The sequence below is a fragment of the Ideonella sp. genome (assembly GCF_044358605.1).
In the GTDB taxonomy this organism is placed as follows: Bacteria; Pseudomonadota; Gammaproteobacteria; order Burkholderiales; family Burkholderiaceae_C; genus Ideonella.
In genome coordinates, this window is the sequence record NZ_JBIKNQ010000011.1 from 1 (window position 1) to 88,370 (window position 88,370).

An 88,370-nucleotide genomic window follows, 5' to 3' on the forward strand; every position below is an offset into this window, starting at 1 on the left:
GGCCTGTAGGACTCACCCGTAGGGCAGGGCGTCCAAGGGCGCTGGCGGGTGTTGCTCTCCTTGCCCGGGCACCAGCCCGGGCTGCGGATTGCGCCTACTCCAGCGCCCTTGGACACTCCTGCGCGGGCAGGATTTATATGTCAACAGACCCTAGTGGCCGCTCAGGGCTTTGACCGGCCCTTGACGGCACGGTGCAGACGGGCCACCTCAGCCGCCTCTTGGGCCACGGCAGCCCGCAAAGAGGCTGGTGCCAGCACCTCGACCTCGGTGCCCAAGCGCAAGAGTTGCCGCGCTGCATAGGCTTCACTTTCCGTGGGTAGCTCTGCGGTGATCCACCCAGGCGTTTTCTGCCCGCCTTGCAAGGGTACGGCGGTACGCAAGGCCCAGGCCGCCGCTGCCGGCTGGGTGGCCCGCAAGATCTCCAAGCCCTCGGGTGAGAGGCGCACGGTGGCGCGGCCCGACATGAGGCGAGCTTCGAACTCAGCCACCGAAGCGGGCCAATGCGCCGCCAGCGAAAAGGCTGCGGGGCGCTGAGCTGCGGCGGCCAGCACGCGCAGACTCACAATGCTGCTGACTCGATAGGTGCGCACCGCCCCGGCTTTGGCGCGGCCGTCGGCACAGGCCACCAAGTACCACAGCCCCCCTTTGAGCACCAAGCCCAGGGGCGAGAGCGTGCGCTCTTGGCGCTCGACCCAGCTCTCGTAGACCACGCGGACGCGGCGCGCCTCCCAGACGGCCTGCGCCAGTTCAGGCAACAGCGGCAGCGCTTCGGGCTGGTGGTACCACGGCAGAGGATCGACATGAAAGCGCTCGGCAACGCGACCCGCATTGGCGGCTGCATGCGGCGGCAAACTGGCCAAGAGCTTGAGCTGCACATCAGCGGCTTCGACACCCCAACCCACGTCGCGCATGGCGCTGGCCAAACCCGCCATAGGGAGGCTTCTGGCTTCTTGGTCGGTCAGGCCTGTCAAGGTGGTGCGCCAGCCCGCTGCCAACACGATGCCACCTCCACGGCCGCGCTCGGCATGCACAGGCACGCCCGCCGCACTGAGTGCGTCCAGGTCGCGATAGATGGTTCTGACGGCGACCTCAAACTCTGCCGCCAAGTCGGCCGCAGTGCAGCGCCCCCGCCACTGGAGCCTCAGCAAGATGGACAGCAATCGACTGGAACGCATGAGCTCGATTAGATGACATTCGATGTCAACTTTAAAGGCCCATCATTCAACTTTGATTGGCCTTCTACCCACCACCCTAGACGCTGCTGCCATGACGCTGACCCGACGTGACTGCCTGATCGCAGCCTCTGCCACCTTGGCGGCTTCGCACCTGGCCCGCGCCGCCTCCGATTTGAAGGAGCCCCTACCGACCATGCTTGACGATGACATGATCAACGCCGACACACCGCGCTTCAGCCCGGTGCCCGCACGGCCCACCACGCCCACGCCTGGCCAGCCCGGCGACTTCGCCTTTCTGGACGGCCACTGGCGCATCCGCAACCTGAAGCGACGCAGCACCGGGTGGGACCGCTTCGACGGCGAGGCCCGCTGCATCAGCATCCTGGGCGGCATTGGCAGCGTCGAAGAGTTGCTGATCCCTGCTCGCGATTTCAGTGGCATGGGCTTGCGCATGCTGGATGTCGAGAAGCGCCAGTGGTCAGACCACTGGGTCAATGCAAAGAGCGGCGTGCTGACCACCCCCGGTCAATTCGGCAGCTTTGAGCAGGGCGTGGGTCTGTTCACCAGCACCTATGAAGACAACGGCAAGCTGATGCACTCCATGGGCATCTGGGACCACATTGGCCCCGACCAGTGCCGCTGGCGCCAGGTCTACTCCGCCGATGGCGGCCAGACCTGGGAGCATGATTGGGTCATGCATTGGCGACGCCTGGGGTAGATGAGCCCCAAGGCCCATCGGCGCTTGCGCCAGCGCACAGACGCCGCCGCCACATCGCTCGCACAATGGGCAGATGAGCACCTCCACGACCCTGGGCTTGCTGCAGCGGCCACCGCGCTTTTTGTTCTTCACCGGCAAGGGCGGCGTGGGCAAGACCTCGCTGGCTTGTGCCAGTGCGATTGCGCTGGCGGATGCTGGGCGACGGGTGTTGATTGTCAGCACTGACCCGGCCTCCAACCTGGATGAAATGCTGAGGCTGCCGCTGCAGGCCAAGCCCCAGGCCGTGCCCGGTGTGGCCACCTTGTGGGCTCTGAATATCGACCCCGAACGGGCAGCCGAAGCCTATCGCGACCGAGTGCTGGGGCAGATGTCCGAGCGCAGCACACTGGAAGAGCGCCACACCGTGCGCGAGCAACTCTCGGGCGCCTGCACCACCGAGATTGCGGCGTTTGATGAGTTCGTGGCCTTGCTGGCTGACCCGCTGCCTGCCTACGACCACATCGTCTTTGACACCGCGCCCACCGGCCATACCCTGCGCCTGCTGAGCCTGCCCAAGGCCTGGAGCGGTTTTCTGGAGGGCAATGACCGTGGCGCCTCCTGCCTAGGGCCGCACTCCGGCCTGAAGATGCAAGAGGCGCGCTTTAGGGCGGCCATGCAAGCGCTGGCCAACCCCGAGCGCACCCGCCTTGTGTTGGTGACACGCGCCGATGTCTCCGCGCTCAAAGAAGCCGCGCGCACCCAGCATGAATTGCAGGCCTTGGGCTTGGGCCATTTGTGGCTGGCCGTGAACGGCCGCTTCATGGCCGACACGCAAGGGGACGCCGTGGCCGCAGCCCTGCAAACGCAGCAAGCCCAAGCCCTGGCTCACATGCCCGACGCCCTGAAGACCTTGCCGCGCGACGACCTGGCGCTCAAGCCCTTTGACATGGTGGGCCTGCCCGCCCTGCGGGCCTTGCTGCAAGCCGATGCACCGCTGCCGCCGCAGGCCAGCGTGGCGCTTGAGCCCGTGCATGGCACCGAAAGCTTGCGCGACTTGGTCGACCGCTTGGCCCAACAAGAGCATGCCTTGGTGATGGTGATGGGCAAGGGCGGCGTGGGCAAAACCACGGTGGCGGCCGCACTGGCGGTGGCCTTGGCCGACCGGGGCAAGAGCGTGCACCTGAGCACCACCGATCCAGCCGCTCATTTGACGGCCACACTCGGTGCGGATGTACCCGGGCTGGAGGTCGACCGCATCGACCCGGTGCTTGAAACCCAACGTTATATCGACAAGATGATGGCCACCCGCGCCATTGGCCTGAGCCCCGAGCAACAAGCGCTGATGCTGGAAGACCTGCGCTCGCCCTGCACGGAAGAGGTGGCGGTGTTTCACGCCTTCTCTCGCACGGTAGCTGAAGCCCGTAGCGCCTTTGTGGTGCTGGATACCGCACCCACCGGCCACACCCTGCTGTTGATGGACGCCACGGGCGCCTACCACCGCCAGGTGGTGGCAGGATTGCCGGACAGCCAGCGCCAGCATTTCAAGACGCCGCTGACGCGTCTGCAAGACCCGACCTACACACACATGGTGCTGGTGACCTTGCCCGAGACCACACCGGTCTCGGAGGCGGCCGCGCTGCAAGAAGACCTGCGCCGCGCGCAGATCGAGCCGTCGGCCTGGGTGGTCAACCGCAGCCTCTTGGCCTCGGGCAGCCGCCACCCCATGCTGCTGCAGCGGCTGGCCGGGGAGCGCGCCCAACTGCTGCGCGTGAGCACACGCTTGGCAGCGCATACCCATGTCATCGCTTGGCAGGCCACGCCGCCCATCGGGGTGGCGGCGCTTCGCAGCCTGACCAAGATCGAGCGCTGACACCAGCGCTCTTGCAGCGCAGGCCGAGGGGCAGAAGCCCCCCCCACAGCCTGCCTGCATGCGGGCCGAATTACTTCGGCAGCACCACGGTGTCGATCACGTGGATCACGCCGTTGTCGGCCACCACATCGGCGGTCACCACCTTGGCGCCGTTGACGGTGACACCACCGGTGGTCGCCAGGGTCAACTCACCGCCTTGCACGGTCTTGACCTTGCCAGCCTTGACGTCCTTGGCCATCACCTTGCCGCTGACCACGTGGTAGGTCAGCACGGCGGTCAGCTTGGCCTTGTCCTTGAGCAGGGCGTCCAGGTCAGCCTTGGGGATTTTGGCGAAGGCTTCATCGGTGGGCGCAAACACCGTGAACGGGCCCTTGCCCTTGAGCGTGTCCACCAGGCCGGCGGCTTGCAGCGCGGTGGCCAGTGTCTTGAAGGAGCCGGCAGCGACGGCGGTGTCAACGATGTCCTTGGCTTGGGCGGCCACGGCAGAGGCGCACAGGGCGGCAGCAATGATCAGTTTCTTCATGGTGTCTCTCAGTTGGTAGGGGAATGTCAGAGCAGCAGAAGCGCCACGAATCGTGGCTTCACCGCCGGAGACTTCACCCGAATGGCGAAGTCACGGAACGCAGTATGAACTACAAAGTTCTCCTTGTGAACTGTGTGGTTTAAATAAAATACCAATCAGTCACGCTTAGAAAACCCCAGCCCCCCAGCCCGCTGGCAGGCCCCCTCCAGGCCCGCACCATGGCAGCGTGAAACACCTCATCCCTCTCACTCGCGCGGCCCGTGTACCTGCAGCGCCGCGCCCGTCGGGCCGCCGTCTGCCCACAGCTCGCGCAAGATGCCGCAAGCCTGAGCCGGCCCGGTTTGGTGGCAGCGAGCCTGCAAGGCTTGCAGTTGCAGCTGCAGCGCCTGCAGTTCACGCAAGCGTTCAGCCACATGGCCCAGGTGCGCGTCGACCAACTGGCTGACGCTGTCGCAAGAGGCACCCGGCTCATCCATCACCTGCAGCAGCGCCCGCACCTCGTCCAGGCTCAGCCCCAGCGCGCGGCTGCGGCGGATGACCTGCAAGCGCTGCAAATGCACCGTGCTGTAGCGCCGGTAGTTGTTGTCGCCCCGCGCAGGCGCCGGCAACAGGCCTTCGCGCTCGTAGTAACGAATGGTCTCGGTGGGCGTGTCGGTGGCACGGGCCAGGTCGCTGATCTTCATCGCCCCATGCTACGGGCAAACTCACGCTTGACCTTGCAGCGGCTTCAAGGTTTCCAATGCAGGCATCAACCCTTTGGAGAGCTTCATGAGCGGCCATTGCTGTGACCACGACCATGCCCCTGCGGCCACCAGCTCACCCCGCTATCGGCGGGTGCTGTGGGCGGCGCTGCTGATTAACGCAGGCATGGCGCTGGTAGAGATCGTCAGCAGCCGCTTGACCGGCTCGGTGTCCTTGCTGGCGGATGCGGCGGACTTTTTGGGCGATGCGGCCAACTATGGCGTCTCGCTGTGGGCCTTGGGGGTGGCCGCTGTGTGGCGTGCGCGCACGGCCTGGCTCAAGGGCCTGAGCATGAGCCTTTATGGCCTGGGCGTGCTGGCGGTGGCGGGCTGGCAGTGGCGGCAGGGCGGCACGCCCCAGGCCATCAGCATGGGTCTGGTGGGGGCTCTGGCGCTGGCGGCCAACCTCAGTGTGGCCGTCATGCTCTATGCCTTCCGCGAGGGGGACGCCAATATGCGGGCCGTGTGGCTGTGCACGCGCAATGATGCGATTGGCAATGTGGCGGTCTTGGTGGCCGCCGCGCTGGTGGTACTGACGGGCCAAGCTTGGCCCGACTTGGTGGTGGCCGTTGGCATGGCCGCCCTCGCCCTGACGGGCGGGGTGTCGGTGATGCGTCAAGCGCAGGCCGAGTTGCGTTGGGAACAAGGTCAGCCCCAAAGGGCTAAGGGATGCCCCTAGCTGGCGGAGGGCTGCCCACAGCGCCCAAGATGCGGAGCCCTAGCAGCCCGCCTCATGCCCATCGACCACCCCACCTTGCGTGCCCAACAGCGCAGCCACATGGCCACCGTGATGCAGGTGGCCGAGCAGGGCCTGGCCGCCACCACGGCACAAGGGCATGACGCCATCATCCGCGCCTCTTGGCAGCGCTGTGTCCACCAGCACCGGCTGGACCCGACCCGCATGCAGGAGGCGGTGATCCTGCCGCAGGCCCGCCTGCGAGAGCACCAAGACCAGATGGAGGCCTTTCTGCACATCGCGCGCCATGGTCTGGAGACGCTTTACCAACAAGTCGCGGGCATGGGCTACGCCGTGCTGCTGACGGATGACCGGGGCGTGACAGTGGACTTCATTGGCGACCAGGTGCTGGAGCCCGATCTGCGCCGGGCTGGCCTATATATGGGTGCCGACTGGAGCGAGCATCTGGCGGGCACCTGTGGGGTGGGCACCTGCCTGTCCACGGGCCAAGCCCTGACGGTGCACCTAGACGACCATTTCGACGCCACCCACATTCCGCTGACCTGTACGGCCGCCCCGGTCTGGAGCCCGACGGGCGAGTTGCGCGGCGTGCTGGACATCTCTCAACTCAGCTCCACCTTGCCCAAGGCCAGCCAAAGCCTCGCCTTGCAGCTGGTGCAGGTGTACGCCCACCACATCGAGAACGCCGCCTTTGTGCTGCGTCACCGGCGGGATTGGGTGCTGCGCCTGTCGGGCGCGCCGCAGTTTTTGGACGTCAACCCCGAGTATCTGCTGGCCCTGGACGAACGGGGCTGCGTGGTCGGCCACAACCACCGCGCGCAACGCTTGCTGGAGCCCTTGCTCGGTGGCGGTGCCAGCAGCGGCCCGACCGCCAGAAGCCGCCTGCTGGGCCAGCCGTTTGAGCGCCTGTTTGAAGCGCCCTTGGCCGAGCTGCACCGCTTCATGGCCACCCGCGCTGTGGACCAACGCGCCATCCGCCTGGTGGCCGGCAAAGCCTTGCTGTTCATGCTCGCCTCTCCGCCCCCGGGGGCGGCTGCGGCGCCCCAGGCCCAGGGCGCTCCGGGCATCCCCGAGCCACTGGCCGCGCTGTCAGGCGGCGACCCGCTGCTGGAGCGCCAGTTGCAGCGCGCCGCCAAGCTGGTCAACTCCCCGATCAGCCTGCTGGTGACGGGCGAAACCGGCTCAGGCAAGGAGTACTTTGCCAAGGCCTTGCACCAGAGCAGCGAGCGCCGCAGCGGCCCCTTTGTGGCGGTGAACTGCGCGGCTATTCCCGACACCCTGATCGAGAGCGAATTGTTCGGCCACCTGCCCGGCAGCTTCTCCGGCGCAGGCAGCAAGGGCAAGCGCGGCCTGATCCAAGAGGCCGATGGCGGCACGCTGTTTTTGGACGAGATTGGCGACATGCCCCATGCGCTACAAGCCCGCTTGCTGCGGGTACTGGCCGAACACGAGGTGCTGCCCATCGGTGCTACACGGCCCATCCCCGTCAAGCTGCGGGTGATTGCCGCCACGCATTGCCCCCTGGAAGCCCTGGTGCGCGAAGGCCGCTTTCGCGACGACCTCTACTACCGGCTCAATGGCGCGCACTTTGTGCTGCCCCCGCTGCGCGAGCGACAAGACCTGCCCTGGCTGGTGCAGCGCTTGTTGCGACCAGGCGGCACGTCCGCCCCCTCCGTGACGCCCGAAGCCCTGGCCTGCCTGCAAGCCCATGCCTGGCCCGGCAATCTGCGCGAGCTGGCCAATGCCTTGGCCTATGCCCGCTCGGTGGGCGACGGCGACACCCTGCAAGCCAGCGACCTGCCGGACAGTCTGCAACTGCCACGCACAGCCTTGCACCGCGCGCCGCTGCGAAGCCCGGCGCCCACCGCTGCGCTGGCCGCGCTGCCCGCCGACGCGCAGGACCTGCTGGACCGCCTGCACAGAGCGCAGTGGAACGTCTCAGCCGTGGCCCGCGACCTGGGCTGTGCCCGCATGACCCTGTACCGCCGCATGGCCCGCTGGGGCTTAGGGTCAGGCCACCGCACACGGTGACAGCTGTCACCCTTGCCGCGACACAGTGACAGGTGTCACCCCGGTTGAGCGCGCCAGCGGCACGGCCCGCCGCCTCTCAAATCAACCACTTAGCCATCTGGAAGGCTCACCCGCAGAGCGGGCACGGCGCTTGCCATGACAGGACTGGACCCTGAAGCCGCGATGGTGGCAGAGGGCCATTCATCCCAAGGAGACAAGCCCCATGAGTGATTCAGCATCCGTTCTGGCCCGAGATTGGCTGCAACGCTTTGAAGCCGCGTTGGCCACCGGAGACGCCCGCGCCGCCCTGCCCTTGTTCAACGCCGAGTGCTACTGGCGTGACCTGGTCAGCTTTACCTGGAACCTTCGCACCGAAGAAGGCCATGACGCCATTGCCGCCATGCTGGCAGCGCGCTTGGCCGATGTTCGGCCCAGCCACTTTCAGCTGGAGGGCGAGGCAAGCACGGCTGAGGGCGTGACCGAAGCCTGGTTCACCTTTGAGACCGCACAGGCCCGAGGTCGCGGCCTGGTGCGGCTCAAGGACGGTGGCGCCTGGACGCTGCTGACCAGCATGACCGAGTTGAAAGGCTTTGAAGAAAAGAAAGGCCCACGCCGCATCATGGGCGCCGAGCATGGCGTGCACAAAGGCCGCGAGACCTGGGCCGAGAAACGTCAACATGAGCAGGCCACGCTGGGTTACACCGAGCAGCCCGAAGTGGTGATCATCGGTGGCGGCCAAGGCGGCATCGGCCTGGGCGCACGGCTGCGCCGTTTGGGGGTGCCGACGATCATCATTGAGAAGAACCCGCGCGCAGGCGACAGCTGGCGCAACCGCTACAAGAGCCTGTGCCTGCACGACCCGGTCTGGTACGACCACCTGCCTTACATGCCCTTCCCAGACGACTGGCCCGTGTTCTGCCCTAAGGACAAGATCGGCGATTGGCTGGAGATGTACACCAAGGTCATGGAGCTGAACTATTGGAGCTCGACCGTGGCAGAAAAAGCCCACTGGGATGAGCAGGCCCAGCGCTGGGACGTGCGCGTGATGCGCGACGGCCAAGCCGTCACCCTGCGCCCGCGCCAACTGGTGTTTGCGCTGGGGGTGTCGGGCTATGCGCAGGTGCCCAAGATCACCGGCGCCGAGACCTTTGAAGGGCAGCAACACCACTCCAGCAAGCATCCGGGCGGCGACGCTTGGCGGGGCAAGAAGGTGGTGGTGCTGGGGGCCAACAACTCGGCCCACGACATCTGCGCCGACCTCTGGGAAAACGGTGCCGACGTGACCATGGTGCAGCGCTCGTCCACCCACATTGCGCCATCCGCCTCGCTGATGGAGTTGGCCTTGGGCGGGCTGTACTCTGAGCAGGCACTGGCCAATGGCGTGAGCACCGACAAGGCGGACCTGATCTTCGCCTCGGTGCCCTACAAGATCATGCACACCTTCCACATCCCCGTGTACGAGGAGATGAAAAAGCGCGATGCCGACCTGTACGCCCGCCTGGAAAAAGCAGGCTTCATGCTCGACTTTGGCGAAGACGGCTCGGGCCTGTTCATGAAGTACCTGCGGCGCGGCTCGGGCTACTACATCGACGTGGGCGCGTCCGAGCTGGTGGCCAATGGCAGCATCAAGCTCAAGAGCCGGGTGGGCATTGAGCGCATCAACCCGCGCTCCGTCACCCTGACCGATGGCAGCGAGTTGCCGGCCGACCTACTGGTCTATGCCACAGGCTACGGCTCCATGAACAACTGGTTGGCCGATCTGGTCTCACCCGAGGTGGCAGACCGCGTGGGCAAGTGCTGGGGCCTGGGCTCCAACACCACCAAAGACCCCGGCCCCTGGGAGGGCGAGCTGCGCAATATGTGGAAGCCCACGCCCGTGCAGAACCTGTGGATCCACGGCGGCAACCTGCACCAGTCGCGCCACTACTCACAATTCCTAGCGCTGCAGCTCAAGGCCCGCATGGAAGGCTTGCCAACGCCGGTCTACAAGCCGGCGCCTTCTCACCACCTGCGTTAGAGCCGCGACTCAGTGGCCGCTTTGGCCGCTGAGTTGGCGGATGGCCCCCGCCCAGTCTTCCAAATGGTGGGTGTAGGCGATCTTGCCGTCGCGCAGGGTGTGGATGTCGATGGACATGACCTTGAAGCTGCGGCCGGTGTGAGGGACGCCGAAGAAGGGGCCGGCCGGGGTGCCTGAGCCCTGGCCGCGCACGATGAGGCGGTCACCGGCAGCGATCACTTCCAACACCTCCCACTTCATGTCGGGCAAGCCTTGCTTGATACCCCCCAACTGGCCCGCCAAGGGCTCGCGGCCTTGGCAGTCGCTGCCGTTGGCTCCGCAGGATTGGAAGTCCGGTGTGGTGGTTTGCGCAAAGATCTTGGCGGCGTCACCTGCCACGCCATAGGCGCTGTAATGCAGGTCGATCAAGGCGCGTTGTGCAGCGGTGGGGGCTGGGCTTTGCGCAAAGGCAGTAGCACTCATGCCAAGAACCAGAGCAGTCAACGAACGACGAAGAAACATGGGGACAACCTCTGAGAGCAGAAAGCTCCAGTGTGCGGGGAGCCGCGACACCGTGAAGAGACCACAGCGCCCGTGCCTCGCTTGACAAACTGCTGAGTTGCGGCTCGGTTCTGCCCAAGGCGTGCCAAGCCCGCCACAGGCCAAAAGCAGCGGTTCAATCCAGCGACAGGCGCTGAGCCAGGAAGTCCAGCCAGGCACGCACCGCCGCAGACACCAAGCGAGTGGTGGTGACCGCTTGCACGGGCAAGCTGGGTGCCTTCCAGGCCGGCAGCACCGGCTCCAAACGCCCGGACTGAAGGCTGTCGCGCACCTGCAGTGGCGGCAGCATGGCCACCCCCAAGCCTTGCTCGGCCAGGCGTTGCACCATGCCAATGTTGTTCAGCCCCAGCGCGCCGCGCACCTGAACGTCCACCACCTCCTTGGCCTGGCTCAAGCGCCAGCGCGTGGCCCCTTGGGCACTGCCCAAGACCAAGGCTGAATGTCGAGCCAAATCACTCGGGTGCTTCAGCTTGCTGGCCCGTGCCAAATAGGCCGGGGCTGCGAACAGCGCCATGCCCAAGCTGCCCAAGCGCCGGGCCACCAGTTGCTCGCCACGCACGGTGCCTAAGCGCAGCGCCACGTCAAAGCCCTCGGCACGCAAATCAACCACCTGGGCCGACAAGTCCAAGTCCAGGCTGATGCCGGGAAAGCGGCTGAGAAACTCCGGTACCAAGGGCGCGATCCAGAACTGCCCAAAGTCCACCGGCATGGTCACCCGCACATGGCCCAAGGGCAGCTCGGCCGTTTCGCGCAGCGCTTCTTCGGCCAACAGGGCTTGGGCCACCACAGGCTCACAGCGCTCTAAAAACCGCTGCGCCGGTGGCGTGAGGTTGAGGCTGCGCGCAGTGCGTTCAAACAGGCGCACGCCCAGGCGCTGCTCCATCTGCGCCAAGCGGCGAGACAGTGTGGCCAGCGGCACACCTGTTTGGGTACTCGCCCGGTTCAAGCTGCCGGCCTTGGCCACGGCCACAAAGAGCGCCATGTCATCAAGCGCTGTGAATTTGTTCATGCGCCCAGTGTCCCATTTCCGGAAGGCCTGTTTCCGCTGGTGGAATACCTGTTCAGCAGAGCTCAAGGGCAAGGCTCACCCAGAAGAAAACAAGCCCTCACAGTGGAGGGCTTGTTGTCATCAGAGATGATCAGGCTAGCATCACGCCGCCAAACGCTGGCCCCGCAGGCGGTTGAACACCCACACCAAGCAGCGCCACACAAAGCGCACCAGCAGCAGGGTCAAGATCGCCTCGATGAAGGTTTGGATGAAGGCCACAAAAGCCCCGCCTCGGCGCGCGCTGCGGCGGCGGTACTTGGCCGCCATGCGGTCGCGCGAGATCTCGATGCTGTCGTAGAAGCTGGGCACCATCAGCAGCGTCAGGAAGGTCGAGGTGATGGTGCCGCCGATCACAGCCGCCGCCATGGGGCGATAGAACTCGCCGCCCTCGCCCACCCCAATCGCCACCGGCAGCATGCCGGCCACCAGGGCAAAAGTGGTCATCAAAATGGGGCGGAGCGCTTGCGCCCGGCGTGCATCAGCGCCTCCTCGCGGGGCACGCCTTTGGCCTCTTCTTGGCGCGCGGCATCCAGCAGCAAAATCGCGTTCTTGGCCACCAGGCCCGCCAAGAAGATGATGCCGATGAAGCTCATCAAGTTCAGCGTACCTTTGGTCATCAGCAGCGCCAGCACCACCCCGATGAGGGACAGCGGCTGCGAGAGCATCACACCCAGCGGAGCGGTGAAGCTGCCGAACTGCATCACCAAAATGAAGTACATCAGCGCAATACCCGAGACCAGGGCGATGCCCATTTCGCTGAACACCTCTTGCTGGTCTTTGGACGCACCGCCCAGTTCAATACCATAGCCCTCGGGGAAGGTCATGCTCTTGGCCAGCTTCAAGGCGGCCTCGGTGACCTCGCCCGGCGAGCGGCCTTGGGCGTTGGCTGACACGGTGATCACCCGCTTGCCGTCTTGGTGCTGAATGCGCGCCGGCCCCTTGCCGGTGCTGATGTTGGCGATCTGCTCCAGCGGCACTTGCTGGCCGGTGCCACTGACGCTGATGGGCAAGCGCTCGATGTTCGAGGCGTCCACCCGCTCAGACGGGTGCAGGCGCACGGCCACATCGCGGGTTTCGCCTTGGGGGTCGACCCAGTCACCCACTTCCACCCCGGCAAAGGCCACCCGCAGCGCACTGGCGGCGTCGCCGACCGAGATGCCCATGGCATTGGCCAAGCTGCGGTTCAACTCAATCTGCAACTCCGACTGCGGGTCTTGCTGGGACAAGCCCACATCCACCGCGCCGGGCACCTTGCGCAGCTTGTCCATGAAGTCGCTGGTGATCTCGACCAGCTTGCGCGAGTCCGGGCCAGTAAAGCGCACCTGCACAGGCTTTTGGGCCCCGTTGTTCAGGTCCTCCAGCACCACATACTCGGCCCCGACCAATTGCTTCACGCGCTCTCGCAGCTCTTGGGCAATGTCCTCGCCAGAACGCTTGCGCTCGGTGCTCTTGCCAATCTCGACATAGATACGGCCACCGGTGGGGTTGATCCAGCTGTTGGTGGCTTTGGTCTCGGGGATCTGGCGCGCCACGGCTGCGGCGGCTTCCATCTTCAAGCGGGCGTACTCCAGGCTGGAGCTGGCGGGCGTGCGCACCTCAATGGCGATCGTCCCCCAGTCGCCGCTGGGCAAGAAGCTGGTGCCCCCAAACTTGGCTTGCAGGCCAATGGCGGCCACAAAGCTCAAGATGGCAAAGAAGCCCATCCAGCGGCGATGGTGCAGGGCCCAAGCAATCACATTCCCATAAGCATCAGCCTGCCTGTCAAACCAATCGTTGAAGCGCTTCAACACCAAGGAGATGCCACGCTTAGGCGCGTGGTGATGGCCGGGAGGGTCACCCCAATAGGCCGAGAGCATGGGGTCCAGGGTAAAGCTGATCAGCAAGCTCACCAAGACAGACGCCACCACGGTCAAGCCGAAGGGGCGGAACCACTCGCCCGCACCGCCACCCATGAAGGCCACCGGCACAAACACCGCCACGATGGACAGTGTGGTAGCCGTCACCGCCATGCCAATCTCGGCCGTGCCTTTGAGTGCCGCGTTGAGCCGGTCGGTGCCCATCTCCATGTGCCGAACAATGTTCTCGCGCACCACGATGGCGTCGTCAATCAACACGCCAATGGCGAGCGACAAGCCCAGCAGGCTCATGAAGTTGAGGGTGAAGCCACACAACCACACCGCAATAAAGGCGGCCAACACCGAAGTCGGCAGCGAGAGTGCAGTGATGAGGGTGGAACGCCAAGAGTTGAGGAAGGCATAGACCACAAAGATGGTCAGGCCCGCCCCGAACACCAGAGCGTGAATCACGTTGTAGAGGCTGTTCTCGGCCTCTTTGCCGCCGTCTCGGGTGATCTCCAAGGTGGTGCCCGTGGGCAGCGTCTTGCGGATCTCCTCCACCTCTTTGCGCACCTCGCTGGCCACTGTCACGGTCGAGGCATCTCGGGCGCGCTTGATGAAGATGGCCACGTTGGGGCCGCCATTGCGATAAGACAGGCTGGAGCGCTCGGCAAAGCCGTCTTGCACGGTGGCCACTTGGCCCAGGCGGATGAGCTGGTCACCACTGCGGCGCACCACGATCTGCTCAAACTCGGCCGGGCTCTCGACGCGGCCCACCAAGCGAATGCTTTGGTCTTCCAGCGGGCCTTTCACCTTGCCCACCGGTGCGGTGGTGTTTTGCGTGCGCAGTGCGTTGACCACCTCGGTCACCGAAACTCCAAACTCCCGCAGCTTGCCCGCATGCAGCAGCACCGACAGCTCGCGCTTGAGCGCGCCGCCCACTTCCACCGACGACACGCCCTTGATGGCGCGGAAGCGGTCTGCCAACTGGTCTTCCGCAAAGCGCGAGAGCTGGGCATGGTTCTGTGAAGAGGAAGAAACCGCCACCTGCACGATGGGCTCGTCCGACATCTGGTAGCGGAACATATTGGGCTCGCGCATCTCGGTGGGCAGCTTGTGCCGCACCGAGGCGATGGCATTGCGCACTTCGTCGCCTGCCTCAATCATGTTCTTGCCAAACTGGAACTGCAGCACCAGCTCGGCGTTGCCTTCTCTGGCCGTGGAATTGACCTCATCCACGCCGGGGATGGTCTGGAAAGACTTCTCCAGACGATTGACGATCTCGCGCTCCACCGACTCAGGCGAAGCACCGGGGTAAGCCACCAGCACCACCAGCACAGGCGGCGCAACGTCTGGGTTTTGGTTGACCTTGAGCTTGGAGAGGGCCAGCAGGCCCAGCGCCATCAAGGAAATGATGAGCACGATCGTGGCGATCGGCTTCTTGACACTGAAGTTGGATAAGAACATGGCGAGCCGTCCTTACTTCGCCGAGGCGGCAGACGCCGACGGTGCAACGGCTGTTGCACCTGAGGCAATAGCGCTCACCACCGCAGCGCCAGCACCGCCCAAACGGAAGGACTGGCCAGGGCTCAAAGACGCCGTCGGATTGCGCAGCAGGCGGTCACCCGCTTGCACGCCCGACTTCACCGGCCACCAGCCATGGCGTGCATCCAACTCGCCCAAGGTGACTTCTACCCGCTGCAGCTTGTTGTCTGCCCCCAAGCGCCACACCACCGACTTGGCGCCCATCGGCTGCACAGCCCCTTGGGGTAGCACCAGCTTGCCCTGGGCCGCTTCGGTTTGGGTCAGCACCTCGCCTTCAGCAAACAGGCCCGCCACCGTGGGTGCCTCGCCCACCAGGGCCACCACCACCTCCACTTGGCGGGTGCTGGCATTGGCCACAGCATCCACGCGCTGCACCCGGCCCTCAAAGCGCTGTGCACCATAGCCGTTCAGGCTGAAGCGCACGGTCTGGCCGATGCGGACCTCTCGCAACTGGTCCGCCGACACGCGGCCCTCCAGGCGCAAGGTGCGCGGGTCCATCACCTTGAGCAGTTCACGCCCCACCTGCACGGTGTCGCCCACCGAGACCTTGCGCTCCACCACCACACCATCAAAGGGTGCGCGCACCTCGGTACGCTGCAATTGCTGGCGGGCATTCACCACCCGAGCTTTGGCGGCGAGCACATCGCTGTTGGCATTGTTGCGGCGCACTTCGGCGTCTTCAGCCGCCTGCTGCGAGACCATGCCTTGCGACTGGAGTGACTTGACCCGCTGCAGTTGACGCTCGCTTTGCTCAAACGACAGGGTGGCTGCGCGCAGAGACTCTTCAGCCGCATTCAGGCTGTCACGCACGGTCGATTCATCCAGCTTAACCAGCACGTCACCGCGCCGCACGGTGTCGCCGTTTTCTTTGAGCACCTGCTGCACCACGGCGCCCATCTCCGCCCGCACATCCGCCCGCTTTTCGGGGACGATGGCGCCAGTGATCAAGGCGCCTCGGCCGGCCGCACCGGCTTGGCCCACCGTCAAGATGTCTTCAGGGGACACCAGCAACTGCACCGGGGCCTTAGCTGCTGCCGAAGCCGCCGATGCCGCCGCCGGGCCTTCCTTGCCGCCGCCCCCGCAAGCGACAAGGCCGCCGAGCAGCATCAAGGTCGCCAAGGCCAAGACGGTGCGCTGTGCAGACAGAACGGGGGTGAATAGGGACGCAGGCATAGGGTTATCTCCTCTGAACTCTTTTGGACGGCCACAACACGCAGACCGCCACGCCTGAAGCTAGGCTTAAGGCTCCGGACTGTAGGTGAAGCGCGACGCATTTGGCAGCCAAGCGTGACGATTGGGGGCTTTTGAGGGGCCAGATGCCTTGGAGGCCGACGAACTGCAAGCCACCTTGCGCGAAGTACCGCCTGGCGCGACGAACGGGCTTGCCCCTCGGCCATCCCCAACTCCGCAGCCAGGGCACCGCAGGCTGCGGGCTACCATGCCTGACACGTCAAAAGGAGTTGGGGATGGACTTGAAATTGGCCTTGTATGAGCTGAGTGCGCGCCACGGCCTGAGTGCCGAGGGCGCCGCGCGCCTGGCCGAAGCGGCGGGTTTGCAGCAGACCCCCGCAGGCTTGCACCCGCGCCTAGCCCAGGGCGTCGCCGTGCTGGCGGCCGCGCTGGGCGGCTTTGGGCTGATCCTCTGGCTGGCCGCCAACTGGGACACCCTGGGGCGTTTTGGCCGGTTTGCGCTGCTGGAGGGCGTGATCCTGGTGATGAGCCTGGGCGCCTGGCTGCGCCCCGCTTGGCGGGCACCGCTGAGCCTGCTGGCCTTGCTGGCCACGGGCGGCCTGTTTGCCTACTTCGGGCAGACCTACCAAACCGGCGCCGACCCCTGGCAGCTCTTTGCCGTGTGGGCGGCCTTGACGCTGCCGCTGTGCCTGGGCACCCGCAGCGACGTGGCCTGGACGCCCTGGGCGCTGGTGGTGATGACCGCCATCTCGCTGTGGGTGCATGCGCACACCGACCACAGCTGGCGTGTGGAGCGTACCGACATGGGTGTGCACTTGGCCGCCTGGGCCATGGCCTTGGGCCTGAGTGCCGCTTTGAGCCCTAGCTTTCAGCGCTGGACGGGGGCGGGAACCTGGGGCTGGCGCCTGGGGCTGACCTTGGCCACCCTGACGCTCACCGTGACGGGCTTGGGCAGCTTGTTCAGCCGCGAGTCTACGGGCCTCTACGCCATGGGCTTGCTGATGTTGGGTGGCGCCGCAGTGCTGCTGACCCAAGCGCGCTTCTTTGACGTGTTTGCCCTCAGTGTGGCCGCCCTGGGCCTGAATGTGTTGTTGGTCTTTGGCCTGGGCGAGGCCCTCTTCAGCGGCTCCAGCAACGATTGGCTGGGCTCCATGTTCCTGCTGGGCATCTGCGCGGCAGGCCTGCTGGCCGGGACGGTTTCCATCATCCTGCGCTGCAACCGCCGCCATGCCGCCACTTCCGGAGCCACCGCATGAGCACCGATCGACTGCAAAGCGCCATCGCAGCAGCCCAGGCCCAAGGCCTGCTGCCCGACACCATCGAGCCCATCAACACCGACAGCCGCCCCTGGCCCGTGGTGCTGCTCACCGCTTTGGGCGCCTGGCTGGCGGCCGTGCCGTTGCTCATCGTGGTGGGATTTTTGTTGGAGGATGCCTTCCGGCACAGCAGCTCGGCCGGGCTCATGGGCGCCTTGCTGACCGCAGGGTCTGTTGTTGTGCTGCGCTCCAAGGCTGTCCCCCTCTTTGTAGAGCAACTGGCCATCCCTGGTTTGATGACCGGCATGGGCCTGATCGCCTGGATGTTGGGCGATGGGCTGCGTGCCCAGGGCGCCGCCACGGCGCTGTGCCCTCTGCTCTTGGCGCTCTCTGCCATGCTGCCCCAAACTTGGCTGCGCGCCTTGCTGGGTGCCGCAGCGGCGGCGGCGGGCGGCTTTGCGCTGGTGGGCCAGTTCGGTTGGGAGCACGGCCGGGCCAGTGTGTCCCCCTGGCTGACCCTGCACCTGCTGCTGGCCGCCGTGCTGGCCCTCGCCGCAGCCTTGCTGCACCGCCCACCCGCCGGGTCACAGGCCCGCGCCGCCGCCTGGGCCGAGTCCGTGGCCAGCGGTTGGCTCTTGGCCACCTTGCTCGGCTTGGCCTGGTGGGCCGGCATGACCTTTTTGGTTGGTGCCAGCCTCGGGTCGGGCGCCGCACAAGACCTGGCCGGTGAAGCCCAAGGCCTGCATGAACCTTGGCTGCGCATGGGGGTTTCCAATGCCGTCTCTGCGGCGCTGGCTTTGCTGGGCGGGGCTTGGCTCAGCACCCGCTGGCCCGCCTTGCGCCAAGCTTGGTGCGGTGGTGTGGTGCTGGTGCTCACGGCGCTGGCCGGGCTGATGCCTACCCTGGGCGCCTGCCTGCTGGTGCTGGCCCTGTGCGTGGGCAGCCAGCGTTGGCGCATGGCAGCAGCAGCAGCCGTCGCGGCGGTGTGGATCATCGGCGCCTTCTATTACGCCCTGAGCTGGCCCTTGGCCACCAAAGCCGCAGCCCTGGTGGTGGCGGCCGCCGTGCTGGCTGGCTTGGCCGTCTGGGGCTTGCGCAGCCAGCGCGCCAATGTGGCGCCGGCACCGGAGGCTGCAGCGGCAAGCCCCGCTCAGCGCACACCCCGCGCCCATTGGGGCATTGCGCTGAGCCTGCTGCTGACGCTGGTGGCCGCCAACGGCAGCATCTGGCAAAAAGAGCAGCTCATCCGCCACGGCCAAGCCGTGTTTGTGCCGCTCGCCCCCGTCGACCCGCGCTCGCTGATGCAGGGCGACTACATGACGCTGAACTTCATGCCCCGCTTCACTGCCAATGCGCCCGAACTGGACATGGACAGCGAAGCCTTCAACTTCGAACACCCGCGCATGCGCTTCAAGCGCGACGCCCAAGGCATCCTCAGCGCCATCGGCCCAGACCTTGGCCAGCCCCTGGCCGCCGATGAGGTCGCCATCCAACTGGTGCCCAAGAATGGACGCTGGATCGTGGTGACCGATGCCTTCTATTTCAAAGAAGGTGAAGCCCAGCGCTGGGAAGCCGCGCGCTTTGGCGAGTTCCGAGTTGACGCCAGTGGCAAAGCCTTGTTGGTGGGGTTGCGTGGAGAAGGGTTGAAACCGCTATGAAACACCTTTTGATATTGATGGTTGCCCTGCTTGTGGCCTATGCCCTCTGGAATTGGCTCAGCCCCATTGAGCGCCGAGAGGGCGTGCGGGTGTTGGCGCGGCATGCCGTGCGTCTGGGCTTGTTGCTGCTCATCGCTGTGGCGATGCTGGTCGCGGCCTATTACAGTCCGGCCATTGCTTTGTTGTGAGACAACTGATGAGAACTCCCCGCTCCCTGTTGCTGCTGCCTATGGTGGCACTGTTGGCTGCCTGTACCCAAATTGACACCGGCAACGTAGGTGTTGAGCGCACCTTGGGCAAGGTAGGCACCGACGCCATGCCGCCCGGTGTCTATTTCACCTTGTTCAAATCTGTGGATGAGTTCACCAGCAAAGAGGTGCTCTTTCAATTGGAGAACATGACGCCCAAGTCACGCGACAACCTCACCATGCAAGATGTGGATGTGGACGTGATCTACAAGGTCGACGGCTCGCGCGTGCCCGCGCTGTATGCCAAATACCAAGGCGATGTGGTCAAGCACAGCCAAGTGGTGAAGGACGGTGCCGGTGACTTGATCATTGGTCACAACCGCGTTTCGCGGGAAGCTCGCGAGGCGGTTTACAAGGCCGTAGCGTCTTTTGAAGCCACCACCATGCACACCAAGCGTGCCGAGATCACCGAAGCCGTACGCAAGACCTTGCAGGCGGAGCTGGACACAGCCGACCAAGGCGCTTTCACCGTGACCAGCGTCAACGTGCGCAATATGGTGGTCGACAAGGGCATTGAAGAAGCCATTCGTCAGAAGGCCGCCACTGACCAACGCATTGAACAAGCACAGCGCGAACTGGCGCTGACCAAGGCTGAGGCCGAGAAAGCCATTGCCAAGGCGGAAGGCGAGGCCAAGGCCAACCGCATCCTGGCCGAGTCCATCACACCGCAATTGATCCGCATGCGCGAGATTGAGGCCCAGCGCGATGCCGCCATTGCCATCGCAGGCAAGGCCGGCAACACCGTGCTCTTGGGCAGCGGCTCCGCCACACCGCTGGTGCAGGTGCGCTAAGGGCGCGCCGCCGACTCCAAGCCAGCCGAGCCGTAGAGCACCCACAGGCTCTCTTGCAAGGCGGGCATCAAGGCCGCCACGGCGTCATTGCAGCCTTGCGGCAAAAACGCTGAGGCCACGAAGGTGTGGGTGTGTTGCACCGGCACCGGGGCTTGCTCAAAGGGCCACAGGGTGAGCTTGAGTCGCCATTGCTGCGTGCCCACTTGCGCCCCAGGCTCCAGCGCCACCTCGTCGAGCGTGGCACGCAGCGGCGGCACTTGGCTGTTGAGCAAGCCCGCCATGGTGGACTCGGTGTTGAGCCCCCGCTCCAACATGCCTGAAAACGTGTCGCGCCCAGTACCGAACACCGGGTATCCGTCGCGGCACAAGAGCACCCGCGCGGCGCCGGTTTGGTCGAACAGCACCCGTGGCAAGGCCAAGCCTTTTTCACGCAAGCCCATCAAGAACTCGACATTGCGGATCGAGGGCTGATAGGCCGGTGCGACATAAACCCGTGCCGAGGACACCACCATCACCCGCCCACCGGGCAGGGTGACGGACTCCACCTCGGTGGCGTGTGCCGCGTGGGCCAGCGAGCCACTCAAGATGGCCGTCAGCAGGGCTCGCTCCAGCCCTCGTGATTTCAGCAATGACATGAACGTCCGACTCCGCGCTCCAGGAGGGTCAGATGTTAGGGCATGGCTAGGGCGGCGTTCAGTCTGCGGATGTCCCTCAAGCGGTCAGGCAGAGAAACCGGTGCAAAGCCCCATCTTGCCTACGCTCTGTAGGCGCCACGCATCGCCAGCAGTCAAGGGTGTCCCATGCGGTCGAGCACTGTTTGGGCTTGGTGGCAGGCCTCAAAGCGGCTGCGCAGGTACTGCGCCACGGCCGGGGTTTGGCACACCGCCACGTTGAAGCGCAGGTGTTGGTCGGCATGGCTGCTGGCCGAAAACGTGGCGCCCCGGGCCAGCAGGATGTGGTTCTGAAAGGCGTCATTCACCAGCAAGTCCACATCCACGCCTTCAGGCACTTGGCCCCACAAGAACAGGCCGCCCTCGCCGGGGTGGTTCAGGCGCACGCCAGCGCCGCTCAGGTGGCGGCGGGCGGCCTGGTGCGCCTGCTGCAGCTTGCGCTGGAGTCGGTCCAGGTGCTTGCGCCAGCGCCCGGCTTGCAGCACCTCCAGCAGCACCAGCTCATTCAGTGCCGCACCGGTCAGCACGGCGCAGATCTTTTCGCGCATCAGCGGGCGCAGCAGCGCTGGGTCGGCCGCGATATAGCCCATGCGTAAAGCGGGGCTCAGGGCTTTGCAAAAGCTGGAGTAGTAGATGACGCGGTCCAGGCCGGAGAGCGCCGCCAAGCGCGTGGGATGGCCGTGGTGGAAGTGGCCCTGCACATCGTCCTCGGCCACCAAAAAACTATGGCGCTGGGCCAGCGCCAAGACCTTGACGAGGTTAGCCGCAGTGCTGCCCCAGCCCGTGGGGTTGTGCAGCACCGTTTGCATGAAGAGCAGGCGCGGCCGATGGGCCTCGCAAGCGGCTTCGAGTTGCGCCAGGTCCAGCCCCTCGGGCGTGCGGGCCACGGGCACGATGCGCAGGCCGTCGCGGCGCAAGCGGTCGTACATCAAAAAGTAGCCCGGGTCTTCAACCAGCACCGCGTCACCCGGCTGCAAAAAACTGCGGCAGATCAGATCAATGGCCTGGGTGCCGCCGCTGGTGGTCAGCACCCGGCCCGCGTCCACCGCCACACCTTGGCCGCGCAGGATCTGGGCTAACTGCTCGCGCAGCTCGGGCAAGCCTTGGGGCGGGCAGCGCGAGGCCATCCCAGCCACCGACCGGCTCATGGCGCGCTGTAAGGCGGCCACCGGCACCGCGTCTTCCAGCCAGGCGGGCGGCAGTGCACCACTGCTGGCCAGCAGCATGCCGGGCGGCTGGTCATTGGCTTGCTGCACCAGCCAGACGCCCTCTTGGGCCTCGCCCGCCGCCAAAGCGGCAGGGCCATCGGCCGCATCGGCCGGGCGGCACACAAAGTAGCCAGCCGTGCCCCGGGCGTCGATCAAGCCTGCCGCCGTCAGCCGGTCATAGGCCGCGACCACGGTGTTGGCGCTGACACCCAACTGCCGCGCCAATTGGCGAATCGACATCAGCCGCGCCCCTGGGGGCAAGCGACCGCTGTCCATCAAGGCGCGCAGGCCCTGCTCGACCTGTTCGGTCAGGGGCGTGGCAGCGGCGCGGTCAAGGCGGAACATCGCCTCAGCTTAGCGCAGAAAACTCACTGCTAGGGCGAGCAAGGCAGCCGCCATGCCGAGGTTGAACACCCGCTGCGCCGTGGGGTGCGACAGCCAGCGCCGAATGGCCACGCCAAACAGCGTCCACACCGACAAGCTGGGCAGGGCGATGACCGCGCCCACCAGGGCCAGCAGCAGCGCGCCAGCCCAGGGGCTCAAGCCCGGCGGCATGAACAGAGACGCCATGGTGATGGCCTTGACCCAAGACTTTGGGTTGACCACCTGGAACAGCGCCCCTTGCGCAAAGCTGGGCGTGGGCGCGGCACGGGCCTCGCCCAAGCTGGCTTTGCTGAGCTTGACGGCCAGAAACACCAGGTACAAGGCCCCGGCCACCCGCAAGGTCTGCTGCACCAAAGGGTAGGCCGTGAACACCGCGCCCAGCCCCAGGCAGACCAGCGCCGTCTGCACCGCCACCCCCACCACAATGCCCAGGATCTGCGGCAAGGTGCTGCGATAGCCAAAGTGCGCGCCCGAGCTGGTCAGCATCAGGTTGTTGGGGCCGGGCGTGCCCGACATCAGCAGGCAATAGGTGCTCACGGGCAGCAGGTCCAGGGCGGTCATGGAGGGCAAGGGCAGCGAGTTGAGGTGCGGCCAGTGTGGCGTGGCAAGGCTATGACCACCAGACACAAAGGCCCGCCCGGCCGGCTGCCCTGTATCAGCGCCGACGTGGTGACAGCCGCCGCTCGGCGCTCCAAGACACTGCGCCTGAACCATCCAGCAGCGCTGGGCTGATGGTCAACGACATCGGCGTCTCGTCGATGACGGTCGCCGTGCTCATCCGAAGGGGCCTTTGTTGCTCCACCTGCGGGTCCAGCACGCCCGGGTGCATGACCATCAACCAAGCGTCCCATGGCTTGCTGATGTCGTAGCACCGGCACAGCGGAACTATTTCGTCCCCACAGCGCTCAATCCACCCACGCATTCACCGCCTTCTGGCAGATTTGGCCGAGGGCTCCACCAGGAAACTCCGTCATGCCCCCCAACGACCCCTCTCCCCTGCGCCGCCGCATCTTGAACGGCGGCGCCGGCCTCTTGGCCGCCACCACGACCCCCGCCTGGCTCAGCCCAGCCTTTGCGCAAGGCCAGTCTCTGCGCCCAACACCCAGCCAGACCGAAGGCCCCTTCTATCCCGTCGCCCCGCCGGCGGACACCGACTTTGACCTGCTGCGCACAGGCAGCCAAGCCTACGGCAAGGGCCAGGCCGCCTGGGTGACGGGCACGGTCACCGACACGCGGGGGACGCCACTGGCCGGCGGCGTGATCGAGATCTGGCAGTGCGACCAAGACGGCCACTACCATCACCCAGGTGATGGTGGCAAAGCCGACCGGGCCTTTCAGGGCTTTGGCCAGGTCACGCTGGGCAAAGACGGCCGATACCGCTTTCGCACCCTTAAGCCCGCGCCCTACAGCGGCCGCACGCCGCACATCCATGTGAAGGTCAAGCTCAATAACCAGACGCTGTTGACGACCCAGTTCTATGTGCAAGGCGACCCGGGCAATGAACGCGACGGGCTCTGGCGGCGCCTGAACCCCGACAACCAAGCGGCTCTAACCCGACCTTTCGTGAACAGCGCAGACGGCCTGAAGGCGGAGTACCCGGTGGTGGTCCAGGTCTGAGTCAGGCCAGCACCGCTCGCTCGCGCAACACCTTCTCCAGTGGCTCTGGCTTGTGCAGCAAGAAGCCTTGCGCAAAGTCGATGCCGATGTCGCCCACGCGCTTCAGCACTTCGGGCTTGTCCACATACTCAGCCACGGTCTTCACGCCCACCACGCGCGCCACATCGACAAAGCAGCGTACGGCGGCATCGTCCAGCGGGTCGTCGATCAGGTCGCGGATGAACTGGCCGTCGATCTTGATCAGGTCCACCGACAAAGACTTCAGGTAACTGAACGACGACGCCCCGGCGCCAAAGTCATCCAGCGCGATGCGCACACCCAGGGCATGCAATTGGGCGATGAAGGAAGCTGCTTCGACCAGGTTGGTGATGGCAGCGGTTTCGGTGATCTCTAGGCACAGGCAGCGGCACACTTCGGGGCCGGCGGCGGTGAGCATGTCGATGGCGCGCAGGTGGAAGTCTCTATCCCCCACCGACTGGCCAGACAGGTTGATGCACACCATGTCAATGTCGCTCAGCTGGCCTTGTTGGCGGAGTTGGGCAATCGCATGGCGCAAGACCCAGCGGTCCACCCGACCACTTAAGTGAAAGCGCTCGGCCGCTGGCAAAAAGGCGCCGGGCAAGACCACGCCCGCGTCTTTGTCCATCAGGCGCAGCAGTATCTCCACGTGCAAGCCCTGAGTCATGCCCTCTCGAATCGGGGTGATGGACTGCGCATAGAGCACAAAGCGGTCTTCGTCCAGGGCCTGCTCCAAACGGGTGGCCCATTGCATCTCGCCTTGGCGCAGGCGCAGGGCTTCGTCGGTGTCAAACCAAGCATGCACGCGGTGGCGCCCGGCCTCTTTGGCGGCATAGCAGGCAGTGTCTGCCGCCTGCATCACGGCGGTGGTGCTACGCCAGCGCTGGTCTATGGGCACCAAGCCGATGCTGGTGCCGATGCGAAAGCGCCGCTCGTCATGCGTGAAGCGGAAGTCCTCCATGCGCTCGCAGATCTGGTGCGCCACGCGCTGGGCTTGGTCTACCGTGCAGTGCTCCAAGATCACCGCAAACTCATCGCCGCCCAAGCGGGCCAGGGTGTCGCGGGTGCGCACGGTGTCGGTCAACAGCTTGGCCACCTGCTGCAAGAGCTGGTCACCCACCATGTGGCCGCAGGCGTCGTTCACCAGCTTGAACTGATCCAGGTCGATATAGAGCAAGGCATGCTCGCTGGAGTGTTCTTGCACCCGCTGCAAGAGCCGCCCCAGCCGCGCTTCAAACTCGGCGCGGTTGAGCAAGCCCGTCAGAGCGTCGTGCATGGCGCGATAGCGCATCTCGCCGCTGAGCCTGCGCTGCTCGGTCACATCATGGAACACCAGCACCGCCCCCAGCACATGACCATGCTCGTTGCGAATCGGTGCGGCCGAGTCTTCAATGCCGTACACCATGCCGCCGCGTGAGATGAGCACCGTCTGGCTGGCCAGCGACACCACCTCACCACGCCGCAGACAATCCGCCACCGGGTTGGGGGCGGGCTGGCGGGTTTGCTCGTGCACGATGTAGAACACCCGCTCCAGCGGCAAGCCCTGAGCATCATCGGAGACCCAGCCTGTCATGCGCTCGGCCACCGGGTTGAGCCAAGCAATGCGGCCTTTGGCATCGGTGGTGATGACGGCGTCGCCGATCGAGCGCAGCGTCACCCGCAACAGCTCATGTTCTTGCGCCATGCGGGCCGACATCTCGCGCAAGTCGGTCACATCTTGAATGGCGCCATGCAAGCGCACCATGCGGCCATCGGCCACCTCCACCGCGCCCACCATGCGCAGCCACAAAGGGCGGCCATCGGGGTGGTTGAAGGGCAGCTCCAAGTCCCAGCCCTCGGCGGTGGCGAGCGCTTTGTCCATGGCCAAGCGAACTCGTGCCCGGGAGGCCGTGGGGTACAACGCCAAGGCCTCTTCCAGCGTGGGCGCTACATCCGAGGGCATGCCATGAATAACATAGGTCTGGGGCGACCACGTCAGCCGCCGGCTGGCCACATCTAGCTCCCAGCCGCCCACGGCCGCCAGGGCACCCGTGCGGTGGAGCAACTGCTCGCTCTTGCGCAGCGCTTCCTCTTGCTGCTTGCGTTGGGTGATGTCGCTGCGGATCGAGAGATAGTTCGTGATTTGGCCATCGGTGCCCATGAAGGGCGTGATGACGCTGTCCACCCAATACAGCGAGCCGTCTTTAGCTCGGTTGCAAATGTCGCCCCGCCAAGACTCACCCTGGGAGATGCGCCGCCACATGTCCACAAAGAACTCGCGCGGGTGCTGGTGTGAATTGATGACCCGATGGGTTGCGCCGAGCAACTCCTCGCGGCTGAACTGGCTGATGGCACAAAACGCATCATTGACCTCCACGATCACCCCTTGGGCATCGGTGATCGACACAATGAAATGCGTGCGCAGGACATCCAACAAGGCCGTCGGCACCTCAGGGCTGAGGACAAACGCGAGCGGCAAAGGCTTGTTCGGCATGGCTCTTCCGTCATCGGCAACAGGTGGCGGATTATGGTGCCCAAGCCTAAACCCCACCGGGCACTCGGGCCTAGACAAATGTCATAGCCGCGCACCAAGCCCGCCCGCGCCCACCGTAAGATCAGCCCCATGAACCTGAACATCGACGGCAAATGGGCGCTGGTCTGTGGCGCCAGCAAGGGCTTGGGCAAAGGCTGCGCGCAAGCCTTGGTGCAAGAGGGCGTGAACGTGGTGATCACCGCGCGCGGGGCAGAAGCCCTGGAAGCCACCGCGGCCGAGCTGCGCGGCCTGAACCCCGGCGTGCAGGTGCGCGCGGTGGCGGGTGACATCACCACCGCGAAAGGCCGCGCCCTGGCCCTGGCCGCTTGCCCGCAGGTGGACATCTTGGTCACCAATGCCGGTGGCCCGCCGCCCGGCGACTTCAGGCAATGGGACCGCGACGCGTGGATCGCCGCGCTGGACGCCAATATGCTGACCCCCATTGAGCTGATCAAGGCCGTGGTGGACAACATGGCCGAGCGCGGCTTTGGCCGCATCGTCAACATCACCTCGGCCGCCGTCAAAGCCCCCATCGACATCCTGGGCCTCTCCAACGGCGCACGCTCAGGGCTGACCGGCTTTGTGGCGGGCTTGGCGCGCCAGCCCCGTCTGGCCAGCCGCAATGTCACGCTCAACAACCTGCTGCCCGGCCCCTTTGACACCGACCGCCTGCACAGCGTGATGAACGGCGAGGCCCAGCGTAGCGGCCGCCCGCTGTCAGAGGTGATGAGCGCCCGAGCAGCCCAAAACCCCAGCCGCCGCTTTGGCCAAGCCGCCGAGTTTGGCGCCACCTGCGCCTTTCTGTGCAGCGCCCATGCGGGCTACATCACCGGGCAAAACATCTTGATGGACGGCGGGGCGTATCCGGGGACGTTTTGATCGCGCGGCCCGACATGGCCGACAAAGCTACAATGGCAACCGCTTGACAGCAGCAGCGCCCCGTTTGACACGCGGCGCATGCGCCAAGCGAGCCGCCCCCAACGGCTCTTCATTCTCTTGGCCTGCAGCAAGCACTGCAGCCCCCAGAGCCATCACGCTCCCGCGCGGCTTTCTTTATTCGCAAGCCCGCCTTCTCGACTGAACAAGATTCCGAATCTCGCCATCTCCATGGGCCAGTACGTCGTTTCGCCCGCGACACACCCGACCGACTGCGGCCGCTTCCGCGCCTCTTTCTCGGTCCAGCGCCAACGCGGTAACGGCAGTTACTGCAGCGTGTTCCGCTTTGACAAGACCTTTGCTTCACCCAACGCTGCGCGCGTTTTTGCGGTGACCCAAGGCTGGCTGCAAGCCAGCATGCCGCACCCGCCTGTGTGCTGACAGCGGCCTTGCCGCGACTTGCCCCATTCCACGCCACAGCGGCTTCCCGCGTGGCACCCCTGCGCCCTGAGGGCGCAAGCAAACCCCAGAAAGGCTCCACCATGAGCAGCAAAATCTATGTGGGCAACCTGCCCTATTCCGTGACCGACGACAGCCTGCGCAGCAACTTCTCGGAGTTCGGCAAGGTCTCGTCCGCCAAGGTCATGATGGACCGCGACACCGGCCAATCCAAAGGCTTCGGCTTTGTGGAAATGGACTCCGCAGAAAACGCCCAAGCCGCCATCACCGCCCTGAACGGCATGTCTGTGAGCGGCCGCGCCATCGTGGTCAACCTTGCCCGCCCGCGCGAAGCCAGCAAGAGCCCCGGCGGCTACAGCGCCGAAGGCTACACCCGCAGCAACCGTGCCGATGTGGGCTACGGCACGGGTGGCTTTGGTGGCGGGCGCTACTGACCCCGTCTTAACGCTCCAAATGACCGGCTCCTTTGAGCCGGTTTTTTTCGTCTGCGCTTTTCGAGATGACACCGTAACGTTACTTACGAGCAGCTCGAACACCTCCTATCGTGAGCCCCACACCTTCTCTTGTGGGAGTTCATGATGAATGCAAGCAGTGGCTTGTTTGCGGCGAGTGCCTGGTCATGGCTGTGGGCGGCCTTGGTGATTGAACGCGCCAGCGCCGTGGCCGGGTCGCCGATCAGGGCCTGGGCAGCCACGCGTGGCCGCGCCATCAACCCCTTGTGGGGCGCGGCCACGCAGCGCTCGGCCGACATTGGCTTGGCGGCGCTGTGCATGCTGCACCTGGAGACCGCCCCCCCACTGGAGGGCCTGATCGGGCTGCAGCCGGCTGGCTTGACCACGGGCCTGTCGGCCCTGGCGATGGCCGGCTTCATCGACCTGTGGCGTCGCGTGCTGAGCTGGCCTGGCCGGTACGTGGCGCGACCACCGACCCCAGGGCTGAGCCTGTCGTCGAGCCCGGCAGAGGTCACACAAAACCCCCTTCTTCTTCCCCACACCACCCCAGAGCGACGGGGCTTCCGGCTCGGCTCGCTCAGTCTCCATCGGAGTGAACCATGAGCGCCAAGTTAGGTGAACTGATCAGCGGGATCAAGCACGCCATCGTCGACGCCCACCGCAGCGTCGGTGCCCAACACATGGAGGAATTGGCGCAGTTCTTCGAGTACTACGGCGACCAGACGCCGCCACCCGCCTTCCCGAACGGTAAATGGCGGCCCCGCATGGTGCACCTCAGCGTGCCCAGGGAGACCTCCGTCAACGGCAAAGTGTCTCTGGTCGACCACGCCGTCAAGGTGCCTCTGATCACCTTGGTACCTCTGCGTACCTATGTCATTGACCGCGCCGAGATCTTGACCCGTGTGAACCTGGGTTTGGTAGAGACCGATGCCGCCAAAGACAGCGACTCGGACAAGGCAAATACCAACGACTGGAGCCCCGATGGACTGCCAGACGTGACCGTCCAGATGAGCCCCTCTGACGACCAGACGGCCGAACTCAAGATCATCGTGCATGGTCTTGACGTTCCTGCCGGACTGAATCGCCTGGTCGGGGCTTACGACAAGCTTCTCAACGCCCAACTACCAACCTGATGGCGCGCTGGAAGGGGAGCGGCGATTTCCCGCCCTCTCAAATTTCAAACGGAGATACACATGGCTGATTCGATTGACACCGGTCTGCTGAGCATGGCCCAGCAGTTCTCTGGCTTGCCCATGAAGTCCCTGATCGGGGGGCCTCTGCAAGCGGCGGCAGAGGCCCAGCAAAGTTTGGCGATGACCCAGACCAACTACATCCTTAACACCGGCTTCAGCCGGGTGGAGAAGAACGGCGCACTGGTGGGCTACAAGCCCATCACAGCGGCCATCGAGATGAACGGGACGCGCCCCGTGGTGGACAAAGACGGCAAGGTCACGGCGGCCAACTCGGCGCTGACCATGGACTTCCCCATCCTCACCATGATGCCCATCCCGTCCTTGGCGGTGACCGCGGTGGACATCACCTTCGACATGGAGGTCAAGTCCAGCTACACCCACGAAACAGAAGACCAAAGCAAGACCAAGGACCATGCCGAAGGCTCGTTCGACGCCAAGGCCGGCTGGGGCTGCTTCAGCGTGGAGGTCAAGGGGGCTATCTCGCACGACAGCGAGACCTCGCACACCGACAAGCAGAGCTACCAGAAGAGCAACAGCGCCCGCTACCACGTCGAGGTCAAGGCCGAGCAGCAGCCCATCCCCGACGGCATCAAGATGCTTCTGACCATGTTCGGCAAGAACATGGAACTGGCCATGCAGCCGGTGCAGACGGCCTGATCGGCCCCTCATCGCTTCCGCAGCCACCATGGCTGCGGGGCTTTGCGGCGACGCTGTCGCCGCCATCCAATGAACCCAAGCAACACTGGAGATTCACATGCTCAAGGCAGACATGACCAAGTACTGCACCGCCGCCGCACTGGCGGTGCGCACCTTCATCACCGGCAGCAGCAACTTGCTGAGCTATGGCGCAGGCATTCGACAGATCGGCCTGGACCTGGGGCTGCGCCTGGACGACCTCGACAACCTCAAGAAGACGCGCGGCTCATGGCTGGGCGCCATGGTGGACTTTCTAGGCTTAGCCCGTGTGACGGCGATCTACCAGCTCATTGCCAATGGCGACAAAACGCCCACCGCCTGGGGCGCTGTGCTGACCCCGGCACAACAGTCGGCCCTGAACATCCAGAAGCAGGCCGATGTCTATGCCACGTTCAAGGCCTACGCCACCTTGTGGAACGATGGCGCCAACCCCCACCCGACCTGGCAACAGGCCGCCGGGGCGACGGGCTCGACCACCAAGCAAGCCTATGAAGCCCTAGCCGTGCGTGCCGCCAGCAATGCCACCGGCAACTGCGGAGAGACTTCTCTGCTCGGCTACCTCTTGCTCACCACGCTGCCCAAGGACGGCAAATTCCAGGCGGCCTACGCGGCGGCCAGCAATCTCACGGTGGGTTGGTACCGGGGCACCAACTTTGACCACGCCTATGTGATCACGTCCAACATGGGCTATGCCGTCGACAAGGCCAACGTCGACGCCTTCTGCGTCTGCGACCCTTGGTTGGGCCGCTCATTCGCCAATCTGGTGGGCAACCTGCATTACGACGCACCTAACGTCAACAACGTCGCTCAGTGGAGCACGCAGATGCCGGAGATCAAAGTGGGAACGTATCAGTTTGCCTCGACCTCCAGCGACCTGACCAAGGTCCAGGGTGTCATGCAGATCCTGCATTCGGCCTTCCTGGACGAGTTGGCCAAGCTGTAAGCGCGGCGCCCCATCACCTTGCCTCGCGGTTGTTTGAAAGCATCGCCCCATGGCCAAGACCGACCTGCCCATGCCGCCACACTGCGCCGCTTTGGCCGCAGCCGAGCACCTGCGCCCGGTCAACCGCCGACAGGTGGGCTGGCATAGCCTGCGCTTGCTGGCCATGGGGTGCCTGTGGCGGCCCGAGGCCAGCCCGGCTGCCTTGGGTGGCCCCGCAGCCACCCAAGCCTGGCTGCCCGGGCCAGCCCTGCAAGTGCTGACCCCCAAGGAGGCCGAGCTGGTACAGCATGAGGCCAGCACCTTGGCGCTGCACTTGCGCGGGTGCTCTTACAGCCGCGTGGCCTTGATGGCGGAAGTGCCGGTGGCCCTGGCGGCTGGCACGATCACCCACTGCTTGGCCGTAGGTTGGCGGTGCCAGATGGGCGCGGGTGTGGCGCTGGATGCCCTGCACCTGCAGGACGGTGCGCGCTGCCTGCAGCGCCTGGGCCCAACCGAGCTGACGGCACACACCGCCGTGTTCAAGCCGGTGGCAGAGGTCAGGCACAGGCTGTGGCTGCGCTGGGACCTGCAGTTTGCCGACACCGAGCGCGACCTGCAGTGGCATGACCTGCAATTCACCCTCTGCTGAGCCCGTAAACCATGGCCCAATTTCAACTCTTCTTCCCCACGCTGCTGCGCTTTGAAGGGGGCTTTGTCAACGACCCGCACGACCCGGGCGGGGCCACCAACATGGGCATCACGCTGGCCACTTTCAAGCGTTATGCCAAGCCGCTGCTGGGGGTGTTGCCCAGCCTGGACAACCTGCGCGAGCTGACCGAGCGCCAGGCCGCCAAGATCTACAAAGTGGAGTACTGGGACCGCACCTATGGCGACGACATCAGCCTGCAGCCCTTGGCCGACATCGTGTTCGACTTTCATGTCAATGCAGGCTCGCACGCCATCGTCTGCCTGTACCAGGTGCTGAACGCCGCCGGCGCCAACCATGCCGTGGCACCGACCATGACCCCGGACGTGGTGGCCACCCTGGAGCACCACGACATGGTGCAGATCTACACCCACTACAAAGACGCGCGGCGGGCCTATTACCTGGGTCTGGTACAGCAGCACCCAGCCCTGCGGCGCTACCTCAGGGGGTGGCTGGCCCGCGTCGACGCCTTTCCGGTGCTCACCCCTGCGGCGACGGGCCTCAAGCCGCCAGGCTCGGCCTGCCCAAGGTGACCTGAATGGCGGAGGCGCACAACTGGCACATCTGGCGAGCGTGGTCCGAGCGCAGTGCAGGTTCGTGCTCCAGCACCGTGCTCCACAGTTGGCGCCCGGTGTCGGCCTGCCACAGGCGCAGCATCGTCACCAAACCGTCTTGCCCCTGACGCACATTGCCGTCAATGACATAGGCCCCCCGGGGTGGCTGTTGCCAGGCCCATTGCAGTTGGCCAAAGGTGGACTGCAAGTGGTGGCGCAGCATGTCGTTGAGCGCGGTGGCAAAGTCGTTGGCCGACTCATGTGGGCCCAGGCCGCACAGGGGCCGCATGGCCAGCCCAGCGCCGGGCAAGGTGCTGAGCCAGCGGCACACCACCTGGTAGCCGCCTTGGGGCAGGCACAGTTGCCAGGTGGGCGACGGTTGGGCCTGCGCGTAATAGGCGGTCAGGCGGCGGCGCAAGCGCCCCACCTCCACCCGCACGATTGGGTCCTCACCCGGGCTGTAGGTGGCCGGGTCGCGACGGAACACGGCCAAGCCAATGCCCATCTCGCTGACGGGCTCGCCACCGCCCAACAAACCATGGCGCACCAGGTAGGTCAGCAGGGCACGGGCACGCGCCGAGCGGGCGAACTCGGGGCTGGCGCAGACCTGGTGCAAGGCCTGCTCGATCAGTTGCGGGCTGGGGGGGTCTTGGGGCATCAGGGCAGACATCGCCACTCTCCAAGGGCGGCCGCCGACAAACTCGTCGACGGCACATGGCCAAGCACGGTCCGGCCACCCCTCCCTTCAGATCAAGGGGTGACCAGTGTGGTCAAGGGAAGGCACCCTGGGGCGCATGGACGGGCCACGGCGCCCCGGGTGCAGGCTCAGGTCAGACCTGCACCGGCGGATACGACGGCACGCCGCCCAGCACATAGGCCACTTGTTGCTGCAGCGGAATGGTGCCGCTGACCACGGGGGGGCCGAAGGTGACGGTGACGGTGCCGGCTTGGTTGTCTTGCTTCACGTCTTGCACCTGGTAGGAGCCCGAGGCGGAGCCCAGGGTGAACAGGCCGAACAGGTCCAGCTTGATGGAGGCGTTGACCTGCAGGTCGCTGGTGATCAGGCTGTTGTTGGCCTGGGTGAAGACCATGGTGATGGTGGGCGCCTGGCAGATCACAAAGGTCTTGAGCCGGGAGAGCGCCTTGCCCACGCCAAACACGTCGGCCACCGAGAAAGCGCTGCCCTGCAAGGCATAGCCCGTGGCGTCTTTGCCGGAGTTGGCCACCACCTCGGTGAGGATATCCATGTCGAACCAGCCCGTGCTGTTGTCCAGGCTCAGGGCCGAGGGCGTGGCGGGCGCCAGGGTGATGCCGGGGTAGTTGAAGCTCATGTTCACCGACGAGCCGCTGCTGGTGTAGCGCGACAGGTTGTAAGACGCTGAGCCGCCGAGCGAGATGTCCAGCACATCCAGAATCGGAATGGTCAGCCCCGCCTTGCCCGATACGCTCATCTGCGAGGAGTTGGACGTGAAGTTGCTCAGGCTCACCGCCACGTTGACCGCGTTCGTGGTGGTGTTCAGCCCGCCGATCAACTGGTTGTCTGAGGGCAGTTGGCTGGGCGTGTAGCCTGGCACCCACTGGGTCGGGCTGACAGGCATGCCGCCGTTGGCCGCGCTGGGCGCGGTGACATTGGCCTGCGCCGCCTGCAGCCGGGCTGTGGCCAGGTAATAGCGGTTGTGCAAGGCATAACTGGCACCGGCCGCCGCCTGATACGACGCAATGGCGTTGCGCAGAGAATTGAGCGTGCTGGGCAGCTTGCTGACGTCGCCATACTGTTTGATGAGCTGGTTGAACACGTCTTGCAGCTTGCCGCCCAAAGGCAGCGGGTTGGAAAAGCTGCCCCCGGCGTTGGTGAACTCCGTCAAGATGGACGCGACTTGCGCACTGGCGGCCGTGTCCTGCTTGTTCATCTGCGCCTGGTCGGCCTGCGAGAACTGGAACGCCACGGCCTGCAAGATCTGGGCATACAGCGTTGAGAAGCTTTGGCCCGTGAGCGCCAAATTGCCGTTGCTGGACACCGTTAACAGCGAATCCAGCGTGGTGTAAGTGGCCGGGTTGAAGTAAGCATTGGGCCCATAGGTGATGCCGTAGTTAAAGCCCTGTGGCGCATTGACCAGCTCGAACTGGCCGTTCAACTGGCTGCTGAGCGCTGCTGCCACCTGGCTCTGCAACTGCTGCATAAAGGCCTGCTGGGCCGGCGGCATGGCGGCAGCCAGCGCGTGGGCTTCCATGGTGATGGGGTTGACCTGCGTCTGGCAGGCCGACAGCGCCGGCGCCGCTGGGTTGGGGTTGCTTTCAACCCAGCTTTGGTAAGCGCTGTTCAGCGCATCACCGGCCGTCTTGGCCGAGACCGTTTGCATCCAGTCCCACACCGGGGGCTTGGTGGTGACACGGCGGATGTAGACACGAAACATAGACATGATGAGAGCCTCCTGAATTGGCGGTTGAACCAGCCACCACCCACCATGGGCAGCGGCTTGGAACGAACTGTGGTTTCAGGGGCTCTTTTTGACCTTCCGGGAAGATGACGGGGGCTGATACGGACGAAAAATCGGGGGCAAATCAAGCGGAAGGTTTCAGGAAGGTTCCGCAGACGCAGCACCGCACTGAGGATTGGCAGCGCCTAATCAGTGAGCGAGTGCAAACTTAAGCAGAGATTGAGCATCACGGCTTATGGGCCTCAGCCAGCCGACAAGCCGCGATGCCCCGCGAGCAACAGGCCCAAAACGTCAGATGCCCGCCGCACCTGCTGGTTTGCCTTGACGGCCCATCGCCCGTACACTCGCGCCCTTCCTTTCTGACTGCTGCTGCAGAAAAGGCATCCCGCTCCGGCCATTTGCTCGGAGCCGATCCTTTTCGCCTGGAACTTCCTCCAGGCCTCGGGGCCCACGGTGCCCCGGAAAGCACAGCACCATGTCCAAACTCACCCGACTTCAAAGAGCTTTCGCGCGCTCACACATAGACCTGCGCTACGAAGGCGGCGTCTACACCGTCCGCAACGAAGCTACCGAGGCGACCATCCTCCTGCCCGCGTCGCTGCCGCTGGAGGAAAAGGCGGTCAAGCAATTGCTGGCATTTGCTTCCGTCAAGACGCCCCATGGTGACGCTGCGGTTTGCGCCGCCTGCGCAACGCCAGACTTTCACCCAGGCACCATCGCCCCTGTGGGCGCCGTTGTTGCCACGCCAATGGATGTGGTCATTCCAGCGGCCATAGGCACCGACATCAATTGCGGCATGCGCCTGCTGACGACCGGCATGTCTTTGGCCCAGCTTGCGCCACGAAAGTCCGAACTCATCGCGCGCTTGCAATCCGTGCTGCTTGAAAACGAGCGCAACATTCCCACGCATACCAGCGCGTTCAAGGCCCTGTTCGATGCAGGCCCCATGGCCTTCATCGACAAGATTCAGCCGGAAGGGCTGTGGGGCAGCGTGGACCGCGACCGCCTAGCCGAAGAAGTGACGCGTTGCATTGGTCTGGACAGCCTGCCTGCAAACTCACGCTATGCACCGGAGGCCTTTGTCAGCGGACGCGAGGTCTTTCGAGACCCGTGCTTGGGCACGCCTGGTGGCGGTAACCACTTTGTCGAGCTTCAAGTCGTGGACAAGGTGCTGGACCGACACGCGGCCTATGCCCATGGTCTGAAGGCTGGCGACGTGGTGGCGATGATCCACAGCGGCTCACGCGACGTTGGCTTTTTTGTGGGCGGCCGGTGGATGGACCGCGCACGCGAGGCCTGGCCTGCGGGCGTGCGCCACCCGGAGAGCAAGTTGTATGCACTGGCAGGGCCCCTGGCCCACGAATACCTTCAGGCCATGGGCGTGGCTGCCCGATACGCCTGGCTGAACCGTGTGGTGCTGGCCGAGATGGTGAGGCGGGAGATGGCCGACCTCTTCGGCGCGGAGAAGTCTCGCCTGGTGGTTGATGTGCCGCATAACGTCGTGTTGACCGAGCAAGGCCTGAACATCCACCGCAAGGGCGCAACGCCCGCACGGCACGGCGACCTGGCACTCATTCCAGGCTCCATGGGCGACGCCTCCTACATCGCCCGAGGGCTGGGCCATGCTGATTGGCTCTGGTCTTGCAGCCACGGGGCTGGCAGGCGCATACGCCGCCAAGAGACACGCGGAATCAAACCAACGCCAACATCAGGGGCCGATTGGCAATGCGTAACGCTGAGGGAAGAGCGCTTGATCGAAGAAGCACCGCAGGCCTACAAGCCCATTGGGGCCGTGATTGATGCGCAGGTAGATGCGGGGCTGATTGAGGGGGTGGCGCGGTTGCGGCCTTGGATGACGTTTAAGGCGTGAAAGGGGGGGCAGGTCAGGGGTAACGACACGTCCCGAAGCATGACAGCTACAAAGCAACGCAGTTTTGAAGATAGTATTCCAACCCCGACTTCGCCACCTTTGCTATGTCTGACACCTCCAACGCCATTGTCATTGACCTTAACAGCAGCAACCACAGCCAACCCGTCGCCGAAGGCTCGCAGCTAATTCAACGAGTGGCGTACGAGAATTTGCTCAGCAAGCTGAGTGAAGACATCAAGCAGGCGCAAGATTTTGCTAAGGCCCCGCCCAAGCACAGAAACGTTGACGATGATGGCTACCCCCTCGGCAGTGGGTTGACTTATTTCATCGATGGCACACGGGGGGCGGGCAAGTCGACATTTCTACGTTATGCCTATCAACATCTTGGCCATCAAGGTAAGGGTGAAAGGCAAGACCTGTACAACGACCCGAAGATTAACCGCAGTGTCAACGTCCTGCCGCTCATGTACCTAGATCCGAGCCGCATCGAGTCCAGCGAACACGTACTGCTGCACATCCTGAAGCGGTTGAAGCATCTGGAAAAGTGCTGCCCGGATAGAAGTGCGGCTGGCGAGCGCGAGCAGGAAGTTTTCAGGAAGTCTTTCAAGGATCTTGCTGGTGGCCTGCATGTATTGAGCGGCAGCAAGTCAGGCCTTGACGATCTGGATGCTGAACTGTTCCTGGACCACGGCTTGGAGCGGGCCGCAGACAGTCAGCGGTTACGCAGCAAGCTCCACACCGTCATTAGCTCGGTTTGCACGATGTATGGTGCAGACGCGCTGGTATTGGCCATCGACGACGCGGACACCAAGGCCGAACTGGCCATGGAAGTGCTGGAGTGTCTTCGCAAGTATCTCGATTCGCCGCAGGTCGTTGCCCTGGTCACGGGTGATCTTGAGATGTATTCGCTGCTGGTGCAAAACCATTTCCAGAAAGACTTCGCCAGCGAAGACAGAGGCCTGAATGCAGACCGCCGCAAACAGCAGGATCGCATGGTGGAACATCTTGAGGATCAGTACCTCCTCAAGCTCTTTCCCATTCAACGACGGGTTCAGTTGAAGACCCTTCATACCTTGTCCGAGAGGCAAACGTATTCGGTGATCACGCCGGGTGGAGCTAGTAATCCCACTTTGCACAGTGCTGTCGACCAAATCTCCACTCAGGGCCTGAGGCTCAGGTCCAAGGCTGACAAAACGCTTTTCCGTGAGCACGTGCTGAAGCTTCCGGTGCGGTCGGTGCTGCAACTGCTTTCGAGCTATTTCAAGTTGTCAGAGAGCGAATCCGCCAAGACAACCGATGCAGCGAGCGAGGCACTGCGAGCCACCGCCCTAAGCAGTCTTTACCGCCACGATGTCGATGTGGAGAGCATTGCCGAGGGTGATCTGCACGCCACCATAGAAGCGGCCTTCAACCTTAGCGTACGCGATGGCGAGCCCGACACGGCCGTCTACCTCCGCCCACAGTCACGGGATGCGTCACTGCGTAGTGCCTATGTCTCGCTGGCTGCGGACGTTGCCCGTCTATGTGAAAACGATCCGGCGCGCGCCATTATCTATATGCTCGTCACCGCAGGCAGCAGCAACATTTTCCATTTGGTCGCCAAGAAGAATGGCACTGCATCAGTCGGGGCAGAGAATGCATCGGAACTTCAGAAAAAGATCAAGCAGTACCTTTCCGTGGGGCGCACAGACAACGCGCTCAATTGGTCCTGGCACGCCACGGCAGCTCTGATCGGCGCCACCAAGTCGAAAGACCTGGAGTTGCGCCAGGGAATCGTCGGTGTACGAACCGGCAAACGAGGCGATGCAAGAGCATTCGACGATCAGCTCAAAGAGGCCTTGAATGGTAAGGATTCTCGCGCCTTTCCGGCGATTGCTTTCAGCCAGTCCGGCGTCAAGAGGTCGAATAACACACAGCGCTACTTGTCCATTTTCAATACGTTGGGGTTGATTGCCAATTTGCTCGAGTTGGACGTTTCGTCCACCCCGGATCTCAAGAAGTCTATTTCCGATCAGCTGAACAAGGTTAGAAATACACCGACAGTCTCATTGCCGAATTGGTCGGATCTGATCTCCAGCGAAGGAGAAGACGAAAGTGAAAGCGAAAGTGAACGTGGCGGCGCCCCTGGAGATGTTGAAAAGGCAGAATTGTCTAAAGAGTCTGCTGAGCGTACTGCACTTGAATCGCTGGTGAGTCGTGTTGAGCAATGGTTGAAGCTCTGCGAACCGTTGAAAAAGTATTTCCATCCGTCGGCCGTCCTGCTCGGGAAGATCTGGAATCGCCTGTACTTCAGTCTGGACAATATTTCATCCAATATGCGCGCAACTAATGAAACGCTCGAAAGTGAGCGCTGCGTCAAGGCCATGGAGTTGTTCTCCTGGGCGTTGATCAACGCCTGCCTGGTGGAGGAAGTGGACTATCACCATCGCGATGTTGGCTCGGCCGAAGGGACTATCAATCGCTCAAACCCACGCTCCTCAGGCGAGCTCGTGATCAGAAAATTCATCAGGGCTGCTGATTCGAAAGACATCGACGTCACACCCACCATTGCGCCACTGACGTTCATGATTGCGTCATGCCCGCTTTTGCTGGGGCTGATCAAAGATGGACAGAAGGGGCTCGCTAAGGATTTGACGATGCAGAGATTTGTCCAAGCCTTGGGGGAAAAGCTCAATATCGAGACTTCGGCTGCATTGAACCAGGACGTGATGTGCGACCAACAAACATGGTCAATCATCGGAGAAACCACCGTCACGAGGTCCGGTGGTAGTCCGGCTGACACGAAAGCCGAAGCAAAGCCACGCACCCGGCCGGCAAGCAAAAAGGCTGAGCAGGCGAAAGAGAATTGAGTGGCCCCATGGCCGACGCGTTCGCTCCCCAGTTAGCCCTGCTTTGCTGCCGGACTCTGAGCAGCCCTCTGGTTCGCCAGCATCTACTCAGCAGTGATTGGTCCGTTCCGCAAGACCGCCGCGACTTGCGGCAGCACCTTTATCTCAGCAACCACCGCTGGCAGGCCCGACTGCCTGATCATGTCTTCGATCTCGGGTTTAAGGCGGCGCAGCAGCGAGGATTGACCGACGAAAATCTTGCTGATGCTGCTTTGCGCTTGCTCGCCGAACAGTTCTTGGAGGTGCAGCAAGGGCAGGTTCAGGTGAAGCTGAACCGCTTCGGCGAATGGCAGCAGAGCGTATTGAGCCGCATCAGCAGCGTTCCCATCATTGCGAAGATGCAGGCCTTGCATACGAAGCGTGGCGGCCACCTGGCCGGGCATGATTCGGTCGAGGCGCTGATCGGCCGTCCGGTGGGTCAAGCCTTGCCTTGCCCGACGCCCAGGGACGGGGCGGTGGAGGACTACATCGGTCGGGAAGGCCTTCATGAAAGCCATTTGCACCTGAATGGCAGTACCTTTGCAGAGCAGTGCTGGCTGCGGGCGCTGGCCCACCCCAACCGTGAGGCGCGACTGTTCAGCGAGTTGTGGCGAGCCTCCAAGCGGTCCTCGGCGGGCGATCGCGTGCAGGAGTTGGCGCGGCTGCATGAGAGCGAGTTCAAGCCGGTTCAATTGCACCGAGACCTGGTGTTGGCAGGCCGGCTGCGTGCCTGGCTGGTCTACGCAGCGCTGAGCCCTGGCGAGCTGCCTTCGAATGCACCCTTGTGCGCTGGTGATTTACGCAGCTACGACAGCGATTGCATTGCCCAGGAGGTGAACCGCCCTTACGTGCTGAAGCACATCGGCCCGACTGAGCAGTTGTCCGGTGAACTGGATTGGCTGACTCGTCTTCTTTGCCAGCCACAGTTGTCGATTCGGGTTGCCCGCATGCTCCATTTGTACTTGTTGCTGCAGCACCAGTACCGGGAGCTGATGGTTCAGGGCGAAGAACTGTACGGCTTCGACCAGTTCCAGAAGTACACCCACACCGAACTTCGAACGCCGGCCGAGAGAAGCTATGTGCAACGGCTCGTGGACATGCACGGCCCTCATGAGCAGCGCAGCCATACCGCCTATTTGGAAGGGCGCTTTGCGCCAAAGAGTAGCTCTGTTGGCAATGCGCGCTTGCTGCAGCAAATCCTCGGCGGCTACCTTGCCTACCTTCGAGACGGTCTGAAGGCAAACGACTCAGCGCAGACTCGCTCACTGTCAAGAACTTTGCAAGAGCTGGACGAGGTGTGCATGGGGTTGAATGCGCGGTGGCCGCAGCGCCAGCAACTTGCCTTGGTGGCTCATTTCATCAAGCAACCTTGGAAGCCGAGGCGGGGAGAGCCCTACCGGCATTACGAACTTCGATGCATGCTCGAGTCACAAATGGCCCATCTCCGCATCACCTTGCGGGATTACCCACGATTGCGCCGCTGGGTGCGTGGCGTGGATGGTGCGGCCAACGAACTACATGCACCACCTGAGGTGTTCGCCAGCATATTTCGGCAAGCCGAACGACTTGGCCTCGGGCACCGCAGCTATCACGCTGGAGAGGACTTTCCCCATTTGCTGACAGGCCTGCGGCACATGCTGGACGCCATAGAGCTGCTGAACTTGCGCAACGGTTCGCGCATTGGCCACGGCACTGCATTGGGTATCGATCCGTCGCTGTGGCTGTCTCGGATGCCAGGGACTTTGCACTTGAGTCGAAGTGAGCGACTGCTGGATCTGCTTGCTGCCTGGCAGTTGCTGCGCCAGTTGCCGGATTGCCCCATGCAGGCTTATCAAGCCGAGATGCAATTGAATTCGTTGCTACCGCAGGTGTTCCGTACCCCTGTGGCGGCCAACCTCTTTGAGCGCGCCATGGGGTTTCGGGGCTTGCACATGGGTTTTGTCAGTCAGCTCCAAGAAAGTCTGAATTGGACATGGTTTGATGCTTCACTGGTCGATAGTTTGCGTGAAGAGGCTCGTTTAGTACACGAAGCAAATGAATCGGATCCCGAGGCGCTTCAACTGCTATGGAAGTGGCACAACGATCACAAGCTGATCCCTAGAGGTGAAGAATTGATCGAGATTGAAGCTCAGGATGCTTTGTTTACCCCGGCTGTCTACTTGCGTCTACAACAAGCGCTGATGGCGCGCGTGGCGGGAAGACGCATCGTCATTGAAACGCTTCCAAGCAGCAACGTGCGCATCAGCCAGTACGAATGCTTTGAAGAGCATCACGTCATGCGCTGGATGGGCGTACCTGGTTTCGTCAAACCAGGGGACGTACCCATCATGGTGTCGTTGGGATCAGACGATCCCGGCATCTTCGCGGGGAATTTGAAGGGTGAGTTCTACCAACTGTACGCAGTGCTGCGCAAACATGGCCTGCTGGATACCGAAGCCCTGCGCCACGTGGCTGCCGTTAACGAACGTGGCCGGCAGTACCGATTTCACGATCCCGCTCTATGAGCTATAGGGTGCCAAGCGCCGTTACTCGGCCGGTCGTCAAGCGGTGGTTTTTGGAGGAATTACCATTCGGTTCACGCATTTCTGATACGCCTCCCTATGCCGCGCGACGACTTTAAAGCGTCTGTCAAAGACTCTCTTGCCAAACGCGTGGCTTACCGCTGCTCAAACCCTGACTGTCGTGCCCTCACCGCTGGCCCGCATAGTGAACCCGGCAGGCACATCAATCTCGGCGTCGCAAGTCACATTGCCGCAGCTTCTCCTGGAGGACCAAGGTACGACCCAGCGCAATCGGCGGGAAGCCGCCGCTCCCACACGAATGCGATCTGGCTATGCCAAACCTGCTCGAGGCTGATCGACAGTGACACTTCCGCATACACATCGGAGTTATTGACAGACTGGAGACATGCCGCAGAGGTGGCTACCAAGCGCGAGCTTCACGGCATACCGAAGACTGAGTTCTTCCCACAACCGGTTTCGGCACTTCACACGCCAATACCGAGAATCTCAGATCTTTCCTACGATGAGGCGAGAGAGTTATTGACACGTGCCGGATGGCAGCCGCAGCGACAGAATTGGTCTCACGCAAGCAACTTTGACATGCAGCATGGCAACGGGCTGCATTTTTGGACCAAGGGATATCACGAAATCAGATACGCCTCGGGAACAGGGTTGGCGATGTGTTCTTTCGGATTCAGTGATGTCTATGACAACACACTCGTAGTTGTCACCGCCGGAGAAGTCATTGAGGATGTGGGCGCTACTGCGCGCGTTTGGCGCTGGTACATTGAAGTCAGCGACAAATGAAACCATGCTTTGCTGCGCCGACTCCGGCCTGACACCGACGAGAGTCCGATGATGTTTGGTGGCCTGAAGCGGGCCGAACCCACACCTCAGACTCAGATCAAGGCGTGTTCCTGATGATCGGATCGGTGCTGGCCGTCAGGTAGCCCGGGTGGTCAGATCCCCCATGAGCGAAGATCAATAGCAGCCCGCGCTCGCTGTTGTCCGCCACCGGCACCACCACGCGCCGCTCTCGCGCCATGAACATATTGGGCAACTGGTAGCTGCCGCCAAGGGTCTTGGCAACAGCCGCAAAAAGTTCCGCCTCGGTGTCGATACCCTCAGGAATGTTAAGCCAATTGGCGAGTTGGTCCGCTGTGGGCTGAGCCAGGCAAACGAAGTCATTGCTGTAGCCATGCGCGTGGCAATTGAGCTGGTCGGCGGAGACGGGTTCGCCTTTGGGGTTGAAGTAGCGACAGTGTTGGGCGTGTTTGTCACCGCCGCTGCGCACGGGCACCACATAGTAGGTAGCCATTTCCAGGGGCTTGGGGGTTTGGGTCGTCATGGTGTTGGTCTTCCTCTTGGGTTTACTGATTGAAGGGGAACATCCCCACCGCTCATCCATGCCACGCGGTAGCCACCAGCGCTGAGGCGCTGCCAGTCTTCCGGGGAGGGTGTGCGGCTTCCAGCGCAAGCCTGCAGGTGCAGACTTGCCTCCAGAACCACTCCGGCATGGCCAGAGGCCAGTGCCGGGGCCAAAGCCGCTTGCATTTGCTCGCACCATCTTTGGCGCTCAGCATCGGCATTGAGCGCATTCAAGGCTGCGAGCCCAATCAAGGCCAATTGGCCTCTCAGTTGGTCGAGTTGCCAATCGGGCGCGGCCTTGTAGACATCGTCGAGCAAAGCTTTGACATCGTCACAGGCCCGTATGGCGGTCGAAGCATCTCCAGTCTCCAGGGCCTGCTTTGCCCTCAACAGGCCCAATAGAACCTTGGCTCGACCATAGGGCTCAGCCTTGCTGTCGCCACGACTCGTCGCCACAGAAAGCTCAGAAAGCACTGCGCCAAGCTTCGCATTCACGCCCCTGGCCTCAGAGGCCTCTAGCAGCGCGAGCTGGGCCTTAGCGATCACCAAATGGATTTCCCAGTTCGCGTTTGACGGCTCACTTCGCCAAGCAGAACTCAGAGCGGCGGCGGCCGACTGCAGGTCTTGGCGTGCGCGTTCTCGGTCTGCCATGGCAATACGAGCGTCTGCAGTACGACGCAAGAGTCCACCGCGAATCCAACTTTCTAGGGCCGCTTCGCCGCTGGTGCTCGCGCGCTTCGCCATGCGTTTCAGAGGCCCTTCATACCACTCCAACGCCTTCACCGGCTGCCCCTGCACATAGGCCACCACACCCAACCAAGTCTCGGTCTCATTCAAGATGGACTCATGTGTAGCGTTATCTGGCTCATCAGCCAGCGCCGCCTGGGCCAGGCGTCGTCCCTCTTCAAAGGCTTGTTGCGCTTCAGCCCAGCGGGCGCGCTTGATGGCAATGGCGCCCAGGCTGCCCAGGGCGCTGCCCAGCTCGGTGCGGGCTGTCGCGTTCTTGGGCTCCGCCGCTACCCACTGCTGCGCCACCTGCCGGTACTGCCCCATGGCCTGGGCGGCGGTGTCCAGCTCGCCGGCGTCATAGGCGTTTTGGCCCAGCCAGAACCAGGCGGCGCCCAGGGTGGGCCAGTAGTCGGCCGCGTGGCTTTGGGCCCATTCGGGGTGGGCTTGCAGAAGTTGGCGGGCTTGTTGGGCGGCTTGGTCGCTCAAGGGGCGTTGGCCTTTGCCGCGGCTGCCTTGCACCTCGGCCAGCACCAGCAGGGCTTTGGCGCGTTGGATGGCGTCGGTGGGGCCCAGGCTGTTGTCGGCCTCGCGCTCGGCCAGGGCGGCTAGGCCTTGTTCGCCCAGGCTGCCCAGCAAGTCCAGCTTGCCCAGGGGACGCAGTTGGTCGGCCAGCTCGCCCAGCATAAAGCTGCTGAGGCGCTGGCTTTCGCGCTCGCGGGCTTGGGCTTGGTGGGCCAGCTCCAGGTTGTGCACGGCCATCCAAGAGGTGACCGCCGCCAGCACCACGCTGGCGGCCACGGCTGCCCAGCGCCATTGGCGTTTGCGCTGGTGGCGCAGCACCGAGCGCTGCACAAACTGGCGCTCGTCTTCTGTAAACAGTTCAAGATGAGTGACCAGGCCTTCACGCGCGCGGGAAAGCAATGGCCCCTGCGGCAGCAGATAGGCCGAGGCGCCCTGGGCCTCGCGCCAGCGTTGCACCCAGGGGTGCAGTTCGTCGCGGGTGCTCAGGCTCAGTTGGTGCTGGGCGACCCAGGTGGTGACGCGGGGCCAGCGGCGCAGCAGGGCCTCGTGCGCCACCCTGAAGCCCACGCGGCCACCCACTTGGTCGGTCACCAGCAGGCGGGCTTCAACCAGGGCGCGCAGCAGGGCCAGCTCGGCGTCGTCGCGGCAGGCGTTCAGCGGCATCCAGCGGCCCGAGGGCGTGGTGGCCTGGGCCCCGGCCGGGCCTGCCAGTTGCACCAGGTGGCCCAGCAGGGCGGGCAGCGCGGCTTGTTGGTCTTCAGGCAGTGCGGCTAGCACGGCTTCGGCGCGGCGGCCAATGGCGCCGTCCAGGCCGCCCATGTCGTCATAGGCGGCCCAGCGCAGTTCGCCCGCGTCGCTGCGGGCTTCGTACAGCGCGGCCAGGGTGTATTGCAGCAGGGGCAGTGCGTCTGGGGCGCCCACGGCGTCGGCCACCAGGCGGTCGTCCAGGCGGCGCCAACCGGCGGCGTCCAGGCCATAGTGCAGGCCGGCGGCTTGGGCGGGCAGGCGGATGATCTGGGCCAGGGCTTCGGCGTCGGGGGGCAGCAGGTCCACATGGGCGCCGTGCACCTTGCCGGCCATCAGCACTTCGTGGCGGGCCAGCTCGGCATAGTGGTCGTTGCGGCACACCACCACGGCCACCAGCGGGGTGGCGCGCAGCAGGTGGTCCAGCGTGGCCAGCAGCGCGGCCACGGTGCTGTGGGGCTGGCTGGCCAGCAGAGCTTCCCAGCGGTCTAGCACCAGGGCGGCGGGCAGGCCCGCGCAGGCGGGGGCTTGCAGGCCGGCCTGCAGGTGGGCGGCCACTTGGGCGGGCTGTTGGCGCAGGGCCTCACCCAGGCTGCTGATGCTGTAGCCGCTGAGCAAAGGGGTGTCGGCCACTTCCCAGTCCAGCATGGCGGCGGCCAGGCCTTCAAAGGCGTCCCAGGGGCCTAGGCTGCCGCCGTCTAAGGTGGCGTCGGCGCAAATGCGCAAGGGCCAGTCGGCCGGGCGGGCGCCGTGCAAGGCAGGCAGCAGCCCCGCCTGCACCAGCGAGCTTTTGCCCGAGCCGCTAGGCCCCAGCAGCACCACCAGTGGGTAGTGCCGCTGCCATTGCTGGTTCAGGGCTTGCAGCAGGGTGGCCACCATCGGGTCGCGCCCAAAGAACACAGCGGCATGGCGGGCCTCAAAGGCTTCTAGGCCCCGGAAGGGCGAGCCTGCCGTCCAGGCACCGGTGCGGCCACGTGGGCCTTGGTCACCCAAGACTTGTACGGTCGAAATGAGCCGGTAGCCTTGTTTGCGAATGGTCTCGATGTACTGCGGCGTGGTGGCGCTGTCGCCCAGGGCGCGGCGCAGCGCGGCAATGGCTTTGTGGACGGGGTTGTCGCCCAGGGGCTCGCCGCGCCAGCAGGCGGCCAGCAGCTCGTCGGCAGAGACCACGCGGCCCACGCGCTCGCACAGGGCCAGCAGCACGGCCATGTGCAGGGGCTCCAGGGCCACGCGCTGCTCGCCCTGCACCAGGCGGTGCGCAGGCCCATCCACCAACCACGGCCCCAGCAGCAAGCGGGGCGCAGCGCCACCAGACCAGCTCATGGTCTTGCTTCCTTCAACCCAGGGCAGCGCTCACTTTGCAGGGAGCACCGCGTTTATTGTTAGACGGTGGCGGTGGCGGCAAAAGTTGGCAAATGAATGCCACTCAGTTGCCACACCACCACAACCCTGGGGAGTATGGCGCAAATAACGCCGTTGGAAGATGCTGACTTCACCAATGGCGGGCACTGAGCCGCGCCGAAAAGCTGGCTCAGGCGCCCAGCCCTAGTTCTTCAGAACTATGTCGCCCGCAAGGCCATCGTTCTAACGCCGCGCTGAACCTGCCTCTTAGCGGTATGGCCGCTGGGGCGGGCTGTGGCGACAGTGGGGGTGCTTGTTTTGAGGTTCCCTATGCCCGCTTCTGCCCCACTGCCTTCCAAAGCCTGGTCGGTGCTCATCGTCAGCACCTTGGCCTTCACCGTTTGCTTCATGGTCTGGATGATGTTCGGCGTCATCGGCATTCCGCTGAAGAAGACGCTGGGCCTGAACGCCACCGAGTTCGGCCTGCTCACCGCCACACCGGTGTTGACGGGTTCGCTCATCCGCGTGCCCTTGGGCATTTGGACCGACAGGTACGGCGGCCGCATCGTGATGGCCGTGCTCATGGCCACCACCATCCCGGCCATCTGGATGATGAGCTACGCCACTCAGTATTGGCACTTTCTGGTAATTGGCCTGTTTGTCGGCCTAGCCGGGGGCAGCTTCTCTGTGGGCACGCCCTATGTAGCACGCTGGTTCCCTAAAAACCGCCAGGGCATGGCCATGGGGGTTTACGGCGCGGGCAACTCGGGCTCGGCGGTCAACAAGTTTGTCGCCCCGGCCCTGCTGGTGGCCTTTGGCTGGACGGCCGTGCCGCAGGTCTATGCGGCGGTGATGCTGGGCACTTTGCTGATCTTCTGGTTTGGCAGCGCCAGCGACCCCTCGCACTTGGTCACCTCTAGGGCCAGCTTTGGCGAGCAGCTCAAGGCGCTGAAGGACCCCAAGGTGCTGAAGTACTGCCAGTACTACAGCATTGTGTTTGGCGGCTATGTGGCACTGGCCCTGTGGATGGTGCAGTACTACGTGGGTGAGTACGGCCTGGACATCCGCTATGCCGCTTTGCTGGCGGCCTGCTTCTCGCTGCCCGGTGGGGTGCTGCGCGCCATTGGCGGCGTGCTGTCGGACAAGTTCGGCGCGCACAGCGTCACTTGGTGGGTGATGTGGGTGAGCTGGGTCTGCCTGTTCTTGCTGAGCTACCCGCAGACCGACTTCACCGTCACCACCGTCAACGGGCCGCAGACCTTTCACATCGGCTTGAACGTCTATGCCTTCACCGCCTTGATGTTCATTTTGGGCATCGCCTGGGCCTTCGGCAAGGCCAGTGTCTTCAAGTACATCAGTGACGACTACCCGCAAAACATAGGCGCCATCAGCGGCATCGTGGGCTTGGCCGGTGGCTTGGGCGGCTTTGTGTTGCCCATCTTGTTTGGCGTGCTGATGGACCTGACCGGCATTCGCTCCAGCGCCTTCATGTTGCTCTATGGCGTGGTTTGGGTCTCCCTGATCTGGATGTACTGGACAGAAGTCCGGCGCACCGAGCTGATGGGTGCCAAGGCCCCTGAAGCCCCGTTTTCGCGGTCGTTCGTGCGCTAACGCGCTTCTCTTTCCTTCCTTCTCTTCGCGCGTTCGACCGCACCTCTTCTTCTCTTCACAGGAGCCCCTCATGGCATCCGTTATAGCCCACTGGAACCCGGAGGACGCAAGCCTCTGGGACCGCAGCGGCCACAGTGTGGCCACCCGCAACCTCTGGCTGTCCATCCCGGCGCTGACCCTGGCCTTTGCGGTCTGGATGGTCTGGTCGGTGGTGGTGGTCAACCTGCCCAATGTGGGCTTCAAGTACAGCACCAACCAGCTGTTCTGGTTGGCCGCGCTGCCTGCGCTGTGCGGCGCCACGCTGCGCATCTTCTACTCGTTTGCGGTGCCAATTTTTGGGGGGCGGCGCTGGACGGCCCTGTCCACCGCCAGCCTGCTGCTGCCCGCTCTGGGCATTGGCTTTGCGGTGCAGGACGTGAACACCTCGTATGAGGTGATGGTGCTGCTGGCCCTGCTGTGTGGCCTGGGCGGCGGCAACTTTGCCAGCTCCATGGCCAACATCAGCTTCTTCTACCCCAAGGCCCAAAAAGGCTATGCCCTGGGCATGAATGCGGGCCTGGGTAACTTGGGCGTGTCGCTGGTGCAGTTTGTGGTGCCGCTGGTCATCACCGCCGGGGTGTTTGGGGCGCTGGGCGGCGAGCCCGCCCCCAGCGCCAAGGGCCCGCTGTGGTTGCAAAACGCGGGCTTCATCTGGGTGCCCTTCATTGCCTTGTCGGCCGTCGCAGCGTGGTTTGGCATGAACGACCTGGCCGAGGCCAAGGCCTCGTTTGCCGACCAGGCGGTGATCTTCAAGCGCAAGCACAACTGGCTGATGTGCTGGCTCTACCTGGGCACCTTCGGCAGCTTCATCGGCTATTCGGCGGGCTTTCCGCTGCTGATCAAGAGCCAGTTCCCCGGCGTCAATGCGCTGCAGTACGCCTGGCTGGGCCCGCTGGTGGGCGCGCTGTCGCGGCCGCTAGGTGGCTGGCTGTCTGACAAGTTGGGCGGTGCGCGCGTGACCTTCTGGAACTTTGTGGCCATGGCCTTGGGCGTGCTGGCCGTGCTGCACTTCCTGCCGCAGGCCGGCCAGGGGGGCGACTTCATGGGCTTTCTGGTGGCTTTCATGGCTCTGTTCGCCTTCGCGGGGGTTGGCAATGGCAGCACCTTCCGCATGATCCCGGTCATCTTCTTGACGGAGCGCCAGCGCGCCGCCGGGCCCAGCCCCCTGGCCCGCGAGCAAGCCGTGAAGGACGCCAACAAAGAGGCGGCAGCGGTGCTGGGCTTCAGCTCGGCCATCGGCGCCTATGGCGGCTTTTTCATCCCCAAGAGCTACGGCACCTCCATCGCCCTGACGGGTGGCCCCGACGGTGCGCTCTATGCCTTCATCGTGTTCTACCTGAGCTGCATGGCCATCACCTGGTGGTGCTACAGCCGCAAGAACGCGCCCATGCCTTGCTGACCTCAAAGGTTTGACATGTCACATTTTTTGGACCGACTCACGCACTTTGCCCAGCCCAAGGAGAGCTTCTCTGACGGCCACGGCCAAACCACCGGCGAAGACCGCACCTGGGAAGACGCCTACCGCAACCGCTGGGCCCACGACAAGATTGTGCGCTCCACCCATGGGGTGAACTGCACGGGCTCCTGCTCCTGGAAGATCTACGTGAAGGGCGGCATCGTCACCTGGGAGACCCAGCAGACCGACTACCCCCGCACCCGCTGGGACATGCCCAACCATGAGCCGCGCGGCTGCCAGCGCGGCGCCAGCTACAGCTGGTATCTCTACAGCGCCAACCGGGTCAAGCACCCCATGGTGCGCGGGCGCTTGCTCAAGCATTGGCGTGCGGCCCGCCAGACCTTGGGTCCGGTAGAGGCCTGGGCCGCCATCCAGGGCGACGAGGCCAAGCGCCGCGACTACCAACAGGTGCGTGGCCTGGGCGGCTTTGTGCGCGCCGGTTGGGACGAGGTCAACGAGATCGTGGCCGCTGCCAATGTTTATACCGCCAAGACCTGGGGGCCAGACCGCATCATCGGCTTCTCGCCCATCCCGGCGATGAGCATGGTCAGCTATGCCGCAGGCAGCCGCTACCTGAGCCTGATCGGCGGCGTGTGCATGAGCTTTTATGACTGGTACTGCGACCTGCCCCCCGCCAGCCCGCAGGTTTGGGGCGAGCAGACCGACGTGCCCGAGAGCGCCGACTGGTACAACAGCAGCTACATCATCGCCTGGGGCTCCAACGTGCCGCAGACGCGCACGCCCGATGCCCACTTCTTCACCGAGGTGCGCTACAAGGGCTGCAAGACGGTGGCCATCACGCCGGACTACTCCGAGGTCGCCAAGCTGGCCGACCTGTGGATGCACCCCAAGCAGGGCACGGATGCCGCCGTGGCCATGGCCATGGGCCATGTGATCCTCAAAGAGTTTTACCTGGATCGCCGCAGCCCTTACTTCGACAACTACGCGCGGCGCTACACCGACCTGCCCATGCTGGTGATGCTGCGCGACCACATCCTGCCCGACGGCCGCGTGGTGCAAGTGCCCGACCGCTTTGTGCGCGCCAGCGACTTCAACGGCAAGCTGGGCCAGGCCAACAACCCGGACTGGAAGACGGTGGCCTTTGACACCGGCGGTCGGGCCGTGTTGCCGCAAGGCTCTATCGGCTTTCGCTGGGGGCCAGAAGGGCGGCCTGACGCCGGCCGCTGGAACCTGGAAGACAAAGAGGCCCGCCACGGCCAAACCGTGAAGCTCAAGCTCTCGGTCATCGAAGACGGCGCGCAGGCGCATGAGGTGGTGGAGGTGGGCTTCCCCTACTTCGGTGGGGTTGAGAACCCGCACTTCAAGGGCAATGCCCAAGGCGGCGACGTGCGCCAAGCCCGTGTGCCCGCCGTACGCCTGCGCTTGGGCAAGGCTGGCGAAGAACGCCACGCGCTGGTCGCCACGGTGTTTGACCTGCAGCTCGCGCAATATGGCCTGGACCGTGGCCTGGGCAGTGGTGCCGCGAGCTACGACGACAACGCGCCCTACACCCCGGCCTGGCAAGAGAGCATCACCGGCGTGCCCCGCGAGCAGATCATCAGCGTGGCGCGCCAGTTTGCCGACAACGCCGAGAAGACCGAGGGGCGCTCGATGATCATCATCGGCGCGGCCATGAACCACTGGTACCACAGTGACATGAACTACCGGGGCGTCATCAACATGCTGATGATGTGCGGTTGCATCGGCAAGAGCGGTGGCGGCTGGGCGCACTATGTGGGCCAAGAAAAGCTGCGGCCCCAAACCGGCTGGACAGCCCTGGCCTTTGCGCTGGACTGGGCCCGCCCGCCACGCCAGCAAAACTCCACCAGCTTCTTCTATGCCCACACCGACCAGTGGCGCTACGAGAAGCTGGGCATGGACGAGGTGCTCTCACCGCTGGCCGACAAGGCGGCCTACCAGGGCAGCGCCATCGACTTCAATGTACGGGCCGAACGCATGGGCTGGTTGCCCTCAGCCCCTCAACTGGACCGCAACCCTCTGCGCGTGGCCAAAGAGGCCGCAGCAGCAGGCCAGGACCCCAAAGCCTATGTGGCGGCGCAGTTGCAAAGCGGCCAGCTCGACATGGCCTGCCACGACCCAGACGCACCGCAAAACTGGCCGCGCAATATGTTTGTCTGGCGCAGCAATATCTTGGGCTCCAGCGGCAAGGGCCATGAATACTTCTTGAAGCACCTGCTGGGCACCAGCAATGGCGTGCAGGGCAAAGACTTGGGCAAGGATGACGCCAAGCCCACAGAAGTGAAGTGGCACGACAAGGCCCCGGAAGGCAAGCTGGACCTGCTGGTGACGCTGGACTTCCGCATGAGCACCACTTGTTTGTATTCAGACATCGTGCTGCCCACCGCCACTTGGTACGAGAAGAACGACCTCAACACCAGCGACATGCACCCCTTCATCCACCCGCTCTCCGCAGCGGTGGACCCGGCCTGGGGCGCACGCAGCGACTGGGATATCTACAAAGGCTTTGCCAAGACCTTCAGCCAAGTCTGCGTGGGCCACCTGGGCGTGGAAAAGGAGGTGGTGCTGACCCCGCTGATGCACGACTCCCCCGCCGAGCTGGGCCAGGCGATGGGTGTGAAGGACTGGAAGCGCGGTGAATGCGAGTTCATCCCCGGCAAGACCGCGCCGCAGATCCAAGTGGTGGAGCGCGACTACCCCAATGTCTACAAGCGCTTCACCGCACTCGGGCCTTTGATGAGCACCGTGGGCAATGGCGGCAAAGGCATTGCCTGGAACACCCAGACCGAGGTGACGCAGTTGGGTCAGCTCAATGGCTTGGTGCGCGAGCCCGGCGTGAGCCAAGGCCTGCCCAAAATAGAGACCGACATCGACGCCTGCGAGGTGGTGCTGCAACTGGCCCCCGAGACCAACGGCCACGTGGCCGTCAAAGCCTGGGAGGCGCTGGAGAAGGCCACCGGCCGCGAGCACAAGCACCTGGCCCTGTACCGCGAGGACGAGAAGATCCGCTTTCGCGACATCCAGGCCCAGCCGCGCAAGATCATCAGCTCGCCCACCTGGAGCGGCATCGAGAGCGAGACCGTCAGCTACACCGCCGGCTACACCAATGTGCATGAGCTGATCCCTTGGCGCACCCTCACCGGCCGCCAACAGTTCTACCAAGATCATGCGTGGATGCTGGCCTTTGGCGAGGGCTTGTCCAGCTACCGCCCGCCGGTGGACATGAAGGCCACGGCCGCCATGCACCAGCAGCGGCCCAATGGCCACCCAGAGATCTTGCTGAACTTCATCACCCCGCACCAGAAGTGGGGCATCCACAGCACCTACACCGACAACGTGATGATGCTGACCCTGAGCCGGGGCGGCCCCATCGTCTGGCTCAGCGAAGAGGATGCCGTCAAGGCGGGCATCGTCGACAACGACTGGGTGGAGCTGTTCAACGTCAACGGTGCGATTGCCGCCCGCGCGGTGGTCAGCCAGCGCGTCAACCCGGGCATGGTGATGATGTATCACGCCCAAGAAAAGATCATCAACACGCCGGGCTCCACCATCACCGGCACGCGGGGCGGCATCCACAACTCGGTGACCCGCATCGTGCTCAAACCCACCCACATGGTGGGCGGCTATGCCCAGCAGAGCTGGGGCTTCAACTACTACGGAACCATAGGCACCAACCGCGACGAGTTTGTGGTGGTGCGCAAGATGGACCGCGTCGATTGGCTGGACACGCCCGTCGGTGAAGACAAGGTGCCTCTGGTGCAAGCCCAAGGAGAGAACGCATGACCCCCCACATTCACTTTCGTTCATTGCCCCCCCAGGGGGGGCGTGCCTCCTTTGAGGCTGCTCGGCAGGAGGCCGCATGAAGATTAGAGCCCAAATCGGCATGGTGTTGAACCTGGATAAGTGCATCGGCTGCCACACTTGTTCAGTCACCTGCAAGAACGTCTGGACCAGCCGCCCTGGCCTGGAGTACGCCTGGTTCAACAATGTGGAAACCAAGCCCGGCATTGGCTACCCCAAGGCCTGGGAGAACCAAGACAAATGGCAAGGCGGCTGGGTGCGCAAGGCCAATGGCCAGATTGAGCCGCGCCAGGGCGGCAAGTGGAAGCTCTTGATGAAGATCTTCGCCAACCCGCGCATGCCGGAGATCGACGACTACTACGAGCCCTTCACCTTCGACTATGCGCACCTGCAAAGCGCACCCGAGATGAAGGCCAGCCCCACGGCCCGCCCACGCAGCCTGATCACCGGCCAGCAGATGGACAAGATCGTCTGGGGCCCGAATTGGGAGGAGATCTTGGGCGGCGAATACGCCAAGCGCAGCGAAGACGCCAACCTGGCCAACTTCGATGCGGCCCAGAAGGCCATGATTGGTGAGTTTGAAAACACCTTCATGATGTACCTGCCGCGCCTGTGTGAGCACTGCCTCAACCCGGCCTGCGTGGCGTCTTGCCCCAGTGGCAGCATCTACAAGCGCGAAGAAGACGGCATTGTGCTGATCGACCAAGACAAGTGCCGGGGTTGGCGCATGTGCGTCTCGGGCTGCCCCTACAAGAAGATCTATTACAACTGGAAGAGCGGCAAGGCCGAGAAGTGCATCTTCTGCTACCCGCGCATCGAGGCCGGCCAGCCCACGGTGTGCAGCGAAACCTGCGTGGGCCGCATCCGCTATCTGGGTGTGCTGCTGTACGACGCCGACCGCATCGAGCAGGCCGCCAGTGTGGAGAAAGACAAAGACCTCTACCAGGCCCAGCTCGATCTCTTCTTGGACCCGAATGACCCGGCTGTGATCGCCCAGGCGCGCTTGGACGGCATCCCCGACGCCTGGCTGGAGGCGGCGCGCAAGAGCCCCGTCTACAAGATGGCCGTCGACTGGAAAGTGGCGCTGCCCCTGCACCCGGAGTACCGCACTTTGCCCATGGTCTGGTATGTGCCGCCGCTGTCGCCCATCACCGCCGCCACCCAGGCGGGGCATGTGGGCAGCAAGGGGCAGATCCCGGACGTGGCGCAGATGCGCATCCCCGTGCAATACCTGGCCAACCTGCTGACAGCCGGTGCGGTAGAGCCCGTGGAGCAGGCCCTGGAGCGCTTGCTGGCCATGCGCGCCTTCCAGCGCAGCAAACATGTGGACGGCGTCCACAACAGCGCCGTGCTGGAACAAGTGGGCATGAGCCAGCACATGGTTGAGGACATGTACCAGACCATGGCCATTGCCAACTATGAAGACCGCTTTGTGATCCCCAGCACCCACCGCGAATACGCCGAGAACACCTTCAATGTGCGCGGCGGCTGTGGCTTCAGCTTTGGCAACGGCTGCTCCGAAGGCAGCAGCGACACCAGCCTGTTTGGCAGCGAGAAGCGGCGCACCATTCCCATCAAGGCGGAGATCTGAACATGAAGAACTTCTTTGCCACCTCTCCCCGCCCCATGGCGCGCAGCCTGCGGGTGCTGGCCCGCCTGCTGTCCTACCCCGACGCCCCCCTGCGCCAGCACCTGCCAGAGCTGCAAGCCGCCCTGCACCAAGAGCAAGCCTTGGGGGCCGCCCGCTTGGCCGAGTTGGATGGGCTGATCGCCCACCTGCAGCGCCAAGCACCGCTAGAGGCCGAGGCCGACTATGTGCAACTCTTTGACAGCGGACGGCGCACCGCGCTGTGCCTGTTTGAGCATGTGCATGGCGACTCGCGCGAGCGCGGCCCGGCCATGATCGACCTGGCTCAGACCTACGAAAAAGGCGGGCTCTATCTGGCCGAAGGCGAGATGCCCGACGACCTGCGGGTGCTGCTGGAGTTTTGCTCCACCCAGCCGCCCAAAGAGGCCGCTGGCTTCTTGAGTGAAATCGCCCATTTGCTGAACGTGATCTTCAGCGCCTTGGCGCAACGCCAGAGCCGCTATGCCAGCGTGCTGGGCGCCTTGCTGGACTTGGCGGGCCACCCGGCCGAGGCCGTGCCCATTGCCTCCGAAGAGCCCTTGGATGAAAGCTGGCAAGAGCCCTTGGCCTTTGATGGCTGCGGCAGTGCCGGTCAACGCCCAGGCAGCAGCCAGACCCAACCCATTCACCTGGTGCGTCGCAACGCCCCTCGCACAGGAGCCACGCCATGAACTCGCATTCCGATCTCAGCCTGTACCTGCACGACTTCTTCTTCACGGTGTATCCGTACATCTGCCTGGCCGTGTTCTTCATGGGCAGCCTGGCCAGGTTCGACCGCGACCAATACACCTGGAAGAGCGACTCCTCCCAACTGCTGCGCCACGGCATGCTGCGCTGGGGCTCCAACCTGTTTCACCTGGGCATCTTGTTTCTGTTCGTCGGCCATTCGGTTGGCATGCTGACACCGCATGCGCTGTACGAGTCCTTCATGACCCCGGCGCAAAAGCAGATGCTGGCCATCGTGGCCGGGGGCGTGGCCGGCGCGGTTTGTTTTGTGGGCCTGAGCATGTTGCTGTGGCGGCGTTTGTTTGACCCGCGCATCCGGCTGACCAGCCACCGCACCGACATCGCCATCTTGCTCATCTTGTGGGTGCAGCTCACGCTGGGTCTGGTGACCCTGCCCTTCTCGCTGGCCCATGCGGATGGCAGCGTGATGCTGATCCTGGCCGACTGGGCGCAGCGCATCGTCACCTTCCGGCCGCAGGCGGCCAACCTGATCGAGCTGGCCTGGCCTTACAAGGTACACATGGTGCTGGGCATGACCATCTTCTTCCTCTTCCCCTTCAGCCGCCTGGTGCATGTCTGGAGTGGTTTGGCGTCTGTCGCCTATCTGTGGCGGCCCCGGCAGTTGGTGCGCTCCCGCCGCCTGAACCTGCCGCCCGGCCACAACACACCGCAACGCCAACTCTGAAGGAGCCCCTCCTCATGCTCGCCACCATCAACGACATCGCCCTGCATGGGCCTGAAGAAGCCCTGAGCCCCGCCGAGCTGCGCCAGCGCGCCTGCACCGAGCTGCTGCGTCAAGCCGCCCAGCGTGACGGCCTGCTGCCTGCTGACGACGCCGTGCCCGAGGACGGCGCCATCACCGAGGCGGCGCAGGCTGCCATCGAGCAGTGGCTGGCCCAGCACCTGCCCGAGGTGCCGGTGGACGAAGCCGCCTGCCGCCGCCACTTTGCCGCCCAGCCCCAACGCTGGGCCCAAGGTGAGCGGGTGCTGGTGCGACACATCCTGTTTGCCGTGACCCCCGGCGTGCCGCTGGCCCCGCTGCGCCAGCGGGCCGAGGCCTGCTTGTTGAACCTGCGCGTGGCCGACAGCCAAGGCCCGGCCTTTGCACTGGCCGCTGCCGAGTGGTCCAACTGCCCCAGCGCGGCCCAGGGCGGCGAGCTGGGCTGGCTCAGTGCGGCTGACTGTGCGCCGGAGTTTGCGCGCGAGGTGTTGGGGCAGCCCGAGGTGGGCGTATTGCCCCGCCTGGTCTGCACCCGTTTTGGTTTGCATGTGGTGGAAGTGCTGGCGCGTGAGCCGGGCGTGCAAGCCACGTTTGAAGCGGTACGCGAGGCCGTGGCCTTGCACTTGCAGCAGCATCACTTTGCAACGGCCCTGGGCCAGACCTTGCGGCAACTGGCGGCCCAGGCCACCGTCTGCGGCGTGGCCCTGGAGGCCAATGACGCGCCGCTGATGCAGTGAGCCCGGCCATGGACGACGAATGGCTGGCCCGGCTGCGTCACTTTCATGACAATGCCTTCCCCGACCACCAACAGACCTTTCAGACCCTGGTGGAGCAAGGCCAGCACCCCAGCACCTTGTTCATCGGTTGTTCGGACTCTCGCCTGGTGCCGTATTTGCTGACGGGCACCGGCCCTGGCGAGCTGTTCTTGGTGCGCAATGTGGGTGCCTTTGTACCGCCCTGGGACGGTGCCTGCGGCGGGCCGCTAGCGGGCTACCACGGCACGGCCGCCGCCATCGAGTTTGCGGTGCTGAGCCTGGCCGTGCGCCGCATCATCGTCTGCGGGCACAGCCACTGCGGGGGCATACGCGCGCTCTACACCGGTGTGCCGCCCGAAGCCCGCAACCTGCAGCAATGGCTGGACCTAGGCCGCGCAGCCACCCTGCCGGTGGCCGAGCTCAGCCCAGAGGCGCTGCGCCGCACCGAGCAGCGTGCCGTGGTGTTGCAACTGGAACGGCTGATGAACTACCCCATGGTGCGCGCGGGGGTAGAAGCCGGGCGCATCAGCCTGCACGGCTGGCACTATGTGATCGAAGACGGCGAGGTGCATGTGTTCGATGTGACGCGTGGCTGCTTTGTGGCGGCCTCGCAAGCCGACCATGCGGGCACGGGCCCCTATGCCCACTACCGCGATGACTCACCCGCGCTTGACCAAGATCAAGACCCGCTCCCCCCCGGTGCGTAGAGTGGTTTGATGACCTTTCCTCGATCCCTCTCTGCCAAGCTGGGCACCATCGGCACGGTGCTGCTGCTGATGGCGCTGGCCTCCATCAGCCTGACGCTGTGGGTGACTTGGCAGCTGGAGGGCGGCGCGGCTGCGGTCAACGAGGCCGGGCGCATGCGCATGCAAACGTGGCGCTTGGCCCAAACGCTGTCGGGCACTGACGAGGCCCGCGTTCGCCTCTACCAAGACCAGTTCGACAGCAGCGTGCGCGTCTTGGCCACGGGCGACCCGGCACGCCCCTTGTTTCTGCCCCGCGATGTCGCCACACAAGCTGCCTTTGCGGACGTGCAGCAAGGCTGGCAGCATCTTCAGCGCGCGTGGGGTGCGACGCCTCGGCCCTCGGCCCAAGTGGTGGCGCAACAGGCCGAGGCTCTGGTGGAGCGCATCGACGTTTTCGTCACCGCCATCGAGGTGCAACTGGCCTCGCTCACGACCATCCTGAATGCCTTTCAATTCATGATGGTGGCCCTGGCCCTGGCCAGTGCGGTGGCCTTGCTCTATGCCGCCTACCTTTTTGTGTTCAACCCCTTGGCGCGCTTGCAGTCGGGCCTGGAGAAGGTATCCAAGGGTGACTTGAGCGCGCGGGTCGAGGTGAGCAGCAGCGACGAGTTTGGCGCGCTCTCGCAAGGCTTCAACCAGATGGCGACCACCTTGCAGGACCTCTACCAAAGCCTGGAAGACAAAGTGCGCGAGAAGACCTTGCGGCTGGAGCAACAACGCGCACGTCTGGTGGCCATGTATGAGGCGGCAGCGTTTGTGGCCAAGGCGGATTCTCTGCAGACCTTGACGCAAGGCTTTGCGCGGCAATTGCAGCGCGTCGCCGACGCCAATGCCTGCGCCGTGCGCTGGGCCGATGAACACACCCAGCGCTATGTGCTGCTGGCGTCTGAGGGCCTGCCCGCCAGCCTGACCGAAGACGAACACTGCCTGCCCGTGGGCGATTGCCATTGCGGCCAAACCAAGCAGCAGAGCCAGACCCGCGTCATCCCTATTCGTGCCGATGGCGAGCATGGGCTGCGCAGCCACTGCGAGCGTGCCGGGTTTGCCAGTGTGCTGGTGATCCCCTTGCAACTGCACGACCGGCGTGTGGGCGAACTGAACCTGTTCTACCGCCACGAGCACGTGCTCAGCACCGACGATCAGGCTTTGCTAGAGACACTGGCCAGCCACTTGGCGGGGGCCATTGAGAGCCTGCGGGCCAGCGCGCTGGAACGCGAGGCGGCCGTGGCCAGCGAGCGCGGGCTGCTGGCCAGCGAGCTGCATGACAGCATTGCCCAAAGCTTGGCCTTTCTCAAAATCCAAACGGGCTTGCTGCGCCAAGCGCTGAAGCGTCGCGACGACCACCAAGCCGACGCCGTGCTGGCCGAGTTGGATGCCGGTGTGGCCGAAAGCATGGCCGATGTGCGCGAGCTGTTGGTGCACTTTCGGACCCGCACCAATACCGAGGACATCAGCGCCGCGCTGCAAACCACCTTGCAAAAGTTTGAGCACCAAACCGGCCTCAAGACCCACTTGCAGCTTGAAGGCGCCGGCCTGCCGCTGCCCGCAGACATTCAGGTGCAGGTGCTGCATGTGGTGCTGGAGGCTTTGTCCAATGTGCGCAAGCACGCCCGGGCCAGCACGGTGTGGGTTGAGGTCCAACAGAGCTTGCCGTGGCGCGTGGAAGTGCGCGACGACGGCCAAGGCTTTGACACCGACCTCGCCACTGGCGAAACCCATGTGGGCTTGCGCATCATGCGCGAGCGCGCCGCCCGCATCGGCGCCCTGGTGGAGCTGAGCTCGGTGCCGGGCTCAGGAACCTGCGTGGTGCTGACCCTGCCCGACACCCAACTTTTGGCTGCCTGATGATGACTGCCTCTCCTTCCACGACGGTGCCTGGCGCGCCACCCGTTCGGCTGCTGGTGGTGGACGACCACACCCTGTTTCGGCGCGGCTTGATGGCCTTGCTGGGGGGCGACCCGCGCTTCACCATCGTGGCCGAAGCCGCCGATGCGGCCGAGGCGCAGCGGCATGCGGCCCTGCACCAACCCGACCTGATCTTGCTGGACAACCACATGCCCGGCGTGAACGGCGTGGACGCGCTGGCCAGCCTGCGCGAGGTGGCGCCGCAAGCCAAGGTGCTGATGCTGACCGTCAGTGAAGACGAGCGCCACCTGGCTGCGGCGCTGCGTGGCGGCGCGCGTGGCTACTTGCTTAAAACGGTGGACAGCGATGTGCTGGCGGCCGTGATCCTGCGCACCATGGCGGGTGAGTCCATCATCAGCCCGGAGATGACCAGCAAGCTGGTGCAGGCCTTTCAGGCCGAGCATGCGCCCGCCCCAGCCTCGCCCTTGCCCGATAGCCCCATCGACCCGCTGAGCACGCTGTCGCCCCGCGAGACGGAGATCCTCAAGCACATCGCCCAGGGCGCCAGCAACAAAGAGATCGCACGGGCACTGGACATCGCCGAGACCACCGTCAAGATCCATGTCCAGCACATCCTGCGCAAACTCAACCTCAGCTCACGCGTGCAGGCTGCCGTGTTTGCGACGACACGTTCTTTCGTGGCCTGATAGACGCAAGGCAGAACGTCCTGACGGGGTCAGGGCGAGTTCTTCTTGACGCATTTGGCGTGCACTTGCTGGCGGCTCAATGAACCCACAGCACCTCAAAACCCTGCGCTACGAACTCTTGCGATGACGCGAGAGGCCCTAGACCGCTCTTGAAAAGAGCTGCTTGAGACCAAAGGCCACCAAGAGCGAGCCAAAGAAGGATTCGAAATACACCTTGAAGCGCTTGAAGGTGGCCGCAGCCCTCGGGTTGGACAGCACCGACACCACGATAGTGAACCACACCGCCGCCACCACAAACACTGACAAGACCATGGCGCTCAAGAGAATGAATCCGGCATCAGCGGGCGCAGCGGACGACAAGGCCGAGGCGTAGTAGATCGCCGCCTTGGGATTGGCCATGGTGGTGGACAGGCCCTTCGAGAAGTTCTTGAACATGGAGCCTGCGGGTGCGCCATCTTGGCCCTCGGGCAAGGGCGTTCTGGCATTGCGCAGCAAGCCTATGCCCAGCCACAGGAGATAGAGCGCGCCAAAGGTCTTGATGACCATGAACAAGGAAGGGAACAAGGCAAACAAGGCCCCCACCCCCAGCAAGGCCGCGCCGGCCCAAACGCCATTGCCTATCACCACCCCCAATGCCACCGCTGCGGCGCTGCGCCGCGACCCGGTGACTGCCGCATAGGTGACGGCCAAAAAGTCAGGCCCCGGGCTCATGATGCCCACGCAGGCAATGGCCGCCACCGTGGCAAGTGCGATCACAGATTCCATGGTTCAGTCTCAAGAAATGGTTGCCGAGATGAAGGGGACCCGGGCCATCATATCGCCCGACACCTCACAGGCGTTTGTGAGCGAGCCTCACTGCACCCACAGCACCTCAAACTGCCGGCTTGAGGCGACCTGCAGCAATACCTCATCGCCCTCGCCTTTGCCCAGCAGGGCCTGGCCCAAAGGCGCCTCGCTGCTGATGACCTGCACAAGCTGGGCGCCGCTGTGCAGCTTCATGCTGCCGCCCACGGGCCCCAGAAACAGCAGTTGCTGCTGCTCGTTGGCATCCACCAGGCAGACCAGTGCGCCGAGCTGTAGCCCCAAGCGAGCATCAAAGGGCAGCGGGCGGAACTGGCGCCAAGCGGCCATCGCTTGGCGAATGGCCTCGGCGCGACGCGCTTGGCCCGTGGCCAAGTAGGCGGCCTCCAGCCCCAGGGTGTCGTATTTGTTTTCGGCGATGTTTTCTTCGTGGGTCGCCGTTTCATGGGCCGCCCGCGCGGCCTGTTCGGCTTGCTCAAGGTCTTGGGCCAGTTGGTCCAGTACCTGTTGGCGCAGCAAGAGTTTGTCCATGATGAAGGGGCGGCGTCTCGACCACGCGGAAGGGGAGCAGGCCGGGATTATGGAGGGCGCACCACCCCGGCGCTCAAGGCCGCAAGGTGGATGACCAGCCCTGCTCCAACTGCCGCCGCATCTGCGCGCTTTCTGCTTCCAGGGTGTCGGGGGGCAGTTGCTTCAAGCAGTCGGCCAGCTCTTCAGCGCTCATGGGCGCGGCGGGCGGGCGCTGGCCTCGGGCGGTGGCTGATGAACTGCCGTTCCAGGCAAAGGGGTTGCTGAAGGCGGGGGCGTCGGGCTGGCAGTCGTTTTTGTAGAGAGGTGGCCCGTCGGTGTCGTAGGGCTGAAAGGAGATGGTGCGCTGAAACACCAGGGGCTTGCCGGTGGGTGTGGGCGGCAGGGGCGGCATGTGTTCAATGGCATGGCGGGCCAGGCGCTCGGCCTTGGCTGAAGTGCTCCACAAGGTATCGAGCCGCGCCAGGCGGCCGTCTGGGGCGATCTCCACTTCAAAGCGCACGGCGCCTTGGTCTGGCCCTTCCACGGCCTCGCCCATCAGGCTGCGCACATGCTGGCCCCAGGTGTGGCGATAGCGCTTGCTGTTCTTCAGGCTGTATTGCCCGGCCAAGGCCCACTCTTGGGCGCTAGGTGTGGGCGGTGCGGCCAGGGTGGCCAGGGGCTTGGTGGCTGTGGCTGTGGCTGTGGCTGTGGCTGTGGCTGTGGCTGTGGCTGTGGCTGTGGCTGTGGCTGTGGCTGTGGCTGTGGCTGTGGCTGTGGCTGTGGGCGTGGGCGTGGGCTGCTCGGGTGCAGGCGGCGCTGCTGGGGCGGCGTTGGGGCGTTTGGTGGGCTTGGGCCGAGGGGCCGTCAAAGGCAGCGGCTCGGGCTGTGGTGCCGGGGTGGGGGCCTGCAATATCAGCAGCACATCGCTCTGTGGCCGGGGTTTGGGCACACGCACCTGCAGCCCGGCCGCAGGCAGCAGCCCCAACGCGCACAGGTGCACCGCCGCCACAAGGGCAGCCAACAGCAGGCGGTGGCGGGGCAAGGCAAACATAAGCCAGAAGCGATTGACGCATCATTCTAACGATCATTAGAATGATTTGATGAAAAAGCGTGACCTCAAAGACCTGCTCTACGAACAAGTGGCCCGCATCGGCAAGGCCCTGGCCAGCCCCAAGCGCTTGGAGTTGTTGGAGCTGCTGGCCCAGGGTGAAAAGTCGGTGGAGGTGCTGGCGCAAGAGCTGTCGGTGGACATCAAGCTGGCCAGCGCCCACTTGAAGGCCCTGAAAGAAGCGCGCTTGGTGGGCTTTCGCAAAGAGGGCAAGTACGTGCTCTACAGCTTGTCAGGCAGCGATGTGGCGGGGCTGTGGGTGAACTTGCGCGAAGTGGCCGAGGCCCATTTGCAAGAGCTGCGACACGCCCTGGACCAGATGGTGGCCGAGCCCAGCACGCTGACCACGCTGGACAGGCCCACGCTGATGGCCCGCGCCAAGCGTGGCGAGGTGGTGGTGATCGACGTGCGCCCCGCCGAGGAATACGAGGTGGGCCATCTGCCGTATGCGCGCTCTATGCCGGTGGGCGAGATCGCCAGCCGACTGGCCGAGTTGCCCAAGGGCAAAGACATCGTCGCCTATTGCCGTGGGCCGTTTTGCCTGTTCTCACAAGAGGCCTATCAACTGCTGAGCCGCAAGGGCTATCGGGTGCACAAGCTCTTGGATGGTGTCAGTGAGTGGCAGGCGGCGGGCATGCCGCTGGTTGGCATGGCCCAAGCCCCGGCCTGATGCACGCTGATGAACACTGAGGCCCCACGCGCTCTAGACCACGGCATCGCAGCCCATCGAAGCCAGTTCTTGCATTGGCTCACACAAGTGTTATTTGTGGGGCTGACGCTGGGCATGATGCGCACGGTCGTCCCCACATTGGCAGAAGCAGAGTTTGGCGTGCCCAAAACCTCCTTCTTGCTGCTGAGCACCTTTGTGATGGCCTTCGGCGCGGTCAAGGCGGTGATGAACTTCGTGGCTGGGCGCTTGTCTGAACGGCTGGGGCGCAAGCGGGTGTTGTTGATGGGGTGGTGTGTGGCGCTGCCTGTACCGCTGATGGTGGGGCTGGCCCCGCATTGGGCTTGGGTGGTGGCGGCCACGGTCTTGCTGGGAGTGAACCAAGGACTGACTTGGTCGATGACCCAAACCGCCAAGCTCGACCTCACCCGCCCGCAAGAGCGCGGCCTGACCTTGGGCTTGAATGAGTTTGCAGGCTATGTGGGCGTGGCCTTGGGTGGCCTCTTCACGGCCTGGCTGGCCAGCCACTGGGGCCCGCGCGAAAGCTTGCTGGTGTTTGGTGTGGTGGTCACGGCCTTGGCCTTGCTGCAAGCGGCCCTCTGCATCCAAGAGACCTTGCCGTGGGCGCAGGCCGCTGCCACACAGCAGCCCAGGGCCGTGGCCAGCGCTCTCACCCACCCGGCCCCAAGCACTTGGCAAGTGTTCGCCCTGATGAGCTGGCAAGACCGCCGCCTGCTGGCCCTGTGCCAAGCCGGCTTGGTGGAGAAGTTTGTGGACGCGCTGGTATGGGTGCTCTACCCGGTCTACTTGATGAAGCAGGGCGTGAGCCTGCCGCAGGCCGGCGCCATCATTGGTGTGTACGGCTTGGTGTGGGGCAGTGCGCAGTTGCTGACCGGCCCGTGGTCAGACCGCATGGGCCGCCACCGCTTGAACGTGGGCGGCATGGTGCTGTGCGGGGCGGGCGTGGCCCTGATGGTGCTGGGGCATGGCGTGCCTTGGTGGGTGGCCTCTGCGGCCCTGACGGGCCTGGGCATGGCCCTGCTCTACCCCAATCTCTCGGCCGCCGTGGCCGACTTCGCCCCCCCACAGTGGCGCGGCTCAGCCATTGGCATCTACCGCTTTTGGCGCGACCTGGGTTATGCCTTGGGTGCCCTGGGGCTGGGGCTGGCGGCGCACCACAGCGGCCAGATGGAGGCCGCCTTTTGGTTTGTGGCGCTGAGCATGGTGTGCTCAGGCGCGCTGCTGTGGTGGTGGGGTGAGGAGAGCCACCCGGGCTCAGGCCTCTAAGATCTCAGCGTTTTCAACACAGCTGCGGCCTGGCTTGGCCAGCCGTGCTGCCTGCAGCAGCGCCCGCGCCACCGCCTCGGTGCGCACCGCACGGTAACGCGCCGGAATGAGCGGGCGGGCCAGGCGCGCAAACCACAGGCCCAACGCCTCGCCGGGGCGAGAGTCCGGCCTGGGGCCGCCGTCCAACAGCGAGGGCCGCACCAGCGTCAGCGAGGCAAAGCCCAGCGCGGCCAGGTCATCTTCCGTCTCGCCCTTGGTGCGCAAATACAAATTGCTGCTGGCCGCTGCGGCGCCCAGCGACGAGTTCAACGCAAAGGTGGGCGTGCCCGCCGCGCGCGCCAAGCGCGCTGCCGCCAGCACATGGTCGTGGTCCACCGCGCGGAAGGCGGCGGGCGAGCCTGCTTGCTTCAGCGTGGTGCCCAAGCAGCACACCACCGCATCCGCCGTCCACCAGTCGGCCTGCGGCAGCGCCTTAAAGTCAACGATGGGGTTGAGCAGCTTGGGGTGGGGCGGCAGCGCCCGCCGCGTGGGGGCGACCACCTGCGCCACGCTGGGGTCAGCCAGGGCTTGGGCCAGCACTTGTTGGCCGACGAGGCCGGTGGCGCCGAGGAGGAGGAGTTTGGTCATGGTGTGTACGGGCACAAAAGGCCATTGTGCGGCCATGCGAACCTAGAACACTCCATGCGCATCAGGGCTGCAGCGCCAGTCGCGTGTCTGAAAAGCCCATGAGTCGCAACACCACATAGGCCACAGCGGCCTCGCCGGGCTCATCGCCCACGCTCACGATGCGGGCATGGCGTGGCAGGCCCGCCTTGGACAACACGGTCCACAGTTCGTGCGCGGGCTTGGGCTGGCCATTGGCTTGCAGCAGTTGCCCATAAGGCAGGTGCACGCTTGTGCCGGGCATGGCCTGCGGCGCTGGGGCCTGTGCGCCCACCCACAAAAACACCAGCGGCAGGCCGGCGGCACGGGGTTCAGCCTTGGCCGCTTGAGCGTTAGTCACCAAGACGGGCCTCAGCACGCTGCTGTAGGCCACCGGCTCGATGGTCGGGTCCAGCGCAGACTGCTTGGCTCCTAAGCGCGTGGGCTCTTTGACCACCGGCAAGCCTTTTAGGCCCCAGTCGTCCAGACTGTCCATCAGCACCGAAACCTTGCGCTGACCCAGGTGCTCCAGCAGCGCAAAGGCCAGCGCTGCTGGCGGCTGAAGCCCACCCTCAGACACCAGCACAGCCTCGTGTTGGGGGTCGATACCCGCAGCCCCCAACAGTGACCGCAAGCCCTGCGGCTGGGCCAAGTGGGTGCGCCATTGTTCAGTCGGCAGGCTCAGGGCAAAGGGCACATGGCCCAGGGCGTAGGTGGCGCGGGGGCGCACGTCCACCACGCTGATGGGGCTGTGGCTATAGGTGCGCAGCATGGTGTTGCTAAAGCCATTGAGCCACTCGGCGCTGCGCAGCAAAGAGGGGGTGGCGTAGGCCCAGAGTGGCAGGTCGCGCGGGTCTTGCAGCCACTCGCGTTGCGAGCCCTGGTAGAGCTTGACTTGGGGGTAGCCCAGCAGGAACTTAGCCGCAAAGAAGGGCACGCTGGCCGCCACACCGCCGCCGCAATAGCTGATGACTTGCTGCTCGCGGCGCACGCCCAGGTGCGCCAGCAGGCCCTCCAACTCAGCGCGAGATTTGAAGGTCTTGTCGGGCCTGAAGAAGTCGTCAGCTGGGGTCAGCAAGGCATGGGGCACATGGCCACCCCGGCTGAAGAACTTGGCACCCCCGTAATAGAAGGGCGGGTCCAGCGCCTCCAGCAAGGCATGGTGGGCCGGGTCGCCTGATGCCTGCAGAAACTCCGGCAGGTAAGCCCGGGGATCTTGCAGGGGCGCACGCACCACCAGGTTGCCAGGCTGGGGCGCCGGGGTCGCCTCGCCTGTGAGCTTGCCGCCTGATGCCTTCCAGGCTGCGAGGCCGCCGTCCAGCAAACGCAGGCGCTGCAGGGGCACCCCATGGCGGTGGAGTTCGTAGAACTGCCAAGTGGCCAGCATGGCACCACCCTGGTCATGAATGACGATGAGCTGATGGCCCTCGTTGAGCCCCCAACTGCGCAGCCGGGCCTGCATGGCTTGCGCATCCACTTCACGCGAGCCATAGCTGTAGAAGTCTGCACTCACGGCGCCGGGAATGTGGCCCATGTCATGCAGCTTGCGGGGCGAGGCGTCCAAGACCAGCGGGGGCGACTGCCCGGCCAGGGCTTGGCTCAACCACGCCGCATCCACCAAAGGGTCTGGGTCTTGGGCCTGCGCCAGGGCGCTTACACCCCCCATCACCAGGCCAAGCACACAGAGCGCCAGTCGGCGGATCAGGGAGTGTCTGTGCATCATCGCTCTTACTCTCGACAAGGAAAGGATGCACCTTGCCCGAGCCCCCGGATGGGGGCCATCGCTATGCGACAGACTGCAGAAGCGGGGGGATGATGTGCTTGAGCGTTAATGCCCAAGCCATGCCATCACCTGGGACAGACGGTGGATCGGCGTCACACTTGTTTGCGCCGCAGCGCTGTCTTGGGTCAACCAAAGGGCCTGCATGCCTGCGGCCTGCGCGGCCTGCACGCCCACCGCGCTGTCCTCCACCACCACACAAGCCGCAGGCTCAAAGCCCATGGCCGCAGCAGCGTGCAAAAACAGGCCAGGGTCGGGCTTCCAGGCCCCAACGCTGTAAGAGCTGAACACCCTCGTCTCCCCCACATAGGGTGCCAAACCAGACACCTCAAGCGCCTGACGGATCTTGGGCAGCGGCCCGCCAGAGGCAATGCAAAAGGGGAGCGGCAAGTTCTGCAACAGCATCGACGCGCCGGGCATGGGCTTGAGCTGGGTCTCAAACAACTCCGCCACGCGCGAGCGATAACGCAGCTCAAAGTCAGCGGAGAGCGGGGCCTCCAGCCGCGCGGCCAAGTCCACCAAGATGGAGGCCAGCTTCTGCCCTCGGTAGCGCTCGGTCAGCACGGCCACGGAGTCTTGCAGCCCCGGCAGCAGATCCAGAAAGGCTTGGTTGCACAGCGACTCGCTGTCCACCAAGGTGCCGTCCAGGTCAAAGATCAGGCACTGGGGCGCAGGCCATGTCTCACTCATTCAGACGCGTGGCACACGGCCTCGATGTTGTGGCCGTCCGGGTCCAGCACAAAAGCGCCCCAGTAGTGCGGGTGGTAGTGCGGGCGCAGGCCGGGGCCACCGTTGTCGCGGCCGCCTGCGGCCAGGGCCGCTGCATAGAAGGCGTTGACCTCGGCGCGGGTGGCCACTTGAAACGCCACATGGATGGGCGGGTGGTTGGGCGTGCCTTGGCTGATCCAAAAGTCCGGCTTGGGCGCCACGCCAAAACCGGCCACATCGGTGTGGCCCGTCACGCTGGCCGGAATGTCAGCCAAGAGGCTGTAGCCGATGGGCGCCAGGGCCTGGGTGTAGAAGGCTTTGCTCTTGGCAAAGTCGCTGACGTTGACGCCGGTGTGGTCGATCATGGTGGGGTCCAGTCAGTGGAAACAGTGACTTGATCTTGCCATGGCCTGCAGCCAAGTTGGCTGAGCAAAGAGGCAAGGCATCGCAAGTTGAAACGCTGAGTCGGGGGTGTGCCGAATCCAATCTGTCGCACAAACCCACTTGTGCGACACAAAACCGCACTTGCGCGACACATTATTTGTCGCACAAGCCAGTGCGATGTGCCCGTAATGCCTCCTTCAGGAAACAAGACGAATCAGCCACTGGGGTTCTCTGCTCGGTAGGCCTCGCACGCGAGAAAAGCTGAGCCGTTTGGCTTCGGAAAGCCGTTTACGTCGCGGTCACCGCCCACCATGACGGGTTGGGGTGCGGCCGACGTCACCACCATCACTTTGGGCTTGGCTTCACTGCAGACGGCTCAGCCAGTACTCCGGAAGTCGGCGACTGTCAGCGACAGCATGAATGAGGACGCCGTACACCTCTTCGGTGTAAACCACTGAGAACGGAAAGTCCGTCACCAGCCTGCGTCGCGTTCCGCCTGCAGACGGCTTGCCATGCATTGGATAGATTGCGGCACGTTGGGCTGCAGCTTCGACCTCAGACCGGAATCTTGCCCCGAGGCCCTTCTCGAGGGCTTCGTAGTACGCCGTTTGCCCAAGCAGCTCAAACTTGGCGTGCTTGGTGAAGCGCGCTTGCTTCAAGGCGCAATTCGACGGGCTTCTGCAAACACGTCTTCCGCAGCAAAGGTCTCGACTTCCCCTCGCTTGTAAGCTTCGACTCGCTTGACGATCTCAGCGTCCCAGGCCGACTCAATCTCAGAGAGCGGCGGTTCGTGGAGCGATTCAAGAAGCAGCTCCACGAGCCGAGAGCGATCCTCCGGGGCGAGCGAGCGGCCGCGGTCTGCAAGTTCAGCAACGATGTCAGCCATGGTGCGTCTCCGTGATCGGGCAGATCATAGCGCCCGCTGGAGGAAAGGGCCACCTTGTGAAGCCGGGAAAGAGGGGGTTGGATTGCGCGCGGGGAGGTGCCACCAGACATCTTGAGGCTGCGCCACCCCAAAGCGCTGGCTGCCGCGGGCACCACCAAGGTGCGACAGAACGAACCCGTGACGATGCCAACCCGGCAGAGCCCCGGAAAGCCTGATCAAGGCTTGGTGACAGGCTTCAACGGCGCTTGTTCGCAGAAGGCCTTGAAGCCCGCCGAGGTGTTGGCAAAGCCCTTGGCGCTGGCCAGCTCCCAGGGGCGTTCGCACTGCTGGGTGTGGCCGCACCAGAGGTAACCGGCCGAGCCGATGCAGCCGTTCGCGTCGCGGTCACCGCCCACCTTGACGGGCTGGGGCGCAGCCGGCGTCACGACCACCACTTTGGGGCCAGTGGGCTCGGGTGGAGCCTTGCTGCTGCAAGCGGCCAGGGCCAGCACGGCGGTGACCAGAGCGGAGGTGTAGAAGAAAGCGCGCATGAACAAGGTCCTCAAGGTGATGATGATTCGGGCAGAACAGCTTACAGCGAAGTCGCCTCGTGCTGCAGTGGCGCCCTGTTGACAAGAGGCCAAGGGCTCATGCTAGGCCTCAACTGGCTCGAGGTGGGAAAGACGTTTGTCTCTCTTAGCGGTGCCACGACGCAGAGGCGTCACCGGGCTGCCGCGTTGGTGGGCCGCGTTGTCTGAGACTCTTTTGAGTTGGCCTGAATCTCGATAACCCCTTCAGCCGTCTCGATGGTCATCTTCATCAGCGTACCCGTTTCGGTCGACAAGAGAGTCTGGGTAGATACCTCATAGAGCATGGTGCCGCCGCCACTGCCCTCTGCGGTCATCTTCATGGCGCCTGCGGGGTTGATGAAGTCCATGCTGTAGATTTGCTGAACACGCGCTATGCCGTCATCTACTGAAAGCAGCTGATTCGAAATCCGCATCTTGATGTCGAGAGGCGGTAGCCCAGGCAGTGGGACTTGCAGGGCCATCACTTGCGGGACACTTTGATCGACAGACAGCGCAATGGGCTGAACGGCTGCAGCTTGCGTCAAAACCGCTGCGATGATCTTGCGTAGCGGCTCTGCAATGGCGGGGTCACCCCCCATCACCTCAACAGAATCTTCACGCAACTTTCCACCCAACTCCACGGCAGCGACGACACGGAGCCCCTTGAATGGCATCCTCTCGGGCAACAGTTGCCGTTGTCCATCGAGCCCAATGACGTGCGATGTCTTGTCGATGTAGTGCATCTCGACGGGAAAAGTTTGGTCCGGTTGCACCTGCCCCGTGATGTAGCGAATGGTCTGCTTGTTCGTGAGGCGAATGGAGACTGGCCTAGAGGAGATCCGCCCACTCGACTTCGCCACGATTCCCCGGTCTTCGAGAACGCGTATGGTCGTCACGGCATCAACGACAGTCTCTGTCGTTAGGTCACGTCCGGGTTGGATCCGGTAGTTGAGTTCGACTTCTGGCTGTTTGGCCGCGACTGTGCAGCTCGCAAACAAAGCTACGAGGAAAAGCTTGAGATGAGAGGGTGACATGATCTTTAGGCCTCATGGGGATGAGAGAAAGCCAGACAGCATTCCTCACCCACACCGCCGGACGTAGAGGGCACGTGCCCGGCAAATCGAGTTGTTGAATACCTGCAGTCCATTGTGAAGCACTACGCCTTTCCCGCAAGCAGGGTGCCTCTCTGGTCTGCCATGTCGTGCCTATTGGCAAGGCCCCAACGAGTTTGGATTGCTTTGCTATGCCTCGGCGCGAACCAGCAGATAGGTGCCTAGTTTGAGACTTGCCAAAGCGGATTCCAGTGCGGGAACCAACTGCAGGTGATGCTGCAATTCGTTTGCGACAGCGTCCAGCACCAAGACGGCCACCGGCAATCTCGCCGTGTTCTGGGCTGCTGCCGGAATTCCGGACACCGACCTAAGCTCCTCGAGCTTGTTCGAACTGTACTGGACTTACTAGCGGGGTTAGGCCCCACTGCGGTAGAGCCACTGAGTGACGTGTTCATTGTCTTCGTCAACGCGGGCGCCTACCTGGAGGAAGCCTGCCTTCTGGGCGACACGGATGGATGCGGCGTTGTATGGAACGATTTCCGCCAGAACTTCAGACCTCCCCGATTGAAGAGCAAGTCCGGTTAGGAGCCTGAGCGCTGCACTGGCTGCGCCCTGACCTCGAGTGCTCGGTGCGACGCCATAGCCGACTGCGACGCGGTTGAGACCGAGAGGCGTCTTGAAGCCGCACGCACCTACGATGCGGGAGTCTTGGTCTCGGACGATCAGGTACGAGGTCGACAGGTTTGGATGACCAGGGTTGGCCTCCAACTTTAGTGCCCTTGCCGCAACGAATGCTGGCGGCAAGGACCCAGGCTCCGCGCGGTCGACGAGCTCGTCCGGGATACGCGAGTCCGCCAACCACTCCAGCGTTGGTTTTAAGAGCGGAAGAAGCGCGTACGGCATTTGGTGTGGGGCCTAGCATTTGACGTGAGGGGCGCCGAGCGTAGCGAGGGAACTGCGCGGCAGCGCAGCGTCCATCTCGACGGAATTGTTAGCGATCAGAGCCAAGTGAGGCCCCAGATCTGAAAGAGCTCTTTCTTCGAGAACACCTACGCACACTTCTAGCCCGGCAGCCTTGAGGATTTCTATTCCAGTGCCCGCGTTTCTTGGATCTGGATCGAGCGTGGCAACCACCACTCGCCTGATGCCTCGTACTACCAATGCCTTTGCACAAGAGGGCGTTCGGCCGTGAAATGAACAGGGCTCAAGTGTGACGAACGCTGTGACCTCGGATAAATCGCCCGCAACCTGGGCGAGAGCCATAGCCTCCGCGTGGTGTTTGCCAGGCGCTTGGGTAAAGCCAGTGGCAATGATCTCGCCGTCCTTAACAAGAACGCAGCCTACTGGTGGGTTGGGTGTGCATGCGGGCAAGGCTTTTTTGCCTTCGTGCAATGCCCGCTGCATGAAATTCTCGTCCGACGACAACATGATCGCTAACGTGCGCGCTCAGCGGGCGGCGAAGCCGTCCGCTGGAGCAAAGGGTTGAGCATCAGGCGGCCGAACGACCTAATTGGCTTCACGAATGCCTCCGAATTGTCCGTCGTATGCAGCGACGTGTCCCGGAAATAGCCTTGCGTAGACATCGTGTGCGATCCCGAGAACATTCAATTCCGCATAGAAGTCGCCTGCGTCTTCCGTGTAGTCGAGAACGCCCACCCCGACACACGGAATGATGAAACCATCCTCGGTTTGAACTGACAACGCCAACTCTGTTTGGTCGGCGTGGTTGCCTTTGCAATACGCAGCAATCGCCTCGTAGTCAGGGGCCGGCACAAACTGCCCGAAGGCCACCCCCATCGGTGGATCGCCGTGTTCGAGCGCAGAGTGCCCGACGAGCGCTTTCTGGTGGAAGACGAGGAACTTTGTCATCTGAGGCTCAACGTGTGCACTCAGCGGGCGGCGAAGCCGTCCGCTGCAGCAAAAGGTTGGGCAGCGGAAGCCTCATGCCGTAGCGCCCGCGCGCTGAAGCAATGTGCGAACCCACGGATTCGCGGCATGCAACCGCGCCTCGGCCAAAGGCCAGCCCGGCGCAGTTTCGACCAGATGCAAAACCGACCAGGCCAAGCCAAAGCAACTGGATTCGTCGGTCGGGAAGATAGACAAGAGCGCGAGAGCCTCTTCACCGGTGATCGGTCGCTCCACTTGCGCGAGCGCAGATTCGAACGCCTGCAACTGTGCAACCTCGGCCACCTCTTCATCGGGAAGTGGTCCCAAGTCGACCACCTGACTGATACAAATGCGCATGCGTTACTCCGCTGCCCAACGTGCGCGGTAAGCGGACCAGCCGGCGAAGCTGGCGCAGGTCCGCTTGACCAGAAGGTTGGACAGCATCTTAGTCACGCGGCTTGCGGTCTTTGGTGCCCGCATTCGAGTTCATGACCCTCGGCGAACACCGAGATGAAGCCCATGTCATTCGATGGCCACACCTGCAAGCTGTCCCCGTTGTCCAAGATCTCGAACTGCGCACACGGGTCGTTCACGTCCGCGCGCAACTGGAATGTCTGCTCGGGAAGCATCCAGTAATCCGCGCCCTCCGGCTCGACATAGATAGGCCGCGGCAACCCAGTTCGATTCGTAATGGACATCGTTCGCTTCATGCGGCGCTCGTGCTGTTCAACTTCTCTTATGTGGCGACAGATGCCTCTCGCCCGAAAAAACCCTGTCGCCCAGCACAAGCTGAGAGGCCATCACCTACGCATCTGTCAGTGTTGATGATTTGCATTTTTCTTCGGCTGGGCAAGCGGCATTAACAGATCGGCATTCTGGCGCAGGGGTTGCCTGCACTTTAGCGCCCTGCGGACGCTTGTGGAGATATGTTCTGGGGACGTCCGGGCAGTGATTTCCCGCACGAGGAGGGCTCAGCACCACCACCCACCCTCACAGCGGCGCGCCTGCAAGCCATCCCCGCACTCGGCAGCTCAAGTTGCGGCGCTTGCCATGGCTCACTTCAGCAGGCCCTCATCACCTCGCCACATCAAAGCGCAGACTCCGCGCCGCCACCAACTCGGCATGCGACAAGCGCCCAGGTGCCGCCACAGGCTGGCCATCCAGTTGCACCTGCACCCGGTGCGGGCGGCTGCGCACAGCAGGCACCAGCGCTTGGGCGGGTGCGGTCAGCGTCAAGGTTTTGGTGGGGCCGAGTTGTAGGGTGGCTTGGCGCACCAGGGGCAGGCCCAGGGTGTAGTGGGCTTGGCCGGGGGTAACGGGGTAGAGGCCCAGCGTGGCGAAGACCAGCCAGGCGCTCAGCTGGCCGCAGTCGTCGTTGCCGACCAGGCCGCGTGGGCCCTCGCGGTAAAAGCTTTTGGCGATGCGCTGCACCAGGGCATGGCCCTTCCAGGGGGACGGGGTGTGGGCATACAACCAAGCGCTGTGGTGGCTGGGCTCGTTGCCGTGGGCGTTTTGGCCGATCATGGCTTCTTGGCCCAGGTGTTTGTTGTCACCGGCAGCTTGGCGGCTGAAGTAGGCGTCGAGCCAGCGCTCCAAACCTTGCGGGCCGCCCATCAGGCGGCGCAGGCCTTCGGGGTCGTGCAGGGCGGGGGTCAAGGTGTATTGCCAGGCATTGGCCTCGGTGTAGTCGCCGGGGTTGTTGAGCGGCGAGGTGGGCGTGTCGGGGTTGAAGGGCTGGCGCCAACGACCTTGGCTGTCTTTGCCGCGCATCACTTGGGTCTCGGCGTCCCACAGCTGGGTGTAGCCCTGGGCGCGGGCGGCAAAGCGCTGTTGCGTAGCGGTGTCGCCCAAGAGCGCGGCGGCACGGGCCACGGCGTCGTCGCCATAGCCCAGCTCCAAAGTTTTAGAGACAGACTCGCCCGGCTCTTTGTCAAAGGGCAGATAGCCGAATTGCTCCAACAGGGTCCAGTCGCGCTGGGCCCATTCAGCCGCCTGGGAGCGGGGCCGGGTGCTGGTCTCGACCATGGCTTGGAGCGCGGCACGGTGGTCAAAGCCTTTAAAACCTTTGGCCATGGCGTCAGCGATCACGGGCAGGGCCGGGTTGCCGATCATGGTGTGGGTCTCGCGGCCCCAGGCCGTCCACAGCGGCAGGTAGCCTTGTTGGGCGTGGTGGTCCAACAGGGTTTGGACCATGCCATCGACCCGCTCGGGCGCGATCAGGGTGAACAGCGGGTGGACGGCGCGGAAGGTGTCCCACAGCGAGAGGGTGCTGTAGTAGTGGCCGCTGCGGGTTTGCAAGACCTCGCCACGTGGGCCGCGCACGCGGCCGTCAGCGTCGGCAAGCTCACTGGGGTGGATGAACACATGGTAGAGCGCGGTGTAGAAGATGCGCTGCTGGGCCGCTGGGGCGTGAGGGATGCGGATGCGGCCCAGGTGCTCGTTCCAGACCGCTTTGGCCTGCTGGCGCACAGCGTCAAAACCAGCGGAGCGGTCCGCCGCCATATTGGCCCAGGCGCCGGCCACGTCCACGGTAGACAAGGCCACGCGGGCCTGCAGCACACGGCCGCCCTTCAAATCAAACGTTAAGACCTGGCGTGGGGCGCGCTCGCCGGGGCGCAGCGGCAGGTCGATCACGCTGTGAATGGGGTGGTCAAAGCGCAGCGCGGCCGAGGCCTGGCGCTCCACCCAATTGCGCGAGTGCACGGTGAGTTGCCACTCACCCTGCTCTGCCCGCACGGCATGGTCGGCCACGGCCCGCACGCGCTCGGGCTGGCGGCCATCGGGCAGTTCGCCCATCACAAAGTTCAGGCCGTGTTGGCCGTCCACCAGCACCTGCACTTTGCCGCCGCGCGCAAAGGTGTAGCGGTGCCAGGCCACGCGGGCGGTGGCCGTCAGCTCCACCGTCACCTGGCCTTGGGGCAGGCGCACTTTGTAATAGCCCGGGCTGGCTTGTTCACTGGCACGGTCTTTGGCCAGGCTGAAGTCGGTGGTGGCCGCCGTCCAGGGGCTGCCGTGGCGGGGCTGCAGCAGCAGGTCGCCCAGCTCCGGGATGCCCGCGCCGCTGATGTGGGTGTTAGAAAACCCACGGATGCGGGCATCTGCATGCTGGTAGCCGCCGCTGTAGCTCCAGCCCCGGTCGTTGGTGTCGGGGCTGGGTGCGACCATGCCAAAGGGCAGCACCGCACCGGGGAAGGTGTGGCCCGTGCCCTGGGTGCCCACAAAGGGGTCGACCAGGCGGGTCAAGTCGGGGGCCGCTGCCGCAGCCTGCACCGGCAGCGCCCACAGCCCCACGCAGGCGGCCCAACAAGCCGCCAAGCCAGCCGCCAGGGCGCGCATCAGCGTGCTCCCCACATGAACAGCAGCGGAATCTCCAGCCGATCGGCCCAGGCCTTTTCGTTGTGGCCCGTGCCTTCAAACACCCGGGTCATGAAGTTGGCCGCAGGGCCTTGGTCGGTGTAGCCGCGGTCGCGCACGATCTGGTTCACAAACACTTGGAAGGGCGCGTAGAGCGCGTCCAGCTCGGTGGTACCGTGGTCTTGGTAGAGGCGGTGGGTAGCGGGGTCGGCGAGGTGGTCGCGCAGATAGACATAAGCGGCCAGCGGCATGTGCGAGTTGGGCTCGAAGCCGCCGATCCAGTGGGTCGATAAGCCCGCCGCACGGCCAAAGATTTGCGGGTACTCGTTCATGGCGTAAACGGAGATCAAGCCGCCCATGCTGGAGCCCATCACCGCCGTGTGCTCAGGCCCCGTGTGGGTGGGGTAGCGCGCGTCGATCAGGGGCTTGAGTTCGTTCACCAAGAAGCGCAGGTAGGCGTCGGACTGCGGCTTGTTTTGCAGGCCTTTGCGGATCAGCAGCTCGCGTGCCTCGGGCCGCATGTGCGCCAGATACTTTTGCGGAAAGTACTCGCTGTGCCGGTACTTGCCGTTGTTCCACACGCCCACCACCAGGGTGGGCGGCAGGCGGCCGTCGGCCATCAAGCGGCTCAGCGTGCGGTCCACATGCCAGGCCTGTTTGTTCCAGGTGGTGCGGGCGTCATACAGCATTTGCCCGTCGTGCATATAAAGCACATTGAAGCGCTGGCCAGCGGCCTTCAGGGCGTCAAAGTTCTGGGGCAGCCAGACATCCACATGGCGGGCATCCACCTCTTTGGAGGGCACGTTGGCCAGGCGCTCGACGCGGCCCGACTCGGGCTGGGGCAAGGGCTCGGGTGTGGTGGCCAAGGTGGACAGCGGCATGGCCAGGGCCAAGGCCAAAGCGCTCAGCGTGTGGCGACGGGAAGTGTGGAAGATCGTCATGCTTTGGCTTTCAAGTTCGGGAACAGTCAGTGAGCGGCGCGGTCATGCTCACCGCGTGACGGCCAGCACGCGCACAGAGCGCGGTGCAAGTGTCAGGGTCTGGCTCAGGTCCAGGGTGTCGCCGGTGATGGCGTCGGTGGCGCGGGCGCCCGCAGGCAGCACCGGGGCGAAGCGTGCGGTGGGCAGCGTGCGGGCTTGCTCGCTCTTGTTGAAGGCCACCAGCACCGTGGGGCTGCCGGGCAGGTGGCGGGCAAACACATAAGTGCCGTCTTGAGGGTGCCAGTGGGTGAGCTGCCCCCGGTGCAGGGCGGGCTGGGTCTGGCGCCAGCGCATCAACTGGCGCAGCCACTGCTGCAGCTCGCGCTGCTCCGGGCGCAGGCCACGGCCGCTGACGGCGTCGGCCTCGTCACCCGCCCAGCCGCCCGGAAAGTCGGCCCGAAAGCGGTCGAAGGCGTCGTGGGTTTTGGGGCTGTCGAGCATCACTTCCACACCGTAATACAACTGCGGTGTGCGGCGGGTGGTGAGCGTGAAGGCCAAGGCCATGCGCTGCAGGGCCGGGTCGCCGTTCAGCGCTGCGGCCAGGCGGGGCACGTCGTGGTTGCCCTCAAACAGCACCAGCCGCGCCGGGTCAGCATAGAGCCGGTCGTTGACCATGAAGTCAAACACCCGCACCCAGCCCGTGCTGTAACCCTCCGGCTCCAGCAGCGCGCGGCGCAAGGTGTCTTGAAGCGGAAAGTCCATCAAGCTGGGCAAGGTGGGCTGCGTGCCATCGGCCGGCACTTTGCGCGCCGCTGCATCGAGCTTACCCAAGAGCGGGTTGCCCGCTTGCCAGGCACTGACCACCACGGGGTTCAAGCTCCACTCCTCGCCCACCAGGGCCAGGCGTGGGTACTCTTGCAGCAAGCGCGCGGCCCACTGCGCGAGGAAGCCGGGGTCAGAGTAGCTCCAGGTGTCCACGCGCAGGCCCATCAGGCCGATCTCCTCGATCCACCACAGCGCGTTCTGCACCAGGTACTGCGCCAGCAGCGGCTGGGTGGTGTTGAGGTCGGGCATGCTGGGCGCAAACCAACCCCGGGTGAAGCCCGCGCGGTCGGCCGGGGCGGCGTAGGGGTCGCGCACCGTGGTGCGGGCATGGTTGGTCAGCGCGGCTTGCGGGGGCGCGGGGTTGAGCCAGTCGGCGGCGGGCGGCTGCGCCAGCCAGCGGTGGCCGGCGCCAATGTGGTTGGGCACGGCATCATGGATCAGGCCGATACCGCGTTGGCGTGCCTGCTGGCCGAGCTGGCGATAGTCGTCCAGCGAGCCCAGGCGTGGGTCCACGCGGTAGAGGTCAGTCGCCGCATAACCATGGTATGAGTAACTGGGCTGGCGGTTCTCCACCACGGGCGTCATCCACACCGCCGTGAAGCCCATGTCGGCCATATAGTCCAGGCGCTCCATCACCCCGCGCAGGTCGCCGCCATGGCGGCCACCGGGGGCCTGGCGGTCGGCGGGGTCGCCCATGCCGGGCACGTTGTCGTTGCTCGGGTCGCCGTTGGCAAAGCGGTCGGGCATGAGGTTGAGCAGCACATCGCGGCCGTCAAAGCCGCGCCGCTGTGCGGAGCCAGGCTCGCGCGCTTTGAGCAGATAGTCCACGCTGTGGCGCTCACCCTGGCGCTCGAAGATGAACTGGCGCACACCCGGCTGGGCAGTGGCGGCCACGCGCAGGTGCAAAAACAGATGGTGCGGGCTGTCGGTGCGCTGCACGCGCTCCAGGGTGACGCCCGTGCCGCGCAGGCTGACCTGGACCTTGGCGATGTCGGGCCCATAGGCCAGCACTTGCAGGCGCCGGTCCGCAAAGCCCACCCACCAATGCGGGGGCTCGACGGCGTCGACCTGCGGTGGTGCGGCCAGCACGGGTGGGGCCAGCAGCCCCAGCAGGGTGCTCAGCAACAAGGCGGTCAGCAGCCCCAGCGTGTGGCGGCGCTGGCTTGGCAGGGTGGGCAAGGTGTTCATGGCGTGATCTCCCGCGCCACAAAGCGCAGCGTGTCTTCTAGGTGCTGAGCCCAGTAGGCCCAGTCGTGGCCGCCGGGGTGTTCGGCGTATTCGTGGGCAATGCCCAGCGCTTCCAAGCCTTGGTGCAAGGCGCGGTTGGCGGGCAGCAGGGTGTCCTCGGTGCCGCAATCAAAGCGCAGCGGGGGCAGGCTGGCCGCACCGGCCCCGCGCAGGGCTTCAAGCACGCTGGCATCGGCAGGGCTGTGCGCCCACGCGTCGCAGGGCTCTTCGATCAAGGCGTGCAGGTGCGCCGCCTCTGTGGCCGATGAATGCCCCGCCGCCGCCACAAAGCGCTGCGGGTAGCGGCCCGCCAAGCGCAACGCCGCAAAGCCGCCCATGCTCAAGCCCGCAATGGCCAGCGGCGAGTGGGCACTGCAGGCCGCCACGGCGGCACAGGCCGCAGCGGGCACCTCATCCACAATCCAGCGCTCGAAGTCTTGGGCGGCATGGCGCACATAGCCCGAGCCATCGCCCCACAGCCCATCGCTGGGCATGGCCAGCACCAGGGGCGGGATCTCGCCCGCGTCGATCAGGCGCTGCGCCGTGCGGTGCGCCCCGCCCTTGAAGGCCCAGGCCCAATGCGAGCCATAGACCCCGTGCAGCAGGAGGACGATGGGCAGGTGCTGGTGGCCTTGCGCCTGGCGCGGCACAAACAGGGTGAGGTCCGCCCGCTGTTGCAGGGCCGCGCTCTTGACGGTGACAAAGACCAAGCCCTCTGGCGCCAAGGCTGGGTCCGAGATTTCGATGGTGCGAAAGGTGGGCGCTGCGGGCGGGCTCATGGGTGTGGCGCCTCGCTGCCAAACTCGATCACGCCTTTTATGTTGCGGCCGCTGAGCAGGTCGGCCATGGCCTGCGGCAACTCATCCAGGGTGTAGCGGCGCGTGACCATGGCTTGCAGGTTGATGCGGCCGTCCAGCGCCCAGCGCGCCAGGCGCGGAAAGTCCCGCTCGGGCTGGCAACCGCCATAGAGCGGCACGAGATAGCGCTTGTCCCACCAGAAGTCCAGCACGTTGATTTGGGCCTGGCCATGCGCGCCCGAGACCTGCAGCGCCGTGCCGCCGTGGCGCACAAAGCGCAGCGGCGCAAAGGCGAGGCGGTCGACCCCGGTGGCTTCGAAGGCATGGTCCACACCGCGCCCACCCGTGAGTTGCCGGACCTCGTCCACCGCACGCTGCAAGTCGGCATCGTCGTCGCCCACCTGCACCACATCGGTGGCGCCAAAGGCCTGGGCGCGCGCCAAGCTGTCGGCACGCCTGTCCACCGCAATGATGCGGCCCGCCCCGGCGATGCGCGCACCCTGGATCACCGAGAGGCCCACGCCGCCACAGCCCAGCACGGCCACGCTGTCATGGGCTTGCACCTGGGCGCTGTTGATCACCGAGCCCACGCCCGTCATCACGCCGCAGCCCAGGATGCAGGCCTGGTGCAGGGGCAGTGCGGCGGGCATGGGCGTGACGGCCTCGGCGCGCACCAAGGTGAACTCGCTGAGCGTGCCCAGCCTGAAGGCCCGCCCAATCGGCTGGCCCCGCCAGCGCGTGCTGCCGTGAGCGACATCAGAGCTGCCCAGCGCCGGGTCCACGCCCTGCGTGCGCTCACACAAGGCGCCTTGCCCCGCCACGCAGCGCGGGCAGCGCCCACAGGGGATGGCCCAGTTCAGCAACACCCGTGTGCCCACCGGCAGGTGGCTGACGCCCTGCCCCACCGACTCGATCACCCCCGCCCCTTCGTGGCCCATCACCAAAGGCCCGGGCCAAGTGAGCGACTGGTGGTCGGTGTGGCACAGGCCTGAAGCGACGAGGCGCACCCGCACCTCGCCTGGGCCGGGCGCATCCACCTCCACCGTGTCGATGGAGAAGCGCCCCTGGCCGTCGCTGAGGGCGGCCCGCGCGTGCAGCGCTTGTGCCGTCGTCATGCGCGCTGCCAGATCACGGGGTTCTTGCGGCTGGCCGCCACCTCCCCGGGCTGCACCCCTGGGCACCACTGGGCGGCGTCGTTGGATTGGATGGCGTTGAGCGCGGGGACCAAGCGCATGGCCGAGTCCATGTAGATCACCGTCATCACCGAACGCGGCTGGGTGGAGCGGTTGGCGCCCGCCTTGTGGAAGGTCCAGCCCAGATGGAAGCTGACCTCGCCCAGCTCAAACGCGCCGCTGCAAAACTCAAAGCCATGGCGGGCCATATTGGCGCTGATCTTTTCTTCGCTCTCGTCGCTGATGCCCAGGTCGCGGCCAAACTCCACCGACTGGCTGCGGGCATAAAAGCCCAGCGGGCCCATGTCTTCGGGCACGGCCTGCAAAGGGATCCACGCCGTGATGGTGCGGTCGCTGGCCAAGGGCCAGTAGTACTGGTCGGCATGCGCCGGGGTGATGCCGCCGCTAGGCTCTTTGTAGAGCGACTGGTCGTGGTAGAGCCGCACGCCATCCACCTCCAGCAGTTGCGCCGCCAAGCGGCCCAGGCGCTGGCCCATCACAAAGCGGCCCACCAGCGGGCTTTGCTCCCACAGGTTCATCACCTGCAAAAAGGCTTTGTCATAAGTGCTGCGCTCTTCCAGCGGGCGCTGCTGGGTGTTGAGCTCAATCGTCAGGCGCGTGATCTCGCGGCCAAAGTGGGCCAGGGCGGCGGGACTGAGCACGTCTTTGAGCTTGATAAAGCCGTCGCGGCGGAACTGGGCGATTTGCGCGTCGCTCAAGGGATAGAGGCTGTCGATGTCTAAGTCGCTCATGATGGTGTGTCAGCGTTGGAGTCCGGGCCGATCCAAACGGCCCACGGTGGAAGCAAGTTGTTGCCTTCGTTTTGCGCGCGGCTTGGCCAGCTCAACGCGGCTTGGCCGCTCAGGCTCAGGCGGCAGCGCGCGGGGCTGGGGCTGAGGTTGAAGACGGCGAGCAGGCTGTCACCGCCGTGGTGGCGGCGCAGGGCCAGCACCTGCTCGTCGACCTGCAGCACCTCGACATCGCCCCAGCGCAAGGCGGGGTGGGCGCGGCGCAGAGCGATGAGGCGGCGGGTGAGGTGCAAGAGGCTCGCGGGGTTGGCCTCTTGCTGGTCCACCGCCAAAGCACGGTGGGGGTCCCACAGGGGCAACCAGGTCGTCGCCTCAGTCTGCGAAAACCCCGCATGCGGCGCGTGGGCCTGCCAGGGCATGGGCGTGCGGCAGCCGTCGCGGCTGGGGATGCGGGGGTAGTGGGCAATGCCGAAAGGGTCGCGCATGTCGCACAGTGAAATCTCGGCTTGGCCCAGGCCCAACTCTTCACCTTGGTAGAGAAAGAGCGTGCCGCGCAGCATCATCAACAAAGCCAGGCATTGGCCGGTGCGCAGCGGGTCTCCCTCGGCCCAACGGCTAGCCACGCGCGGGGTATCGTGGTTGGACAGCGCCCAAGACGGCCAAGCCTGAGCGCCCTCGCCATGCTGCCAGGTGTTCAGCATCTCCGCCAATGCCGTGGGCTTGGGCTGGGGGCCTAACAGCAGGAATGAGTAGGCGGTGTGCAGGCGTTGGCTGCCTGCGGTGTACTCGACCATGCGGGCCAAGTTGTTGGCCGAGCCAATCTCCGCGACTGTGAATGGAGCCCCTCGACTGCCGGGTACGTCAGTCGATCCCCCGAGGGGATGCGGGCCGGCTTGGGAGCGGCCCGGCGCTCGGCCCGCCTCTTCCGTTGTGAACTCGTCCATCAAGGCCCGAATGCGCTCTAAGAAGGGCAAGGTCTGCGGCTGGCAGATGTTGAACAGGTGCTGCTGCATGGCGGCGGGCACGTCGCCCCGGCGCTCGGGCGGCTGGGGCGGGTTGTCGCGCAGCAGCGGGTCGTGGCAGTAGTAGTTGGCGGTGTCGAGCCGAAAGCCGTCCACGCCGCGCTGCAGCCAAAACCGGCCCACGGCCAGAATGGCGTCCTGCACTTCGGCGTGGTGCAGGTTGAGGTCCGGCATCTGCGGCAAGAAGTTGTGCAAGTAGTACTGCTGGCGGCGCGGCTCCCAAGTCCAGGTGCCACCGCCCATCCAGCTCTGCCAGTTGGTGGGCGGGCTGCCGTCGGGTTTGGCGTCGGCCCACACATACCAGTCGGCCTTGGGGTTGTCGCGGCTCTGGCGGCTTTCCTCAAACCAGGGATGCTCCAGCGCGGTGTGCGACCAAACCTGGTCGATCACCACCTTCAGTCCCAGCGCATGGGCCTGCGCCAGCAGGGCGTCAAAGTCGGCCAGGCTGCCAAACTGTGGGTCCACCGCGCAGTAGTCCTGCACGTCGTAGCCAAAGTCGCGCTGGGGCGAGGGGAAGAAGGGCGAAATCCAAATGCCGTCCACCCCCAAGCTGGCCACATAGGGCAGGCGCTGGGTGATGCCGGCCAAGTCACCAATGCCGTCACCATTGCTGTCGGCAAAGCTGCGGGGGTAGATCTGATAAAGCACGGCACCGCGCCACCAGGGGGTGGTGGCCTCGGCCTGCGGGGGCTGGGGTGCAAGGGTGGTCGATGGAGCTTCTGACATGGCGCCAGTGTCTGCGGCCCGCGCCTGGGTGTGGCCTTGACGCTTGTCTGGTTTTGACTGTTTTTTGACCCTCTTCAGGCACACTGGGCTGCATGCAAGCCAGCAAAGAGCATGTTCACCACCCCCACGCCACGCTGCGTTGCCTGCGCCTGGAGCTGCCCGCCTTCAAGGCGCCGCGCCACCGCCATCACCACCTGGAGCTGACCTGGGTGGAGCGCGGCGAAGGCCTGCGCCAGGTGGGCGACCACACCGCGCCTTTTGAGGCTGGAGACTTGGTGCTGCTGGGCCCAGACCTGCCCCACACCTGGCTGACCCACCCAGGCTGGCGCGGCAAGGCGCTGGCCACGGTGGTGCAATTCGACCCAGCCCTGTTTGAGCGCCCTGCCCTACCCGAGTTGGCCGCCCTGCAGCCCCTGGTACACCGGGCCCAGCGCGGCCTGCAGGTGCGCCCAGGCAGCGCCTGCCATGCCTTGGTGACGCAGGCACTGACCCATGTGCGCAGCGGCGCCCCGCTGGACCAACTGGCTGGCCTGATCCACCTGCTGGCCCGCTTGAACGAGGCCCCGGCCGCCGACCTGCAGCCCCTGTCCACCGCCAGCCTGGCCACGCCCGCCAGCAGCGCCCACAGCCCGCCGCGCCGCATCGACAAGGTGGTCGATTGGCTGCACGCGCATTTGGCCGAGCCGCTGCGCGCCGAAGACGCAGCCCGCATCGCCCACATCAGCCCGGCGGCGTTCAGCCGCTTTTTCAAACGCGAGCTGGGCAAGACCTTCACCGATTACCTCAACGACGCCCGCTGCAGCGCCGCCGCCATGGCCCTGCGCCAAACCACCCAGCCCGTCGCCCGCATCGCCCAAGACTGCGGCTTTGCCACGGCCTCGCACTTCAATGTGCAGTTCAAGCGGCGCTATGGGGTGGGGGCGCGGGGGTATCGGGAAAGGGAGAAGTGATTGAGCCCATCCTGCTCAATGACCAAGGCTCCACATCGGCGCTAGGATGAAGGGATGCGACGGCTCGCCCACCATCGACTTAGGCCCCAAACGCTGTCGCGCTTGATCCGCATCGCCACGAGAGGATGGGAGTCCCATAAGAGTTGGCATGCCGTGCATGAAATCCAACGACGAGGTGATGAGCGCACCTTGGAGCGACTGACCCACTTGTGCGCCCACAGAAATTGGCGTCACCGGGTGGTGGGGCTGTATGCCGCGTCGCAGCTTAGGGTTCGGATGAGAGCGGACAGAGAACAATTCGCCGTAGCGCATTGTCAAACCCTCATGGTGAGTCTCTTGACGGACTCTCACCCAGAGGTCATCCGCGCAGCCATTTCGGGTCTGGGTCACCGACCTTCGGTAGGAGCACTTGTGCACTTGCTGCCGTTCGAAGCTCATCCGGACGCCCTGGTGCGCTGGAACCTGGCGGTGGCATTGGGTCGCTATTCGCAGCCTGAGAGCATTGAAGTCTTGTGCCGATTGGCTGCAGATCCAGATGATTTGGTCCGCGATTGGGCGACCTTTGGTTTGGGCAGCATGCATGAGGTCGACTCACCAGAGGTGCGCAATGTGCTGCAGAGAAACCTGCACGACCCAGACTCGGACGTGCGCGGTGAAGCCCTGGTGGGTCTGGCTCGATTCGGCGACCCAGCTGCCCTCAACTATCTGCTGCATCATCTGTCCCCCGAAAGTCCGGTCTATCATCTGGAGGCGGCTGCGTTGTCGGCAAAAACAGAGTTAAGGGACCGCCTGGTCCAATTGACCGATGCCGTCTCCCAAAGCGAGCCCAAAGGATATTGGCATCGCAAATTGGCAAACGCTTTGCAAGCCTGCAGCCCCCACTTGCGTCAAGACACCTGAAAGTGCACGCCAAGGCGCAGGTCTTGGTCACTGACATACCGCTGGATTGCTGTGCTCGGTCGAGCCCGTCGACATCCTTCCGGCTTGATCTCTTGGCGTTACCCCTCCTGTGCCGAGTAGAGCGCTGGCTCGGTCAACCGCCATGGCCCTGCGCCAAACCACCCAGCCCGTCGCCCGCATCGCCCAAGACTGCGGCTTTGCCACGGCCTCGCACTTCAATGTGCAGTTCAAGCGGCGTTATGGGGTGGGGGCCAGAGGGTACAGGCAGGCGGGTGGATCAAGCAGGCCCTAGTCGCGTAGGCAGGGCGTCGAGCGCTGCGACACGGCCTGTGGCATGTCGGATCGAATTGGGCCAAATGACCGCTTCACTTATTGCATTTAATGCGCTTATTGTGTTTATGATGTGCCGCAAGACGATCAAGGTTTTATCGTCATTGGAGCCATCATGAGCACCACCGAACGCGCTCAACAGCCTCTACCCCCCCCACTCACCGCCGAAGAAGCTGAGATGGCACGGACCGCACAGCGTTGCATCATGGCGGCGCTAGACCACTCGCGCGCGGCCACCATCACGCTGCAAAGTGACGATGGCAGCCAGCCCTCCATCCAGGTGCCTCCGCAAGCACTTCGGTTCATCGCGCAACTGCTGGGCGCCATGAGCGACCGCCGCCCGGTGATGCTGATGCCTTCCAAGCAAGAGGTGTCCACCGTGGAGGCGGCCAACTACCTGAATGTGTCTCGTCCCTACGTGATCAAGGAGATTGAGGCCGGCCGCCTGCCACACCGACTGGTGGGGACACATCGCCGCATTGCCTTTGCGGATCTTGAGGCCTACGCTCAGCGCACCCGCACACGGCAAGAAGCCGCCCTGCAGCGTATGGCGGACAACGCCAAAGACTTGGGGCTGGAGTACTGACTTTGGCGGGGCCAGCACGCTACACGGCATTGCTGGACGCTTGCGTCCTCTTTCCTGTGGCGGTTTGCGACAGCCTGCTGACCTTGGCCGCTACAGGTCTGTTTGCAGCCAAGTGGACCGAGCGCATCGAAACCGAATGGATGGCTGCTTTGGCCACACAAACCCGGCGCAGCGCCGCTGACTATGGGCCGCGTAGAGACGCCATGCGCGATGCTGTACCGGACTGGGAGGTGCCCACCTCTGCATGGCAAACCTTGGCAGGCGGCCTGTTCCTCCCAGACCCCAACGATGTGCATGTCTTGGCTGCTGCCATCGCGGGGCATGCGGACTGCATCGTGACGGCCAACCTCAAGGACTTCCCCTCAGATTGCCTAGCACCGTGGGGCTTGACCGCCATCCACCCAGACGACTTCATCGTGGCGCAGATAGATTTGGCACCACTCCTGACGGTGGCCGCCTTCAAAGCTCAACGCGCAAGGCTGCGACGCCCATCGTTCACCCCTGAAGACTTTGCGTCAGCCTTGGAACGCAACGGCCTCGTTCAAACAGCTCAGCGGCTTCGCGAGGCTGCGGCGCTGATCTAGTGGGCAAAATGCCCCACCTCTTCTCCGTCGCCCCCATGCCCCACACCCCTCTGAACCAAACCCCACCCGCCTGCGCCGCATGTGGCGGTGTGATGCACTTCAGCCCCGCCGAAGGGCGGCTGCGCTGCGTGGCCTGTGGCGGGGGTTTGGCGCGCGAAGCTGTCACCGACGAAGCCCTGAGCACGGCCTTGGCCGAGCATGACTATGAGCGCTACTTGGCACTGCGGGCCGGGGACGAACCCAGCATAGAGCCGCAAGTGGTGAGCTGCCCGCAGTGCGGGGCGCAAACCCATTTTGAGCCGCATGTGGTGGCCGCCCCTTGCGCGTTTTGCCGCAGCCCCTTGGTGGCCAGTGCGGCCCAAGCGCTGCGGCAGATTCAGCCCAAGGCCATGGCCCCCTTCATGGTGGACGACGCGGCCGCCAAAGCCTTGTTCAAGCAGTGGCTGCAGGGGCTGTGGTTTGCGCCGAATGCGCTCAAGCGCATGGTCTCGGCGCCAGATGGTGGGCGCGGTGTGTATGTGCCGTGCTGGACGTTTGACGCGTCTTCAGTGAGTCATTACAGCGGGGCACGCGGAGTGCACCGCACCGTCACTGACACCCGGACCGACAGCCAAGGCCGCCAAGTCAGCGAAAGCCGAACCGTGACGGACTGGTTCCCCACCCAAGGCGTGGTGAGCCTGCAGTTTGATGACGAGCTGGTGCTGGCCTCACACCGGGTGCCACCGAGCTTGGCCGATGCGGTGCAGGACACGCCGCTGTCGGCCTTGCAATTACCCAGTGCAGATATGGCCGCGGGCTTCACCGTCGAGGCCTATCAGCTCGGACTGGCGCCGGCCTTTGAGCAAGCACGCGAACGCTTTGAGGCGCGCATTGAATCGGCGGTGCGGCGCGACATCGGCGGTGACGAGCAGCGGGTGCACAGCGTGAACAGCCAGTTCAGCGAGATCCGCTTTCGGCATGTGTTGATGCCGGTCTGGATTTACAGCTACACCTGGCAGCAAAAGGTGTGGCAGGTGGTGATCAATGGACAAACGGGGAGGTTGGAAGGCGACCGGCCCTGGTCTGCGGTCAAGATCACCGCGCTGGTGGTTTGCGTCGCAGCGTTGGCCACAGGCCTGTGGTGGTGGTCCCAAAATCCATAAGCCCATCAGCCCATGGGCAGGCTCAGGGATAGCGATTTAAACGGAGACGTCGTGCCATGGCACTGGAGATAGAACGCAAGTTTTTGGTGACAGGCGCAGCCTGGCGCGAGGCGGTTGGGGTGCACTATGCGCAAGGCTATTTGAACCGCGACAAGCACCGCACGGTGCGGGTGCGGGTCGCAGGCGAGGCTGCCTTTCTGTCACGTCTCATGTGATCATTGGCCGATTCGAAGCTGGCCGCTACTTCAGGCCAGAGCTGTCCTGAGCGAGTTGCTGGCTTCGATCCCAGAGAGTTCATCATAGCCAGATCGCATGAGCCATATT

The 88,370-nt window shown here is 64.4% G+C and carries 80 protein-coding genes and 1 pseudogene; 42 read left to right on the forward strand and 39 right to left on the reverse strand.

Going from position 1 to position 88,370, the window contains the following annotated elements; all coding sequences use genetic code 11:
• Positions 1-161: 161 nt before the first annotated feature.
• Entirely contained in the window at positions 162-1,175 is a 1,014-nt protein-coding gene (locus ACIQ3Q_RS05790; protein ID WP_396268062.1) for a helix-turn-helix transcriptional regulator, read from the reverse strand.
• Between the two features lie 91 nt (positions 1,176-1,266).
• On the opposite strand from ACIQ3Q_RS05790, the gene ACIQ3Q_RS05795 reads away from it, so the two are divergent.
• Together ACIQ3Q_RS05795 and arsA are read left to right on the forward strand one after the other, a co-directional pair.
• Complete coding sequence (locus tag ACIQ3Q_RS05795; RefSeq protein ID WP_396268063.1) at positions 1,267-1,893, forward strand: hypothetical protein; 627 nt, start codon at positions 1,267-1,269, stop codon at positions 1,891-1,893.
• 73 nt (positions 1,894-1,966) lie between these two features.
• Positions 1,967-3,742 (forward strand): arsenical pump-driving ATPase, encoded by a 1,776-nt coding sequence (gene arsA / locus ACIQ3Q_RS05800; RefSeq protein WP_396268064.1) that lies wholly within the window; start codon positions 1,967-1,969, stop codon positions 3,740-3,742.
• Positions 3,743-3,812: 70 nt separating this feature from the next.
• On the opposite strand, the gene ACIQ3Q_RS05805 is transcribed toward arsA, so the two are convergent.
• Positions 3,813-4,265 (reverse strand): fasciclin domain-containing protein, encoded by a 453-nt coding sequence (locus ACIQ3Q_RS05805; RefSeq protein WP_396268065.1) that lies wholly within the window; start codon positions 4,263-4,265, stop codon positions 3,813-3,815.
• Between the two features lie 245 nt (positions 4,266-4,510).
• Entirely contained in the window at positions 4,511-4,948 is a 438-nt protein-coding gene (locus tag ACIQ3Q_RS05810) for a MerR family transcriptional regulator (protein WP_396268066.1), read from the reverse strand.
• Between the two features lie 85 nt (positions 4,949-5,033).
• On the opposite strand from ACIQ3Q_RS05810, the gene ACIQ3Q_RS05815 reads away from it, so the two are divergent.
• The 3 genes from ACIQ3Q_RS05815 (at position 5,034) to ACIQ3Q_RS05825 (ending at position 9,729) form a co-directional block, all read left to right on the forward strand.
• Positions 5,034-5,684, forward strand: coding sequence for a cation transporter (locus tag ACIQ3Q_RS05815; protein ID WP_396268067.1), 651 nt, complete (start codon positions 5,034-5,036; stop codon positions 5,682-5,684).
• Between the two features lie 54 nt (positions 5,685-5,738).
• Complete coding sequence (locus ACIQ3Q_RS05820; RefSeq protein WP_396268068.1) at positions 5,739-7,733, forward strand: sigma-54-dependent Fis family transcriptional regulator; 1,995 nt, start codon at positions 5,739-5,741, stop codon at positions 7,731-7,733.
• A gap of 202 nt (positions 7,734-7,935) precedes the next feature.
• Positions 7,936-9,729: an NAD(P)-binding domain-containing protein gene (locus tag ACIQ3Q_RS05825; RefSeq protein WP_396268069.1), complete on the forward strand. Its 1,794-nt coding sequence runs from the start codon at positions 7,936-7,938 to the stop codon at positions 9,727-9,729.
• Positions 9,730-9,738: 9 nt separating this feature from the next.
• Here the strand turns inward: ACIQ3Q_RS05825 and ACIQ3Q_RS05830 are convergent, their stop codons facing one another.
• From ACIQ3Q_RS05830 to ACIQ3Q_RS05845, 4 genes and pseudogenes are all read right to left on the reverse strand, one after another.
• On the reverse strand, positions 9,739-10,191 hold the full coding sequence (locus ACIQ3Q_RS05830) for an ester cyclase (protein WP_396268070.1): 453 nt from the start codon (positions 10,189-10,191) through the stop codon (positions 9,739-9,741).
• 193 nt (positions 10,192-10,384) lie between these two features.
• Positions 10,385-11,278, reverse strand: a complete 894-nt coding sequence (locus tag ACIQ3Q_RS05835; RefSeq protein ID WP_396268071.1) for a LysR family transcriptional regulator — start codon at positions 11,276-11,278, stop codon at positions 10,385-10,387.
• A gap of 141 nt (positions 11,279-11,419) precedes the next feature.
• Positions 11,420-14,619: pseudogene (locus tag ACIQ3Q_RS05840) on the reverse strand (efflux RND transporter permease subunit).
• A gap of 12 nt (positions 14,620-14,631) precedes the next feature.
• Positions 14,632-15,870: an efflux RND transporter periplasmic adaptor subunit gene (locus ACIQ3Q_RS05845; protein WP_396268072.1), complete on the reverse strand. Its 1,239-nt coding sequence runs from the start codon at positions 15,868-15,870 to the stop codon at positions 14,632-14,634.
• A 293-nt stretch (positions 15,871-16,163) separates the two neighbouring features.
• Here ACIQ3Q_RS05845 and ACIQ3Q_RS05850 point away from each other — a divergent pair, with 293 nt between their 5' ends.
• Genes ACIQ3Q_RS05850 through ACIQ3Q_RS05865 form a run of 4 tightly spaced genes read left to right on the forward strand, consistent with a single transcriptional unit; the run spans position 16,164 to position 19,841 of the window.
• On the forward strand, positions 16,164-17,144 hold the full coding sequence (locus ACIQ3Q_RS05850; RefSeq protein ID WP_396268073.1) for a DUF2157 domain-containing protein: 981 nt from the start codon (positions 16,164-16,166) through the stop codon (positions 17,142-17,144).
• Positions 17,141-18,802 (forward strand): GDYXXLXY domain-containing protein, encoded by a 1,662-nt coding sequence (locus tag ACIQ3Q_RS05855; protein WP_396268074.1) that lies wholly within the window; start codon positions 17,141-17,143, stop codon positions 18,800-18,802. Before ACIQ3Q_RS05850 ends, ACIQ3Q_RS05855 begins: the two co-directional genes overlap by 4 nt.
• 17 nt (positions 18,803-18,819) lie before the next feature.
• Positions 18,820-18,990, forward strand: coding sequence for a hypothetical protein (locus tag ACIQ3Q_RS05860; RefSeq protein WP_396268075.1), 171 nt, complete (start codon positions 18,820-18,822; stop codon positions 18,988-18,990).
• Between the two features lie 8 nt (positions 18,991-18,998).
• Positions 18,999-19,841 (forward strand): SPFH domain-containing protein, encoded by an 843-nt coding sequence (locus ACIQ3Q_RS05865; RefSeq protein WP_396268076.1) that lies wholly within the window; start codon positions 18,999-19,001, stop codon positions 19,839-19,841.
• On the opposite strand, the gene ACIQ3Q_RS05870 is transcribed toward ACIQ3Q_RS05865, so the two are convergent.
• The 4 genes from ACIQ3Q_RS05870 to ACIQ3Q_RS05885 form a co-directional block, all read right to left on the reverse strand.
• Entirely contained in the window at positions 19,838-20,476 is a 639-nt protein-coding gene (locus tag ACIQ3Q_RS05870) for a hypothetical protein (RefSeq protein WP_396268077.1), read from the reverse strand. The two genes, ACIQ3Q_RS05865 and ACIQ3Q_RS05870, sit on opposite strands and share 4 nt — an antisense overlap.
• A gap of 152 nt (positions 20,477-20,628) precedes the next feature.
• On the reverse strand, positions 20,629-22,065 hold the full coding sequence (locus ACIQ3Q_RS05875) for a PLP-dependent aminotransferase family protein (RefSeq protein ID WP_396268078.1): 1,437 nt from the start codon (positions 22,063-22,065) through the stop codon (positions 20,629-20,631).
• A gap of 9 nt (positions 22,066-22,074) precedes the next feature.
• Positions 22,075-22,665, reverse strand: a complete 591-nt coding sequence (locus ACIQ3Q_RS05880) for a LysE family translocator (RefSeq protein WP_396268080.1) — start codon at positions 22,663-22,665, stop codon at positions 22,075-22,077.
• 94 nt (positions 22,666-22,759) lie between these two features.
• Positions 22,760-23,026, reverse strand: coding sequence for a hypothetical protein (locus ACIQ3Q_RS05885; protein ID WP_396268081.1), 267 nt, complete (start codon positions 23,024-23,026; stop codon positions 22,760-22,762).
• 50 nt (positions 23,027-23,076) lie between these two features.
• On the opposite strand from ACIQ3Q_RS05885, the gene ACIQ3Q_RS05890 reads away from it, so the two are divergent.
• The gene (locus ACIQ3Q_RS05890; RefSeq protein WP_396268082.1) at positions 23,077-23,721 is read left to right on the forward strand and encodes an intradiol ring-cleavage dioxygenase; all 645 of its coding nucleotides are present in this window, start codon (positions 23,077-23,079) and stop codon (positions 23,719-23,721) included.
• Between the two features lies 1 nt (position 23,722).
• Here the strand turns inward: ACIQ3Q_RS05890 and ACIQ3Q_RS05895 are convergent, their stop codons facing one another.
• Entirely contained in the window at positions 23,723-26,212 is a 2,490-nt protein-coding gene (locus tag ACIQ3Q_RS05895) for an EAL domain-containing protein (RefSeq protein WP_396268084.1), read from the reverse strand.
• Between the two features lie 129 nt (positions 26,213-26,341).
• Between ACIQ3Q_RS05895 and ACIQ3Q_RS05900 the strand changes: the two genes are divergently transcribed.
• The 9 genes from ACIQ3Q_RS05900 (at position 26,342) to ACIQ3Q_RS05940 (ending at position 32,088) form a co-directional block, all read left to right on the forward strand.
• Positions 26,342-27,130 carry an SDR family oxidoreductase gene (locus tag ACIQ3Q_RS05900; protein WP_396268085.1) on the forward strand — a complete coding sequence of 263 codons (789 nt, stop codon included), beginning with the start codon at positions 26,342-26,344 and terminating at the stop codon, positions 27,128-27,130.
• Positions 27,131-27,358: 228 nt separating this feature from the next.
• The gene (locus ACIQ3Q_RS05905) at positions 27,359-27,568 is read left to right on the forward strand and encodes a hypothetical protein (RefSeq protein ID WP_396268086.1); all 210 of its coding nucleotides are present in this window, start codon (positions 27,359-27,361) and stop codon (positions 27,566-27,568) included.
• A 101-nt stretch (positions 27,569-27,669) separates the two neighbouring features.
• The gene (locus ACIQ3Q_RS05910; RefSeq protein ID WP_396268087.1) at positions 27,670-28,020 is read left to right on the forward strand and encodes an RNA recognition motif domain-containing protein; all 351 of its coding nucleotides are present in this window, start codon (positions 27,670-27,672) and stop codon (positions 28,018-28,020) included.
• Positions 28,021-28,164: 144 nt separating this feature from the next.
• A complete protein-coding gene (locus ACIQ3Q_RS05915; protein WP_396268088.1) occupies positions 28,165-28,641 on the forward strand; it encodes a hypothetical protein in 477 nt (158 codons plus the stop codon).
• Positions 28,638-29,171 (forward strand): DUF2589 domain-containing protein, encoded by a 534-nt coding sequence (locus ACIQ3Q_RS05920; RefSeq protein WP_396268089.1) that lies wholly within the window; start codon positions 28,638-28,640, stop codon positions 29,169-29,171. The genes ACIQ3Q_RS05915 and ACIQ3Q_RS05920 overlap by 4 nt, the downstream gene beginning before the upstream one ends.
• A 60-nt stretch (positions 29,172-29,231) precedes the next feature.
• Complete coding sequence (locus ACIQ3Q_RS05925; RefSeq protein ID WP_396268090.1) at positions 29,232-29,888, forward strand: DUF2589 domain-containing protein; 657 nt, start codon at positions 29,232-29,234, stop codon at positions 29,886-29,888.
• A gap of 97 nt (positions 29,889-29,985) precedes the next feature.
• Positions 29,986-30,870, forward strand: a complete 885-nt coding sequence (locus ACIQ3Q_RS05930; protein WP_396268091.1) for a hypothetical protein — start codon at positions 29,986-29,988, stop codon at positions 30,868-30,870.
• A 49-nt stretch (positions 30,871-30,919) separates the two neighbouring features.
• Positions 30,920-31,498, forward strand: coding sequence for a hypothetical protein (locus tag ACIQ3Q_RS05935; protein WP_396268093.1), 579 nt, complete (start codon positions 30,920-30,922; stop codon positions 31,496-31,498).
• Between the two features lie 11 nt (positions 31,499-31,509).
• Complete coding sequence (locus ACIQ3Q_RS05940; protein WP_396268094.1) at positions 31,510-32,088, forward strand: glycoside hydrolase family 108 protein; 579 nt, start codon at positions 31,510-31,512, stop codon at positions 32,086-32,088.
• Here the strand turns inward: ACIQ3Q_RS05940 and ACIQ3Q_RS05945 are convergent.
• Positions 32,057-32,779 carry a hypothetical protein gene (locus ACIQ3Q_RS05945; RefSeq protein WP_396268095.1) on the reverse strand — a complete coding sequence of 241 codons (723 nt, stop codon included), beginning with the start codon at positions 32,777-32,779 and terminating at the stop codon, positions 32,057-32,059. The genes ACIQ3Q_RS05940 and ACIQ3Q_RS05945 overlap by 32 nt on opposite strands.
• A gap of 160 nt (positions 32,780-32,939) precedes the next feature.
• Positions 32,940-34,529 (reverse strand): hypothetical protein, encoded by a 1,590-nt coding sequence (locus ACIQ3Q_RS05950; protein ID WP_396268096.1) that lies wholly within the window; start codon positions 34,527-34,529, stop codon positions 32,940-32,942.
• Positions 34,530-35,022: 493 nt separating this feature from the next.
• Between ACIQ3Q_RS05950 and ACIQ3Q_RS05955 the strand changes: the two genes are divergently transcribed.
• The 4 genes from ACIQ3Q_RS05955 (at position 35,023) to ACIQ3Q_RS05970 (ending at position 42,592) form a co-directional block, all read left to right on the forward strand.
• A complete protein-coding gene (locus ACIQ3Q_RS05955) occupies positions 35,023-36,417 on the forward strand; it encodes an RtcB family protein (protein ID WP_396268097.1) in 1,395 nt (464 codons plus the stop codon).
• Between the two features lie 104 nt (positions 36,418-36,521).
• A complete protein-coding gene (locus ACIQ3Q_RS05960; protein WP_396268098.1) occupies positions 36,522-39,266 on the forward strand; it encodes a hypothetical protein in 2,745 nt (914 codons plus the stop codon).
• A gap of 8 nt (positions 39,267-39,274) precedes the next feature.
• Entirely contained in the window at positions 39,275-41,788 is a 2,514-nt protein-coding gene (locus tag ACIQ3Q_RS05965; RefSeq protein WP_396268100.1) for a hypothetical protein, read from the forward strand.
• Positions 41,789-42,385: 597 nt separating this feature from the next.
• Positions 42,386-42,592, forward strand: a complete 207-nt coding sequence (locus ACIQ3Q_RS05970) for a hypothetical protein (protein ID WP_396268101.1) — start codon at positions 42,386-42,388, stop codon at positions 42,590-42,592.
• Positions 42,593-42,689: 97 nt separating this feature from the next.
• Here ACIQ3Q_RS05970 and ACIQ3Q_RS05975 read toward each other — a convergent pair whose 3' ends face one another.
• A complete protein-coding gene (locus ACIQ3Q_RS05975; protein WP_396268102.1) occupies positions 42,690-43,133 on the reverse strand; it encodes a hypothetical protein in 444 nt (147 codons plus the stop codon).
• The gene (locus ACIQ3Q_RS05980; protein ID WP_396268103.1) at positions 43,130-46,471 is read right to left on the reverse strand and encodes a winged helix-turn-helix domain-containing protein; all 3,342 of its coding nucleotides are present in this window, start codon (positions 46,469-46,471) and stop codon (positions 43,130-43,132) included. Before ACIQ3Q_RS05980 ends, ACIQ3Q_RS05975 begins: the two co-directional genes overlap by 4 nt.
• A gap of 348 nt (positions 46,472-46,819) precedes the next feature.
• Between ACIQ3Q_RS05980 and ACIQ3Q_RS05985 the strand changes: the two genes are divergently transcribed.
• The 10 genes from ACIQ3Q_RS05985 (at position 46,820) to ACIQ3Q_RS06030 (ending at position 60,502) form a co-directional block, all read left to right on the forward strand.
• Positions 46,820-48,100, forward strand: a complete 1,281-nt coding sequence (locus ACIQ3Q_RS05985) for a nitrate/nitrite transporter (protein ID WP_396268104.1) — start codon at positions 46,820-46,822, stop codon at positions 48,098-48,100.
• Between the two features lie 70 nt (positions 48,101-48,170).
• On the forward strand, positions 48,171-49,538 hold the full coding sequence (locus ACIQ3Q_RS05990; protein ID WP_396268106.1) for a NarK family nitrate/nitrite MFS transporter: 1,368 nt from the start codon (positions 48,171-48,173) through the stop codon (positions 49,536-49,538).
• 15 nt (positions 49,539-49,553) lie between these two features.
• The gene (locus tag ACIQ3Q_RS05995) at positions 49,554-53,357 is read left to right on the forward strand and encodes a nitrate reductase subunit alpha (protein WP_396268108.1); all 3,804 of its coding nucleotides are present in this window, start codon (positions 49,554-49,556) and stop codon (positions 53,355-53,357) included.
• A gap of 76 nt (positions 53,358-53,433) precedes the next feature.
• The gene (gene narH / locus ACIQ3Q_RS06000) at positions 53,434-54,966 is read left to right on the forward strand and encodes a nitrate reductase subunit beta (RefSeq protein WP_396268109.1); all 1,533 of its coding nucleotides are present in this window, start codon (positions 53,434-53,436) and stop codon (positions 54,964-54,966) included.
• A gap of 2 nt (positions 54,967-54,968) precedes the next feature.
• Positions 54,969-55,673, forward strand: a complete 705-nt coding sequence (gene narJ / locus ACIQ3Q_RS06005) for a nitrate reductase molybdenum cofactor assembly chaperone (RefSeq protein ID WP_396268110.1) — start codon at positions 54,969-54,971, stop codon at positions 55,671-55,673.
• Positions 55,670-56,413 (forward strand): respiratory nitrate reductase subunit gamma, encoded by a 744-nt coding sequence (gene narI, locus ACIQ3Q_RS06010; protein WP_396268111.1) that lies wholly within the window; start codon positions 55,670-55,672, stop codon positions 56,411-56,413. Before narJ ends, narI begins: the two co-directional genes overlap by 4 nt.
• A 14-nt stretch (positions 56,414-56,427) precedes the next feature.
• Positions 56,428-57,186, forward strand: coding sequence for a peptidylprolyl isomerase (locus ACIQ3Q_RS06015; RefSeq protein ID WP_396268112.1), 759 nt, complete (start codon positions 56,428-56,430; stop codon positions 57,184-57,186).
• An 8-nt stretch (positions 57,187-57,194) separates the two neighbouring features.
• The gene (locus ACIQ3Q_RS06020) at positions 57,195-57,911 is read left to right on the forward strand and encodes a carbonic anhydrase (RefSeq protein WP_396268113.1); all 717 of its coding nucleotides are present in this window, start codon (positions 57,195-57,197) and stop codon (positions 57,909-57,911) included.
• A gap of 9 nt (positions 57,912-57,920) precedes the next feature.
• Positions 57,921-59,795 carry a type IV pili methyl-accepting chemotaxis transducer N-terminal domain-containing protein gene (locus ACIQ3Q_RS06025; RefSeq protein WP_396268114.1) on the forward strand — a complete coding sequence of 625 codons (1,875 nt, stop codon included), beginning with the start codon at positions 57,921-57,923 and terminating at the stop codon, positions 59,793-59,795.
• Positions 59,796-59,797: 2 nt separating this feature from the next.
• Positions 59,798-60,502, forward strand: coding sequence for a response regulator (locus tag ACIQ3Q_RS06030; RefSeq protein WP_396268115.1), 705 nt, complete (start codon positions 59,798-59,800; stop codon positions 60,500-60,502).
• Positions 60,503-60,640: 138 nt separating this feature from the next.
• On the opposite strand, the gene ACIQ3Q_RS06035 is transcribed toward ACIQ3Q_RS06030, so the two are convergent.
• From ACIQ3Q_RS06035 to ACIQ3Q_RS06045, 3 genes are all read right to left on the reverse strand, one after another.
• Positions 60,641-61,267, reverse strand: coding sequence for a LysE family translocator (locus ACIQ3Q_RS06035; protein WP_396268116.1), 627 nt, complete (start codon positions 61,265-61,267; stop codon positions 60,641-60,643).
• 87 nt (positions 61,268-61,354) lie between these two features.
• Positions 61,355-61,834, reverse strand: a complete 480-nt coding sequence (locus tag ACIQ3Q_RS06040) for a GreA/GreB family elongation factor (RefSeq protein WP_396268117.1) — start codon at positions 61,832-61,834, stop codon at positions 61,355-61,357.
• 73 nt (positions 61,835-61,907) lie between these two features.
• On the reverse strand, positions 61,908-62,864 hold the full coding sequence (locus ACIQ3Q_RS06045) for an energy transducer TonB (RefSeq protein WP_396268118.1): 957 nt from the start codon (positions 62,862-62,864) through the stop codon (positions 61,908-61,910).
• Positions 62,865-62,913: 49 nt separating this feature from the next.
• Here ACIQ3Q_RS06045 and ACIQ3Q_RS06050 point away from each other — a divergent pair, with 49 nt between their 5' ends.
• Entirely contained in the window at positions 62,914-63,591 is a 678-nt protein-coding gene (locus ACIQ3Q_RS06050; RefSeq protein WP_396268119.1) for an ArsR/SmtB family transcription factor, read from the forward strand.
• A gap of 9 nt (positions 63,592-63,600) precedes the next feature.
• Positions 63,601-64,875: an MFS transporter gene (locus ACIQ3Q_RS06055; protein WP_396268120.1), complete on the forward strand. Its 1,275-nt coding sequence runs from the start codon at positions 63,601-63,603 to the stop codon at positions 64,873-64,875.
• Here ACIQ3Q_RS06055 and ACIQ3Q_RS06060 read toward each other — a convergent pair.
• The 20 genes from ACIQ3Q_RS06060 to ACIQ3Q_RS06155 all read right to left on the reverse strand — a co-directional run bounded on the left by ACIQ3Q_RS06060 (position 64,864) and on the right by ACIQ3Q_RS06155 (position 83,554).
• Positions 64,864-65,502 (reverse strand): NAD-dependent dehydratase, encoded by a 639-nt coding sequence (locus ACIQ3Q_RS06060; RefSeq protein ID WP_396268121.1) that lies wholly within the window; start codon positions 65,500-65,502, stop codon positions 64,864-64,866. The two genes, ACIQ3Q_RS06055 and ACIQ3Q_RS06060, sit on opposite strands and share 12 nt — an antisense overlap.
• Positions 65,503-65,563: 61 nt before the next feature.
• Positions 65,564-67,240, reverse strand: a complete 1,677-nt coding sequence (locus tag ACIQ3Q_RS06065) for a sulfurtransferase (RefSeq protein ID WP_396268122.1) — start codon at positions 67,238-67,240, stop codon at positions 65,564-65,566.
• A 105-nt stretch (positions 67,241-67,345) separates the two neighbouring features.
• Positions 67,346-67,987, reverse strand: coding sequence for an HAD-IA family hydrolase (locus tag ACIQ3Q_RS06070; protein WP_396268123.1), 642 nt, complete (start codon positions 67,985-67,987; stop codon positions 67,346-67,348).
• Positions 67,984-68,370 (reverse strand): VOC family protein, encoded by a 387-nt coding sequence (locus ACIQ3Q_RS06075; protein ID WP_396268124.1) that lies wholly within the window; start codon positions 68,368-68,370, stop codon positions 67,984-67,986. The genes ACIQ3Q_RS06070 and ACIQ3Q_RS06075 overlap by 4 nt, the downstream gene beginning before the upstream one ends.
• A 381-nt stretch (positions 68,371-68,751) precedes the next feature.
• A complete protein-coding gene (locus ACIQ3Q_RS06080; RefSeq protein WP_396268125.1) occupies positions 68,752-69,048 on the reverse strand; it encodes a type II toxin-antitoxin system RelE/ParE family toxin in 297 nt (98 codons plus the stop codon).
• A complete protein-coding gene (locus ACIQ3Q_RS06085; protein WP_396268126.1) occupies positions 69,045-69,275 on the reverse strand; it encodes an addiction module protein in 231 nt (76 codons plus the stop codon). The genes ACIQ3Q_RS06080 and ACIQ3Q_RS06085 overlap by 4 nt, the downstream gene beginning before the upstream one ends.
• Positions 69,276-69,490: 215 nt before the next feature.
• Entirely contained in the window at positions 69,491-69,805 is a 315-nt protein-coding gene (locus tag ACIQ3Q_RS06090) for a hypothetical protein (protein WP_396268127.1), read from the reverse strand.
• A gap of 170 nt (positions 69,806-69,975) precedes the next feature.
• Positions 69,976-70,857, reverse strand: a complete 882-nt coding sequence (locus ACIQ3Q_RS06095; RefSeq protein WP_396268128.1) for a hypothetical protein — start codon at positions 70,855-70,857, stop codon at positions 69,976-69,978.
• Positions 70,858-71,289: 432 nt separating this feature from the next.
• Entirely contained in the window at positions 71,290-71,778 is a 489-nt protein-coding gene (locus ACIQ3Q_RS06100) for a GNAT family N-acetyltransferase (RefSeq protein WP_396268129.1), read from the reverse strand.
• Positions 71,779-71,790: 12 nt separating this feature from the next.
• Positions 71,791-72,303 (reverse strand): bifunctional diaminohydroxyphosphoribosylaminopyrimidine deaminase/5-amino-6-(5-phosphoribosylamino)uracil reductase RibD, encoded by a 513-nt coding sequence (locus ACIQ3Q_RS06105; RefSeq protein WP_396268130.1) that lies wholly within the window; start codon positions 72,301-72,303, stop codon positions 71,791-71,793.
• A gap of 78 nt (positions 72,304-72,381) precedes the next feature.
• Positions 72,382-72,744 (reverse strand): hypothetical protein, encoded by a 363-nt coding sequence (locus ACIQ3Q_RS06110; protein WP_396268131.1) that lies wholly within the window; start codon positions 72,742-72,744, stop codon positions 72,382-72,384.
• A 72-nt stretch (positions 72,745-72,816) separates the two neighbouring features.
• On the reverse strand, positions 72,817-73,119 hold the full coding sequence (locus ACIQ3Q_RS06115; RefSeq protein ID WP_396268132.1) for a hypothetical protein: 303 nt from the start codon (positions 73,117-73,119) through the stop codon (positions 72,817-72,819).
• Positions 73,120-73,211: 92 nt separating this feature from the next.
• Positions 73,212-73,472, reverse strand: coding sequence for a hypothetical protein (locus tag ACIQ3Q_RS06120; protein WP_396268133.1), 261 nt, complete (start codon positions 73,470-73,472; stop codon positions 73,212-73,214).
• Between the two features lie 364 nt (positions 73,473-73,836).
• Complete coding sequence (locus ACIQ3Q_RS06125) at positions 73,837-76,098, reverse strand: GH92 family glycosyl hydrolase (protein ID WP_396268134.1); 2,262 nt, start codon at positions 76,096-76,098, stop codon at positions 73,837-73,839.
• On the reverse strand, positions 76,098-77,057 hold the full coding sequence (locus ACIQ3Q_RS06130) for an alpha/beta hydrolase (protein WP_396268136.1): 960 nt from the start codon (positions 77,055-77,057) through the stop codon (positions 76,098-76,100). The genes ACIQ3Q_RS06125 and ACIQ3Q_RS06130 overlap by 1 nt, the downstream gene beginning before the upstream one ends.
• A gap of 48 nt (positions 77,058-77,105) precedes the next feature.
• Complete coding sequence (locus tag ACIQ3Q_RS06135) at positions 77,106-79,049, reverse strand: alpha-amylase family glycosyl hydrolase (RefSeq protein ID WP_396268137.1); 1,944 nt, start codon at positions 79,047-79,049, stop codon at positions 77,106-77,108.
• Positions 79,046-79,867 (reverse strand): alpha/beta hydrolase, encoded by an 822-nt coding sequence (locus ACIQ3Q_RS06140; RefSeq protein WP_396268138.1) that lies wholly within the window; start codon positions 79,865-79,867, stop codon positions 79,046-79,048. Before ACIQ3Q_RS06140 ends, ACIQ3Q_RS06135 begins: the two co-directional genes overlap by 4 nt.
• On the reverse strand, positions 79,864-81,000 hold the full coding sequence (locus tag ACIQ3Q_RS06145) for an alcohol dehydrogenase catalytic domain-containing protein (protein WP_396268139.1): 1,137 nt from the start codon (positions 80,998-81,000) through the stop codon (positions 79,864-79,866). The genes ACIQ3Q_RS06140 and ACIQ3Q_RS06145 overlap by 4 nt, the downstream gene beginning before the upstream one ends.
• Positions 80,997-81,809: a phytanoyl-CoA dioxygenase family protein gene (locus ACIQ3Q_RS06150; protein ID WP_396268140.1), complete on the reverse strand. Its 813-nt coding sequence runs from the start codon at positions 81,807-81,809 to the stop codon at positions 80,997-80,999. The genes ACIQ3Q_RS06145 and ACIQ3Q_RS06150 overlap by 4 nt, the downstream gene beginning before the upstream one ends.
• On the reverse strand, positions 81,806-83,554 hold the full coding sequence (locus ACIQ3Q_RS06155; protein WP_396268141.1) for an alpha-amylase family glycosyl hydrolase: 1,749 nt from the start codon (positions 83,552-83,554) through the stop codon (positions 81,806-81,808). Before ACIQ3Q_RS06155 ends, ACIQ3Q_RS06150 begins: the two co-directional genes overlap by 4 nt.
• Before the next feature lie 92 nt (positions 83,555-83,646).
• On the opposite strand from ACIQ3Q_RS06155, the gene ACIQ3Q_RS06160 reads away from it, so the two are divergent.
• The 7 genes from ACIQ3Q_RS06160 (at position 83,647) to ACIQ3Q_RS06190 (ending at position 88,261) form a co-directional block, all read left to right on the forward strand.
• A complete protein-coding gene (locus tag ACIQ3Q_RS06160; protein WP_396268143.1) occupies positions 83,647-84,504 on the forward strand; it encodes a helix-turn-helix domain-containing protein in 858 nt (285 codons plus the stop codon).
• 102 nt (positions 84,505-84,606) lie between these two features.
• Positions 84,607-85,404 carry a HEAT repeat domain-containing protein gene (locus tag ACIQ3Q_RS06165; protein ID WP_396268144.1) on the forward strand — a complete coding sequence of 266 codons (798 nt, stop codon included), beginning with the start codon at positions 84,607-84,609 and terminating at the stop codon, positions 85,402-85,404.
• 142 nt (positions 85,405-85,546) lie between these two features.
• Positions 85,547-85,696 carry a helix-turn-helix domain-containing protein gene (locus ACIQ3Q_RS06170; RefSeq protein ID WP_396268145.1) on the forward strand — a complete coding sequence of 50 codons (150 nt, stop codon included), beginning with the start codon at positions 85,547-85,549 and terminating at the stop codon, positions 85,694-85,696.
• Positions 85,697-85,849: 153 nt separating this feature from the next.
• The gene (locus ACIQ3Q_RS06175; RefSeq protein ID WP_396268146.1) at positions 85,850-86,320 is read left to right on the forward strand and encodes an excisionase family DNA-binding protein; all 471 of its coding nucleotides are present in this window, start codon (positions 85,850-85,852) and stop codon (positions 86,318-86,320) included.
• A 2-nt stretch (positions 86,321-86,322) separates the two neighbouring features.
• The gene (locus ACIQ3Q_RS06180; RefSeq protein WP_396268147.1) at positions 86,323-86,904 is read left to right on the forward strand and encodes a PIN domain-containing protein; all 582 of its coding nucleotides are present in this window, start codon (positions 86,323-86,325) and stop codon (positions 86,902-86,904) included.
• Between the two features lie 35 nt (positions 86,905-86,939).
• Complete coding sequence (locus tag ACIQ3Q_RS06185) at positions 86,940-88,046, forward strand: hypothetical protein (protein ID WP_396268148.1); 1,107 nt, start codon at positions 86,940-86,942, stop codon at positions 88,044-88,046.
• A gap of 56 nt (positions 88,047-88,102) precedes the next feature.
• A complete protein-coding gene (locus ACIQ3Q_RS06190; protein ID WP_396268149.1) occupies positions 88,103-88,261 on the forward strand; it encodes a hypothetical protein in 159 nt (52 codons plus the stop codon).
• Positions 88,262-88,370 lie beyond the last annotated feature (109 nt).

What these genes read in the sequence shown, in the direction of transcription:
- ACIQ3Q_RS05790 (WP_396268062.1), bottom strand. Translation starts at nt 1,175, where the DNA reads ATGCGTTCCAGTCGATTGCTGTCCATCTTGCTGAGGCTCCAGTGGCGG.
- ACIQ3Q_RS05795 (WP_396268063.1), top strand. Translation starts at nt 1,267, where the DNA reads ATGACGCTGACCCGACGTGACTGCCTGATCGCAGCCTCTGCCACCTTG.
- arsA (WP_396268064.1), top strand. Translation starts at nt 1,967, where the DNA reads ATGAGCACCTCCACGACCCTGGGCTTGCTGCAGCGGCCACCGCGCTTT.
- ACIQ3Q_RS05805 (WP_396268065.1), bottom strand. Translation starts at nt 4,265, where the DNA reads ATGAAGAAACTGATCATTGCTGCCGCCCTGTGCGCCTCTGCCGTGGCC.
- ACIQ3Q_RS05810 (WP_396268066.1), bottom strand. Translation starts at nt 4,948, where the DNA reads ATGAAGATCAGCGACCTGGCCCGTGCCACCGACACGCCCACCGAGACC.
- ACIQ3Q_RS05815 (WP_396268067.1), top strand. Translation starts at nt 5,034, where the DNA reads ATGAGCGGCCATTGCTGTGACCACGACCATGCCCCTGCGGCCACCAGC.
- ACIQ3Q_RS05820 (WP_396268068.1), top strand. Translation starts at nt 5,739, where the DNA reads ATGCCCATCGACCACCCCACCTTGCGTGCCCAACAGCGCAGCCACATG.
- ACIQ3Q_RS05825 (WP_396268069.1), top strand. Translation starts at nt 7,936, where the DNA reads ATGAGTGATTCAGCATCCGTTCTGGCCCGAGATTGGCTGCAACGCTTT.
- ACIQ3Q_RS05830 (WP_396268070.1), bottom strand. Translation starts at nt 10,191, where the DNA reads ATGAGTGCTACTGCCTTTGCGCAAAGCCCAGCCCCCACCGCTGCACAA.
- ACIQ3Q_RS05835 (WP_396268071.1), bottom strand. Translation starts at nt 11,278, where the DNA reads ATGAACAAATTCACAGCGCTTGATGACATGGCGCTCTTTGTGGCCGTG.
- ACIQ3Q_RS05845 (WP_396268072.1), bottom strand. Translation starts at nt 15,870, where the DNA reads ATGCCTGCGTCCCTATTCACCCCCGTTCTGTCTGCACAGCGCACCGTC.
- ACIQ3Q_RS05850 (WP_396268073.1), top strand. Translation starts at nt 16,164, where the DNA reads ATGGACTTGAAATTGGCCTTGTATGAGCTGAGTGCGCGCCACGGCCTG.
- ACIQ3Q_RS05855 (WP_396268074.1), top strand. Translation starts at nt 17,141, where the DNA reads ATGAGCACCGATCGACTGCAAAGCGCCATCGCAGCAGCCCAGGCCCAA.
- ACIQ3Q_RS05860 (WP_396268075.1), top strand. Translation starts at nt 18,820, where the DNA reads ATGGTTGCCCTGCTTGTGGCCTATGCCCTCTGGAATTGGCTCAGCCCC.
- ACIQ3Q_RS05865 (WP_396268076.1), top strand. Translation starts at nt 18,999, where the DNA reads ATGAGAACTCCCCGCTCCCTGTTGCTGCTGCCTATGGTGGCACTGTTG.
- ACIQ3Q_RS05870 (WP_396268077.1), bottom strand. Translation starts at nt 20,476, where the DNA reads ATGTCATTGCTGAAATCACGAGGGCTGGAGCGAGCCCTGCTGACGGCC.
- ACIQ3Q_RS05875 (WP_396268078.1), bottom strand. Translation starts at nt 22,065, where the DNA reads ATGTTCCGCCTTGACCGCGCCGCTGCCACGCCCCTGACCGAACAGGTC.
- ACIQ3Q_RS05880 (WP_396268080.1), bottom strand. Translation starts at nt 22,665, where the DNA reads ATGACCGCCCTGGACCTGCTGCCCGTGAGCACCTATTGCCTGCTGATG.
- ACIQ3Q_RS05885 (WP_396268081.1), bottom strand. Translation starts at nt 23,026, where the DNA reads ATGCGTGGGTGGATTGAGCGCTGTGGGGACGAAATAGTTCCGCTGTGC.
- ACIQ3Q_RS05890 (WP_396268082.1), top strand. Translation starts at nt 23,077, where the DNA reads ATGCCCCCCAACGACCCCTCTCCCCTGCGCCGCCGCATCTTGAACGGC.
- ACIQ3Q_RS05895 (WP_396268084.1), bottom strand. Translation starts at nt 26,212, where the DNA reads ATGCCGAACAAGCCTTTGCCGCTCGCGTTTGTCCTCAGCCCTGAGGTG.
- ACIQ3Q_RS05900 (WP_396268085.1), top strand. Translation starts at nt 26,342, where the DNA reads ATGAACCTGAACATCGACGGCAAATGGGCGCTGGTCTGTGGCGCCAGC.
- ACIQ3Q_RS05905 (WP_396268086.1), top strand. Translation starts at nt 27,359, where the DNA reads ATGGGCCAGTACGTCGTTTCGCCCGCGACACACCCGACCGACTGCGGC.
- ACIQ3Q_RS05910 (WP_396268087.1), top strand. Translation starts at nt 27,670, where the DNA reads ATGAGCAGCAAAATCTATGTGGGCAACCTGCCCTATTCCGTGACCGAC.
- ACIQ3Q_RS05915 (WP_396268088.1), top strand. Translation starts at nt 28,165, where the DNA reads ATGAATGCAAGCAGTGGCTTGTTTGCGGCGAGTGCCTGGTCATGGCTG.
- ACIQ3Q_RS05920 (WP_396268089.1), top strand. Translation starts at nt 28,638, where the DNA reads ATGAGCGCCAAGTTAGGTGAACTGATCAGCGGGATCAAGCACGCCATC.
- ACIQ3Q_RS05925 (WP_396268090.1), top strand. Translation starts at nt 29,232, where the DNA reads ATGGCTGATTCGATTGACACCGGTCTGCTGAGCATGGCCCAGCAGTTC.
- ACIQ3Q_RS05930 (WP_396268091.1), top strand. Translation starts at nt 29,986, where the DNA reads ATGCTCAAGGCAGACATGACCAAGTACTGCACCGCCGCCGCACTGGCG.
- ACIQ3Q_RS05935 (WP_396268093.1), top strand. Translation starts at nt 30,920, where the DNA reads ATGGCCAAGACCGACCTGCCCATGCCGCCACACTGCGCCGCTTTGGCC.
- ACIQ3Q_RS05940 (WP_396268094.1), top strand. Translation starts at nt 31,510, where the DNA reads ATGGCCCAATTTCAACTCTTCTTCCCCACGCTGCTGCGCTTTGAAGGG.
- ACIQ3Q_RS05945 (WP_396268095.1), bottom strand. Translation starts at nt 32,779, where the DNA reads ATGTCTGCCCTGATGCCCCAAGACCCCCCCAGCCCGCAACTGATCGAG.
- ACIQ3Q_RS05950 (WP_396268096.1), bottom strand. Translation starts at nt 34,529, where the DNA reads ATGTCTATGTTTCGTGTCTACATCCGCCGTGTCACCACCAAGCCCCCG.
- ACIQ3Q_RS05955 (WP_396268097.1), top strand. Translation starts at nt 35,023, where the DNA reads ATGTCCAAACTCACCCGACTTCAAAGAGCTTTCGCGCGCTCACACATA.
- ACIQ3Q_RS05960 (WP_396268098.1), top strand. Translation starts at nt 36,522, where the DNA reads ATGTCTGACACCTCCAACGCCATTGTCATTGACCTTAACAGCAGCAAC.
- ACIQ3Q_RS05965 (WP_396268100.1), top strand. Translation starts at nt 39,275, where the DNA reads ATGGCCGACGCGTTCGCTCCCCAGTTAGCCCTGCTTTGCTGCCGGACT.
- ACIQ3Q_RS05970 (WP_396268101.1), top strand. Translation starts at nt 42,386, where the DNA reads ATGCAGCATGGCAACGGGCTGCATTTTTGGACCAAGGGATATCACGAA.
- ACIQ3Q_RS05975 (WP_396268102.1), bottom strand. Translation starts at nt 43,133, where the DNA reads ATGACGACCCAAACCCCCAAGCCCCTGGAAATGGCTACCTACTATGTG.
- ACIQ3Q_RS05980 (WP_396268103.1), bottom strand. Translation starts at nt 46,471, where the DNA reads ATGAGCTGGTCTGGTGGCGCTGCGCCCCGCTTGCTGCTGGGGCCGTGG.
- ACIQ3Q_RS05985 (WP_396268104.1), top strand. Translation starts at nt 46,820, where the DNA reads ATGCCCGCTTCTGCCCCACTGCCTTCCAAAGCCTGGTCGGTGCTCATC.
- ACIQ3Q_RS05990 (WP_396268106.1), top strand. Translation starts at nt 48,171, where the DNA reads ATGGCATCCGTTATAGCCCACTGGAACCCGGAGGACGCAAGCCTCTGG.
- ACIQ3Q_RS05995 (WP_396268108.1), top strand. Translation starts at nt 49,554, where the DNA reads ATGTCACATTTTTTGGACCGACTCACGCACTTTGCCCAGCCCAAGGAG.
- narH (WP_396268109.1), top strand. Translation starts at nt 53,434, where the DNA reads ATGAAGATTAGAGCCCAAATCGGCATGGTGTTGAACCTGGATAAGTGC.
- narJ (WP_396268110.1), top strand. Translation starts at nt 54,969, where the DNA reads ATGAAGAACTTCTTTGCCACCTCTCCCCGCCCCATGGCGCGCAGCCTG.
- narI (WP_396268111.1), top strand. Translation starts at nt 55,670, where the DNA reads ATGAACTCGCATTCCGATCTCAGCCTGTACCTGCACGACTTCTTCTTC.
- ACIQ3Q_RS06015 (WP_396268112.1), top strand. Translation starts at nt 56,428, where the DNA reads ATGCTCGCCACCATCAACGACATCGCCCTGCATGGGCCTGAAGAAGCC.
- ACIQ3Q_RS06020 (WP_396268113.1), top strand. Translation starts at nt 57,195, where the DNA reads ATGGACGACGAATGGCTGGCCCGGCTGCGTCACTTTCATGACAATGCC.
- ACIQ3Q_RS06025 (WP_396268114.1), top strand. Translation starts at nt 57,921, where the DNA reads ATGACCTTTCCTCGATCCCTCTCTGCCAAGCTGGGCACCATCGGCACG.
- ACIQ3Q_RS06030 (WP_396268115.1), top strand. Translation starts at nt 59,798, where the DNA reads ATGACTGCCTCTCCTTCCACGACGGTGCCTGGCGCGCCACCCGTTCGG.
- ACIQ3Q_RS06035 (WP_396268116.1), bottom strand. Translation starts at nt 61,267, where the DNA reads ATGGAATCTGTGATCGCACTTGCCACGGTGGCGGCCATTGCCTGCGTG.
- ACIQ3Q_RS06040 (WP_396268117.1), bottom strand. Translation starts at nt 61,834, where the DNA reads ATGGACAAACTCTTGCTGCGCCAACAGGTACTGGACCAACTGGCCCAA.
- ACIQ3Q_RS06045 (WP_396268118.1), bottom strand. Translation starts at nt 62,864, where the DNA reads ATGTTTGCCTTGCCCCGCCACCGCCTGCTGTTGGCTGCCCTTGTGGCG.
- ACIQ3Q_RS06050 (WP_396268119.1), top strand. Translation starts at nt 62,914, where the DNA reads ATGAAAAAGCGTGACCTCAAAGACCTGCTCTACGAACAAGTGGCCCGC.
- ACIQ3Q_RS06055 (WP_396268120.1), top strand. Translation starts at nt 63,601, where the DNA reads ATGAACACTGAGGCCCCACGCGCTCTAGACCACGGCATCGCAGCCCAT.
- ACIQ3Q_RS06060 (WP_396268121.1), bottom strand. Translation starts at nt 65,502, where the DNA reads ATGACCAAACTCCTCCTCCTCGGCGCCACCGGCCTCGTCGGCCAACAA.
- ACIQ3Q_RS06065 (WP_396268122.1), bottom strand. Translation starts at nt 67,240, where the DNA reads ATGATGCACAGACACTCCCTGATCCGCCGACTGGCGCTCTGTGTGCTT.
- ACIQ3Q_RS06070 (WP_396268123.1), bottom strand. Translation starts at nt 67,987, where the DNA reads ATGAGTGAGACATGGCCTGCGCCCCAGTGCCTGATCTTTGACCTGGAC.
- ACIQ3Q_RS06075 (WP_396268124.1), bottom strand. Translation starts at nt 68,370, where the DNA reads ATGATCGACCACACCGGCGTCAACGTCAGCGACTTTGCCAAGAGCAAA.
- ACIQ3Q_RS06085 (WP_396268126.1), bottom strand. Translation starts at nt 69,275, where the DNA reads ATGGCTGACATCGTTGCTGAACTTGCAGACCGCGGCCGCTCGCTCGCC.
- ACIQ3Q_RS06090 (WP_396268127.1), bottom strand. Translation starts at nt 69,805, where the DNA reads ATGCGCGCTTTCTTCTACACCTCCGCTCTGGTCACCGCCGTGCTGGCC.
- ACIQ3Q_RS06095 (WP_396268128.1), bottom strand. Translation starts at nt 70,857, where the DNA reads ATGTCACCCTCTCATCTCAAGCTTTTCCTCGTAGCTTTGTTTGCGAGC.
- ACIQ3Q_RS06100 (WP_396268129.1), bottom strand. Translation starts at nt 71,778, where the DNA reads ATGCCGTACGCGCTTCTTCCGCTCTTAAAACCAACGCTGGAGTGGTTG.
- ACIQ3Q_RS06105 (WP_396268130.1), bottom strand. Translation starts at nt 72,303, where the DNA reads ATGTTGTCGTCGGACGAGAATTTCATGCAGCGGGCATTGCACGAAGGC.
- ACIQ3Q_RS06110 (WP_396268131.1), bottom strand. Translation starts at nt 72,744, where the DNA reads ATGACAAAGTTCCTCGTCTTCCACCAGAAAGCGCTCGTCGGGCACTCT.
- ACIQ3Q_RS06115 (WP_396268132.1), bottom strand. Translation starts at nt 73,119, where the DNA reads ATGCGCATTTGTATCAGTCAGGTGGTCGACTTGGGACCACTTCCCGAT.
- ACIQ3Q_RS06120 (WP_396268133.1), bottom strand. Translation starts at nt 73,472, where the DNA reads ATGAAGCGAACGATGTCCATTACGAATCGAACTGGGTTGCCGCGGCCT.
- ACIQ3Q_RS06125 (WP_396268134.1), bottom strand. Translation starts at nt 76,098, where the DNA reads ATGCGCGCCCTGGCGGCTGGCTTGGCGGCTTGTTGGGCCGCCTGCGTG.
- ACIQ3Q_RS06130 (WP_396268136.1), bottom strand. Translation starts at nt 77,057, where the DNA reads ATGACGATCTTCCACACTTCCCGTCGCCACACGCTGAGCGCTTTGGCC.
- ACIQ3Q_RS06135 (WP_396268137.1), bottom strand. Translation starts at nt 79,049, where the DNA reads ATGAACACCTTGCCCACCCTGCCAAGCCAGCGCCGCCACACGCTGGGG.
- ACIQ3Q_RS06140 (WP_396268138.1), bottom strand. Translation starts at nt 79,867, where the DNA reads ATGAGCCCGCCCGCAGCGCCCACCTTTCGCACCATCGAAATCTCGGAC.
- ACIQ3Q_RS06145 (WP_396268139.1), bottom strand. Translation starts at nt 81,000, where the DNA reads ATGACGACGGCACAAGCGCTGCACGCGCGGGCCGCCCTCAGCGACGGC.
- ACIQ3Q_RS06150 (WP_396268140.1), bottom strand. Translation starts at nt 81,809, where the DNA reads ATGAGCGACTTAGACATCGACAGCCTCTATCCCTTGAGCGACGCGCAA.
- ACIQ3Q_RS06155 (WP_396268141.1), bottom strand. Translation starts at nt 83,554, where the DNA reads ATGTCAGAAGCTCCATCGACCACCCTTGCACCCCAGCCCCCGCAGGCC.
- ACIQ3Q_RS06160 (WP_396268143.1), top strand. Translation starts at nt 83,647, where the DNA reads ATGCAAGCCAGCAAAGAGCATGTTCACCACCCCCACGCCACGCTGCGT.
- ACIQ3Q_RS06170 (WP_396268145.1), top strand. Translation starts at nt 85,547, where the DNA reads ATGGCCCTGCGCCAAACCACCCAGCCCGTCGCCCGCATCGCCCAAGAC.
- ACIQ3Q_RS06175 (WP_396268146.1), top strand. Translation starts at nt 85,850, where the DNA reads ATGAGCACCACCGAACGCGCTCAACAGCCTCTACCCCCCCCACTCACC.
- ACIQ3Q_RS06185 (WP_396268148.1), top strand. Translation starts at nt 86,940, where the DNA reads ATGCCCCACACCCCTCTGAACCAAACCCCACCCGCCTGCGCCGCATGT.
- ACIQ3Q_RS06190 (WP_396268149.1), top strand. Translation starts at nt 88,103, where the DNA reads ATGGCACTGGAGATAGAACGCAAGTTTTTGGTGACAGGCGCAGCCTGG.